The 115343-nt window shown below is 60.1% G+C and carries 98 protein-coding genes, 1 tRNA gene and 6 pseudogenes (2 of these 105 running past the window's edge); 63 read left to right on the top strand and 42 right to left on the bottom strand.

Translation table 11 applies throughout. The features are described 5' to 3' along the window. Both ACZZZ4_RS03675 and ACZZZ4_RS03670 read right to left on the bottom strand, forming a co-directional pair. A protein-coding gene (locus ACZZZ4_RS03675) for a hypothetical protein (protein WP_463547272.1) crosses the window boundary here: on the bottom strand, positions 1–447 show its 5' portion. The gene continues 291 nt to the left of window position 1, outside the view; only the first 447 of its 738 coding nucleotides appear in the window; its start codon is at positions 445–447; its stop codon lies beyond the left edge, outside the window. Between the two features lie 100 nt (positions 448–547). Then, the gene (locus ACZZZ4_RS03670; RefSeq protein WP_463547271.1) at positions 548–913 is read right to left on the bottom strand and encodes a hypothetical protein; all 366 of its coding nucleotides are present in this window, start codon (positions 911–913) and stop codon (positions 548–550) included. A 115-nt stretch (positions 914–1028) separates the two neighbouring features. On the opposite strand from ACZZZ4_RS03670, the gene ACZZZ4_RS03665 reads away from it, so the two are divergent. Further along, complete coding sequence (locus tag ACZZZ4_RS03665; RefSeq protein ID WP_415761555.1) at positions 1029–1778, top strand: hypothetical protein; 750 nt, start codon at positions 1029–1031, stop codon at positions 1776–1778. Between the two features lie 45 nt (positions 1779–1823). Next, positions 1824–2192: a PH domain-containing protein gene (locus tag ACZZZ4_RS03660; protein WP_039761415.1), complete on the top strand. Its 369-nt coding sequence runs from the start codon at positions 1824–1826 to the stop codon at positions 2190–2192. Positions 2193–2210: 18 nt separating this feature from the next. Here the strand turns inward: ACZZZ4_RS03660 and ACZZZ4_RS03655 are convergent, their stop codons facing one another. Beyond that, a complete protein-coding gene (locus tag ACZZZ4_RS03655) occupies positions 2211–2540 on the bottom strand; it encodes a hypothetical protein (RefSeq protein WP_463547270.1) in 330 nt (109 codons plus the stop codon). A gap of 221 nt (positions 2541–2761) precedes the next feature. On the opposite strand from ACZZZ4_RS03655, the gene ACZZZ4_RS03650 reads away from it, so the two are divergent. Further along, complete coding sequence (locus tag ACZZZ4_RS03650; protein WP_281876344.1) at positions 2762–2980, top strand: DUF6429 family protein; 219 nt, start codon at positions 2762–2764, stop codon at positions 2978–2980. A 171-nt stretch (positions 2981–3151) separates the two neighbouring features. Further along, entirely contained in the window at positions 3152–3508 is a 357-nt protein-coding gene (locus ACZZZ4_RS03645) for a DUF7079 family protein (RefSeq protein ID WP_463549249.1), read from the top strand. Positions 3509–3691: 183 nt separating this feature from the next. Here the strand turns inward: ACZZZ4_RS03645 and ACZZZ4_RS03640 are convergent. After that, positions 3692–3776, bottom strand: a tRNA-Leu gene (locus tag ACZZZ4_RS03640). Positions 3777–3884: 108 nt separating this feature from the next. On the opposite strand from ACZZZ4_RS03640, the gene queA reads away from it, so the two are divergent. The 6 genes from queA (at position 3885) to ACZZZ4_RS03610 (ending at position 9988) form a co-directional block, all read left to right on the top strand. Beyond that, on the top strand, positions 3885–4949 hold the full coding sequence (gene queA / locus ACZZZ4_RS03635; protein ID WP_463547269.1) for a tRNA preQ1(34) S-adenosylmethionine ribosyltransferase-isomerase QueA: 1065 nt from the start codon (positions 3885–3887) through the stop codon (positions 4947–4949). Positions 4950–4963: 14 nt separating this feature from the next. Continuing rightward, complete coding sequence (gene tgt, locus ACZZZ4_RS03630) at positions 4964–6079, top strand: tRNA guanosine(34) transglycosylase Tgt (protein WP_160768392.1); 1116 nt, start codon at positions 4964–4966, stop codon at positions 6077–6079. Between the two features lie 43 nt (positions 6080–6122). Beyond that, on the top strand, positions 6123–6461 hold the full coding sequence (gene yajC, locus ACZZZ4_RS03625; protein WP_016773317.1) for a preprotein translocase subunit YajC: 339 nt from the start codon (positions 6123–6125) through the stop codon (positions 6459–6461). 65 nt (positions 6462–6526) lie between these two features. After that, positions 6527–8395: a protein translocase subunit SecD gene (secD, locus tag ACZZZ4_RS03620; protein WP_039761424.1), complete on the top strand. Its 1869-nt coding sequence runs from the start codon at positions 6527–6529 to the stop codon at positions 8393–8395. A 9-nt stretch (positions 8396–8404) separates the two neighbouring features. Next, positions 8405–9319 (top strand): protein translocase subunit SecF, encoded by a 915-nt coding sequence (gene secF / locus ACZZZ4_RS03615; protein ID WP_463547268.1) that lies wholly within the window; start codon positions 8405–8407, stop codon positions 9317–9319. A 120-nt stretch (positions 9320–9439) separates the two neighbouring features. Then, complete coding sequence (locus ACZZZ4_RS03610) at positions 9440–9988, top strand: glycine zipper 2TM domain-containing protein (protein WP_039761427.1); 549 nt, start codon at positions 9440–9442, stop codon at positions 9986–9988. Between the two features lie 240 nt (positions 9989–10228). On the opposite strand, the gene suhB is transcribed toward ACZZZ4_RS03610, so the two are convergent. After that, a complete protein-coding gene (gene suhB / locus ACZZZ4_RS03605) occupies positions 10229–11047 on the bottom strand; it encodes a type III secretion system regulator SuhB (RefSeq protein ID WP_016773320.1) in 819 nt (272 codons plus the stop codon). Between the two features lie 144 nt (positions 11048–11191). Between suhB and trmJ the strand changes: the two genes are divergently transcribed. From trmJ to ACZZZ4_RS03500, 21 genes are all read left to right on the top strand, one after another. After that, entirely contained in the window at positions 11192–11962 is a 771-nt protein-coding gene (gene trmJ / locus ACZZZ4_RS03600; protein WP_073473313.1) for a tRNA (cytosine(32)/uridine(32)-2'-O)-methyltransferase TrmJ, read from the top strand. Between the two features lie 3 nt (positions 11963–11965). Next, positions 11966–12742 (top strand): serine O-acetyltransferase, encoded by a 777-nt coding sequence (gene cysE / locus ACZZZ4_RS03595; RefSeq protein ID WP_024014221.1) that lies wholly within the window; start codon positions 11966–11968, stop codon positions 12740–12742. Between the two features lie 238 nt (positions 12743–12980). After that, positions 12981–13472 (top strand): Fe-S cluster assembly transcriptional regulator IscR, encoded by a 492-nt coding sequence (gene iscR / locus ACZZZ4_RS03590; protein WP_016773323.1) that lies wholly within the window; start codon positions 12981–12983, stop codon positions 13470–13472. 50 nt (positions 13473–13522) lie between these two features. Beyond that, on the top strand, positions 13523–14737 hold the full coding sequence (locus ACZZZ4_RS03585; RefSeq protein ID WP_016773324.1) for an IscS subfamily cysteine desulfurase: 1215 nt from the start codon (positions 13523–13525) through the stop codon (positions 14735–14737). Positions 14738–14837: 100 nt separating this feature from the next. Next, complete coding sequence (gene iscU / locus ACZZZ4_RS03580; RefSeq protein ID WP_003227907.1) at positions 14838–15224, top strand: Fe-S cluster assembly scaffold IscU; 387 nt, start codon at positions 14838–14840, stop codon at positions 15222–15224. Positions 15225–15258: 34 nt separating this feature from the next. Next, positions 15259–15582: an iron-sulfur cluster assembly protein IscA gene (gene iscA / locus ACZZZ4_RS03575; RefSeq protein ID WP_003227904.1), complete on the top strand. Its 324-nt coding sequence runs from the start codon at positions 15259–15261 to the stop codon at positions 15580–15582. 8 nt (positions 15583–15590) lie between these two features. Beyond that, a complete protein-coding gene (gene hscB, locus ACZZZ4_RS03570; protein ID WP_463547267.1) occupies positions 15591–16112 on the top strand; it encodes a co-chaperone HscB in 522 nt (173 codons plus the stop codon). Positions 16113–16163: 51 nt separating this feature from the next. Next, positions 16164–18029, top strand: coding sequence for a Fe-S protein assembly chaperone HscA (hscA, locus tag ACZZZ4_RS03565; RefSeq protein WP_039761433.1), 1866 nt, complete (start codon positions 16164–16166; stop codon positions 18027–18029). Further along, a complete protein-coding gene (gene fdx / locus ACZZZ4_RS03560; RefSeq protein WP_016773327.1) occupies positions 18029–18370 on the top strand; it encodes an ISC system 2Fe-2S type ferredoxin in 342 nt (113 codons plus the stop codon). Before hscA ends, fdx begins: the two co-directional genes overlap by 1 nt. A 14-nt stretch (positions 18371–18384) precedes the next feature. Next, positions 18385–18585, top strand: coding sequence for a Fe-S cluster assembly protein IscX (gene iscX, locus ACZZZ4_RS03555; RefSeq protein ID WP_016773328.1), 201 nt, complete (start codon positions 18385–18387; stop codon positions 18583–18585). 87 nt (positions 18586–18672) lie between these two features. Beyond that, positions 18673–19098: a nucleoside-diphosphate kinase gene (ndk, locus tag ACZZZ4_RS03550; protein ID WP_024014216.1), complete on the top strand. Its 426-nt coding sequence runs from the start codon at positions 18673–18675 to the stop codon at positions 19096–19098. Between the two features lie 28 nt (positions 19099–19126). Then, entirely contained in the window at positions 19127–20275 is a 1149-nt protein-coding gene (gene rlmN, locus ACZZZ4_RS03545; RefSeq protein WP_024014215.1) for a dual-specificity RNA methyltransferase RlmN, read from the top strand. Positions 20276–20287: 12 nt separating this feature from the next. After that, on the top strand, positions 20288–21046 hold the full coding sequence (gene pilW / locus ACZZZ4_RS03540) for a type IV pilus biogenesis/stability protein PilW (protein WP_016773330.1): 759 nt from the start codon (positions 20288–20290) through the stop codon (positions 21044–21046). Then, entirely contained in the window at positions 21046–22065 is a 1020-nt protein-coding gene (locus tag ACZZZ4_RS03535; RefSeq protein ID WP_039761434.1) for a RodZ domain-containing protein, read from the top strand. The genes pilW and ACZZZ4_RS03535 overlap by 1 nt, the downstream gene beginning before the upstream one ends. 3 nt (positions 22066–22068) lie before the next feature. Then, entirely contained in the window at positions 22069–23178 is a 1110-nt protein-coding gene (gene ispG / locus ACZZZ4_RS03530; RefSeq protein WP_016773332.1) for a flavodoxin-dependent (E)-4-hydroxy-3-methylbut-2-enyl-diphosphate synthase, read from the top strand. Positions 23179–23200: 22 nt separating this feature from the next. Continuing rightward, entirely contained in the window at positions 23201–24490 is a 1290-nt protein-coding gene (gene hisS / locus ACZZZ4_RS03525; RefSeq protein WP_016773333.1) for a histidine--tRNA ligase, read from the top strand. 41 nt (positions 24491–24531) lie between these two features. Further along, positions 24532–25173 (top strand): tetratricopeptide repeat protein, encoded by a 642-nt coding sequence (locus ACZZZ4_RS03520; RefSeq protein WP_056790153.1) that lies wholly within the window; start codon positions 24532–24534, stop codon positions 25171–25173. Next, on the top strand, positions 25166–26317 hold the full coding sequence (gene bamB / locus ACZZZ4_RS03515; RefSeq protein WP_039761439.1) for an outer membrane protein assembly factor BamB: 1152 nt from the start codon (positions 25166–25168) through the stop codon (positions 26315–26317). Before ACZZZ4_RS03520 ends, bamB begins: the two co-directional genes overlap by 8 nt. Before the next feature lie 135 nt (positions 26318–26452). Then, a complete protein-coding gene (der, locus tag ACZZZ4_RS03510) occupies positions 26453–27925 on the top strand; it encodes a ribosome biogenesis GTPase Der (RefSeq protein ID WP_024014210.1) in 1473 nt (490 codons plus the stop codon). 151 nt (positions 27926–28076) lie between these two features. Further along, positions 28077–29225, top strand: coding sequence for a pyridoxal phosphate-dependent aminotransferase (locus ACZZZ4_RS03505; RefSeq protein ID WP_122699556.1), 1149 nt, complete (start codon positions 28077–28079; stop codon positions 29223–29225). Next, positions 29213–30004 carry an amidohydrolase gene (locus ACZZZ4_RS03500; protein WP_039761442.1) on the top strand — a complete coding sequence of 264 codons (792 nt, stop codon included), beginning with the start codon at positions 29213–29215 and terminating at the stop codon, positions 30002–30004. Before ACZZZ4_RS03505 ends, ACZZZ4_RS03500 begins: the two co-directional genes overlap by 13 nt. A 180-nt stretch (positions 30005–30184) precedes the next feature. Here the strand turns inward: ACZZZ4_RS03500 and leuA are convergent, their stop codons facing one another. The 3 genes from leuA to xseA all read right to left on the bottom strand — a co-directional run bounded on the left by leuA (position 30185) and on the right by xseA (position 34547). Continuing rightward, positions 30185–31864: a 2-isopropylmalate synthase gene (leuA, locus tag ACZZZ4_RS03495; RefSeq protein WP_253495674.1), complete on the bottom strand. Its 1680-nt coding sequence runs from the start codon at positions 31862–31864 to the stop codon at positions 30185–30187. Between the two features lie 478 nt (positions 31865–32342). Continuing rightward, on the bottom strand, positions 32343–33164 hold the full coding sequence (locus tag ACZZZ4_RS03490) for a peptidoglycan DD-metalloendopeptidase family protein (protein WP_463547266.1): 822 nt from the start codon (positions 33162–33164) through the stop codon (positions 32343–32345). 3 nt (positions 33165–33167) lie between these two features. Next, a complete protein-coding gene (gene xseA, locus ACZZZ4_RS03485; RefSeq protein ID WP_463547265.1) occupies positions 33168–34547 on the bottom strand; it encodes an exodeoxyribonuclease VII large subunit in 1380 nt (459 codons plus the stop codon). A gap of 220 nt (positions 34548–34767) precedes the next feature. Here xseA and ACZZZ4_RS03480 point away from each other — a divergent pair, with 220 nt between their 5' ends. The 4 genes from ACZZZ4_RS03480 (at position 34768) to guaA (ending at position 39546) form a co-directional block, all read left to right on the top strand. Next, positions 34768–35535 carry a sulfite exporter TauE/SafE family protein gene (locus ACZZZ4_RS03480; RefSeq protein WP_463547264.1) on the top strand — a complete coding sequence of 256 codons (768 nt, stop codon included), beginning with the start codon at positions 34768–34770 and terminating at the stop codon, positions 35533–35535. Between the two features lie 184 nt (positions 35536–35719). Next, a complete protein-coding gene (locus ACZZZ4_RS03475) occupies positions 35720–36268 on the top strand; it encodes a sugar ABC transporter ATPase (RefSeq protein WP_463547263.1) in 549 nt (182 codons plus the stop codon). A 105-nt stretch (positions 36269–36373) separates the two neighbouring features. Next, the gene (gene guaB / locus ACZZZ4_RS03470) at positions 36374–37843 is read left to right on the top strand and encodes an IMP dehydrogenase (RefSeq protein ID WP_463547262.1); all 1470 of its coding nucleotides are present in this window, start codon (positions 36374–36376) and stop codon (positions 37841–37843) included. A 125-nt stretch (positions 37844–37968) separates the two neighbouring features. Then, complete coding sequence (gene guaA, locus ACZZZ4_RS03465; protein ID WP_016773344.1) at positions 37969–39546, top strand: glutamine-hydrolyzing GMP synthase; 1578 nt, start codon at positions 37969–37971, stop codon at positions 39544–39546. A gap of 168 nt (positions 39547–39714) precedes the next feature. On the opposite strand, the gene ACZZZ4_RS03460 is transcribed toward guaA, so the two are convergent. Further along, positions 39715–41925 carry a TerD family protein gene (locus ACZZZ4_RS03460; protein ID WP_463549248.1) on the bottom strand — a complete coding sequence of 737 codons (2211 nt, stop codon included), beginning with the start codon at positions 41923–41925 and terminating at the stop codon, positions 39715–39717. Between the two features lie 83 nt (positions 41926–42008). Then, positions 42009–42713 (bottom strand): trehalose operon repressor, encoded by a 705-nt coding sequence (gene treR, locus ACZZZ4_RS03455; protein WP_463547261.1) that lies wholly within the window; start codon positions 42711–42713, stop codon positions 42009–42011. A 235-nt stretch (positions 42714–42948) separates the two neighbouring features. On the opposite strand from treR, the gene treP reads away from it, so the two are divergent. From treP to tadA, 7 genes and pseudogenes are all read left to right on the top strand, one after another. Continuing rightward, on the top strand, positions 42949–44391 hold the full coding sequence (gene treP, locus ACZZZ4_RS03450; protein WP_415761568.1) for a PTS system trehalose-specific EIIBC component: 1443 nt from the start codon (positions 42949–42951) through the stop codon (positions 44389–44391). A gap of 21 nt (positions 44392–44412) precedes the next feature. Continuing rightward, a complete protein-coding gene (gene treC / locus ACZZZ4_RS03445) occupies positions 44413–46059 on the top strand; it encodes an alpha,alpha-phosphotrehalase (protein WP_463547260.1) in 1647 nt (548 codons plus the stop codon). A 104-nt stretch (positions 46060–46163) separates the two neighbouring features. Further along, positions 46164–47387, top strand: coding sequence for a carbohydrate porin (locus ACZZZ4_RS03440; RefSeq protein WP_463547259.1), 1224 nt, complete (start codon positions 46164–46166; stop codon positions 47385–47387). Between the two features lie 50 nt (positions 47388–47437). Beyond that, the gene (gene ptsP, locus ACZZZ4_RS03435; RefSeq protein ID WP_463547258.1) at positions 47438–49966 is read left to right on the top strand and encodes a phosphoenolpyruvate--protein phosphotransferase; all 2529 of its coding nucleotides are present in this window, start codon (positions 47438–47440) and stop codon (positions 49964–49966) included. Between the two features lie 2 nt (positions 49967–49968). Beyond that, positions 49969–50259, top strand: a complete 291-nt coding sequence (locus ACZZZ4_RS03430; protein ID WP_463547257.1) for a PTS transporter subunit EIIB — start codon at positions 49969–49971, stop codon at positions 50257–50259. A 118-nt stretch (positions 50260–50377) separates the two neighbouring features. After that, positions 50378–51754: a multicopper oxidase family protein gene (locus tag ACZZZ4_RS03425; RefSeq protein WP_463538706.1), complete on the top strand. Its 1377-nt coding sequence runs from the start codon at positions 50378–50380 to the stop codon at positions 51752–51754. Further along, positions 51754–52248 (top strand): annotated as a pseudogene (gene tadA / locus ACZZZ4_RS03420) (tRNA adenosine(34) deaminase TadA). Before ACZZZ4_RS03425 ends, tadA begins: the two are co-directional and overlap by 1 nt. 190 nt (positions 52249–52438) lie before the next feature. Here the strand turns inward: tadA and cmoB are convergent. The 7 genes and pseudogenes from cmoB to ACZZZ4_RS03385 all read right to left on the bottom strand — a co-directional run bounded on the left by cmoB (position 52439) and on the right by ACZZZ4_RS03385 (position 62171). After that, positions 52439–53395, bottom strand: a complete 957-nt coding sequence (gene cmoB, locus ACZZZ4_RS03415) for a tRNA 5-methoxyuridine(34)/uridine 5-oxyacetic acid(34) synthase CmoB (protein ID WP_463547256.1) — start codon at positions 53393–53395, stop codon at positions 52439–52441. Beyond that, positions 53392–54135 (bottom strand): carboxy-S-adenosyl-L-methionine synthase CmoA, encoded by a 744-nt coding sequence (cmoA, locus tag ACZZZ4_RS03410; protein ID WP_463547255.1) that lies wholly within the window; start codon positions 54133–54135, stop codon positions 53392–53394. The genes cmoB and cmoA overlap by 4 nt, the downstream gene beginning before the upstream one ends. 208 nt (positions 54136–54343) lie before the next feature. Continuing rightward, positions 54344–54736: a protease inhibitor I42 family protein gene (locus ACZZZ4_RS03405; protein ID WP_463547254.1), complete on the bottom strand. Its 393-nt coding sequence runs from the start codon at positions 54734–54736 to the stop codon at positions 54344–54346. 187 nt (positions 54737–54923) lie between these two features. Beyond that, complete coding sequence (gene lon, locus ACZZZ4_RS03400; RefSeq protein ID WP_310406151.1) at positions 54924–57338, bottom strand: endopeptidase La; 2415 nt, start codon at positions 57336–57338, stop codon at positions 54924–54926. Between the two features lie 669 nt (positions 57339–58007). Then, positions 58008–60415 (bottom strand): annotated as a pseudogene (locus ACZZZ4_RS03395) (glucose/quinate/shikimate family membrane-bound PQQ-dependent dehydrogenase). A gap of 219 nt (positions 60416–60634) precedes the next feature. Beyond that, on the bottom strand, positions 60635–61996 hold the full coding sequence (locus ACZZZ4_RS03390) for a carbohydrate porin (protein ID WP_039758463.1): 1362 nt from the start codon (positions 61994–61996) through the stop codon (positions 60635–60637). Next, the gene (locus ACZZZ4_RS03385) at positions 61989–62171 is read right to left on the bottom strand and encodes a hypothetical protein (RefSeq protein ID WP_463547253.1); all 183 of its coding nucleotides are present in this window, start codon (positions 62169–62171) and stop codon (positions 61989–61991) included. The genes ACZZZ4_RS03390 and ACZZZ4_RS03385 overlap by 8 nt, the downstream gene beginning before the upstream one ends. 127 nt (positions 62172–62298) lie before the next feature. Between ACZZZ4_RS03385 and ACZZZ4_RS03380 the strand changes: the two genes are divergently transcribed. Together ACZZZ4_RS03380 and ACZZZ4_RS03375 are read left to right on the top strand one after the other, a co-directional pair. Then, entirely contained in the window at positions 62299–62529 is a 231-nt protein-coding gene (locus ACZZZ4_RS03380; RefSeq protein ID WP_016773359.1) for a VF530 family protein, read from the top strand. A 1-nt stretch (position 62530) separates the two neighbouring features. Beyond that, a complete protein-coding gene (locus tag ACZZZ4_RS03375) occupies positions 62531–63169 on the top strand; it encodes a Pr6Pr family membrane protein (RefSeq protein ID WP_463547252.1) in 639 nt (212 codons plus the stop codon). Between the two features lie 120 nt (positions 63170–63289). Here the strand turns inward: ACZZZ4_RS03375 and ACZZZ4_RS03370 are convergent, their stop codons facing one another. Both ACZZZ4_RS03370 and ACZZZ4_RS03365 read right to left on the bottom strand, forming a co-directional pair. Continuing rightward, entirely contained in the window at positions 63290–64075 is a 786-nt protein-coding gene (locus ACZZZ4_RS03370; protein WP_039758458.1) for a siderophore-interacting protein, read from the bottom strand. Beyond that, positions 64072–64647, bottom strand: coding sequence for a PadR family transcriptional regulator (locus ACZZZ4_RS03365; RefSeq protein ID WP_415761581.1), 576 nt, complete (start codon positions 64645–64647; stop codon positions 64072–64074). The genes ACZZZ4_RS03370 and ACZZZ4_RS03365 overlap by 4 nt, the downstream gene beginning before the upstream one ends. Before the next feature lie 499 nt (positions 64648–65146). Here ACZZZ4_RS03365 and ACZZZ4_RS03360 point away from each other — a divergent pair, with 499 nt between their 5' ends. The 6 genes and pseudogenes from ACZZZ4_RS03360 to ACZZZ4_RS03335 all read left to right on the top strand — a co-directional run bounded on the left by ACZZZ4_RS03360 (position 65147) and on the right by ACZZZ4_RS03335 (position 72066). Beyond that, entirely contained in the window at positions 65147–65638 is a 492-nt protein-coding gene (locus tag ACZZZ4_RS03360) for a CS1 type fimbrial major subunit (protein ID WP_039758453.1), read from the top strand. Positions 65639–65750: 112 nt separating this feature from the next. Then, positions 65751–68273: a CS1-pili formation C-terminal domain-containing protein gene (locus ACZZZ4_RS03355; RefSeq protein ID WP_463547251.1), complete on the top strand. Its 2523-nt coding sequence runs from the start codon at positions 65751–65753 to the stop codon at positions 68271–68273. A gap of 4 nt (positions 68274–68277) precedes the next feature. Then, positions 68278–69492 (top strand): hypothetical protein, encoded by a 1215-nt coding sequence (locus tag ACZZZ4_RS03350; RefSeq protein ID WP_415761583.1) that lies wholly within the window; start codon positions 68278–68280, stop codon positions 69490–69492. Between the two features lie 44 nt (positions 69493–69536). After that, positions 69537–70280 carry a molecular chaperone gene (locus ACZZZ4_RS03345; protein ID WP_463547250.1) on the top strand — a complete coding sequence of 248 codons (744 nt, stop codon included), beginning with the start codon at positions 69537–69539 and terminating at the stop codon, positions 70278–70280. A gap of 33 nt (positions 70281–70313) precedes the next feature. Then, positions 70314–70807, top strand: a pseudogene (locus tag ACZZZ4_RS03340) (CS1 type fimbrial major subunit). Between the two features lie 5 nt (positions 70808–70812). Continuing rightward, on the top strand, positions 70813–72066 hold the full coding sequence (locus ACZZZ4_RS03335; protein ID WP_463547249.1) for a hypothetical protein: 1254 nt from the start codon (positions 70813–70815) through the stop codon (positions 72064–72066). Positions 72067–72122: 56 nt separating this feature from the next. Here ACZZZ4_RS03335 and ACZZZ4_RS03330 read toward each other — a convergent pair whose 3' ends face one another. The 5 genes from ACZZZ4_RS03330 to ACZZZ4_RS03310 form a co-directional block, all read right to left on the bottom strand. Continuing rightward, the gene (locus ACZZZ4_RS03330; protein ID WP_463547248.1) at positions 72123–74474 is read right to left on the bottom strand and encodes an NEL-type E3 ubiquitin ligase domain-containing protein; all 2352 of its coding nucleotides are present in this window, start codon (positions 74472–74474) and stop codon (positions 72123–72125) included. Further along, a complete protein-coding gene (locus ACZZZ4_RS03325) occupies positions 74426–76414 on the bottom strand; it encodes a hypothetical protein (protein ID WP_463547247.1) in 1989 nt (662 codons plus the stop codon). Before ACZZZ4_RS03325 ends, ACZZZ4_RS03330 begins: the two co-directional genes overlap by 49 nt. 8 nt (positions 76415–76422) lie before the next feature. Continuing rightward, positions 76423–77247, bottom strand: a complete 825-nt coding sequence (locus ACZZZ4_RS03320) for a dermonecrotic toxin domain-containing protein (RefSeq protein WP_463547246.1) — start codon at positions 77245–77247, stop codon at positions 76423–76425. A 191-nt stretch (positions 77248–77438) separates the two neighbouring features. Continuing rightward, entirely contained in the window at positions 77439–80576 is a 3138-nt protein-coding gene (locus ACZZZ4_RS03315; protein ID WP_463547245.1) for a transglycosylase domain-containing protein, read from the bottom strand. 2120 nt (positions 80577–82696) lie between these two features. Further along, positions 82697–83155, bottom strand: a complete 459-nt coding sequence (locus ACZZZ4_RS03310; RefSeq protein WP_463547244.1) for an REP-associated tyrosine transposase — start codon at positions 83153–83155, stop codon at positions 82697–82699. Positions 83156–83627: 472 nt separating this feature from the next. On the opposite strand from ACZZZ4_RS03310, the pseudogene ACZZZ4_RS03305 reads away from it, so the two are divergent. Continuing rightward, positions 83628–85048: pseudogene (locus tag ACZZZ4_RS03305) on the top strand (amino acid permease). A gap of 77 nt (positions 85049–85125) precedes the next feature. Here ACZZZ4_RS03305 and ACZZZ4_RS03300 read toward each other — a convergent pair. Both ACZZZ4_RS03300 and ACZZZ4_RS03295 read right to left on the bottom strand, forming a co-directional pair. Continuing rightward, a complete protein-coding gene (locus ACZZZ4_RS03300; protein WP_463547243.1) occupies positions 85126–86745 on the bottom strand; it encodes an FMN-binding glutamate synthase family protein in 1620 nt (539 codons plus the stop codon). Between the two features lie 158 nt (positions 86746–86903). Then, positions 86904–87704, bottom strand: coding sequence for a helix-turn-helix transcriptional regulator (locus tag ACZZZ4_RS03295; protein ID WP_039758417.1), 801 nt, complete (start codon positions 87702–87704; stop codon positions 86904–86906). A 124-nt stretch (positions 87705–87828) separates the two neighbouring features. Here ACZZZ4_RS03295 and ACZZZ4_RS03290 point away from each other — a divergent pair, with 124 nt between their 5' ends. The 5 genes from ACZZZ4_RS03290 (at position 87829) to ACZZZ4_RS03270 (ending at position 91839) form a co-directional block, all read left to right on the top strand. Next, a complete protein-coding gene (locus ACZZZ4_RS03290; RefSeq protein WP_463547242.1) occupies positions 87829–88653 on the top strand; it encodes a carbon-nitrogen hydrolase family protein in 825 nt (274 codons plus the stop codon). 220 nt (positions 88654–88873) lie between these two features. After that, entirely contained in the window at positions 88874–90199 is a 1326-nt protein-coding gene (locus ACZZZ4_RS03285; protein ID WP_463547241.1) for an APC family permease, read from the top strand. 68 nt (positions 90200–90267) lie between these two features. Beyond that, the gene (locus ACZZZ4_RS03280; protein WP_463547240.1) at positions 90268–90678 is read left to right on the top strand and encodes an NUDIX hydrolase; all 411 of its coding nucleotides are present in this window, start codon (positions 90268–90270) and stop codon (positions 90676–90678) included. Between the two features lie 23 nt (positions 90679–90701). After that, positions 90702–91340 (top strand): LysE family translocator, encoded by a 639-nt coding sequence (locus tag ACZZZ4_RS03275; protein ID WP_039758406.1) that lies wholly within the window; start codon positions 90702–90704, stop codon positions 91338–91340. A gap of 1 nt (position 91341) precedes the next feature. Beyond that, positions 91342–91839, top strand: a complete 498-nt coding sequence (locus ACZZZ4_RS03270) for a GNAT family N-acetyltransferase (protein ID WP_039758404.1) — start codon at positions 91342–91344, stop codon at positions 91837–91839. A 151-nt stretch (positions 91840–91990) separates the two neighbouring features. On the opposite strand, the gene metR is transcribed toward ACZZZ4_RS03270, so the two are convergent. Then, positions 91991–92908 (bottom strand): transcriptional regulator MetR, encoded by a 918-nt coding sequence (gene metR, locus ACZZZ4_RS03265; protein WP_310406208.1) that lies wholly within the window; start codon positions 92906–92908, stop codon positions 91991–91993. A gap of 216 nt (positions 92909–93124) precedes the next feature. On the opposite strand from metR, the gene ACZZZ4_RS03260 reads away from it, so the two are divergent. The 3 genes from ACZZZ4_RS03260 to ACZZZ4_RS03250 all read left to right on the top strand — a co-directional run bounded on the left by ACZZZ4_RS03260 (position 93125) and on the right by ACZZZ4_RS03250 (position 95864). Next, positions 93125–94159 carry an alpha/beta fold hydrolase gene (locus tag ACZZZ4_RS03260; RefSeq protein WP_463547239.1) on the top strand — a complete coding sequence of 345 codons (1035 nt, stop codon included), beginning with the start codon at positions 93125–93127 and terminating at the stop codon, positions 94157–94159. A gap of 104 nt (positions 94160–94263) precedes the next feature. After that, positions 94264–94959, top strand: a complete 696-nt coding sequence (locus ACZZZ4_RS03255) for a hypothetical protein (RefSeq protein ID WP_039758400.1) — start codon at positions 94264–94266, stop codon at positions 94957–94959. After that, positions 94956–95864, top strand: coding sequence for a hypothetical protein (locus ACZZZ4_RS03250; RefSeq protein ID WP_463547238.1), 909 nt, complete (start codon positions 94956–94958; stop codon positions 95862–95864). Before ACZZZ4_RS03255 ends, ACZZZ4_RS03250 begins: the two co-directional genes overlap by 4 nt. A gap of 18 nt (positions 95865–95882) precedes the next feature. Here ACZZZ4_RS03250 and ACZZZ4_RS03245 read toward each other — a convergent pair whose 3' ends face one another. From ACZZZ4_RS03245 to ACZZZ4_RS03205, 9 genes are all read right to left on the bottom strand, one after another. Further along, positions 95883–96212, bottom strand: a complete 330-nt coding sequence (locus ACZZZ4_RS03245; protein WP_172834034.1) for a GlpM family protein — start codon at positions 96210–96212, stop codon at positions 95883–95885. An 8-nt stretch (positions 96213–96220) separates the two neighbouring features. After that, positions 96221–97546 (bottom strand): two-component response regulator AauR, encoded by a 1326-nt coding sequence (aauR, locus tag ACZZZ4_RS03240; protein WP_042607381.1) that lies wholly within the window; start codon positions 97544–97546, stop codon positions 96221–96223. Then, positions 97543–99444, bottom strand: a complete 1902-nt coding sequence (gene aauS / locus ACZZZ4_RS03235; protein WP_415761623.1) for a two-component sensor histidine kinase AauS — start codon at positions 99442–99444, stop codon at positions 97543–97545. Before aauS ends, aauR begins: the two co-directional genes overlap by 4 nt. A 160-nt stretch (positions 99445–99604) precedes the next feature. Further along, positions 99605–100339, bottom strand: a complete 735-nt coding sequence (locus ACZZZ4_RS03230; RefSeq protein ID WP_007916729.1) for an amino acid ABC transporter ATP-binding protein — start codon at positions 100337–100339, stop codon at positions 99605–99607. After that, the gene (locus ACZZZ4_RS03225; RefSeq protein ID WP_463538691.1) at positions 100284–101006 is read right to left on the bottom strand and encodes an amino acid ABC transporter permease; all 723 of its coding nucleotides are present in this window, start codon (positions 101004–101006) and stop codon (positions 100284–100286) included. Before ACZZZ4_RS03225 ends, ACZZZ4_RS03230 begins: the two co-directional genes overlap by 56 nt. Then, positions 101006–101752: an amino acid ABC transporter permease gene (locus tag ACZZZ4_RS03220; protein WP_039758393.1), complete on the bottom strand. Its 747-nt coding sequence runs from the start codon at positions 101750–101752 to the stop codon at positions 101006–101008. The genes ACZZZ4_RS03225 and ACZZZ4_RS03220 overlap by 1 nt, the downstream gene beginning before the upstream one ends. A 192-nt stretch (positions 101753–101944) precedes the next feature. Continuing rightward, positions 101945–102871 (bottom strand): glutamate/aspartate ABC transporter substrate-binding protein, encoded by a 927-nt coding sequence (locus tag ACZZZ4_RS03215; RefSeq protein WP_039758392.1) that lies wholly within the window; start codon positions 102869–102871, stop codon positions 101945–101947. A 271-nt stretch (positions 102872–103142) separates the two neighbouring features. Continuing rightward, a complete protein-coding gene (locus ACZZZ4_RS03210; protein ID WP_463547237.1) occupies positions 103143–103553 on the bottom strand; it encodes a DUF4440 domain-containing protein in 411 nt (136 codons plus the stop codon). Further along, entirely contained in the window at positions 103550–104902 is a 1353-nt protein-coding gene (locus ACZZZ4_RS03205) for an MFS transporter (protein ID WP_129997575.1), read from the bottom strand. Before ACZZZ4_RS03205 ends, ACZZZ4_RS03210 begins: the two co-directional genes overlap by 4 nt. Positions 104903–105007: 105 nt before the next feature. Here ACZZZ4_RS03205 and ACZZZ4_RS03200 point away from each other — a divergent pair, with 105 nt between their 5' ends. After that, positions 105008–105895 carry a LysR family transcriptional regulator gene (locus ACZZZ4_RS03200; RefSeq protein ID WP_463549247.1) on the top strand — a complete coding sequence of 296 codons (888 nt, stop codon included), beginning with the start codon at positions 105008–105010 and terminating at the stop codon, positions 105893–105895. Positions 105896–105972: 77 nt separating this feature from the next. On the opposite strand, the gene glpD is transcribed toward ACZZZ4_RS03200, so the two are convergent. The 4 genes and pseudogenes from glpD to ACZZZ4_RS03180 form a co-directional block, all read right to left on the bottom strand. Beyond that, positions 105973–107508 (bottom strand): glycerol-3-phosphate dehydrogenase, encoded by a 1536-nt coding sequence (glpD, locus tag ACZZZ4_RS03195; protein ID WP_463547236.1) that lies wholly within the window; start codon positions 107506–107508, stop codon positions 105973–105975. A gap of 291 nt (positions 107509–107799) precedes the next feature. Next, a complete protein-coding gene (locus ACZZZ4_RS03190) occupies positions 107800–108555 on the bottom strand; it encodes a DeoR/GlpR family transcriptional regulator (protein ID WP_007953179.1) in 756 nt (251 codons plus the stop codon). Between the two features lie 95 nt (positions 108556–108650). After that, a complete protein-coding gene (glpK, locus tag ACZZZ4_RS03185; RefSeq protein ID WP_024014162.1) occupies positions 108651–110153 on the bottom strand; it encodes a glycerol kinase GlpK in 1503 nt (500 codons plus the stop codon). 77 nt (positions 110154–110230) lie between these two features. After that, positions 110231–111083 (bottom strand): annotated as a pseudogene (locus ACZZZ4_RS03180) (MIP/aquaporin family protein). A 350-nt stretch (positions 111084–111433) separates the two neighbouring features. Here ACZZZ4_RS03180 and ybaK point away from each other — a divergent pair. Together ybaK and ACZZZ4_RS03170 are read left to right on the top strand one after the other, a co-directional pair. Beyond that, positions 111434–111903 (top strand): annotated as a pseudogene (gene ybaK / locus ACZZZ4_RS03175) (Cys-tRNA(Pro) deacylase). Between the two features lie 99 nt (positions 111904–112002). Continuing rightward, positions 112003–112785: a PhzF family phenazine biosynthesis protein gene (locus ACZZZ4_RS03170; protein WP_463547235.1), complete on the top strand. Its 783-nt coding sequence runs from the start codon at positions 112003–112005 to the stop codon at positions 112783–112785. Positions 112786–112905: 120 nt separating this feature from the next. On the opposite strand, the gene ACZZZ4_RS03165 is transcribed toward ACZZZ4_RS03170, so the two are convergent. Beyond that, positions 112906–114015: an ABC transporter ATP-binding protein gene (locus tag ACZZZ4_RS03165; RefSeq protein WP_039758375.1), complete on the bottom strand. Its 1110-nt coding sequence runs from the start codon at positions 114013–114015 to the stop codon at positions 112906–112908. Beyond that, positions 114012–114932: an ornithine carbamoyltransferase gene (gene argF, locus ACZZZ4_RS03160; protein WP_039758373.1), complete on the bottom strand. Its 921-nt coding sequence runs from the start codon at positions 114930–114932 to the stop codon at positions 114012–114014. Before argF ends, ACZZZ4_RS03165 begins: the two co-directional genes overlap by 4 nt. Positions 114933–115335: 403 nt before the next feature. Between argF and ACZZZ4_RS03155 the strand changes: the two genes are divergently transcribed. Next, positions 115336–115343, top strand: partial view of a hypothetical protein gene (locus ACZZZ4_RS03155; protein WP_016773401.1) — the 5' end (the start) only. The gene runs 283 nt beyond the window's last position; 8 of the gene's 291 nt are visible here — the first part of the coding sequence; the start codon lies at positions 115336–115338; its stop codon lies off the right edge, out of view.

Below are 115343 nucleotides of genomic sequence, written 5' to 3'. Positions count from 1 at the left end.
GCGCAACTTCTTGTTCAGCGCGGCCAGGGCCATGCGACCCTCGTAGTCGCTCTGATTCAGCACCGTTTGTACCGCCATTGATTTCGGCGCTCGGCTGACGTTATTCGGCAACAGTGCGGAGTCCGGCGGGGAAGGCTTGTCATCCGCTTCGATGGCAGCAAAAACCGGCGCATCTTTCAGCTCGGTGGCGGGCGTGACTGCCTCGGCTTCAGGCAGTACAGAGGTCGACTCGACGACTGGCGTGTTTTGCGCCTGCGCCGCCTCGTGATCGAACGACGAAGGAAACAGCGAAAACGTGATCGACAACATCACCAGCCCGACTATGAAGCCGCCCGCCGCGCCAACGATGTTGCCGTAGAAAATATTCCAGCTGCCGCGGTTCTTCACCACCCAGCGCCACATGAAACCCCAGACAGCGACGAACGCCAGAAAACGCAGAAACTCCATTTGGTCCTTTCCTTAACTTTCAACAATCCAAGCGCGGCGCGAGACGATCAGCAAGCGCCGACGATGCGCGGCAAGATAGCAAAATAGACGCGCCGTCCGGCTACGGTTGCGGAAAATAATTCGCCGCCAGAAACATCAACGTGATCATGCCGGCGGCGAAGCCACAAACCCCCGCGAGCAGTTGACGCGCAACCGGATGCGCCGGCTGACGACGCTTGGCGATCCACAACCACACGCCCGCCAGAACGCCCGCGCTGGTCATGAACACCACCAGGCTGTTATGCAGTCCGGGCGCTGCCATCGTGGTGCCGAACAGCGCGTCATAAAGCAGTGTGAAGACAATGCCAATCACCACAGCGCTGCCCGCTCCGGCAAGGTTCGCCAACCACAGATTCCATCGCCCGCGCTGGCGCACCACCCAGAACCACATTGCAGCCATGACTACCAAACACAACACAGCATCCATCGGATTTCTTTCCTTGCCACGAGACAGAGGCGACAACTTGTTCGCCTGTTGAGAGTGGACGGCACGATAGCAAAATAGTAGCGTCGCGCCATGCCTTCTCTGTAATGGACTACCCATGTTTTCCACAACCCGTTTGCTGCAACTGCTCGGCGCCCTCACCCTTGTCGCCGTCATCACCCCGACCTTCAGCTTCGCGCAAGAACACCCGCAAGCCAGCTGGAATTACTACCTCGCCAATTGCCAGCGGATGCAGGAGACAATCGCCGACGTCCAGAGCGGTCGCGTCTCCGCTGCCTATGCAGCCACGTCGGGCCTGCAAGACAGCCTCGCCTCCATGAACGAGCGCCGCCTTAACCTGCTACCGCAACACCTCGACTCCAGCGAGTACGCCCACTGCGAAAACGTCGCCGCCCACGCCGAGGCAACCCTGGCCCAAGGCAAAGCCGAGTTCGCCGCGCAAATGCAACGGGGTGTGGAGGAGGGCCGTATTGCGCACCAGAACTCCCCCGCCTACCAACGCGCCCGTTCCCTCGGCTACAGCGACGTCGGCGACATCTCCTTTCTGAAACTGCACGAAGACACCGACGGCGAAGCCCGCCTGAAAACCATGCTGATCACCGTCGACGAAATCTGCGGCCAATACTTCCGCGCCACGCAATACGTGAAGCCCTATGTGATCTACACGGTGCGACCGTCGGATGGCGGCTGCGGCGAAGTGAAGCGTGTTGCGATAGTTGGCGGCGGGCAAGCAGAGAAGGGCGACTACATTGATCCCAATGGTGAGTTTCAATACATGGGCTTGAAAAAACTGGCTGGCGCTGACGGCTTTCCAACGGATATTAGAGTGCTGAAGGCCCGTCGCTGATTTAAAGAAATACCAGGATATTTTCTCAAGCAAGAGGATGGACACATGATCGACTTCAATAACAAAGGCTTCTTCAAACTCAAGCAGAACGATGAGTACGCCGAGCGCGTCACCGCGCTGCTACTGGAAGGCGAACAAGTCATCGATTCCTACAAAGCGATGCGTGACGGCGTGGTCTTCACCAACAAACGCATCATCGCCGTCAACGTCCAGGGCATCACCGGCAGCAAAAAGGATTTCACCTCACTGCCCTACAAAAACATCGTCGCCTACTCCGTGGAAACTTCGGGCACCTTCGATCTGGATTCGGAACTCGAGATCTACTTTTCGTCGCTGGGCAAAGTGAAATTCGAATTCACCGGCAAGACCTCGATGGTGGAAATTTCCAAGTACATCTCGAGCTATCTGCTGTAAGCATCGATTGCGCGGCACTCAAAGAATGTCGCGCAAATACAGCTTCAGCGCGAGCAGCGGCTGACCCAACTGCTCCAGCGACCGCGCCTGAGCCAACTCCGCCGACAACTTGCGCAACTCCCGCCCCAACGGCTTCTCGACCCCGCCCAAAGCATTCAGCGCCAGGTTCAGGCATTCGTTCATCTTGAACTGAATGGCCTCGACATCGCCGCGTTTCACCAGTAACTCGAAAACATCTTTCTGGTAATCGCCCATGACCATGTTATCGCGCAGGATCGGGCTCAGGCCCTCTTCTTCGTAGGCGAGTTTGAGGGAGAAAAGGGCGACGGTTTCCAGTGAGGTTTCCATGGGGATGTCTGTCAGTGAAGTGGAGAGCTTGAAACCAATGCGCGAAACGCCAGAGGAGGTTTGACGTGCGGACGTGATTATACGGGCGGGGATCGCATGCGAGGCAACCAGCAATCGGGCATCTAAAACCTACAAGCTCGCGCAGCATTGACATCCACTTTGATACGACGCTTTGATTACAAACACTGAACATCAGCGGAGTGACCATCATGGAATACGACATGAAACTGATCGACGACGCTGTCCTTGCTCTCCTGGCAGCCTATAGCTCCGACGACGGCAATGCGTGGAAGGGCTATGACTTCGAAATCATGAACCGCTTGCACGCGCAGGGTTTGATCAGTAATCCGGTGAACAGGAACAAGTCGATATGGTTGACGAAGGAAGGGGTGGAGCGGGGGCGGGAGATTGCTGAGCGGATGTTTGGGGCTAAGGAATAGGTTGGGCAAGCGCCCGATTCTGGACTTGAGCTGTAGCTTGGTAAGATAACGTCAGGTTTGATCATGGCTCGCCATGGGGATATGCATACGATTGTTGTTGGTGCGGTTGCAGGCAGTTCTGCAGGCGAAACGGTAGCGAGTTACTGGATAAGGCATTGGCGGATTTTTGCATTGGGGCATCTTCTGAATGAACCACAACTGACTAGGGTCAGAGATGCCTTATCAGAGCCTTTCAATCATTTCCCCACTGATTACGACTACGTCGTTCGACAGCTCAAGGGCGTTGATCCAGCGGTGCTCTACAAGATTTTTTATTCAGAAGTAGCGCCAGTTTGCTTCACAAACATTGCTGCAGTTCTGCCCACTGTATGGACTGGGTTCGACCCTAATTGGCTCAGATCCGAGATAGAGGAGAGGCTCGCGGCGCGACGGCGCAATTGGTGTCGCAGGCAGTACGACAAACTGTTGGTACGTTGGCTGGAATACAACTATGACTACATGTGGAAGGAGATAGCCTCTAGGCTATGAGGACGGTTTCACGCGGTTTGGTATTCCGCGATGGTGAAAGCCACCTTTTGTTTCAGCGATGCGGTGATTCAGGTCGCTTCAAGCTCAATCGTCAGGCGGGCGTTTTAGTAGTAGGCATTGCACCTACCACTTTCGTCCAGACGAAAAAAAGGCCTTGCTTTCGCAAGACCTTTTTCTCCGTGTTGGTGCCCCGAGGGAGACTCGAACTCCCACTCCTTTCGAAAACGGATTTTGAATCCGCCGCGTCTACCAATTCCGCCATCAGGGCTCAATGGCGGCGAAGTATAGAGAGGTGATTACCGTTGGTCAATCACGTTTCATGGTCAATTTTTGATATTTCCGCTAGACTTTCCGGCCCTGCTAGACGAACCCCATCATGCACGTTGCTGACTTTACTTTCGAGCTTCCTGATTCGCTGATCGCCCGCCATCCGTTGGCCGAGCGTCGCGGTAGTCGCCTGCTGACCCTTGATGGGCCGAGCGGCGCTCTGGCCCACCGTCAATTCACTGATTTGCTTGAGCATTTGCGCCCGGGCGATTTGATGGTGTTCAACAATACCCGGGTGATTCCGGCGCGGCTGTTTGGGCAGAAAGCGTCCGGCGGCAAGCTGGAAATTCTCATCGAGCGCGTGCTCGATGCGCACCGCGTGCTGGCCCATGTGCGCTCCAGCAAGTCGCCGAAGCCGGGTTCGAAGATCCTTATCGACGGCGGTGGCGAAGCCGAGATGCTCGCGCGTCATGATGCGCTGTTCGAGCTGGGTTTTGCCGAGGAAGTCTTGCCGCTGCTCGATCGCGTCGGGCACATGCCGTTGCCTCCTTATATAGACCGCCCGGATGAAGGCTCGGATCGCGAGCGTTATCAGACCGTGTATGCCCAGCGTCTAGGTGCGGTCGCAGCGCCGACGGCGGGGCTGCATTTCGATGAGCCGCTGATGCAGGCGATTGCTGCCAAGGGCGTCGAGACTGCGTTCGTGACGTTGCACGTCGGCGCGGGGACGTTTCAGCCGGTGCGCGTCGAGAAGATCGAAGATCACCACATGCACAGCGAGTGGCTGGAAGTCGGCCAGGATGTGGTCGATGCGGTGGCGGCGTGCCGTGCGCGTGGCGGTCGGGTGATTGCGGTCGGCACCACCAGCGTGCGTTCGCTGGAAAGTGCGGCGCGCGATGGTGTGCTCAAGCCGTTCAGTGGCGACACCGACATCTTTATCTATCCGGGCCGGCCGTTTCATGTTGTCGATGCCCTGGTGACCAATTTCCATTTGCCGGAATCCACGCTGTTGATGCTGGTTTCCGCGTTTGCCGGTTATCCCGAAACCATGGCTGCCTACAAGGCCGCCGTGGAAAACGGCTACCGCTTTTTCAGTTACGGGGATGCGATGTTCATCACCCGCAATCCCGCTCCAACTGCCCCTGCACAGACAGGCCCAGAGGAAACAGAATGAGTCGCGAATGTCGAATGTCCTTTGAGCTGCTGGCCACCGATGGCAAGGCTCGTCGTGGTCGCCTGACCTTCCCCCGTGGCACCGTCGAGACCCCGGCGTTCATGCCGGTCGGCACCTATGGCACGGTCAAGGGCATGCTGCCGCGCGACATCGTCGCCACGGGCGCGGAAATCATTCTGGGCAACACCTTTCACCTGTGGCTGCGTCCCGGCACTCAAGTGATCAAGGAACACGGCGATCTGCACGATTTCATGCAGTGGAAAGGCCCGATCCTCACCGACTCCGGCGGCTTCCAGGTGTTCAGCCTCGGCGCGATGCGCAAGATCAAGGAGGAGGGCGTGACCTTCGCTTCTCCGGTCGACGGCGCCAAAGTGTTCATGGGGCCGGAGGAGTCGATGCAGGTGCAGCGCGATCTCGGTTCCGACATTGTGATGATCTTCGACGAATGCACACCGTATCCGGCTGACGAAGACGTCGCGCGCGTATCGATGGAGTTGTCGTTGCGCTGGGCGCAGCGTTCGAAGAATGCCCACGGCGACAACACCGCTGCGCTGTTCGGCATCGTCCAGGGCGGCATGCATGAAAACCTGCGCATGCGCTCGCTCGAGGGCCTCGACAAGATTGGCTTCGACGGCCTCGCCATCGGCGGTCTGTCGGTGGGCGAACCGAAGCACGAAATGATCAAGGTGCTGGATTATCTGCCGGGTCAGATGCCCGCTGACAAACCTCGTTACCTTATGGGCGTTGGCAAACCGGAAGATCTGGTTGAGGGTGTGCGCCGCGGGGTGGACATGTTCGATTGCGTGATGCCAACCCGTAATGCCCGCAATGGGCATCTGTTCATCGATACCGGTGTGCTGAAGATCCGTAACGCGTTCCATCGCCACGATGAATCGCCGCTGGATCCGACCTGCGATTGCTATACCTGCCAGAACTTCTCGCGCGCTTATCTGCATCACCTGGACAAGTGCGGCGAAATGCTCGGCAGCATGCTCAATACCATCCATAACTTGCGCCATTATCAGGTGCTGATGGCTGGTTTGCGCGAGGCTATTCAACAGGGTACATTGGCCGCCTTTGTCGATGCCTTCTACGCCAAACGCGGACTTCCCGTCCCGCCTTTGGACTGAGTTTTCTGACCCCAAGATTCAACATTTGCAACTGGAGTGCTAAATGAGCTTTTTTATCTCTAACGCCATGGCTGACGCAGCTGCACCGGCTGCTGCAAGTCCAATGGGCGGCGGCTTCGAGTGGATTTTCCTGGTCGGCTTCCTGGTCATCTTCTACCTGATGATCTGGCGTCCACAGGCCAAGCGCGCCAAAGAGCAGAAGAACCTGCTGAGCAGCCTGCAGAAGGGCGACGAAGTCGTGACCACTGGCGGCATCGCCGGCAAGATCACCAAGGTTGCCGATGACTTCGTGGTTCTGGAAGTGTCCGACACCGTGGAAATGAAGTTCCAGAAAGGCGCCATCGCCGCCACGCTGCCAAAAGGCACGCTGAAAGCGATCTAAGAGCAACAACTTCTACTCAATCGACGGGGCGCGCAAGGCGCCCCGCGTTCATAACGGGCGGCGTGATGCTGAACAAATACCCTCTGTGGAAATACATTCTGATCCTGGCGGTGCTGGCGATCGGTCTGATTTATTCCGCTCCGAATCTTTACCCTGATGACCCGGCGATTCAGATCAGCGGCGCCAGCACGGCTCTGCAGGTCAATGACGCCGATCTGGCTCGCGTCAGCACAGCGCTGAAAGAGTCCGGCATCAACGTCAAGGCGGCTACGCTGACGGCGGGCGGCAAGGGCGGTCTGATCCGTCTGAGCAAGGCTGAAGATCAGCTGCCGGCCAAGGACGTTGTACGCAAGGCATTGGGTGATGACTACGTCGTCGCGCTGAACCTGGCACAGACCACCCCGCAATGGCTGCGCAACCTCGGTGCGCACCCGATGAAGCTGGGTCTGGATTTGTCCGGTGGTGTGCACTTCCTGCTCGAAGTGGACATGGATAAAGCCCTCGATGCGCGCCTGAAAGTCTACGAAGGCGACGTCAAGAGCCTGCTGCGCAAAGAGAAGCTGCGCTATCGCAGCCTGCCGCAACTGGGCGGTGCCATTCAGTTGGGCTTCAGCGATGAAGACTCCCGCGAACAGGCCCGTGCGCTGATCCGCAAGAACTTCAACGATTTCGACATTGTTCCGGCCGACCTCAACGGTCAACCGGTGCTGCGTCTGGCGATGACCCCGGCCAAGCTGGCGGAAATCCGTGAATACTCCATCAAGCAGAACCTGACCACGGTACGTAACCGCGTCAACGAGCTGGGTGTTGCCGAACCGATCGTGCAGCGTCAGGGCGCCAACCGCATCGTGGTTGAGCTGCCGGGCGTGCAGGACACTGCCGAAGCCAAGCGTATTCTCGGCAAGACGGCCAACCTTGAGTTCCGTCTGGCCGCCGAGCCGGGCGCTTCGAAAGCCACTTCCGAGTCGTTCGAGTTCCGCGAAGGCAATCGTCCTCCGGCGCAGATCGAGCGTGGTCTGATCATCACCGGTGACCAGGTTACCGATGCCAAGGCCGGTTTTGGCGAACACGGCACGCCAGAAGTGAACATCCGTCTGGATGGCCACGGTGGCGAGCTGATGAGCCGCGCGACCCGTTCCAACGTCGGTCGCAGCATGGCGGTGATCTTCATCGAACAGCGTCCGGTCACCACTTACACCAAGCAAGTGGTTGATGGCGTCGAGAAAGACGTGCCGGTACAGACGTTCAAGGAAGAGAAGAAGATCATCAGCCTGGCGACCATTCAGTCGCCGCTGGGTGCGCAATTCCGCATCACTGGCCTGAACGGTCAGGGCGAATCGTCCGAGCTGGCGCTGCTGCTGCGTGCCGGTGGTCTGGCTGCACCGATGTACTTCGCTGAAGAGCGCACAATCGGTCCGAGCCTGGGTGCTGACAACATCACCAAAGGTATCGACGCTTCCCTGTGGGGCATGCTGTTCGTATCGCTGTTCATCATCGCCATCTACCGCTTCTTCGGCGTCATCGCCACCGTCGCACTGGCGGTAAACATGGTGCTGCTGCTGGCGTTGATGTCGCTGCTGGGCGCCACGCTGACCCTGCCGGGTATCGCCGGTATCGTGTTGACGATGGGTATGGCGGTCGACGCCAACGTACTGATCTTCTCGCGGATTCGTGAAGAGATCGCCGCTGGCATGACTGTGCAGCGGGCAATCAACGAAGGCTTCGGCCGGGCATTCACTGCGATTCTCGATGCCAACCTGACCACCTTGCTGGTCGGCGGTATTCTCTTCGCCATGGGCACTGGCCCGGTGAAGGGTTTCGCAGTGACGATGTCCCTCGGGATCTTTACCTCGATGTTCACGGCCATCATGGTGACCCGCGCAATGGTCAACCTGATCTTTGGCGGACGTGACTTCAAGAAGTTGTGGATTTAAGGGGCTGCCATGTTACGTACAATCAACTTCATGGGCGTTCGCAACTTCGCGTTCGGCGTCACATTGCTGCTTACCGTCGTTGCCTTGTTCAGTGTCGCCACCAAGGGCATGAACTGGGGCCTGGACTTCACCGGCGGTACGCTCATCGAGCTGACCTACGAGCGTCCGGCGGATGTCACCAAGGTGCGCGAGCAACTGGCGACTTCCGGTTATCACGAAGCTATCGTGCAGAACTTCGGCGCGACGACCGATCTGTTGGTGCGCATGCCGGGTGAAGACCCGCAGTTGGGCCATCAAGTAGCGGAAGCGCTGCAGAAGGTCGGCGGCGACAACCCGGCGACCGTCAAGCGAGTCGAGTTCGTCGGCCCGCAGGTCGGTGAAGAACTGCGCGACCAGGGCGGCCTCGGCATGCTGCTGGCGCTCGGCGGCATCCTGATCTACCTGGCGTTCCGCTTTCAGTGGAAGTTTGCGGTCGGCGCCATTGTCTCGCTGATCCACGACGTGATCGTGACCGTGGGGATCCTCTCGTACTTCCAGATCACCTTCGATCTGACAGTACTGGCCGCGGTGCTGGCGATCATCGGTTACTCGTTGAACGACACCATCGTGGTCTTCGACCGGGTGCGTGAGAACTTCCGCGTGCTGCGCAAGGCGACGCTGATCGAGAACATCAACATCTCGACCACCCAGACCCTGCTGCGCACCATGGCGACGTCGATCTCGACGTTGCTGGCGATCGCGGCGCTGCTGTTCTTCGGTGGCGACAACCTGTTCGGCTTCTCCATCGCACTGTTCATCGGTGTACTGGCGGGTACTTACTCGTCGATCTACATCGCCAACGTGGTGCTGATCTGGCTGAACCTGACCACCGAGGATCTTATTCCTCCGGCCAACACCGAGAAGGAAGTCGACGACCGTCCATGACGGTTAGCGATTTCCCGGCTGTCAGCTGACAAAAGGCGCGAGTTGAACTCGCGCCTTTTTTGTGCTCCAAGGCTGGGAGAAGCGCGGGCGTGTCCCGCATGTGATGGTCAGGAGGTTCATGTGAACAAGTCGTTGCTGGTTGGTGCGGTATTGGGTGCTGTCGGTGTCACAGCCGGGGGTGCTGTTGCCACCTACAGCCTGGTTAAAAGCGGCCCTGAGTATGCGCAAGTATTAGCCGTTGAGCCGGTCAAGACACAGATCAAGACTCCACGTGAAGTATGCAAGGATGTAACCGTGACCCGGCAGGCGCCGGTCAAGGATCAACACCAGATTCTCGGCACGGCGATCGGTGCCGTAGCCGGTGGTTTGTTGGGTAATCAGGTGGGCGGCGGTACCGGCAAGAAGATTGCCACTGTGGCCGGTGCAGTTGGCGGCGGTTATGCCGGTAACAAGGTTCAGGAAGGTATGCAGAACCGCGACACCTACACCACCACGCAAACCCGCTGCAACACGGTCAATGACATCAGCGACAAGGTCGTCGGTTACGACGTGCGTTACTCGCTCGATGGCAAGGAAGGCAAAGTGCGGATGGATCGCGATCCGGGCAACCAGATTCCGGTCGACAAGGAAGGCAAGCTGATCCTGTCGCAGAATGAGCCGGGTCAGTAAGGCTTTACCGTTTTGAAAAGAAGCACCCTGCGGGGTGCTTTTTTATACCCGCGTTTCAGGGCTGCACGCGATACTCACCTGTGGGAGCGAGCCTGCTCGCGAATACGGTCCAACAGTTGATATTTCCTTTGCTGACACGCCCCATTCGCGAGCAGGCTCGCTCCCACAGGGAATTGTGCTGGTTGGAATTGCAGGCATAAAAAAGCACCCCGGAGGGTGCTTTTTGGTTTCGCGTAAAGCTTAGCGCTTCAGCGAGGCCGGCAGGTGCGGCTGGATCGCCGTCAGCACTGCCTTGAAGCACTTGGTGTTGCCGGCAACGATGTGGCCTTTCTCAAGGAAATCGTGACCGCCGGTGAAGTCGCTCACCAGGCCGCCGGCTTCCTGAATCAGCAGGGCGCCTGCAGCCATGTCCCACTCGGACAGACCCGACTCCCAGAACGCATCGAAACGACCGGCAGCCACGTAGGCCAGGTCCAGGCTCGCCGAGCCGGCGCGGCGGATACCGGCAGTCTGGCCAACCAGGGCGCGGAACATGCCCAGGTAGTTGTCGAGGTTGTCCATCTGATCGTCACGGAACGGGAAGCCGGTGCCGAGCAGAGCGCCGTCGAGGCTGGTGCGACCGCTGACGCGCAGACGACGACCGTTCAGTTGAGCGCCGCGACCACGGCTGGCGGTGAATTCTTCCTGGCGAACCGGGTCCAGAACCACTGCGTGTTCCAGGCGGCCACGATATTTGCAGGCGATGCTCACTGCAAAATGCGGAATGCCACGGAGGAAGTTGGTAGTGCCGTCCAGCGGATCGATGATCCACAGGTACTCTTCGCCCTCGATGCCGGTGCCAGCGTGCAGGCCGGTTTCTTCACCCTGGATCGAGTGATTCGGGTAAGCCTTGCGCAGGGCATCGATGATTTTCTGTTCAGCGGCGCGATCAACCTCGGATACGTAATCCTTGGCGTCTTTTTCGTCGACCTTGATGGTATCCAGGCGCTCGATGGAGCGGAAGATCAGTTCACTGGCGCTGCGGGCGGCGCGCAGCGCGATATTCAGCATGGGCTGCATGGATGTGTCACCTAAGGTTGTTAAAGAAAGCCGCGCATTCTATCAGAACTTTTCTTCAGGTGAAGGACGCTGTTCGCTTTCATAGCTTAACGGTAGGCTGTTCTGTAAGATTTGCCCCCTTTCCTGTGTCCGAGAGCGCCTCCCTTGCTGCAGAACATTCGTGTCGTCCTGGTCAACACCAGCCACCCCGGCAACATCGGCGGGGCCGCGCGCGCCATGAAAAACATGGGTCTGTCGAGACTGGTGCTGGTCGAACCGCGGGTCTTCCCGCACCACGAGGCCGATGCTCGCGCCTCCGGTGCCGGTGACATCCTTGAAAACGCGCAAGTCGTCGCCACCTTGGAAGATGCTTTGGTCGGTTGCAATCTGGTGCTCGGCACCAGCGCCCGCGATCGGCGCATTCCCTGGCCGCTGCTGGATCCGCGCGAATGCGGCAACAAGGTGGTCGAGGAAGCCGGGCAGGGCGCCGAGATTGCTTTGGTGTTCGGTCGTGAAGACTCCGGCCTGACCAATGAAGAGCTGCAGCGATGTCATTTTCACGTGCACATCCCTTCCGACCCGACGTTCAGTTCGCTGAACCTCGGGGCGGCGGTGCAGGTGTTGAGTTATGAAGTGCGCATGGCCTGGCTGGCCGCACAGGGTCAGCCGAGCAAAGTCGAGAAAGAGGAAGTGGCCTCGGTGAAAAGCGCCGAGCTGGCGACCATGGATGAGCTGGAGCGCTTTTATGAGCACCTGGAGCAGACGCTGGTTGCCATCGAATTCCTCGACCCGGAAAAACCACGGCACTTGATGGCGCGCCTGCGCCGGTTGTACGGACGCAGCTCGGTCAGCCGGGCGGAAATGAATATTTTGCGTGGCATTCTCACGGAAACCCAGAAAGCGGCCCGTGGCGAACTTCTAAAGCGGAAGGATTGAATGATGTTTGAGCGTTTGCGTGAAGATATCCAAAGCGTATTCCATCGAGACCCGGCGGCGCGTAACGCTTTTGAAGTCCTGACCTGCTACCCCGGCATGCATGCGATCTGGATTCATCGTCTGGCCGGCATGCTCTGGCGCAACGAGTTGAAGTGGCTGGCGCGACTGGTGTCGAACTTCGGTCGCTGGCTGACCGGGATCGAGATTCATCCGGGCGCCAAGGTCGGTCGGCGGTTCTTCATCGACCACGGCATGGGCATCGTCATTGGTGAAACCGCCGAGATCGGCGACGACGTCACCATCTATCAAGGCGTGACCCTCGGCGGCACCAGTTGGAACAAAGGCAAGCGCCACCCGACGCTGGGTGATGGCGTGGTAGTCGGTGCCGGTGCCAAAGTGCTCGGCCCGTTCACAGTCGGTGCAGGCGCCAAAGTCGGCTCCAACGCTGTGGTCACCAAGGAAGTGCCGCCCGGCGCCACGGTGGTGGGGATTCCGGGGCGGATCATCGTCAAGACCGATGAAGAGCAGGACGCCAAGCGCAAAGCCATGGCGGAAAAGATCGGCTTCGACGCTTACGGCGTCAGCGAAGACATGCCCGACCCGGTGGCCCGCGCCATCGGCCAGTTGCTCGATCATCTGCAAGCGGTGGATGGGCGTCTGGAAGGCATGTGCGGCGCGCTGAAGGATCTGGGCAGCAATTACTGTGCGAAAGATCTGCCTGAGCTGCGCGAAGAAGACTTCGCATGCGTCAAGGGCAAGGACGAATCGAAAGCCGGCTGAACCGCGGCGCTGCTTTCGCGAGCAGGCTCGCTCCCACAGATGAATGCATTCCAATGTGGGAGCGAGCCTGCTCGCGAAGAACGATCACGCGGTTGCGCTGGCTGTCCGTAACCCGTCTTTGCTATAGTGCGCGCGCTCTTTTGCGGGTAAACCCGACTAAAGCACTAGGTCTTATAGTTGACTTAAATGCTCGGGAATTGCATACTCCCGCCCATTCCGAACTCCGTGGTAACTGTCCATGCGACTGACTACAAAAGGCCGATACGCCGTGACCGCCATGCTTGACCTGGCGTTGCACGCGCAGCACGGGCCGGTGTCTCTGGCCGATATCTCCGAGCGCCAAGGCATCTCCCTGTCCTACCTCGAACAGCTGTTCGCCAAGCTGCGCCGCAGCAACCTGGTTTCCAGCGTTCGCGGTCCGGGTGGTGGCTACCAGTTGTCCCGCGACATGCAGGGCATCCAGGTCGCCCAGGTGATCGATGCGGTGAACGAATCGGTCGATGCCACCAAGTGCCAGGGCCAGGGCGATTGCCATTCCGGTGATACCTGCCTGACCCATCATCTGTGGTGCGACTTGAGCCTGCAGATTCACGAATTTCTGAGCGGTATCAGCTTGGCCGACCTTGTGACTCGCCGTGAGGTACAAGAAGTGGCCCAGCGTCAGGACCAGCGCCGTTGCAGCAGCAAGGCGCCACGCCTGGACAAGATTGAAGCGTCCGCCGTCGAATGACAGCCGAAGAGCTACCCGCGGCACGCCAGCCCTGATTTAGGAGATAGTCCATGAAATTGCCGATTTACCTTGATTACTCTGCAACCACCCCGGTTGATCCGCGCGTTGCGCAGAAAATGAGTGAATGCCTGCTGGTCGACGGAAACTTCGGTAACCCGGCGTCCCGTTCCCACGTGTTCGGCTGGAAGGCTGAAGAGTCTGTCGAAAACGCTCGTCGTCAGGTGGCCGATCTGGTCAACGCCGACCCACGCGAAATCGTCTGGACCTCCGGTGCCACCGAATCCGACAACCTGGCGATCAAGGGCGCGGCACATTTCTACGCCTCCAAGGGCAAGCACCTGATCACCAGCAAGATCGAGCACAAGGCTGTCCTCGACACCATGCGCCAGCTGGAGCGTGAAGGCTTCGAAGTGACCTACCTCGAGCCGACCGAAGACGGTCTGATCACCCCGGCGATGATTGATGCTGCACTGCGCGAAGACACCATTCTGGTGTCGGTGATGCACGTCAACAACGAAATCGGCACCATCAACGACATCGCCGCCATTGGCGAGATGCTGCGCGCCAAAGGTGTGCTGTTCCACGTTGACGCCGCTCAGTCCACTGGCAAGGTCGAAATCGATCTGCAGAAGCTGAAAGTCGACATGATGTCGTTCTCCGCCCACAAGACTTATGGCCCTAAAGGCATCGGCGCGTTGTACGTCAGCCGCAAGCCGCGTGTGCGCATCGAAGCGACCATGCACGGTGGCGGTCACGAGCGCGGCATGCGTTCCGGCACCCTGGCGACCCACCAGATCGTCGGCATGGGCGAAGCGTTCCGCGTAGCCAAGGAAGACATGGCCGCTGAAAACGTGCGCATCAAAGCCTTGAGCGACCGTTTCTACAAGCAGGTCGAGCATCTGGAAGAGCTCTACGTCAACGGTAGCCTGACCGCCCGCGTTCCGCACAACCTGAACCTGAGCTTCAACTACGTTGAAGGCGAGTCGCTGATCATGGCGCTCAAGGATCTGGCGGTATCGTCCGGTTCGGCCTGCACCTCGGCGTCGCTGGAGCCTTCGTACGTACTGCGCGCCCTGGGCCGCAACGACGAACTGGCACACAGCTCGATCCGCTTTACCTTCGGCCGTTTTACCACCGAAGAAGAAATCGACTACGCCGCGCAGAAAGTCTGCGAGGCCGTTACCAAGCTGCGCGCTCTGTCGCCGCTGTGGGACATGTACAAAGACGGCGTCGATATCTCGAAAATCGAGTGGGCGGCACACTAACTATAGAAGCCGCCGGATACAGATCCTGTAGCGACGCGGCGTTAACGCAGCGCAGTTGCAGGGTCTCAAGAGCGGCCCTGATGAGTGAGGATTGAGAATCATGGCTTACAGCGAAAAGGTCATCGACCACTACGAAAACCCGCGCAACGTCGGCAAGATGAATGCGGAAGATCCTGATGTCGGCACCGGCATGGTCGGCGCTCCGGCGTGCGGCGACGTGATGCGTCTGCAGATCAAGGTCAACGATCAGGGCGTTATCGAAGACGCCAAGTTCAAGACCTACGGTTGCGGTTCGGCAATCGCCTCCAGCTCCCTCGCTACCGAGTGGATGAAGGGCAAGACCCTGGACGAAGCCGAAACCATCAAGAACACTCAGCTGGCCGAAGAACTGGCTTTGCCGCCAGTGAAAATCCACTGCTCCGTGCTCGCAGAAGACGCTATCAAAGCGGCAGTTCGCGATTACAAGCAGAAGAAAGGCTTGATCTGAATTTCAAGATTCGGCGACGAGTAAGGAGTCAACGATGGCTATCAGCATGACAGAAGCGGCTGCTCGACACGTGCGGCGCTCCCTCGACGGGCGCGGCAAAGGTGAAGGGATTCGTCTGGGTGTTCGCACCACAGGCTGTTCCGGCCTTGCCTACGTGCTGGAGTTTGTCGACGAGGTAGTGGCGGAAGATCAGGTGTTCGAGAGTCACGGCGAAAAAGTGATCATCGACCCGAAAAGCCTGGCCTACCTGGACGGCACCGAGCTCGACTTCGTCAAGGAAGGGTTGAACGAAGGCTTCAAGTTCAACAACCCCAACGTGCGCGGTGAATGTGGCTGCGGCGAAAGCTTCAACATCTGAGGCTGGTCGTGGGTATTCCTTGTCATTTCGCTTTATTCGAGCTGCAACCGAGCTTCCGCCTGGATCTCGAGCAGTTGGCCACGCGCTACCGTGAGTTGGCGCGCGGCGTCCATCCTGACCGTTTTGCCGATGCATCCGAACGCGAACAGCGCTCGGCGCTCGAGCAATCGGCGCGGCTCAACGACGCCTACCAGACGCTCAAGAGTCCGGCCCAGCGCGCACGCTACCTGCTGAAAATCAGCGGGCATGAAGTGCCGATGGAGGTCACGGTCCACGATCCCGAGTTTCTTTTGCAGCAGATGCAATGGCGCGAAGAGCTCGAAGATCTGCAGGACAGTGCCGACCTCGACGGTGTTGCGGTGTTCAAGCGTCGCTTGAAAGCTGCTCAGGAAGAACTCAATGAGAGCTTCGCAGCCTGTTGGGATGATGCTGTACAACGTGAACAGGCCGAACGCCTGATGCGGCGCATGCAGTTCCTCGACAAGCTCACCTACGAAGTGCGCCAGCTGGAAGAGCGCCTCGACGATTAACCCAGTGCTGCGCTGAATTGCACGCTGACAGACAGACAAGACCTGATCACCATGGCTCTACTGCAGATCGCCGAACCCGGCCAAAGTCCTCAACCGCACCAGCGTCGCCTGGCGGTGGGCATCGACTTGGGTACTACCAATTCGCTGGTCGCTGCGCTGCGCAGTGGTCTTTCCGAACCGCTGGCCGACGCCAACGGGCAGGTCATCCTGCCGTCCGCCGTGCGTTATCACGCCGACCGCGTTGAAGTCGGTGAGTCCGCCAAGCTGGCGGCATCCTCCGATCCTCTGAACACCGTGCTCTCGGTCAAGCGCTTGATGGGTCGTGGTCTGTCCGACGTCAAGCAATTGGGCGAACAGCTGCCGTACCGCTTCGTCGGCGGCGAATCACACATGCCGTTCATCGACACCGTGCAAGGCCCGAAAAGCCCGGTTGAAGTCTCCGCCGATATCCTCAAGGTCCTGCGTCAGCGTGCTGAGGCGACCTTGGGTGGCGAACTGGTTGGTGCGGTGATCACCGTTCCTGCCTACTTCGATGATGCGCAGCGTCAGGCCACTAAAGATGCGGCCAAGCTCGCCGGTCTGAACGTGTTGCGTCTGCTCAACGAGCCGACCGCTGCTGCTGTGGCGTATGGTCTGGATCAACACGCTGAAGGCCTGGTTGCGATTTATGACCTTGGTGGCGGTACCTTCGACATTTCGATTCTGCGTCTGACTGGCGGCGTTTTCGAAGTTCTGGCCACTGGCGGCGACAGCGCGCTGGGCGGCGATGACTTCGATCATGCGATTGCCGGCTGGATCATTGAGAGCGCTGGCCTGTCCGCCGATCTCGATCCGGGCGCACAGCGCAATCTGCTGCAAACCGCCTGTGCGGCCAAAGAAGCTTTGACCGATGCGGCCAGTGTGGAAGTGGCTTACGGCGACTGGAAAGCACAACTGACCCGTGAAGCCTTCGATGCGCTGATCGAGCCAATGGTCGCGCGCAGTCTGAAAGCCTGCCGCCGCGCCGTTCGCGATTCCGGTATCGAACTGGAAGACGTCCACGCCGTGGTCATGGTCGGCGGTTCGACCCGCGTGCCACGTGTGCGTGAAGCCGTTGCCGAAGCCTTCGGTCGTCAGCCACTGACGGAAATCGACCCGGATCAAGTGGTGGCCATCGGGGCCGCGATCCAGGCCGATACCCTGGCTGGCAACAAGCGCGATGGCGGCGAATTGCTGCTGCTCGACGTGATTCCGTTGTCCTTGGGGCTGGAAACCATGGGCGGTCTGATGGAGAAGGTGATTCCGCGCAACACCACGATCCCCGTCGCCCGCGCCCAGGATTTCACCACCTATAAAGACGGCCAGTCGGCCATGGCCATCCACGTGTTGCAGGGCGAGCGCGAGCTGATCAGCGACTGCCGCTCTCTGGCGCGTTTCGAATTGCGCGGCATTCCGGCGATGGTGGCGGGTGCGGCGAAGATTCGCGTGACCTTCCAGGTCGACGCCGACGGTCTGCTCAGCGTGTCTGCCCGTGAATTGGGCTCGGGCGTTGAAGCGAGCATTCAGGTCAAGCCGTCCTACGGCCTGACCGACGGCGAAATCGCCAAAATGCTCAAAGACTCGTTCCAGCACGCCAATGACGACAAGGTCGCCCGCGTTCTGCGTGAGCAGCAAGTCGATGCCCAGCGCCTGCTCGAAGCGGTGCAGGGCGCGCTGGAGGCCGATGGCGAGCGCTTGCTCGACGCGGAAGAGCGCATGGTCATCGAACTGCAAATGCAAGAACTGGCCGAACTGATGAAAGGTACCGATGGTTACGCCATCGAGCAGCAGACCAAGCGTCTGTCGCAGGTGACCGATGCTTTTGCTGCCCGCCGCATGGACCTGACGGTGAAAGCCGCTCTGTCGGGGCGCAACCTGAATGAAATCGAGGATATCTGATGCCGCAGGTCATTTTTCTGCCCCACGAGAAGTTCTGCCCTGAAGGCATGGTGGTCGAGGCTGCGCCCGGCACATCGATTCTCGAACTGGCCCACGAACACCATATCGAGATGGAAAGCGCGTGCGGCGGCGTCTGCGCCTGCACTACTTGCCATTGCATCATCCGCGAGGGTTTCGACTCGCTGGAAGAGGCCGATGAGCTGGAAGAAGACTTCCTCGACCGTGCCTGGGGCCTTGAGGCGCAATCGCGTCTCGCTTGCCAGGCCATCGTCGGTGAGGAAGACCTCACCGTCGAGATTCCGAAATATTCGCTTAACCATGCGGCCGAAGCGCCGCACTGACTGGTAAGACTGTCATGAGCTACGGTTGGAATGATGTTCAACGCATTGCAGAAGAGCTGGCCGAGGCCCATGAGGGACTCGACCCGTATTCTGTAGGTTTTGTCCGTTTGCAGCAGATGATTCTTGAACTGCCGGACTTCGATGCGACTTCTGGCCGGGTCGGCGAGAAGGTGCTTGAAGCGGTTCAGGAGCTCTGGGCCGCAGAATTGGACTGATCGTCTCGCAGGTTAGGCAATACCCAAGAACCCGCGTATAATTCGCGGGTTTAATTTTTCGCAAATTACCGTTTCTGGAGTTACACCATGGCTGTTCAACGTACTTTCTCCATCATCAAGCCTGACGCCGTTGCTAAAAACGTGATCGGCAAGATCACCACTCGCTTCGAAGACGCTGGCCTGCGCGTTGTAGCTTCGAAACTGAAGCAACTGTCCAAAGCCGAAGCCGAAGGCTTCTACGCTGAGCACAGCGAGCGCGGTTTCTTCGGTGACCTGGTTGCTTTCATGACTTCCGGTCCGGTTGTCGTTCAGGTTCTGGAAGGTGAAAACGCTATCGCTCGCAACCGTGAGCTGATGGGCGCTACCAACCCTAAAGAAGCCGCTGCCGGCACCATCCGTGCTGACTTCGCTGAATCGATCGACGCCAACGCCGTTCACGGTTCGGACTCCGAAGCTGCTGCCGCTCGCGAAATCGCTTACTTCTTCGCAGCTACTGAAGTAACCACTCGCTAAGCATTGCTTGCAGAGTGAAGGTGAATCCATGACTACATCGACTGTTAAAACAAACCTGCTGGGTCTGACCCAGCCGGAAATGGAAAAATTCTTCGACTCAATCGGGGAGAAGCGTTTCCGTGCCGGTCAGGTAATGAAATGGATTCACCACTTTGGCGTCGATGATTTCGACGCCATGACGAACGTCAGCAAAGCCTTGCGCGACAAGCTCAAGGCCATTGCTGAAGTGCGTGGTCCGGAAGTGGTCAGCGAGGACATCTCCAGCGACGGCACCCGTAAATGGGTGGTGCGCGTGGCGTCCGGCAGCTGCGTCGAGACCGTGTACATTCCCCAGGGCAAACGCGGCACTCTGTGCGTTTCGTCCCAGGCAGGCTGTGCCCTGGACTGCAGTTTCTGCTCCACCGGCAAGCAAGGCTTCAACAGCAACCTCACCGCCGCCGAAGTCATCGGTCAGGTGTGGATTGCCAACAAATCTTTCGGCAGCGTCCCGGCCACCGTCGACCGCGCCATCACCAACGTGGTGATGATGGGCATGGGCGAGCCGTTGCTGAACTTCGATAACGTCGTCGCCGCCATGCATCTGATGATGGATGACCTCGGCTACGGGATCTCCAAGCGCCGCGTGACCCTGTCCACTTCGGGCGTGGTGCCGATGATCGATGAGCTGGCCAAGCACATCGACGTGTCCCTGGCGTTGTCCCTGCACGCACCGAACGACGCATTGCGTAACCAATTGGTGCCGATCAACAAGAAATATCCGCTTAAGATGCTGCTCGAGTCGTGCCAGCGCTACATGTCCGCCCTTGGCGAGAAACGTGTGCTGACCATCGAGTACACCTTGCTCAAGGACGTCAACGACAAGCTTGAGCACGCCGTGGAAATGATCGAGCTGCTTAAAGACATCCCGTGCAAGATCAACCTGATCCCCTTCAACCCATTCCCGCACTCCGGGTACGAGCGGCCGAGCAACAATGCCATCCGCCGCTTCCAGGATCAGTTGCATCAGGCCGGTTTCAACGTCACTGTGCGCACCACCCGTGGTGAAGACATCGACGCCGCATGTGGTCAATTGGTAGGGCAGGTGCTGGATCGCACCCGTCGCAGCGAACGTTATATCGCCGTGCGCGAGTTGAGCGCCGACAGCGATCTGGCACAGAACGCCGCGAACACTAACTAAGAGAGGATCTCTATGTCCCTGCGCTTTGCGCTGCTGTTGCTGTTGGCCAGCCTGTGCGCTGGTTGTGTCCTGTCGGGTGACTACAACCCGATGAAGACCAGCAAGGGCCGCGATGAAGCGCGGGCTGCCTACGTGCAGCTGGGTCTGGGCTACCTGCAGCAGGGCATGACCGAGCGCGCCAAGGTGCCCTTGAAGAAAGCGCTGGAGCTGGACGGTTCCGACCCCGACGCGAATGCCGCGCTCGGTCTGGTGTTTCAGGCTGAAATGGAGCCGGCACTGGCCGACGAGCATTTCCGCAAGGCCTTGTCCTCACGTCCCGCCGATGCACGCATCCTCAACAACTACGGCAGTTTTCTCTACGAAGAACAGCGCTACAAGGAAGCCTACGAGCGTTTTGAACAAGCGGCCGCCGATACCCTGTATCCTGAGCGTTCGCGGGTCTTCGAAAACCTCGGCATGACCGCCGCCAAGCTTGGCCAGCGTGATCTGGCACAGCAACAGCTGGAAAAAGCCCTGCGCCTGAACCGCCAACAACCGCGCGCATTGCTGGAAATGGCTGAGTTGTCCTTCGAAGACAGGCATTATGTGCCCGCGCGTGACTATTACGACCGTTTCAGCCAGCTGACCGAACAAAATGCACGTAGTCTATTGCTCGGCGTTCGGCTGGCAAAAGTGTTTGAAGATCGCGACAAGGCAGCCAGTTACGGTCTGCAATTAAAACGACTCTATCCCGGTACGCCGGAATATCAGCAATACCTGTCGGAGCAATGATGAAAGCGGCGCATCCCGAAGTTGTAGCAGCGAATCGCGTTAATCCCGGTGAGACCCTGCGCCAGGCCCGCGAAAGCAATGGCTGGTCGCTGGCCGAAGTGGCCCTCAAGCTCAACCTCACCGTGACATCCCTGAGCAATCTTGAAGCCGGCGCTTTCGACAAGCTGCCGGGGCATACCTTCGCTCGCGGGTACATTCGCGCCTATGCCAAATTGCTCGGTATGGACCAGACCGTTCTGGTTCAGCAGTTCGACCAGTCCACCGGCACCGACTCCCAGGGCAGCAACGTTCACGCCCTCGGTCGTATCGAAGAGCCGGTGCGCGTTTCCCACACCATTTTGCGTATCGTCAGCCTGTTGCTGCTGATCGCGGTCATCGGCGGCGGTTTCGTCTGGTGGCAGGATCAGACCTCCCAGCGCACCCGCGATCTGACCAGCCTCGCGCCGGAACACGTCGAAGTCGAAGGCGCTGACGGCACCACGCAGATCCACCCGATCGACGAGCCGGAAGATCAGGCTGTCGCCGAGAATCAGGCTGACAACTCGACATCGCTGGCCCTGCCGCAGTCGGAAACCAGCGCTGAATCCACCGGCGCCGAATCCGCTGCGCCAGCCACCGAGCCGGCCGCGCCAGCTGTTGCACCAAGCGCACCGGCCCACACCCCGGCGCCAGTGGTGGCGGCTCCGACCGCTCCCGCCCCGAATGTTCCTGCGACACCGGCCCCGACCGCGCCGGTTGCTCAAGCGCCAAGCGCTGAAGCAGCTGCTCCGGTTGCCGGCGAAGGCCAGGTGCAATTGCAGTTCACCGGCGATTGCTGGGCACAGGTGACCGATGGCCGTGGCAAAGTGATTTTCAGTGGTCTGAAGCATAAAGGCGACAGCGTGACCGTCTCCGGCAAGCCGCCGCTCAATGTGCGTCTGGGCGTTGCCCGCGCGGCACAGGTCAGCTACAACGGCCAACCGGTCGACATCGCTCCGTTCACCAGTGGCGAGACTGCTCGCCTGAAGTTGGGTCAATAAGTCATGCACGGCGAATCTCCAATCAAACGTCGCGAATCGCGCAAGATCTGGGTCGGCAACGTACCGGTGGGCGGCGATGCGCCGATCGCTGTGCAGAGCATGACCAACAGCGATACCAATGATGTCGCTGCGACCGTGGCGCAGATCAATCGTCTGGAAGCTGCCGGCGTCGACATCGTTCGCGTCTCGGTGCCGGACATGGACGCCGCCGAGGCGTTCGGCAAGATCAAGCAACTGGTCAAAGTGCCGTTGGTGGCTGACATCCACTTCGACTACAAAATCGCTTTGCGCGTGGCCGAACTGGGTGTGGACTGCCTGCGCATCAACCCGGGCAACATCGGTCGCGAAGACCGCGTGCGTGCCGTGGTCGATGCCGCGCGTGATCGTGGCATTCCGATCCGCATCGGCGTCAACGCCGGTTCCCTGGAAAAAGACCTGCAGAAGAAATACGGCGAGCCGACCCCGGCGGCGCTGGTCGAATCCGCGCTGCGCCACGTTGAACACCTCGAACGCCTGAATTTCCAGGATTTCAAGGTCAGCGTGAAGGCCTCCGATGTGTTCATGGCCGTCGAAGCCTACCGTTTGCTGGCAAAGGAAATCGTCCAGCCGCTGCACTTGGGTATCACCGAAGCTGGTGGTTTGCGTTCGGGCACGGTGAAATCCGCCGTGGGCCTAGGTATGCTGCTCGCCGAAGGGATTGGCGATACTATCCGGATCTCGCTGGCGGCCGACCCGGTCGAGGAAGTGAAGGTCGGTTACGACATTCTCAAGTCTTTGCATCTGCGTTCCCGTGGCATCAACTTCATCGCCTGCCCGAGCTGCTCGCGGCAGAACTTCGATGTGGTCAAGACCATGAACGAGCTGGAAGGGCGCCTTGAAGACCTGCTGGTGCCGCTGGATGTCGCGGTCATCGGTTGCGTGGTCAACGGCCCCGGCGAAGCCAAGGAAGCCCATATCGGCTTGACCGGCGGCACGCCCAACCTGATTTACATCGACGGCAAGCCGTCGCAGAAGCTGACGAATGACAATCTGGTGGACGAGCTGGAAAAGCTGATCCGCCAGAAAGCGGCCGAAAAGGTCGAAGCTGACGCTGCCGTTATCGCGCGCGGCTGATCGAACGAATTAAGGAAATTTTGTGAGCAAGTCTCTGCAAGCCATTCGTGGCATGAACGACATCCTGCCCGAACAGACCCCGCTGTGGCGTTATTTCGAAGGCACTGTGGCGCGTCTGCTGGATAACTACGGTTACAAGCAGATCCGCATGCCGATCGTCGAGTTCACCGAGCTGTTCAAGCGCTCGATCGGCGAAGTCACCGATATCGTCGAAAAAGAGATGTACACCTTCGAAGACCGCAACGGCGACTCGCTGACCCTGCGCCCGGAGGGCACTGCGGCGTGCGTGCGTGCTGTGCTCGAGCACGGCATCACCGGCGGCGGTCAGGTGCAGAAACTCTGGTACATCGGCCCGATGTTCCGCCACGAGCGTCCGCAAAAAGGCCGCTATCGCCAGTTCCACCAGATCGGTCTGGAAGTGTTCAACCTCGACGGTCCGGACATCGACGCCGAGCTGATCATCATGACCTGGCGCCTGTGGGGCGAGCTGGGCATCCGTGATGCGGTCAAGCTCGAACTCAACAGCCTCGGCACCAGCGAGTCCCGTGGTCGCTATCGTGAAGCGCTGGTCGAGTACCTCTCGGCGCACCACGACAAGCTCGACGAAGACAGCCAGCGTCGTCTGAAAACCAACCCGCTGCGCGTGCTCGACACGAAAAATGCCGACACCCAGGCCGTGCTGGTCGATGCGCCGAAAATGGCCGACTACCTCGACGACGAGTCCCGCGCTCACTTCGAAGGACTGAAGGCGCGTCTGGATGCCGTTGGCATTCCTTACGTGCTCAATCCGAAACTGGTGCGTGGCCTCGATTACTACAGCAAAACCGTTTTCGAATGGGTCACCGACAAGCTCGGCGCCCAGGGCACCGTGTGCGCGGGCGGCCGTTACGACGGTCTGGTCGAGCAGATGGGCGGCAAGCCAACCCCGGGCGTCGGTTTCGCCATGGGCATCGAGCGTCTGGTATTGATGCTCGAAACCCTCGAGCAGATCCCGCAGGAAATTGCCCGTCAGGTCGACGTCTACCTCTGCGCCTTCGGTGAAGAGGCCGAGCTGGCCGGTCTGGCCCTGGCTGAACGGGTTCGCGATGAACTTCCAAACCTGCGCCTGCAAGTCAATGCCGGCGCCGGCAGTTTCAAAAGCCAGTTCAAGAAGGCCGACAAGAGCGGTGCGCTGTACGCATTGATCCTCGGTGACGACGAAATGGCCCAGCAAGTGGTAGGTTTCAAACCCCTGCGTGGCCAGGGCGAACAACAAAGCATTGCCTGGGATGCGCTCGCCGCTCACCTGGCCACCTGCGTCGTGCAGGGTTGAAGCTGTCTTAACAGCCGATTTAGCGATTAAGGAGTATTGGGGTGTCGAGTACCGAAGACGAACAGTTGGCGGATTTGAAGGACTGGTGGACACGCAACGGCAAACCTCTGGTCACCGGCGGCCTGTTGGCGCTGGTCATCGTGTTCGGCTGGCAGGCCTGGCACAAATACCAGAGCAACCAGTCGCAAGGCGCCTCGGTGCTCTATCAGCAATTGCTGGAAACCACGCTGACGCCTGACGGCAAGCCTGATGCCGCGCGCGTTGCGGATCTGGCCGGCAAGCTCAACAGCGAGTACGGCGGTTCGGCCTACGCGCAGTACGGCAGCCTGTTCGTCGCCAAAGTAGCGGTCGACAGCGGCAAGCTGGACGACGCAGCAACCGAGCTCAAAGCCATTGTCGACAAGCCGGCCAACCCGGCGCTGGGCGAAATCGCCCGTCAGCGTCTGGCGCAGGTACTGGGCGCGCAGGACAAAGCCGAAGACGCCTTGAAACTGCTCGACGGCGATGCCGACAAAGCGTTCCTGGCCACTCGCGAAGAACTCAAGGGCGACCTGCTGGTGCGCTTGGGCCGTACCGATGACGCGAACAAGGCGTATCAAAAAGCCAAGGCGGCACTGTCGGATGAAGCGGCGGTCGGTGGCCTTCAAATCAAGCTCGACGACCTGGCCAAAGGAGATGCGTGACGTGATCCGTTGGAAGCATGCAGCATTGCTGGCTCTGGCCCTTCTGGCCGCGGGTTGCAGCAGCAACAGCAAGAAAGAATTGCCACCGGCCGAACTGACCGACTTCAAAGAAGAAGTGGTTCTGCACAAGCAGTGGAGCCGCTCGATCGGTGACGGTCAGGGCGAAACCTACAACATGCTGGTACCGGCGATCGACGGTGACACCATCTACGCCGCCGATGTGACCGGTGTAGTGATGGCGCTGGATCGCAGCAATGGCGACGTCAAGTGGGACCAGGATCTGGAACTGCCTGTCTCCGGCGCCGTTGGCGTGGGTTACGGTCTGGTACTGATCGGTACCCTGCGTGGCGAAGTCGTCGCTCTGGACACCAGCAACGGTGAAGAGAAGTGGCGTGCCCGCGTCAACAGTGAAGTCCTTGCGCCACCGGCCAACAATGGCGACGTGGTCGTTGTGCAGACCCAGGACGATCGTCTGATCGGTCTGGACGCTGCCACCGGCAACCAGCGCTGGGTGTATGACAGCACCCCGGCGGTCCTGACCCTGCGTGGCACCAGTGCTCCGCTGGTGACCAACCGCCTGGCGGTGGCTGGCCTGTCGACCGGTAAAGTGGTCGCGCTGGACATCTCCAACGGCGTGCCGGTGTGGGAACAACGCATTGCCATTCCACAGGGTCGTTCGGAACTGGAGCGCGTGGTCGACATCGACGGCGGTCTGCTGCTGTCCGGCGGCACGCTGTATGTGGCCAGTTATCAGGGTCGCGTTGCGGCACTGGACCTGGAAAGCGGTCGTCAACTGTGGCAGCGCGATGCGTCGAGCTATGCCGGTATCGCTCAAGGTTTCGGCAGCGTCTACGTGAGCCTGTCTTCGGGCACCGTTGAAGGCGTCGACGAGCGTTCCACCACCGCACTGTGGAGCAACGACTCGCTGGCTCGCCGTCAACTGTCGGCACCGGAAGTGTTCTCCAGCTACGTAGCTGTGGGTGACTTGGAAGGTTATCTGCATCTGCTGAGTCAGGTCGACGGTCGTTTCGTCGGCCGTGAGCGCATCGACAGCGACGGCCTGCGTGCCCGTCCGCTGGTGGTGGGCGACACGATTTATGTGTATGGCAACAGCGGCAAACTGGAAGCCCTGACCATCAAGTAACAACTATGCTTGGGGTTCATCCCCAAGCGGCCCTGCATCAGCAGGGTTTGCAGCGCCCCCGGGTGTTGCCCCGAGCACCAGCCGCTGCCTCGCAGCGGCTTTTGTATTTTCTGAAATAACGCAGTGGAGAGCCGCATGGTTCCCGTAATCGCCTTGGTGGGCCGACCGAACGTCGGCAAGTCCACCTTGTTCAACCGCCTGACCAGGACTCGTGACGCCATCGTCGGCGACCTGTCCGGTCTGACCCGTGATCGCCAGTACGGTGAGGCCAAGTGGCAAGGGCGTTCCTACATTCTGATCGACACCGGCGGTATCTCCGGTGACGAACATGGTATGGACGAAAAAATGGCCGAGCAGTCGCTGCTGGCCATCGAAGAAGCCGATGTGGTGCTGTTTCTGGTAGATGCCAAGGCCGGTTTTACCGCTGCCGACCAGATGATCGCCGAGCATTTGCGCAAACGTAACAAGCGCTCCCACGTGGTTGCCAACAAGGTCGACAACATCGACCCGGAAATGGCTCGCGCCGAGTTCGCCCCGCTGGGCATGGGCCACGCGATCCCGATCGCCGGCGCCCACGGCCGTGGCATCACGCAATTGCTGGAAGCCGCCCTGAGCGAATTCCCGCGCGATGATGACGAGCCGGCTGAAGGCGAAGAGGAAGAAGTCGTTGCCGAAGGCGAGGAAGCCAAGCGCATTCCTGGTCCGAGCGAAAAAGACGGGATCAAGATCGCCATCATCGGTCGTCCGAACGTCGGCAAGTCGACCCTGGTCAACCGCATGCTCGGTGAAGACCGGGTCATCGTGTATGACCAGCCGGGCACTACCCGTGACAGCATCTACATTCCGTTCGAGCGCAATGAAGAGAAGTACACGCTGATCGACACCGCCGGTGTGCGCAAGCGCGGCAAGATCCACGAAGAAGTGGAAAAATTCTCCGTGGTCAAAACCCTGCAGGCGATCAAAGACGCCAACGTGGTGATCTTCGTCATGGACGCCCGCGAGGGTGTGGTCGACCACGACCTGAACCTGCTGGGCTTCGCGATCGAATCCGGTCGTGCGCTGGTCATCGCGATCAACAAGTGGGACGGCATGACGCCGAGTGAGCGCGACTTCGTCAAAGTCGAGCTGCAGCGTCGGTTGTTCTTCGTCGACTACGCCGACATCCATTTCATTTCGGCGTTGCACGGCACGGGCGTGGGCAACCTCTACGCTTCGGTGCAGAACTCGTTCAAGTCCGCTGTGACCCGCTGGCCGACCAACCGCCTCACCCAGATTCTCGAAGATGCGGTGGGCGAGCACGCGCCGCCGATGGTCAACAACCGCCGGATCAAGCTGCGTTACGCTCACTTGGGTGGTGCGAACCCGCCGATCATCGTGATCCACGGTAACCAGATCGAGAAAGTGCCGAAGTCGTACGTGCGCTATCTGGAAAACACTTACCGTCGTGTACTGAAGCTGGTCGGTACACCGATCCGCATCGAGTTCAAGGGCGGCGAGAACCCGTACGAAGGCAACAAGAACACGCTGACCGACCGCCAGGTCAACAAAAAGCGTCGCTTGATGTCGCACAACAAGAAAGCCAGCAAGAAGCGCCGCGACAAGAAGTAGAAGCAGCTGCGAGTTTCAAGCTGCAAGCTGCAAGTAAAAGCGGTAAAGCAGAGAGGGCTTCGTATGAAGCCCTTTTTTGTGGGCGCGGGTTTTTGCTTGCAGCTTGCAGCTTGACGCTTGAAACTTGCAGCTCACCTGCAAGGGGCCTCCGATGATCACCAGCAAGCTGCCGAATGTCGGCATCACTATTTTCACGCAGATGTCTCAGCTCGCGGCGCAGACCGGCGCGATCAACCTGTCCCAGGGTTTCCCGGATTTCGACGGCCCGCAGTCGTTGCGTGATGCGGTCGGGCGGCATATCGCCAGTGGCCATAACCAGTATTCGCCGATGACCGGTTTGCCGGCGTTGCGTCAGCAGATCGCGGCCAAGATCGCCCGCAGCTACGGCGTGACTGTCGATGCCGATCATGAAGTGACGGTAACGCCCGGCGCGACCCAGGCGATCTTCTGCGCAATTCAGGCCGTTATCCACAGCGGCGACGAAGTCATCGTCTTTGATCCGTGCTACGACAGCTACGCACCGGCGACGGAATTGGCCGGTGGTCGTTGCGTGCATGTGCAACTGAATCCGGACGATTTCTCCATTGATTTCGATCAGCTCGCTGCGGCCCTGAGCCCGCGCACGAAAATGATCGTCATCAACACCCCGCATAACCCCAGCGGCGCGTTGATCAGCCGCGCCGAACTCGATCAACTGGCGGCGTTGATCCGCGATCGCGACATCTATCTGATCAGCGACGAAGTCTACGAGCACCTGGTTTTCGACGGCGTACCGCATGTCAGCGTGCTGGCCCATGAAGAGCTGTATCAGCGCGCGTTCGTGGTCAGTTCCTTCGGCAAGACGTACCACGTCACTGGCTGGAAAACCGGCTACGTCGTCGCCCCGCCAGCGCTGACGGCCGAATTGCGCAAGGTGCATCAGTACGTCAGTTTCTGTGGCGTCACGCCGCTGCAATACGCGCTGGCCGATTACATGGCTGAGCACCCGGAGCACGTTGAAGAATTGCCGGGTTTCTATCAGGCCAAGCGCGATCTGTTCTGCGATCTGCTCGCGCCGTCGCGCTTCAGTTTTACCCGGGTCACCGGCACCTATTTCCAGTTGGTCGATTATTCGCAGATCCGTCCGGATCTGAACGATGTTGAGATGGCCATGTGGATGACTCGCGAGCACGGTGTCGCGAGCATTCCGGTGTCGGTGTTTTACCAGCATCCACCGCAAGGCCAGCGCCTGATACGCCTGTGCTTTGCCAAACGCGAGGAGACGCTGCGTGAAGCGGCGGCGAAACTATGCGTGATCTGAGTGCATTGCCAGACCTGACCCTGGCGCTGATCCAGACCAGCCTGGCCTGGCACGACCGGCAGGCCAACCTTGAGCATTTCGAGCTGCTACTGGAGCAGGCCCGGGGCGCCGATCTGATCATCCTGCCGGAGATGTTCACCACCGGTTTTTCCATGGAATCGGAAACCCTCGCCGAAGCCGAAAACGGCCCGACCAGCAAATGGCTGCGGGCGCAGGCGGCGAAGTTTGATGCGGTCATCACGGGCAGCGTGATCATTCAGGCGGCTGACGGCAGCCATCGCAATCGCTTGCTCTGGGCACGGCCGGACGGCGAAGTGCTGCATTACGACAAGCGGCACCTGTTTCGCATGGCCGGCGAGCACAACCATTACACGCCCGGCGAGCGGCAGGTGCAGTTCGAGCTCAAGGGCTGGCGGATTCGTCCGCTGATCTGCTACGACCTGCGCTTCCCGGTGTGGAGCCGCGATGCGCAGGATACCGATTTGCTGCTGTACACCGCCAATTGGCCGGGCGCACGGCGTCTGCACTGGAACCGCCTGCTGCCGGCACGAGCGATTGAAAATCTCTGCTATGTGGCGGCGGTGAACCGGGTCGGCAGCGACGGCAAGGGCTTCGCCTATACCGGTGACAGTCAGGTGCTGGATTTCCAGGGCGAGACATTGCTGGCGGCGGGGGAGGCGGATGGTGTGTTCAAGGTGGTTCTGGAAGCTGCGCCGTTGGCGGCGTATCGAGAGCGCTTTCCGGCGAACCTGGATGCCGACACTTTCGAGTTCACCTAACGCAGCCGATCGTTCCCACGCTCTGCGTGGGAATGCAGCCCGTGACGCTCCGCGTCACTGGACGCGGAGCATCCCTTGAGGCATTCCCACGCGGAGCATGGGAACGATCGCATCCTTTGATCTACAAAAAAATAGGCCCCGGAGCTCACACTCCGGGGCCTTTCGCATTTCAGCGGTCGATTACGCCGCTTTCGCCTCCGGCTGGCTCAGCGAGCGGTTCAGCGCGCTGAACAATGCCTTGAAGCTGGCAGTGGTGATGTTTTCATCGATACCCACGCCGTGCACCGCACGTTCACCGTTCACCCGCAATTCGATATAGGCCGCCGCTTTGGCATTGGTGCCCGCGCCGATCGCGTGTTCGTTGTAGTCCATGATCTCCACCGGAATCGGCAGGCCGGCGACCAGTGCTTCCAGCGCACCGTTGCCCTTGCCGCGCCAATGCAGGTTGGTTTCGCCCTGGCCTTTGCTCGCCACTTCGACTTCGACGGCGCTGTTGCCGTTCTCTTCCTGCAAACGATGGCTGACCAGCGCGTAAGGAGTGTTGGCCTGCAGATATTCGCTGATCAACAGCGAGTGAATCTGCTTGGCGGTCATTTCCAGGCCCAGGCGATCGGTCTCACGCTGCACCACCTGGCTGAACTCGATCTGCATGCGACGCGGCAGGCTGATGCCGTATTCCTGCTCCAGCAAGTAAGCGATGCCGCCCTTGCCCGACTGGCTGTTGACGCGGATCACCGCTTCGTAGCTGCGACCGATGTCGGCCGGGTCGATCGGCAGGTACGGCACCTCCCACAAGGTGTCTGGTTTCTGCTGGGCGAAGCCCTTGCGGATTGCGTCCTGGTGCGAGCCGGAGAATGCGGTGTGCACCAAGTCGCCCACATACGGGTGACGCGGGTGCACCTGGATCTGGTTGCACTCTTCGACGACCTTGCGCACGCCGTCGATGTCGGAGAAATCCAGCTCAGGGTCGACGCCCTGGGTGTACATATTCAGCGCGACAGTGACGAGGTCGACGTTACCGGTGCGTTCGCCGTTGCCGAACAGGCAACCTTCGACGCGATCGGCGCCGGCCATCAGGCCCAGCTCTGTGGCCGCGACGCCGGTGCCACGGTCGTTGTGGGTGTGCAGGCTGATGATCACGCTGTCACGACGGTTGATGTTGCGGCCGAACCATTCGATCTGGTCGGCGTAAACGTTCGGCGTCGCGCATTCGACGGTGGCCGGCAGGTTGAGGATCATCTTGTGCTCAGGCGTCGGGTTCCACACCTCGATCACGGCGTCACAGACTTCCTTGGCGAACTCCAGCTCAGTGGCGCTGAAGGTTTCCGGCGAGTATTCGAAGGTCCACTCGGTTTCCGGCTGCAGTGCTGCGTACTTGACGAACAGCTTGGCCGCGTTGACCGCGATGGCCTTGATGCCGTCCTTGTCCTGGTTGAAGACGATGCGACGGAAAGAAGGCGAGGTGGCGTTGTACAGGTGAACGATGGCTTTCTTCGCCCCGCGCAGGGATTCGAAGGTGCGCTCGATCAGATCTTCACGGCCCTGGGTCAGCACCTGAATGGTGGTGTCGTCCGGGATGTGGCCTTCTTCGATCAGGGTACGCACGAAATCGAAGTCAGTTTGCGAAGCGGCCGGGAACGACGCTTCGATTTCCTTCACGCCCACCTGCACCAGGGTTTTCCAGAAGCGCAGCTTCTTTGCCGCGTCCATTGGCTCGATCAGCGACTGGTTGCCGTCACGCAGGTCGGAGCTGCACCAGATCGGCGCGGCGTCGATGGTCTTCGACGGCCAGGTGCGATCCGGCAGGTTGATGACGGGAAACGCGCGGTATTTCGAAGACGGGTCTTTGAGCATGCTCATCGGGAAATTCCTTGTTGTCTGGGCCGAAAAGAGGCGGCCTGCCGGTTGAACGAATGTTCTTGGAAAAGCGTGGGACGAGGCGCAGCGATTCAGCCTGGCAGTCGTGCGCTGACGAGGCACAGGCTGCGGTGCTGGCGAAGCTGAATGAGGGTGTGAGAGGTTTTCATGGCTTCAACCCTAACCGCGAGGGGAAAGGATGGCAAGCAGTCGGAAAAAATTGAGAGGAATACCCGAAAGTCGCGATTTTGCGCGATTTTATTGCGCCTGATTCACTCGAGTATCGTTATTTTTGCGTGGGGCTTGGTAGGGGCGCAATCGAGCCGGCGGTGTGTCATGGTGCCTTGTGGTGTTGGTCAGGGCGCATTCGCGGGCAAGCCCACTCCCACAGGTTATTCGGGTGTACATGAGATTTTTGTACGACACGGACACTGTGGGAGCGGGCTTGCCCGCGAAGAGGCCAGCAGCCTCGACACAACGATTACGGTTGAAACGCACCAATGAATATCGCCGGATCCACCCGCGCGTCATTCAGGCTGACGTTCCAGTGCATATGCGGCCCGGTCGCCCGCCCTGTGGCGCCGACCTTGCCGACCACCGCGCCGCGCGCCAGTTGCTGGCCGGTCTTCACGTCGATCTTCGACATATGGCAGAACATGCTGATAAAGCCCTGGCCATGATCGACGAACACGGTGTTGCCGTTGAAGAAGTAATTGCCGATCAGAATCACCTTGCCCGCCGCCGGGGTCTTGATTGGCGTGCCCGCGGGCACTGCGAAATCGAGACCGGCATGAGGATTACGCTCTTCGCCATTGAAGAAACGACGCACACCGAACTTGCTCGAAAGCGGCCCGCTTACAGGCTTGTCCAGCAGCAGATTGCTCGGCGTGTTCGGACTGAAACTGCGGTAAGCCGCGATCTGTTCCGCCAGTTCACCCTCGATGCGCTTGAGGTTCTCGGCGTTCGGATTGACCTGCTGTTTGTTCTTCAGGGTGATGTGCTGTTCCGGGTATTTCTTGCTGCCCACGGTAAAGGGCAGATTGCGCCCGCCACTGCTGATCTGCTGCGCGCCAGGCTTGACCGTCAGCGGCACGCCAACGATCGCCAGCCAGTTGTTCTGCTCTTTGACCACCAGCACCGGTTTGCCCTGATAAGTAGCTTTCGGCGCCTGCGCGGCAGTGCCCAGATCCACCACGGCGACGCCGCCCGGCACCGGTTTGTTCAACAGCCGGGTGATGTAACTGTCAGCGTGGGCGTTGAAGGTCAGGCAGAGCAACAGCAGCGGAGCGAGAAAGCGCGGCATGGATCAGTCCAGTAAAGAGAGGGTGACGGGCGTCAGGTGATTGTCCTCGACGCGCACTTGCAGTTCGCCTTCGCCGAGTTTGGCTTTCAGGCGCTGGCCGGTGTGGGTCTGCGCAGCATTGCGAATCGCGTGGCCACGCTCGTCGAGCAGGATGCTGTAACCACGACCGAGAGTCGCCAGCGGGCTGACCACGTGCAGGGTCTGCATCTGACTGTGCAATTGTTGACGACGCTGTTTCAGACCATCGCGCATGGCCCGGGGCAGGCGTTCGGCAAGACTGTCGAGGCGCTGGCGAAGCATGGCCAGTTGGCGCCCCGGATGTTGCCCGGCGAGACGGGTTTCCAGACGGATCAGGCGTTCGCGGCGGGTATTGAGGCTGCGCTCGAAAGCGCGGCGCATGCGCATGTCCAGATCATCCAGACGTTGCGCCTGCTGGCGCAGACGTTCGCCGGGATGGCGCAACCGTCGCGCCATGCCTTCGAGACGCAGGCGATCACGCATCAAACGATCACGCATGCGCATCACCAGACGCCGGTGCAGGCTTTCGACCTGACGGATCAGATGGCTGGAATCCGGGGCGAGCAGTTCAGCGGCGGCCGAGGGCGTCGGTGCGCGGACGTCGGCAACAAAGTCGCTGATCGACACATCGGTTTCATGGCCGACGGCACTGACGATCGGCGTCACGCAGGCATCGACCGCGCGCGCCACGGCTTCTTCGTTGAAGCACCAGAGGTCTTCCAGCGAGCCGCCGCCACGGGCGAGGATCAGTGCGTCGAAGCCGCGGGCATCGGCCATTTTCAGCGCGCGGACGATTTGCGCAGTGGCTTCGCGGCCTTGTACGGAAGTCGGTATCAGGGTCAGTTGCACCTGCGGCGCACGGCGGCGGAACACGCTGATGATGTCGCGAATCACCGCGCCGGTCGGCGAACTGATGATGCCGATGCGCTGCGGATGCGCGGGCAGCGGCACTTTGCGCTCGGCACTGAACAGGCCTTCGGCGCTGAGCTTTTCCTTCAGCGCATCGAAGGCCAGACGCAGCGCACCGTCCCCGGCAGGCTCAACGGTGTCGAGAATCAGCTGATAGTCGCCACGGCCTTCGAACAGCGAAACCTTGCCGCGTACCTTGACCGCCAGACCGTCCTTCAACGCTTGGCGCACGCGGGCGGCGTTCTGCCGGAACAATGCGCAACGCACCTGCGCGCCGCTGTCCTTGAGGGTGAAGTAGACGTGGCCGGACGCCGGGCGCGCGAGGTTGGAGATTTCGCCTTCGACCCAGATATTGCTGAACACGTCTTCCAGCAACACCCGCGCGCGGCCGTTGAGCTGGCTGACGGTCAGGACTTCACGGTCCAGGCCAAGTCTTGCAAAGGGATCTTTAATCATGGGGCGCAGTTTAAAGGCATTTGCCCGCCAATCACCATGACACCCACACAAAACCCTGTGGGAGCGAGCCTGCTCGCGAAAGCATTGTGTCAGCGGACAACAACGGGGATGACACTCCGCCTTCGCGAGCAGGCTCGCTCCCACATGGGATCAATTTGATATCTGGTCGTGCCGCCCGCTACTGGCTACAGTCAGCGCGGTCTTATAAAGGATGCGGACGATGAGCATGATGGAGTTGTTGGGCGAGTGGTCGTGGGGCGCGGGCGGTTGGGCGGTCATCGGGGTGGCCATCGCCTTGGCCTACATCGTCTTCGGTATCGCCGGTTTCGGCACAGCTTTGGTGGCGGGGCCGATTCTGATTCTGTTCATGCCACTGTCGAAGATCGTACCGCTGCTGGTGCTGCTGGATTTCGTCGCCGCGTTCGGCAATCTGCTGCCCTCGCGGCGCGAAGTCGCCAAACCGGAACTGCTCAGGCTGTTGCCGTGCATGGCGATCGGCTGCACGCTGGGGGTGATCTTTCTGCTCAATCTGAAATCCGATCTGTTGCTGCTGTTGATGGGCTTGTTCATCAGCGCCTACGCGGTTTACGGCCTGTGGGTCAAAGCGCGGCCGGCACAGTTGTCGGCGGCGTGGGCGGTGCCGATGGGCACGGTGGGCGGGTTGTTCGGCGCGTTGTTTGGCAGTGGCGGCTTTCTTTATGCGATCTATCTGAACAGCCGCCTGCCCAAGGAAGCGGCGCGGGCCACGCAAAGTGCGTTGATCAGTTGCAGCACCGTGGTGCGCTTGAGCCTGTTTGTCATCGCCGGTGTATATGCCGAGCTACCCTTGTTGATGCTGGCGCTGTGTCTGTTGCCGGCGATGGCGCTGGGCTTGTGGATCGGTCGGCGGCTGACCCTGAGATTGTCCCGCGAGGCATTTGTGCGGCTGGTGACGTGGCTGGTGCTGGCCAGCGGGATCGCGCTGATCGTGCGCTATTTCAGCACTTGACCGGATTTCTTCAGGGATTAAGCTGCCGGCCGCACTGACGCCATCGCGGGCAACCCCGCTCCCACAGGTTTCTCTGGTGTACATAACCTTTGTGATCGACCGAGATCCCTGTGGGAGCGGGCTTGCCCGCGAAGACGGCGGAGTGAGCACCGCAGAACTTCCATTTGACGTCGCAGGCTCCACCATGAACTCGCAAAGCATCATCGTCCCGAAAATCTCCACCCTTCCGGTGCACGAACCCCGGGCGCGGGCGATCGTACGCTGGCTGGTGCGCAAGAACATCGTCGAAGAGCAATTGACCACTTGCGGGAGCACCGGCAATCGCATGGCTCACGCGATCGCTGACGGCGCGCGCGCGGTGGTGTTGCATCCCGAGGCGCTGCCGTTCGGCGAGCCGATCAACGGCCTGGAGATCGTCACCAAACGCTGCATCTACACCCCGGCCAAGGGCTTTCTCGAAGAGGCCGGTTGCGCGGAATGTCGCCGCGAAGTGGGCGAGGCGCTGTTCGAAAGTCTTGAAGACTGGTTTCCAGGGCGCACCGACAATTTCACCTGCCCGGAATGCGGGCACGAGGACGACATCAACGGCTTCCTGTTTTTGCAGGAATGCGCGTTTTCCAACCTCGGCTTCATTTTCAACAATTGGCTGGAGGCGGGGTTCAAGCAGAGCTTTATCGACGAGTTCGCCGATTGGCTCGATCAACCTGTCTCTTGGGTCAAGGTGGAGCTGTAGGGCCGGGCTTTTCCATCTATCAATTAGGCTGAGTTTTACATTGAACAGCAGGGGGTGTCTGACTATAATGGCGCGCTTCCATTTTCCCGCTCGGGAGCCCCCGCGATGCTGCGTATCAGCCAAGAAGCTCTGACATTCGACGACATTCTCCTAGTGCCCGGTTATTCCGAGGTGCTTCCCAACGAAGTCAGTCTCAAGACCCGTCTTACCCGTGGCATCGAACTGAATATTCCTCTGGTTTCTGCCGCCATGGACACCGTCACTGAAGCCCGTCTGGCAATCGCCATGGCTCAGGAAGGTGGCATCGGCATTATCCACAAGAACATGACCATCGAGCAGCAAGCTGCCGAAGTGCGCAAGGTCAAGAAGTTCGAAGCCGGTGTGGTCAAGGATCCCATCACCATCGAGGCCGATGCCACGGTACGTGATCTGTTCGAACTGACCCGTCTGCACAACATTTCCGGCGTTCCGGTACTGCACGATGGCGACCTGGTCGGCATCGTCACCTCCCGCGACGTACGTTTCGAAAACCGTCTGGAAGCCACTGTCCGCGAAGTGATGACGCCTAAAGAGCGTCTGGTCACGGTCAAGGAAGGCGCCGACAAGAACGACGTCCGTGAACTGCTGCACAAGCACCGCATCGAGCGCGTGCTGATCGTCGACGACAAATTCGCCCTCAAAGGCATGATGACCGTCAACGACATCGAAAAAGCCAAAGCCTACCCGCTGGCCAGCAAGGACGATCAAGGTCGTCTGCGCGTTGGCGCTGCGGTCGGCACCGGTAAAGACACCGGTGATCGCGTGACTGCACTGGTCAATGCCGGCGTGGACGTGGTGGTGGTCGACACCGCACACGGTCACTCCAAAGGCGTGATCGACCGCGTACGCTGGGTCAAGGAGAACTTCCCTGAAGTGCAGGTGATCGGCGGCAACATCGCCACCGGCGCTGCCGCCAAGGCGCTGGCCGAAGCGGGCGCCGACGCAGTCAAGGTCGGTATCGGCCCCGGCTCGATCTGCACCACCCGTATCGTCGCCGGTGTCGGCGTGCCGCAAATCAGCGCCATCGCCAACGTCGCCGCCGCCCTTGAAGGCACCGGCGTGCCGTTGATCGCCGACGGCGGTATCCGTTTCTCCGGTGACCTGTCCAAGGCCATCGTGGCCGGTGCGTCCTGCGTGATGATGGGCTCGATGTTCGCCGGTACTGAAGAAGCGCCGGGCGAGATCGAACTGTTCCAGGGCCGTTCTTACAAGGCTTATCGCGGCATGGGCTCGCTGGGCGCCATGTCCCAGGCCCGGGGCTCGTCCGACCGTTACTTCCAGGACTCCTCGGCAGGCGCCGAGAAACTGGTTCCGGAAGGCATCGAAGGCCGTGTGCCGTACAAAGGCACCCTGAGCGCGATCATTCACCAGTTGATGGGCGGCCTGCGCTCTTCGATGGGTTACACCGGCAGCGCCAACATCGAAGAAATGCGTACCAAGCCCGAGTTCGTGCGGATCACCGGTGCCGGCATGGCCGAGTCCCACGTTCACGACGTGCAGATCACCAAGGAAGCGCCGAACTACCGGGTCGGCTGACGCCGACAGCTCTAAGCCACAAGTTACAAGCTGCAAGCGGTGCTGCGTCAGAGCAGTGCCGCTCGGCTTCCGATTACTTGCAGCTTGCAGCTTGAAGCTTGCAACTGCTTTTCAGAGTTTCTTTCATGGCCCTCGACATTCACGCTCACCGCATCCTGATCCTCGACTTCGGTTCGCAATACACCCAGCTGATTGCCCGCCGCGTGCGCGAGATCGGCGTGTACTGCGAACTGCACCCGTTCGACATGGACGAAGATGCGATCCGCGAATTCGCCCCTAAAGGCGTCATCCTCGCCGGCGGCCCCGAGTCCGTGCACGAAGCCAACAGCCCGCGCTGCCCGCAGGCGGTGTTCGACCTCGGCGTTCCGGTGTTCGGCATCTGCTACGGCATGCAGACCATGGCCGAGCAACTGGGCGGCAAGGTTGAAGGTTCCGAACTGCGTGAGTTCGGTTACGCCCGCGTTGACGTGGTCGGCAAGAGCCGCCTGCTCGACGGTATCGAAGACCACATCGACGCCGACGGCCTGTTCGGCCTCGACGTGTGGATGAGCCACGGTGACAAAGTCACCAAGATGCCGGAAGACTTCCACATCCTCGCCAGCACCCCAAGCTGCCCGATCGCCGGTATGTTCAACGACGACCGCGCTTACTACGGCGTGCAGTTCCACCCGGAAGTGACCCACACCAAACAGGGCGGTCGCATCCTGTCGCGCTTCGTGCTCGACATCTGCGGCTGTGAAGCACTGTGGACGCCGTCGAAGATCGCTGAAGACGCCATCGCCAACATCCGCGCCCAGGTCGGCACCGACAACGTGCTGCTGGGCCTGTCCGGTGGCGTTGACTCCTCGGTGGTTGCCGCACTGCTGCACAAAGCCATCGGCGATCAACTGACCTGCGTGTTCGTCGACAACGGTCTGCTGCGTCTGCACGAAGGCGAGCAAGTGATGGCCATGTTCGCCGAGAACATGGGCGTCAAGGTGATCCGCGCCAACGCTGAGGAGCAGTTCCTCAACAACCTGGCCGGCGAAGCCGACCCGGAAAAGAAGCGCAAGATCATCGGCCGCACCTTCATTGACGTGTTCGATGCCGAATCCTGCAAGCTGGACAACATCAAGTACCTCGCTCAGGGCACCATCTACCCGGACGTGATCGAGTCGGCTGGCGCGAAAAGCGGCAAGGCCCACGTGATCAAGTCGCACCACAACGTGGGCGGCCTGCCGGAAGAAATGAACCTGAAACTGGTCGAACCACTGCGCGAACTCTTCAAAGACGAAGTCCGTCGCCTTGGCCTGGAGCTGGGCCTGCCGTACGACATGGTCTACCGTCACCCGTTCCCAGGCCCGGGCCTGGGCGTGCGCATCCTCGGTGAAGTGAAGAAGGAATACGCCGACCTGCTGCGTCGCGCCGACCACATCTTCATCGAAGAACTGCGCAAGGCCGACTGGTACCACAAGGTCAGCCAGGCGTTCGTGGTGTTCCAGCCAGTCAAATCGGTCGGCGTGGTCGGCGATGGCCGTCGTTACGCCTGGGTCGTGGCCCTGCGCGCCGTGGAAACCATCGACTTCATGACCGCACGTTGGGCACACCTGCCTTACGAACTGCTGGAAACCGTTTCCGGCCGCATCATCAACGAAATCGAAGGCATCTCGCGCGTTACGTATGACGTGTCGAGCAAGCCGCCGGCGACGATTGAGTGGGAGTGATGGAGGAAGCCGGCTCGTCCGGCCTCCGCTAGGCGCCAGTTTCAAAAGCGCTTAGCCATGCTCTGGAAAAATGCCAGTCAGTTTTGCTGACTGGCATTTTTTATTGATAGCGCCGAAAACTTTCAGGCGCAGCTATGTGTTCAGAAGCCAGTAAGCCTGTCGCAGATCTCAAAGATATTCAGATCGAATCAGATCCGTGTCGAACGGCGTCAACCCTTGATCAGGCGCAAACACCGTCTGCGCCTGCTCCGCAGAGGCCACTCGTTCACCTCGTGCCCGCACATGCAAATCAAAAAGTGTGTGCAGTTCCGGCCGTGGTGTATGCACCAAGGCGCGCAGCATCAACGAAACCCCGCTGAGGTTGTTGTCGACGTTGTTCCAACGGGGCGATGAAGTCAGCCCCAGATCGGCCCAGATCATGCGTCGCTCCTGTAGGTCCATCACGAAGGGTAGACAGATACCGGTGTCTGAGGCGATATCGACGCGGTCGACTACGGTGCGCGGCTCGAATACTTCGCCAGATGCCGTGTCGGCGCGGGCCATCCAACCCGCAAAGCATTCCGGAAGGTCGCAATATGGCTGCCAGGTAAACGAGTTGAGGGACGTGACGACATAACGGATACCCTTCTCGGCAAGAACATCAAGGTCGAGGTCGATGAACTCGGAAGCGCCTTCAGGCGCGTCGACGATGTCGCCGCTGTGGTAACCGCCATAGCCTTTGAGGTTGTAATAGGCGACTGCTTCCTTGAAGACGAAGTCGCTGTCGAAGAAGGCGGCGGACAGGTCGATGTCCGTGCGGTCACGGCCATTCTTCCACCATAAAAACAGGCGAATGAATCGCGTATCGGGCATTGGCAACCGACTGCCGCGTACCAGCGTGCGCAACGACTTCGCTGCGGCGCGCTGTGCCAGTGGCACTCGGTAGTCGCGCAATGCCGGATCGATGAAACAACGTCCCAGTGGTGGCAGCAACGTGAAACGCGCGATCAGGGCGTTCTCGCAAATCTGTGCGGCACGTGCCAATACCTGCGGTGCGATCGACTCTCGACGATCAGCAGTGCCGAAGACTTTCGCCAGCGCTCCTTTAGGTGTGAACGCCCGCAAGGGCAGGGGGCGCGGGGCATTCACCTGGGCCAGCAATTGCAGCAGCACAGGTGAGGACACTTGCGCCGCGACAGCCGCAAAGGCGTCGAGCACCGCGTCCGGTTCTGTGGCACGCCGTAACATCACGTCCAGACGGCGCGCGAATTCTCCGGGACGATCCTGCAGCACCGGCGTAAGCGCGGCGATCTGGCGTTGGGCAAGCATGGTTTCGACACGCGACCCGAACGAGGGCGGCGGATCGTTGCGTCGCGCTGCGGTGATGGCCGCGAATGCTCGCGGATATTTCTCAGCGTAATCGCCTGGATGCAGGACTTCGGCCAGGCGTTTCCAGCGTTCGGCCTGGCGCATCACATCTTCCGTAGCGTTGGGCGAGCGGTCGAGCAGGCGCAACAGCTTGCGACGCATCGAGCGTTTAATTTTGCCAAAGCGCGTCTGCGCTGTTGCCAGCGACACGTCTCCACCATGCAGTGCGATCGCCACGCGCAGCACGTCCGTTGCCGTTTCGACATTTTGCTCAAGGAAGGCCTCGACTCGGGCATCGTCACCGATATGCAGGATCAGCGCGGCACCAACCAGCGCGCGAATCTCGCGGAACGGGATGGTCTCTGGCAGCAGGCGGAACACATCGCTTTTGTATGTTCGGATAAACCAGATGACATCCGCCGCTTCCTCTTCGGACAGCGAGGTGCGCGATGAGACCAGCGGCTCGAGCAACGCCTCGAACTCGCTGACACTTCCCGGTTCGATGACCCAATGAATGAAGTTGCCTTCAAGCATGGCTGGCCGGACCTGTTCGCTGGGTGGCAGGCGCCGAAGTGTGTGGTAGTGAATGACGGCGTTGAGATACAACTCAGCCTCTGTCGCTTCGAGGACTTGATTGGGAAAGTCAGGATAAAACGGTCGGTGATGTACATGAGCACCGCTGCGACGCCGCAGGACTCGAATGACTTCACGCAGCCAGTTCTTGAGTTCGACCGCAGAGAGCGTGCCGATTCGCTCGATCAGCGGCTCGGAGAGAACGCATCGAAACGCTGTAACTTCTTTGACAGCTGATGCGACCTGCGCGCGTGTGGCTCCGCCAGAGCCCGCAGGAACGTGCAGCTTTGTACGGCGCCGCAGGAACAGCTCCTGATTAATCATGATTTCTTCCTTGGTCGCCGTTTCCAGTGAGCTGAAGCTCACCTGTGCAATCGATACGAAAACGCCTGCAATAAGCAGGCGCGGTGTGGAGAGCGGAACCCCTAGTTCTTGGAGGATAGAAGGAAGGTGTTCCATAGCCACGGCGGCATACTACCGGAGGTCATCGCGGCTTGTCAGCCAACCACATATTTTGAAACGGGCTCGCTTGCCAGCGGCTATTACCGCCGCGCCACATCCGAAAAATAGAACTTGTCCAGCGTATGCCGTGATTCGGTGTATTCGAACTGGCGGCCGTCCTGCAGGAAGGTCTGGTTGCTGACGACGATGACATGGCTCTGGCCGTCGAGGTCCAGGTGTTGTTGGTCGTCTTTGCTGGACGGCACGGCTTCGATGGTGCGCTGGGCGTAGGCGATCTGCAGCTGCAGGGTCTGTTCGATGTGGGCGTAGATCGAATGTTCGGCGATGTCTGCTGACAGGTCGGGGATCACGTCGCTGACGAAGTGGTTGATGTCGAGGATGACGCGTTTGCCGTCGATGCGCCGTACCCGCTTGATCCGGGTGATCGGGCTGCCGGGTTCGGCATTGATGTGTTCGAGCAGCGCACCTTCCAGCGGCACCTGACACATCTCGACCACTTCGGTGCTGACGTCGTTGCCCAGTCGCGGGTGGGTCTCTTGAAAACTGACGATGCCGCCGAGCTGGAATTCGATCGGGTTGGTCGACAGCACGAACGCGCCTTTGCCGTGAATCTTCTGAGCGAAACCGCGCTCCTGCAACTGGTCGATGGCTTTGCGCACCGTGCCCCGGCTGGCCTGATAGGTGTCCATCAGTTCGGTTTCGGAAGGCAGCCGGGCGCCGCGCTCCAGGCGCTGGGTGGTGATACTGGAAAGCAAATCGCTGTAGATCTGGTTGTATTTGCTCATGGCTGGACTCTGTGCCGACGGTGCTCAAAACCCCGAACCTTAAGGGCAGGGTAGGGGTTTGTCCATGCGGACGAAGGAAAACATCTTAGGTCAGAGTAGGAAGAATCCGCGTGTTTCTGACGTTCATCCACGGATGCAAACTCGTACAGACGAGTTGTTGCATTAACTCGTACAGACGAGTATTTTTCCTCTCGGCGTGCTGCCAATAACAACAATCCACGACGGAAAAACAAGCATGAGCCATGACTACCCGAACATCGCCCGAGAGCTGCTGGAAAGCCTCGGTGGCCGCGACAACATCGAGCAGGCGGCGCATTGCGTCACGCGTTTGCGCCTGGCGCTGAAGAACCCCGCGCTGGTGAATGTGGCCGCGCTCAATGGCGTCGATCTGGTCAAGGGTTCGTTCTTCACCGGCGGGTTGTATCAAGTGGTCATCGGCCCGGGTGATGTGGAAAAGGTTTATGCCGAACTGCGCCAGCAGACAGGTCTTGCGGCATCGACCATCGCCGACGTTAAACAGAAAAGCGCCGAGAAGATAAACGCCATGCAGCGGCTGGTGCGGGTGTTTTCCGATGTGTTCATGCCGATCCTGCCGGCGCTGATCATTGCCGGCCTGTTGATGGGCATCAACAACCTACTCGGCGCCAAGGGCATGTTCATCGAGGGCCAGACCCTGCTCGATGCCTATCCCAACCTCGACGGGTTGTGGAGCCTGATCAACCTGATGGCCAACACCTCGTTCGTGTTCCTGCCGGCGCTGGTCGGCTGGTCGGCGGCCAAGCGCTTCGGCGGCAGCGAGATCCTCGGCATCGTCCTCGGTCTGATGCTGGTGCATCCGGATCTGCTCAATGCCTGGAATTACGGCAAGGCCGTTGCCGGGCTGGATGGGCAGCAACTGCCGTACTTCGACATCCTCGGCCTGTTCCAGGTGGAAAAGGTCGGTTACCAAGGGCAGATTCTGCCGATCCTGCTGGCAGCCTATGTGATGAGCGTGATCGAAAAATGGCTGCGCACACGCGTGCCCAACGCCGTGCAGCTGCTGGTGGTGCCGATCACCACCATCGTTGTCACCGGCGTGCTGGCCCTGGCGATCATCGGCCCGGTGACCCGGCATATCGGCATCTACATCACCGAAGGTCTGGTGATGCTGTTCGATCTGGCGCCGTTAGTGGGCGGTCTGATTTTCGGTTTGTTGTATGCGCCTCTGGTAATCACCGGCATGCACCACATGTTTCTTGCCGTAGACCTGCAACTGATCTCCAGCCAGGGCGGCACCTTCATCTGGCCGATGATTGTCATGTCCAATCTGGCGCAGGGCAGTGCGGCATTGGCGGTGTTCTGGATGACCCGTAATGCGCGGGACAAGAGCATGGCCTCGACCTCAGCGATTTCTGCGTATTTCGGCATCACTGAGCCGGCGATGTTTGGCGTCAACCTGCGCTACAAATTCCCGTTTTACGCCGCGCTGGCCGGTTCCGCGCTGGGCTGCATGTTCCTCTCGCTGAACAAGATCCAGGCTTCGGCCATTGGCGTCGGTGGCCTGCCCGGTTTCATCTCGATCGTTCCGCAGTTCATCCCGATGTTCGTCATCGGGATGCTGATCGCCATGCTCGTGCCGTTTGCCCTGACCTGCGTGCTGAGCATGAAGATCGTCCGTCCGGGTTACCGGGTTGCCTGAAATCAATAAAGGAGTCGCGCCATGCAAGACTGGCAACGTTCGGTGATCTACCAGATCTACCCGAAGAGCTTTCACAGCCATGCCGGCAACGCCACTGGCGATCTGCTCGGCATCGTCGCCAAGCTCGATTACCTGCAATGGCTGGGGGTCGATTACCTGTGGATCACGCCGTTCCTGCGCTCTCCGCAGCGCGACAACGGCTACGACATCAGCGACTACTACGCGGTCGATCCTAGCTACGGCAGCATGGCCGACTGTGAACTGCTGATCGCCGAAGCGGGCAAACGCGGGATCAAGTTGATGCTCGACATCGTGGTCAACCACACCTCGATCGAACATGTCTGGTTCCAGCAGGCGCGCAGCAGCCTCGACAATCCTTATCGCGACTTCTATATCTGGCGCGACCAGCCGAACAACTGGGAATCCAAGTTCGGCGGCTCGGCCTGGGAATACGAAGCGCAGACCGGCCAGTATTACCTGCACCTGTTCGACCACACCCAGGCCGACCTCAATTGGGACAACCCCAAGGTCCGCGACGAAGTGTTCAAGATGATGCGTTTCTGGCGCGACAAGGGCGTCGGTGGCTTTCGTCTGGACGTGATCAACCTGATCTCGAAACCGGCGGACTTCCCCGAGGACGACAGCGATGGTCGGCGCTTCTACACCGACGGGCCGAACGTGCACACCTACTTGCAGGAAATGCACCGCGAGGTCTTTGAAGGGCATGAGCTGATCAATGTCGGGGAAATGTCTTCGACCCGCCTCGAACACTGCATTCGTTACTCCAATCCGCAGTCGAAAGAGCTGTCGATGACCTTCAACTTTCATCACCTGAAGGTCGATTACCCGAATCTGCAGAAATGGGTGCGCGCCGATTTCGATTTCCTCCAGCTCAAGCAGATTCTGTCCGACTGGCAGACCGGCATGCAGGCGGGTGGCGGCTGGAATGCGCTGTTCTGGTGTAACCACGATCAGCCACGCGTGGTCTCGCGGTTCGGCAATGACGGCGAATACCGCGAGCTGTCGGCGAAGATGCTCGGCACGGCGCTGCACTTTCTGCAGGGCACGCCCTTCGTCTATCAGGGCGAAGAATTGGGAATGACCAATCCGGGGTTCGAGAGCATCGAGCAGTACCGCGATGTCGAGACCCTGAACATCTTTCGCCTCAAGCGTGAAGCCGGCACCAGCGACCTCGACAACCTGGCGGCGATCATGCAGAAGTCCCGCGACAACGGGCGCACGCCGATGCACTGGCACGCCGGGCACAACGCCGGTTTCACAAGTGGTGAACCCTGGATTGGCGTGCCGGCCAATGCTGTGCAGATCAACGTCGCGCATCAGCTGCACGACCCGGAGTCGGTGCTGCATCACTATCGACGCCTGATCGCTTTACGCCGCACTGAAGCGCTGATCTCTGACGGCGTCTATCGCCAGTTGCTGCCGGAGCACCCACAAGTCTGGGCGTACCTGCGCGAGGGGACGGGCGAACGCTTGTTAGTGGTGAACAACTTCTATGGCACTGCCTGTGAGGTCGAGCTACCGGCGCTGCTCGACGAAGCCCAGGAGCAGCGCTTGTTGATCAGCAATTACCCGGACTGCCCGCAACGCACGAGTTTGCTGCAGTTGCGACCTTACGAATCCTTCGTGCTGCACCTGACCGACCCCTGATTTTTTAACTGAATAACAACCTTTGAAAAAACACGCAGAACGCTGCGCGGGGAGTTGTGCGCGCTGAATTCCTGCAACCACACAATAAAAACAATGGGTGGCATATGAAAACAACCATGAATTACAGCTTGGCAGTCGCCGGATTTTGTCTGGCAATGCCTACATCTTCTCAGGCGCTGGAGTTTGGCGGCTATCTGCGCAGCGGTGTCGGCACTTCGGTCAACAGCGGCAGTCAGTCGTGTTTCCAGTTGCCCGGCGCACAGACCAAATATCGCCTCGGAAACGAGTGCGAGCAGTACGGTGAGCTCGAGCTGCGCCAGGATCTGTACACCCTCGACGACGGCTCGGTGTTGAGCGTCGATGGCATGGCGTCGTTGTACAACCGCTACGATCGCAGCCTGACGTTCAAAGAGGACAACGGCTCGATTCGCCTGCCACAGGCTTATGCGCAATGGTCGGCGATGCCCGCGCTTAACGGCGGCTCGCTATGGGCGGGTCGGCGTTACTACAAACGTAACGACATCCATATTTCCGATTTCTATTACTGGAACCAGAGCGCCACCGGGGCAGGTATTGAAGACGTGTTGCTCGGCGGCTTGAAATACAGTTACGCGTTCTCGCGCAAGGACAATCTTTACCAGAAGGATTACATCAATCGCCATGACTTCAACGTCGGCGGTTTCAACAGTAACCCGGGCGGTGAACTGGAGTTCGGCCTGAGTTACATCGACAAGCCCGACAGCCGCGACGCGCACCGTGGCTGGGCGATCACTACTCAGCACGTGCAGCAGGCCTTTTTCGGCGGCAAGAACAAACTGGCGCTGCAATACGGCGAAGGACCGGGCACCGGATTGGGCTATACCGGTAACGTCAGGCTCGATGACCGCAACAAGAGCTATCGCATCGTCGAGTTCTTCGACTGGCAACTGACGCCGCGGTTTGGCGGACAATTCCAGGCGGTGTATCAAAAGGATATTCGTCAGGGTGGCGCCGACCAGAACTGGCTGTCACTCGGTGTGCGCCCGACCTATGCGCTGAGCGAGCAGTTCAAACTGGTGACCGAACTGGGTCACGACCAGGTCGATGCGGCGGACGGCACGCGCAAGCTGAGCAAGTTCACCTTTGCGCCGACGTGGTCACCGAAAGGCCCGGAATTCTGGGCGCGGCCCGAAGTGCGTCTGTATTACACCTATGCCAGCTGGAACCAGGCAGCCAAGCGTGCCGCCAACCTGTTGGCCAAAGGCTCGGCACTCTCCGACACGGGCGCCTTTGGCAACGCACGACACGGGGCCAATGTCGGTCTGCAGGTTGAATACTGGTGGAAATAAGCAAAGCGGCTGCGACCGCTCATTCAATCAATACAAGCTCAGGTGATGTCATGGCCACACCCCAACAATTGCAGCTGCTGGCTCCTTTATCCGGCGTGCTGATGGCGCTGGACCAGGTGCCCGATCCGGTGTTTGCCGGGCGGATCATCGGCGACGGTTTGTGCATCGACCCGACTTCGTCAACGCTCTGCGCACCGCTTGCTGGTGTGGTCAGCGACGTGCAGGCCAGCGGGCATGCGCTCACCATCACCAGTGATGCGGGTGTTCAGGTGTTGATGCACATCGGCCTGGACACGGTGAATCTCGCCGGCGAAGGATTCACCCGCCGCGTTGAAGCCGGGCAGCGGGTCGAAGCGGGGCAGGCGCTGATCGACTTCGATGCTGACTACATTGCCCTGCACGCGCGCAGTTTGTTGACCTTGATGCTGGTGGTCAGCGGCGAGCCGTTCGATTCATTGGTCGGCTCTACCGGGTGGGTCGAGGTGGGCCAACCGGTGATGGACGTGCTGGTCGGCGCAGCGGGCGGCGAACATCCAGCGCCGGTGCCGGGCGATGCGGTGTGCTCGTCGCCGATCAACCTGCCCAATCCCAATGGTCTGCACGCGCGGCCGGCGGCAGTATTCGCTCAAGCGGCGAAAGCGTTTTCAGCGACCATCCATCTGCACAAACTGCAAGCGCAAGCCAATGGCAAATCCCTGGTGGCAATCATGGCGTTGCAAACGGCCCAGGGTGACAGCGTGCAGGTCAGCGCCGAAGGTGAAGATGCCGAAGCAGCGGTCGCAGCGCTGAGCCGCTTGCTGAGCGAAGGCTGCGGCGAAGCGGTGACAGCGTCCGCGCCGGTCGAAGCTGTTGCAGCAGAAATGCCGAACATCCTGCGCGGTGTCTGCGCCTCGCCCGGTTCGGCGTTGGGGCAAGTCATGCAGATCGTCGAAGCATCGCTACTGGTCAACGAGTTCGGCGCCGAGCCGCCAATCGAACTGGAGGCCTTGAGCCAGGCCCTGATCGAAGCCGACATGGCCCTGCAACATCTGCGCGACACCGCCAGCGGCCAGGCGCAGGCGGAAATCTTCAAGGCGCATCAGGAACTGCTGGCCGACCCGAGCCTGCTGGATCAGGCCGGGGCGCTGATCGACGCGGGCAAAAGCGCGGCATTCGCCTGGAAGACCAGCACCGACGCAACGGCGGCGATGTTCCGCTCGCTGGGCAATGCCTTGTTGGCCGAACGCGCGGCGGATCTGGATGATGTCGGCCAGCGCGTGCTGAAGCTGATTCTCGGTGTGCACGAGCAAGCGCTGGAGTTGCCGGACGACACAATTCTGATCGCCGATCAACTGACCCCTTCGCAGACCGCCGGGCTCGATACGCGCAAGGTGCTCGGGTTTGCCACCGTTGGCGGCGGCGCTACCAGCCATGTCGCGATCCTCGCGCGGGCCTGTGGCTTGCCTGCGATCTGTGGCATGCCGCTGCAAATGCTCGGGCTCGACAATGGCACGCGGGTCCTGCTCGATGCCGACAAAGGCGAACTGCAATTGCACCCTGACGCCGAGTCCATCGATCAATTGCGCACGCGGCATGAGCGCCAGCGCCAGCGTCATCAGCAGGAACTGGCGCAGGCCAGCGAGGCGGCTTGTACCCGTGACGGTCAGCACATCGAAGTCACCGCCAACATTGCCTCGCAGGAAGAAACCGCCCAGGCCATGGAGCTTGGCGCGAGTGGCGTTGGACTGCTGCGTTCGGAGTTTCTCTACCTGGGTCGCCAGCAAGCGCCGAGCCACGATGAACAAGTGGCCACCTACAGCGCCATCGCCCGCACTATCGGGCCGGCACACAATCTCGTGGTGCGCACCCTCGATGTCGGCGGGGACAAGCCGCTGGCCTATGTGCCGATGGACAGCGAAACCAATCCCTTCCTCGGTTTGCGCGGTATTCGCCTGTGCCTTGAGCGCCCGCAATTGTTGCGTGAGCAATTTCGCGCCGTGCTGGCCTGCTCGGAGCTGACGCGTCTGCACATCATGTTGCCGATGGTCACGAATCTGGCCGAGCTGCGTCGGGCACGGCAGATCCTCGAACAGGAGGCGCGCGTGCTGGGCCTGGCGCACCTGCCGAAACTTGGAATCATGATCGAAGTGCCGGCCGCCGCGCTGATGGCCGATGTGCTGGCGCCGCACGTGGATTTTTTCTCCATCGGCACCAACGACCTCACCCAATACACGCTCGCCATGGACCGCGATCATCCGCGTCTGGCCAGTCAGGCGGACAGCTTTCACCCTTCGGTGCTGCGCCTGATCGCGATGACGGTGAAGGCTGCCCATGCCCACGGCAAATGGGTCGGCGTTTGCGGCGCCATGGCGTCTGAACGCCTTGCGGTGCCGTTGCTGCTGGGGCTGGGTGTGGATGAGCTGTCGGTGAGCGTGCCGTTGATTCCGGCGATCAAGTCGGCGGTGCGCGAAGTGAATCTGGCCGACTGTCGCATCATCGCCGAACAGGTCTCGAGCCTCGAAAGCGCCGCCGACGTGCGCGAAGCCTTGCAGCAGTTTCATGGGGCGAAAGTCGATGCCTCGCCGGTTATGGAGAATTGAACATGTTCGACAAATTGCAGCAGGCATTCTGGAAGGCACTGACGCCGGATCTGGTACCGGACGAGGCAAACATTACCGCCGATGCGGTTGCCGGCTTGAACGCCGAGATCGTAGCGGCGCTGGGCGGTGTGGCTAACATCAAGTCGCAGCAACCGCTGGCGCTGACCCGGGTGCGCGTGACCTTGCATGACGAGGCCCGTGTCGACCGTCAGGCCCTGCGTGTGGCCGGTGTGGCGGGCGTCATGCCGCTTGAGGGCGGCGTGCTGCACCTGATTACCGGGCTGCGCGCATAAGGCCGACAAGACGTGCGGCCGCAGGTCGCCCTTACTGTTTCTCAACTGCGGGTGTATCGTATTCGCCTTTTTGCGGGTCCCTCGGGATCTGTCGCTGATACGTGAGGTAGTTGAGTTCATGTCCTTTACCCGTCGCCAAATTCTCGGTGGCCTGGCCGGTCTTGTAGTCGTTGGCGTAGGCGCGGGAGGCGCGTCGCGTTACTGGCTGGGCAAGATGGCCGACGCCGAGGCCGGCCACGACTATGAACTGATCGCCGCGCCGCTCGACGTCGAGCTGGTGCCGGGGCACAAGACCGAGGCCTGGGCGTTCGGCCCGTCGGCGCCGGGCACCGAGTTGCGCGTGCGTCAGGGCGAATGGTTGCGGGTGCGTTTCATCAATCACCTGCCCGTGGCGACCACCATTCACTGGCACGGTATCCGCCTGCCGCTGGAAATGGACGGCGTGCCCTACGTATCGCAACTGCCGGTGCTGCCGGGCGAATACTTCGACTACAAATTCCGCGTGCCGGACGCCGGCAGCTACTGGTATCACCCGCATGTCAGCAGCAGCGAAGAACTGGGTCGTGGGCTGGTCGGGCCGCTAATCATCGAAGAGCGCGAGCCCACCGGTTTCAAGTACGAGAAAACCCTCAGCCTGAAGAACTGGCATGTCGATGAGCAAGGCCAGTTCGTCGAGTTCAGTATCCCGCGCGAAGCGGCCCGTGGCGGTACCGCCGGGCGCCTGTCGACGATCAATGGCGTGCCGTTGCCGGTGATCGATCTGCCGGCCGGGCAGATCACTCGGGTGCGCTTGCTCAACCTAGACAACACCCTGACCTATCGCATCAACATTCCGGGCGTCGAAGCGAAGATCTACGCGCTGGACGGCAATCCGATCGAACCTCGGCCATTGGGCAAGGAATACTGGCTCGGCCCTGGCATGCGCATTTGCCTGGCGATCAAGGCGCCAGCGGCGGGTGAAGAGTTGTCGCTGCGCAACGGCCCGGTTCGTCTGGGCACGCTGCGGTCAGTCGCCAACACCGATGCGCCAACGGACTGGCCGAAAGCCCTGCCGGCCAACCCGGTGGCCGAGCCGGACCTGGCCAATGCGGAGAAACTCAACTTCAATTTCGAATGGGTCGGCTCGGTCTCGGTGAACACCGAAAACGGCAAACCGCCGAGCCTGTGGCAGATCAACGGCAAGGCCTGGGACATCACCGACAAGACCTGCGCCGACCGGCCGATTGCCACTCTGAAACTCGGCCAGAGCTATATTTTCGAATTGAAGAATATGACCCAGTACCAGCACCCGATCCACCTGCACGGCATGAGCTTCAAGGTGATCGCGTCGAACCGGCACAAGGTCGTGCCGTATTTCACCGACACCTATCTGCTGGGCAAGAACGAGCGTGCGCAAGTGGCGCTGGTGGCGGATAACCCGGGGGTGTGGATGTTCCACTGCCATGTCATCGACCATATGGAAACCGGCCTGATGGCCGCGATCGAGGTGAAGTGATGCGCCAGATACGCCCGGCGGCGATCATCGACCGCAGCCGCGACCGCGACTTCATGCGCGAAGCCCTGATCCTCGCCGCACAGGGCGCCGCCCTCGGTGAAGTGCCGGTGGGCGCAGTGCTGGTGCACGATGGCGTGATCATCGGTCGCGGCTTCAATTGCCCGATCAGCACCAGCGACCCAAGTGCCCATGCGGAAATGGTCGCGATCCGCGCCGCCGCGCAGGCAGTGGATAACTATCGCCTGCCGGGCAGCACGCTGTATGTAACGCTGGAACCGTGCAGCATGTGCGCCGGGCTGATCGTGCATTCACGGGTGGCGCGGGTGGTGTATGGCGCGCTGGAGCCCAAGGCCGGGATTGTGCAGAGTCAGGGACAGTTTTTTACCCAGGGTTTTTGAACCACCGGGTGTTGTATGAGGGGGGTGCTGGCTGAAGAATGTGGCGCAGTGCTGACCGAATTTTTCCGCGCCAGGCGCACAAAACCCGCTGAATAAATACCGCCCCATTGTAGAAGCGAGCAGGTTCACTTGCTCAAAAGACGGCATTTCAACGGCAGAAATGCGCTTGCAATGTGGGAGCGGGCTTGCTCGCGAAGACGGTGATTCAGGCAACCATTTATCGTCTGACACACCGCCTTCGCGAGCAAGCCCGCTCCCACAGGGGGATCTGCGCTGTGAGATCGGGTTATTTCTTCGCGACGATAACCGCGCGCATCGGCGCCGGCAGCCCTTCAATGGTTTTGCTGTGATCCTCGGGATCCAGAAAATCGCTCAGCGATTGATACTTCATCCACTCGGTCCCGCGCTGTTCCTCAACCGTGGTCGTGCTGACATCCACACAACGAATATCGCTGAACCCGGCCCGCCGCAGCCATAATTCCAGCGCCGGCACTGACGGCAAAAACCACACGTTGCGCATCTGCGCATAGCGATCTTCCGGGACCAGCACCTGATGCTTGTCGCCTTCGACCACCAACGTTTCCAGCACCAGTTCGCCGCCCTTGACCAGGCAATCCTTCAGCGCTAGCAAATGCTCGATCGGCGAGCGGCGGTGGTAGAACACGCCCATGGAAAACACCGTGTCGAAGCCTTCCAGATTCGGCGGCAGATCTTCAAACGGGAACGGCAGGTGCCAGGCATTCGGCTCGGACAAATAACGTTGCACAGCCTGGAACTGGCAGAAGAACAGCCAGTTCGGGTCAACGCCAATTACGCTGTCGGCACCGGCGCCGAGCATGCGCCACATGTAGTAGCCGTTGCCGCAGCCGACATCGAGGATACGCTTGCCTTTGAGGTCCAAGTGCGGCGCCACGCGCGACCACTTCCAGTCCGAACGCCATTCGGTGTCGACATGCACGCCGAACAGATCGAACGGCCCTTTGCGCCACGGCGACAGGCCCATCAAAGCGGTGCGCATCTGCGCGCGGGTTGCGTCGTCGCAATCGGTGTCGAGTTTCAAGCAGTTGAGCAAATCGACTTCGCTTGGCTGGATCTTCGGCAAGGCGTCCAGCGCACTTTGCCAGCGTTCCAGATCGCCGTGGCCTTTCTCCATTTTCTTGTCGAGTTGCGCTTGCAGCGTGTTGGCCCAGTCGGCCAGCGGAGTACCGGCCAGACGGCGGGCGAGGGGGGACAGATCAATCATGGCAAGGCAATCAACGAGGCAAAGTTAAGACACTGGAACCACGGCATGACTTTCGAGAACCCGGCGGCCAGCAAGCGTTCGCGGTGTTCTTCGAGGCTGTCGGGCTTCATGACGTTTTCGATGGCGCTGCGCTTCTGGGCGATTTCCAGTTCGCTGTAGCCGTTGGCGCGTTTGAACGCCACGTGCAGATCGGTGAGCAGCGCATGCTCTTCGGCATCGTTGAAGCGCAGCTTCTCCGAGAGAATCAGCGCGCCGCCAGGCAATAGCGAATGGCGAATGCGCGAGAGTAACGCGGTGCGCTGGTCCGGGGCGATGAATTGCAGGGTGAAGTTCAGCGCCACCACCGAGGCAGGCTGGAATTGCAGCGCGAGGATATCGCCTTCGATCACCTCGACCGGCAGCAATTCCTGAAACATCGAATCCTGACCGTTGAGGTATTCGCGGCAACGCTCGACCATCGCTGCTGAGTTATCCACAGCGATCACTCGGCAACCGTCGGTGCGCACATGGCGGCGCAGGGCTTGAGTCACTGCGCCGAGCGACGAACCGAGGTCATAAAGGACGCTGTTCGGCTGGGCGAATTGCGCGGCGAGCACGCCGAGGTTTTCGACGATGGTCGGGTAACCCGGCACCGAGCGCTTGATCATGTCCGGGAACACCCGCACCACGTCTTCGTTGAAGGCGAAGTCAGGCACCTGGGCCAAAGGCTGGGCGAATAGGCGATCGGGTTCTTTGCTCACGGCGGCGTCCGGCGGTGTCGGTGGAAAAGGCCGGCATTTTAGCCAAAGTGGCGCGGGGATGCTTGGGTTGTCTGATAAAGCACAGTACTGGCGGATAAACTTCGCCGTCAGGGATATCGCTTTCGCGAGCAGGCTCGCTCCCACAGGGGATCGCGGTGTCCTGTGGGAGCGAGCCTGCTCGCGAAGAAGCCAGCGCGGTTTGCCGCAGTCAGTTCACGGAAATGGCGCAGTCAAAGGTTTCCACGGGCAGCACTTCCGGCGCCCAGGGTTGTTGCGAAGTCAGGCGCAAGCGCCCGGTGCCGGCTGCGAATGCCTGGAAGCGCCAGGTTGATATACCCGCTGCGCCGACCACGCCGGCATCTTCCGGATTGCTGTAGACCTCCGGGCTGAGCGCACGCAACACGCCGCCAGCCGAATCCTGAATCGCCCAGCGATAACCCGTGGTCGGGTTGCTCGGCAGGGTGATGATCAGGTTTTGTCCGGTCGTGAGCCGCACCGGGCATTCGCTTTGTTTTTCCACGGTCACGTTGTGTTTCGGTTGCGTGGCGCAGGCGGCCAGCAAGCAAAGGGCGAGGGGGAGAAACAGGCGAGTGGGGGACATAAGGTCAGCAGCTCCGGCGGTTACGACGAACGGCGAGCATAACTGAAGATGAGACAAAGTGTGACAGGTGGGTTTTGCGTTGACCCGACTGACGCCATCTTGAGCAGGCTCACTACTACAGGGGAACGCATTCCAAATGTAGGAGCGAGCCTGCTCGCGATAGCGATATATCAGGCCCTGAAAACTGTCAGAAGAGCACCTTCGCCACATCCGCAAACTTCTTGGCAAAGTGCACGGTTATCCCTTCCTTCAGATAATCCGGCAATTCCTCGAAGTTACCCCGGTTCGGCTCCGGCAGAATCAACTCGAAAATCTTCTGCCGGCGCGCCGCGATCACTTTCTCGCGCACGCCGCCGATCGGCAGTACATGCCCGGTCAGCGTCAGCTCACCCGTCATTGCCACGCCTTTTTTCGGCGGCTGATTGCGTGCCAGCGAGAGCAACGCACTGGCCATGGTCACGCCGGCGCTTGGGCCGTCCTTCGGCGTCGCGCCTTCAGGCACATGCAGGTGGACGAAAGCTTCGTCGAAGAATTTCGCATCACCGCCGAACTGCTTGAGGTGCGAGCTGACGTAGCTGTAGGCGATCTCTGCCGATTCCTTCATCACATCGCCCAGTTGCCCGGTGAGTTTGAAGCCACGGTTGAGCGTGTGAATCCGCGTGGCTTCGATCGGTAACGTGGCGCCGCCCATGCTGGTCCAGGCCAGACCGGTAATCACGCCGGTGCCGGACAAGACTTGCTCATTGCGGAACACCGGATGGCCCAGCGAGGCTTCGAGGTCTTTCGGGCCGAGTTTGATCACTGCTTTCGGATCGTCGATCAGCTTCATCACCGCTTTGCGCACCAGTTTGCCCATCTGCTTTTCCAGCTGGCGCACGCCGGCTTCACGGGCGTAACCGTCGATCAGGGCTTTGAGTGCGGTGTCGCTGATGCTCAGGCTGCCTTTCGACACGCCAGCCTTTTCCAGCAGTTTCGGCCACAGGTGCCGCTTGGCGATGGCGACTTTTTCTTCGGTGATGTAGCCGGACAGGCGAATCACTTCCATCCGGTCGAGTAACGGGCCGGGGATCGAGTCGAGGGTGTTGGCGGTGCAGACGAAGAGCACTTTCGACAAGTCCATGCGCAGGTCGAGGTAGTGGTCGAGGAATTCGACGTTCTGCTCAGGATCGAGGGTTTCCAGCAGCGCCGAGGCCGGGTCGCCCTGGTAGCTCTGGCCCATCTTGTCGATCTCGTCGAGCATGATCACCGGGTTCATCACCTCGACGTCTTTCAACGCTTGCACCAGTTTGCCCGGCTGCGCGCCGATGTAGGTGCGGCGGTGGCCCTTGATTTCGGCTTCATCGCGCATGCCGCCGAGGCTGAAGCGGTAGAACGGCCGCCCGAGGGATTCGGCGATGGATTTGCCAACGCTGGTTTTACCCACGCCCGGCGGGCCGACCAGCAACACAATCGAACCGCTGATCTCGCCTTTGTAGGCACCGACGGCGAGGAATTCGAGAATGCGATCCTTGATGTCATCAAGACCCGCGTGGTGCTTGTCGAGGACTTTGCGTGCGTGCTTGAGGTCGAGTTTGTCCTCGCCGTACACGCCCCACGGCACCGAAGTCGCCCAGTCCAGATAGTTACGTGTGACCGCGTATTCCGGCGAGCCGGTTTCAAGGATCGACAGTTTGTGGGTTTCTTCTTCGAGGCGTTTCTGCACCTGCGCCGGCAGGGTTTTGCCTTCGAGGCGCTGCTGGAACTGTTCGAGGTCAGCACTGCGGTCGTCCTTGGTCAGGCCAAGTTCTTGCTGGATGACCTTGAGTTGCTCCTTGAGGAAGAACTCACGCTGATGCTCGCCGATCTTGCGGTTAACTTCAGCGGAAATCTCCTTTTGCAGGCGCGCGACCTCGACTTCCTTGCGCAGCATCGGCAGGACTTTTTCCATGCGCTTGAGCATCGGCACGCAGTCGAGCACTTCCTGCAGCTCGGGGCCGGTGGCGGACGTCAGGGCGGCGGCGAAGTCGGTCAGCGGCGACGGATCGTTGGGGCTGAAGCGGTTGAGGTAGTTCTTCAGCTCTTCGCTGTACAGCGGGTTGAGCGGCAGCAGTTCCTTGATCGCATTGATCAGCGCCATGCCGTAGGCCTTGACCTCGTCGGTCGGCTCGGTGGGCTGGTGCGGGTATTCGACTTCGACCAGATACGGCGGACGGTGATGCTTGAGCCAGGTCTTGATGCGTACACGGCTCAGGCCCTGGGCGACGAACTGCAGTTTGCCGTTTTCGCGGCTGGCGTGGTGAACCTTGACCAGCGTGCCGTATTCGGGGAGGGCGCCGGTGTCGAAGTGGCGCGGGTCTTCCTGGGGCGTATCCATGAAGAACAGGGCCAGGGAGTGGTGTTCGGATTTGCTGACCAGTTCGAGGGTTTCGGCCCACGGCTCTTCATTGACGATGACCGGCAAGACCTGGGCCGGGAAGAACGGACGGTTGTGGATCGGGATGATGTAGACCTTGTCCGGCAGGTTTTGCCCGGGCAGCGCCAGGCCGGTGCCGGAGGAGGTGTGTTCGATGTGGTCGGTTTCGTAATCGTCGTGGTTGTCCGGGCGATCTTGCTGGTCGGTCATGGGGCACCTGCGCAATGGGGTATGGGTCTTAGATGGGGCAGGGGTGGCGTGGTTTCAATGGGGCGGGTGTGTTTCTGCTTGTGTGTTCAGGGGGGACAGTTTTTTGACCTTGGCGGCCTTTGGGCCGGCCATGCTCTGGATGGTTTGTGGGAATATCCGTTTCTGCGGGTGTTGCTGATTACGGTTTCGCCCTTACGGCGAGTCCCTTTTTCAAACGCCAAAAAGGAACCAAAAGGCTTGCTCCTGCGTTCGGCCCTCGCAGGCTCGGGTTCCTTCGCTCCGGGACTGATCCGGGCGCAGCGGCCCCGGTTTGCTTCGCTGCATCTCCTTGCGCTGTGTCTGGCTGCGCCAGACGGTCGCTGCGCTCCCACGCCCGGATCAATCCCTCCACTCAGCCTTCCGACGTCGCCCGTGGATCAAGATCAAAAGCGTTACTCGAGCTAACGCTCATCGTGCAGGAGCTGCCGAAGGCTGCGATCTTTTGATCTTGATTTTGCTTTCTGTGGGAGTGAGCCTGCTCGCGATAGCGGTGTGTCAGCCCCAAAGTTGCTGTCTGACACACCGCTAACGCGAGCAGGCTCACTCCTTGTGAACAGCTTTAAGATTTCATGCATGAAAAAGGCGATGTCCCTTACGGAACATCGCCTTTTCTTTACCGCTCGCTAACGCTTACTCAGACAGCTTGTACGCAATCACATAGTCACCTTGCTTGGTGCCCAGCGAGCCGTGACCGCCGGCGACGACGAGCACGTATTGCTTGCCGTCCTTGCCGGTGTACGTCATCGGTGTGGTTTGCGCGCCGGCTGGCAGGCGGCCTTCCCACAGTTGCTTGCCGTTTTTCACATCATAGGCGCGCAGGTACTGGTCGAGGGTACCGCTCAGGAAGGCAACGCCACCTGCAGTGGTGAAGGTGCCGCCCAGGCTCGGTACGCCCATGCTCAATGGGATCGGAACCGGCGAGCTGTCGCGCACGGTGCCGTTTTTGTGCATCCAGATGGTTTTGCTGGTGGTAAGGTCGACCGCTGCGACATAACCCCACGCTGGCGCCTGGCATGGCAAGCCCATTGGCGACAGCAGCGCCTCGAGGATCACGCCGTATGGCGCGCCCTTGTTGGGCTGTACGCCTTCGGTTTCGCTCTTGCGACCCGGGCCGCCGGCAACTTCTGCAGCCGGTACCAGTTTCGAACGGAACGCCATGTAGCTCGGGTTGACGAAGGCGATCTGGCGCACCGGATCGACCGAGATGCCGCCCCAGTCGAACACGCCGAAGTTGCCTGGATACACGATCGAACCTTGCAGCGATGGCGGGGTGAACGGGCCGTCATAACGCAGGGATTTGAAGTCGATCCGGCAGAGCATCTGGTCGAATGGCGTCACGCCCCACATGTCGCGTTCTTTGAGTGGCGGCGGCATGAAGTTGAGGTCGGATTTCGGTTGGGTCGGCGAAGTGTGGTCGCCTTCCACCGCGCCTTGCGGCACCGGGATTTCGTTGATCGGTACGATGGCCTTGCCGGTGCTGCGATCCAGCACGTAGATGCTGCCCTGCTTGGTCGACGCCAGTACCGCTGGCTTGACGCCGTCAGCGGTCTTGATGTCCATCACGGTCGGTTGACCGCCGACGTCCATATCCCACAGGTCATGGTGGGTGAACTGGAAGTTCCAGCGCACCTTACCGGTGGCGATGTCCAGCGCGGTCAGGCCAGCGGCGTGCAGTTCCGATTCAGGCGTACGCATGCCACCGAACTGGTCCGGGGTCTGGTTGCCCATCGGCAGGTAGAGCATGCCGAGTTTTTCGTCTACGGCAAACATCGACCACATGTTCGGCGAGTTGCGCGTATAGGTCTTGCCTTCGGCGATCGGCGCGGTGTCGTCCGGGTTGCCGCTGTCCCAGTTCCACACCAGTTTGCCGGTGTGCACGTCGAACGCGCGGATCACGCCGCTAGGCTCGTCGGTGGAAACGTTGTCGGTGACGTGACCGCCAATCACCACCAGGTCCTTGGTGACCGCAGGTGGCGAAGTGGAGTAGTAGCCGCCGGCGTTGAAGCCGCCGATGTTGGCGCTCAGGTCGACCTGGCCTTTGTCGCCAAAGTCTTCGCACATTTTGCCGGTGTCGGCATTCAGGGCGATCAGACGGGTGTCGGCGGTTGGCAGGAAGATGCGACGCGGGCAGGCGCTGGCCGGGGCCGGGCTGGCCGAACCGGTCGGGCTCTGCTCGGAGGCATAGACCGCGTCGTCGTGATAGCTCACGCCACGGCAGGTCATGTGCGCCCAACCTTTGAAGTTGGCCGCGTTCTGCGTGCTCAGCTTCGGATCGAAGCGCCAGATTTCCTTACCGCTGTCCGGATCCAGCGCAATCACCTGGCTGTGCGGCGTGCACACATAGAGCATGCCGTTGACTTTCAGCGGGGTGTTTTCAGCGGTGGTTTCGCCCGGATCGTTCGGCCCCGGGATGTCGCCGGTGCGGTAGGTCCAGGCCGGTACGAGTTTGCTCACGTTGGCCGGGGTGATCTGCGCCAGTGGCGAGTAACGATCACCGTGGGCGCTGCGGCCGTAGGAGTTCCAGTCACCGTCGGGCATGGTCGGGGCGGTGTTGGTCATACCGTCGACGCTGTCGCGGTCCAGTTGGCCTTTGATTTCCCCAGGGTTGGTGAACTGACTGGCTACAGCGGTCAGGCCGGCCAGTACCACCGCTACGCTCAAGGCGCCGGTGCCCATTGGCGCCGGACCGTTGAGCAGCAGCGGGCGACGGAACCACGGCAGCAGCATCACCAGACCAAGGGCGAACAGCATCGCCAGACGCGGCACCAGTTGCCACCAGTCCAGACCGACTTCCCACAACGCCCATACGGTGCTGGCGAACAGCACGATGGCGTACAGGCCCAGCGCCGCACGACGGCGCATCAGCAGCAGGATGCCGGTCAATGCGATGCCGATACCGGCCAGCAGATAGTAAAGCGAGCCGCCGAGCATGCTCAGCTTGACTCCCCGGCCAGCATGGCCAGGCCCATCAGTAGAAGCAGAATGCCGAGCAGGCCCGGTAGCAGACGGCCCCGACTCGAAGCACTTTCGGTGCTCATAGTGTGATTCTCCGTGACGTTTATGTAGTCCCGCGCTGTAGTCACTTTAGATGACGATTTGGCGCAGGCATGGTTCAGATAAAAACTTGTTCGGCTAACGAAATGCATTCGTGTAGGAGTGAGCCTGCTCGCGGTAGCGCTGTTTCAGTCTCTGGAGATGTCGCCTGTAACACCGCTATCGCGAGCAGGCTCACGCCTACATTGGATTTGTGTAGATCTCTAGAACGACGACTGGATCTTGATCCCGCCGATCAGGGCGTCGTCGACGTCGTTCACGCCACCGGGGTGGCGGATGTATTGCAGGTTCGGGCGCACGGTCAGCCAATTGGTCACGTGCACGCCGTAATACAGCTCGGCGCTGTACTCGGTGTCCTGCGGTGGCAGGAACGCCGGATTGTCGTAGTCGTAGACGGCGTTGGCGCGGTTAGTCATTTCGGCATTCTTGCGATAGGCCGGGTTGACGTGGACGCGGGCCAGGGCGAAACCGATGTCGTCCTTGGCGCGAGCATCGAACGGACCTTTGTAGGTCAAGCCGGCCTGCACGTAGTTGTCGATGGCATTGGTTTTCTTGTCGTGCATCGTCGCGTTGGCGAACAGGCTCAAACCCCGGCTGTTATCGCTGGCGACACTGGTGACCTGCTGCTGCAGGCCCAGCCATACGCCGTGCTTGCTCGACGCGCTGCGGTAGGCTTCGCCGCTCAGCGCTGCCGGCTGGTCATTGCGATCTTTATAAACGTCAGACGCTTTGGCGTTGCTGTAGTAATAACCGGCGCGGTATTCGCCCGGCAGGCCGTTGAGCTTCGGCGTCCACACCAGTTCGACCGGCAGGATCGCGCCCTGGGTGCCGCTGCCGCTGAGTTTGAAACCGTTGCCGCGATCGAGGTTCGACGGGTTTTGCTCATAGGCGCCGACCTGTGCGTACAGCTCCGGCGTCAGGTGATATTTGACCCGCAGCGCCCATTGGCTGACCGGCCAGTTGTACCAGATGCCGCCGACCCAGTTACCAACCTGCGAGCCACAGAACGCCAGGTTCTGAAAATCGCAGGGGAAGCTGTTGAAATCTTCGCCTTCGCCGAACCGGCCGACCTTGATGTCGAGTTTCTGATCGAAGAATTTCTGCTGATACCACATTTGCGTCAGGCGCGTAGTCTGGCCACGTCCCCAGACTTCCTGCGCCGAAGTGAAGCCGCCAACGCGCGGATCGTTGATGCGGTCATTGCTGATGTTGTTGCCGCTGCGTTTGGTAATGGTCAGTTGGAACTCGGCGTCGTTCCAGCCAAGGATCTTCTGCAGATCCAGATGGGTGCCGAGGCCGAACTGGTCGCTATAGCGCGCAGTGCGATCGTGGTCATAGCCGCCGTGCAGGTTGCTGCCCATTTCGCCGGTGTAATCGAGTTTGAAGTCGTAGCCTTTTTCCGCGAGTTCTGTGCGCGTGCCGTTCCAGTCACCGAGCATGTACGGTGACTCACTGTCGAAGGCTGGAGCTGCCTGGACGCAGGTGGCAAGGCCAAGGGCGGTGCAGCCGCCGAAGGTGCGCAGCGCGAAGGTAGCGCTATCTCGGAAGGAGGAAAAATCAGCCATGAATAAAGTCTTTTTTTGATGTTTTACGGGTGCAGGCCGAGCGCTTCAGATTGTCGCATGCAGTGAAGCGTTTCAGCGGAAGGGCGGCAGGATAATGATCTGTAACAAAATGAGAAAGGGCTTTTGCAGACATGCAGCGTTTCGGATTCGGTAACAGTGCGGCAAACGGGCGCATTGTGAGTCGGACCACAGCCTGCGATCTTCCCGGGTTGGCCTACATTTGCAGGAAGGCCTTCCACCCGCTCAGCCCCTCGGCTAAGGTGCGCGGCTTTACGCATTTCCACTTCGCCCAGAGGCCCGGCATGAACGAACAATCCCCCGATCCGCTGCACGGCGTGACCCTCGAACAGATCCTCAACGCACTGGTGACTCACTACGAGTGGTCGGGTCTGGCCGAGCGTATCGACATCCGTTGCTTCAAAAGCGATCCGAGCATCAAGTCGAGCCTGACCTTCCTGCGTAAAACCCCATGGGCGCGGGAAAAGGTCGAACGCCTTTACGTCAAGCTGATGCGCACCAAGCGACCGCTCTGAGATGGACAGCGCGAGGCGGCGACGCCTGATCACCGGCCTGGCCGTGTTGGGCTGGGCAGGGCTGGCAATTCAGCTGTACCTCATCCTCTTCGCAAGATTGAGCATCGGCGCCAGCCTGTTGGGCGGGCTGGTGAGTTTCTTCAGTTACTTCACGATATTGACCAACACCCTGGTGGCGACGGTGCTGACCTGCGCGGTCACCGAGCGCGAATCCGCAGCGCGGCGCTGGTTCCTGCAACCCTGGGTCAGCAGTGGCATTGCGGTAAGCATCGCCGTGGTCGGTCTGGCCTACAGCATTTTGTTGCGGCACTTGTGGCATCCCCAAGGCTGGCAGTTTGTCGCCGATGAATTGCTCCATGACGTCATGCCATTGCTGTTTCTCGGCTATTGGTGGCGCTGCGTTCCCAAAGGCACGTTGCGCCTGTGGCACCTGCCGCTGTGGCTGATCTATCCGCTGGTGTATTTCATCTACGCCTTGCTGCGCGGGCATCTGCTTGGCGCGTATGCGTACCCGTTCATAGATGTCGCGGTGTTGGGTTATCCACAGGTGCTGGCGAATGCCGGGGGGATATTCGTGGGGTTTGTGTTGGTGGGGGTGCTGGTAATCGGCCTCGACCGCAGATTGTCCGCACGAAGTTGATATTCAATGTGGGAGCGAGCCTGCTCGCGAATGCGGTGTATCAGTTTGCATGGATGTTGACTGACACACCGCTTTCGCGAGCAAGCTCGCTCCCACACGGGAATTGTGGTCAGGAGAAAATCACTCCTCGTCAGATCCCTCCGCGCGCCAGTAGCCGACCGCCTTGATGAACTGTTCATCGAGACCATGCTCATCGATCAACACCCGGCGAATCTGCCGTGAGACCTTGGTCTCGGTCGCCACCCACGCGTACAGATTGCCCTTGGGCACTTGCAGCTGTTTGACCGTCGTCAGCAGGTTGTCCTTGCCGCCTTCGCGCAGTACCCAGATGACATTGAACTGCGCAGCGCTTTCCAGCACTTGCTGCTCGGCGCCGTTTTCCACTTCGATCACCACCAGCGCCTTGCGATTTGCCGGCAGGCCTTCGAGGCGGCGGGCGATGGCGGGGAGGGCGGTTTCGTCGCCGATCAGCAGGTAGCTGTCGAAGATGTCCGGCACGATCATCGACCCGCGCGGCCCGCCGATGTGCAGAAATTGCCCCGGTTGCGCCTGTTCCGCCCAGGTCGAGGCAGGGCCATCGCCATGCAGGACGAAATCGATGTCCAGCTCCATTTTTTCCAGATCGTAGCGACGCGGCGTGTAGTCGCGCATCTCTGGCATCGGGCCGTTGTCCTTGCCGGCGCCGAGCTGCATTGTCTCCAGCGCTGCTGCCTGTTCGGCGTTCTGCGGGAACAGCAGTTTGACGTGATCGTCCGTGCCCAGGCTGATGAATCCGGCCAGTTCGGGCCCGCCGAGGGTGATGCGGCGCATGCGCGGGGTCAGGTCGGTGACGCGCAATACTTCAAGCTTGCGTCGTTTGATTTCATGCATGACGCGGTGAATGGTTTGAGTATCGACTGCAGTCATTCGGCTGTCTCCGGGGCAGGTTGAACGGCAGGGCCGTCGACGATGGCTTTGGCGGTGTCGTTGAGCAGGTCGCGCACGCGCAGGATTTCTTCGGCGCTCCAGCGACCGTGGTGCAGCTGCAAGGCATGGCGCAGGTTGTGCACCGCTTCGTGGATTTCCGCCGGGCGATCATGGCCGCGCAGTGAGCGCTTGCTGACGTCGATGCGCATGCGTACGCCATCAAGCGCTACGGCCTGCTCACTCAAAGACAGACGACCGGCGTCGGTCACGCTGTAACGTTTTTTGCCGGCCTCGGCATCGCCGGCGATCAGGTCGCTCTCTTCCAGAAAGGTCAAGGTCGGGTATATCACCCCGGGGCTCGGGCTGTAGGCGCCGTCGAACATGCCTTCGATCTGGCGGATCAGGTCGTAGCCGTGGCATGGCTGTTCGGCAATCAGCGCCAGCAACAGCAATTTCAGATCACCGGGGGCGAACACTCGAGGGCCGCGGCCGCCGCGTTCGCGACCCGGGCGCTTCTCGAAGCCGTCGCGGCCGTCGCCGTGCTCGCGGTGGGGGGAATGATGGTCTCTCATTTCGCTTCTCTCACGTCGTATTTAGATACAACTTAAGATATATCTTAAAGGCGACGCAAGACGTTTTTCCCTCAAGCGCGTTTCGACGGACGAGCGGTCACCAGCACCCTTCGGGCGGAAAAAAATATATTTGGGTAATTGAACGATGCCGTGATCTTGAAGTTAAAGTTATCGCTATAGTTGCTCTTGAGTATATATTCTAATACCTCCAAAGTTGCTGATCTAAAGCGGCAAAGTTGCTGTATGGTTTTTTCCGGATAACTGTATGTAAGGCGAAACTTACAGCGAATATCGCAAGTATCTGTTTTTTGTTCTTTTTTCTGGCGGGGTGCGGGGTGGTTTAACTACGCGTTTGTCGGAAGTTGCCTGCTTACATTCCAGAGGCAACAGTCGATGATGCCCACCGTTGAAAGTTCAAGTTGATCCGCTGCTGCTTAAGCAATGGGTTTATGAACTTTTAATGACACCTTTCTTATATAAAGCAAACAGGTACTGAACGATGTTCAAGAAATTCGCAATCGCTGCTCCCCTGGCTCTTCTGGCAATCACCTCCACCGGTGCCTTCGCTGCGGGCGAAGCGTCGCATTCCATCAGCCTCGTCGCTCACGTGCCGACCAATGGTTTCTACGTGGTGCCAACCGATCCTGACCTGGTCAACAAGGATCAGGACATGAGCTACCAGCCGACGACCGGCAAGATGGCCGAAGTCAACGGTTTCTTCGATGTGCGCAACAACAACGGTTCGGTACACGCCAGCCTGGAAAGTCTGCCAAAACTGGTCGCTGGCAGCACTTCGATCGACCTGCAAGTGATGCTCAACAACAAGGAACTGACCACCACTCCGCAAATGGTCGTCGGTGAAGCCGAGTCCGACGTCAACTATCGCGCACCGCTGAAAATCTCCGCCAAGGGCAGCAACTTCCAGCCGGGTGACTACACCGGTTCCGTGGCAATGATCTTTGACGCCGTGCCACCGATTGGCGGCAACTGATCAACTGATCAGTTCAATACGCTCGCTTTTCACGAGTGGCGTCAACCGCCGGGGCAGACAGTCATGTAGGCCCCGACGGACTTTCATTGTCAGTCAATCAGAGTACAAGTTCATGTTCCCGATGACACCCATCGCGGCTGCGCTTGCGCTGTTGTTGTGTGCCAGCACAGCCATGGCCGCCAGCGCCGCCGGTACGACGCCACGCAGTCTGCTGGCCCAGGCCAAAGGCTTGCCGGCGGATTTCGAGGAGCATTTCTTTGATGTGCCGCTGGCGGTGCGGGTCGAGGTCGACCAACAGCCGCTCGGCGAGGCCATGGTGGTGCTGTCGCGCGATGATCGCCTCACCCTTCTCGAATTCACCGACACCAGCGAAAACCGCTTCGGTCCTGCAGAACGGGAAAAATGGGCGAGCTTTCTCAAGCCCGGCGTGCCTCTGGGCGCATGCACGGGATCTTGCCCGGAGGGTTTTCTGGCGGTGCATTACAACCTGGAAAACTCATTGGTTTCGATCGCCACGCAAGATGCCGAACGCGATGTCGAGGCCAAACGTTATTACGAGCAACCGAGCGGTGGCAGTAGCGGCCTGATGGTGCGCAATCAGCTCAACCTCAACGGTGGTCAGGACCAGGACCTCGGCGGACGCTTCGGTCTGGAGGCCAGCGCCAGCCTCGGCAACTGGAGCCAGACGCTCAATCTGCAAATGGCCCGGCTCGGCGGCCCCGACGATAAGCTTTATCACGCGGTACATGAACTGCACACCCAGCGCGAACTGCAAGGCAGTTTCTTTCGCCTGGGCTATTTCACCCCCAATTCCGAAGGACTGACGCGCCAGCCACGTACGTTCGGCACCAGCCCCGATACGGCGGTCGGCGTCATGTACGGCAGCTCTGACAGCCTGGCAATCAACAGTCCGATGCCCAGCGTTTACCCGATCTACGTCACCGCCAACCGGCAGGGTTCGGTGGAGATCTGGCGCGACGGTTTGTTGATCAATACACAATCGGTACCGGCCGGCCTGCAGACCCTCGATACCCGCCCGCTACCCGGCGGTATCTATGAGGTGGAAGTGCGCCTGATCGAAGACGGCCAGATCACTTCGACGACTCAGGAGCTGGTGTACAAGCCCAACAACTGGCGCAACCTCGACGAGCGCTGGCGCTACAACGTATTCGCCGGCGAGGAGAGCAAGCTGCTGAGCAACTGGGACACGCAATCGAGCGGCAGTCCCACCGCCGGCGCGTCGGTGAACTACCTGCTGCACCCACGGGTGATTGTCGGTGCCTCGGCGCGGCAGATCCGCGAAAAACTGCAGTACGGCACGTCCATCGACTGGACGCTGGCCAATCACATCACGATGTACGCCAACGTCTACAAGACTGAGGATTACGGCACCGGTCTCGATCTGCAGAGCCTCTATAACTACGGCGCCGGCAGTATCGTGGTCAGCCACAACCGCAGTTGGCTCGACACCACCAATACCTACGACACGTTGCCCGATGGCACGCGCATTCGGCCGCGCAACGTGTTCGTCGGGCAGACCAGCAACTCCTCGCTGGCACTCAACCATCGCCTGAGCAGCAAGAGTTCGGTGAACGCGCGGTTGTCGCACAGCGAAGGCAATGTCGAAGGCATGGGCGTGGATCTGGGCTGGACCCAGCGCACCGTGCTGTTGGGCAGTGATGCCAGTTGGCGGCTGTCGCTGTTTGATCGGCCGGGCAGTTTCAGCAGCGGCGATGCGCGCAATCGCGGTGTTGATCTGAGCATCAACCTGGCCCTTGGCGCACCTGGCCAGCAGCTCACCGGCAGCATTGGCTCGCGCACCGCCCGTGACGGCAAACGCGACAACAATGCCTCGCTCGGCTGGCGCAGGGATTTCAAGGACCACGTGCTGCAAAGCGTCTCGGTGACGGCGCTCACCGACACGTACGGCCTGGGCATGTCCAGCCTGACCAACTTCCGCACCGATGCGCTCAGCGGCGACGCGTTTGTCCAGCGTTCCTCCTACAACGGCAACTTCACGGGCGGGCTCAACCTCGACAGCACGCTGGTGGTCGGCGGCGAGAAAATGCTCCTGACCAGCCAGAGCGAAGTGCGCGGTGCCGGGATGATTGTCGACGTCGAGTCAGACATCGAGGACATCGTCCTGCGCGCCGACGACTACAGCGGCGGCGGTGCTGCGTTGAAGCCGGGGCGCAATTTCATTCCGATCACGGCGTATCAGAACAGCTCGGTGAGTTTCGATTTCGAAGGCAACGCCGTGCCGGCCGCCACCATTGAGCCGGCGCGCACCCGTTATCACTTGAACAAGGGGGGCGTTGAGTACCGCCAGATCCGCGTGATGAAAACCCTGACCGTGCTCGGCCGTCTGGTTGACGGTCGCGGCCAGCCGCTCAAGGGCCATCACGTGATCAACCACGCCAGCCGTGGCGTGACCGAAGTCGACGGGTTCTTCTCGATGGAAATGAACGCCGGCTCACCGACCCTGGAAGTACGTCAGGGCAATCAGTTGCTGTGTCAGTTCCGCCTCAACGAGGCCGACCATCGCAGCGAAAACGACGTGCTGATGATCGGGGATTTGCGTTGCACGCCGGATACGTTGGCCGATGTCACGTTCAATGAACAGAAGGCAGGGTGATCCGATGAAAAAGCGTGCTTATGGGCTTGGGCTCTGTTTGGCCCTGGCCATGCCGTCAGCGCAGGCGGCGAATCAAGAAATCCGGGCGTTGTTCCAGCCCGATCCGATGCAGCCAGGCAAGAACCTGTTCGTCAACACGACCCCCAACGGTGGCTATTGCGCGGCTTTTCCAGGACCGTGTGCCGACAAGAACATGTTCAGCATCGAGCTGCCGGTTCGTTACAAATCAAACCGCGCGATAAGGGCCGGGGACGACGTTGCAGTGCGTGCGCCTACCGGGTGGCGGCGGTTGACGGTGACGAATCAGGATACTCAGGAAACCGAAGTTGTAGAGCTGCGCATTACCGGCATTGGTTCCAATTTTTTCCTGAGCGATCCCGTCGACACGCTCACCGGTGTGGCTGCGCCCACCGGCCACGACATCCTCTGGACGTCTCAATCCGGTTGGCTGTATGCCCCACCGCCGTGCCAGGGCAGCGGCCTGGCGGGGTACACCCCGAGATCCTATCGCTTTTTCTGGCACACGCCTGTGGAGGGAGCGTGCACCAAGACCGCCGCATTCAACATCCCCTCAATGGACTACGACAAGATCGATTTTGCCTACGAGCTCAAAACGCCCAACCCATTAGGCATGTCGAGCGGTCTGTATACCGGGTCCATCGATTACACCATGGGTCCGGGCGGCGATTTCGATATGGGGGCCATGATGGACGCGGACGACAATGGATTGACCCTGAATTTCGTGCTCGACGTGCAGCACGTTCTGAAAGTCGATCTGCCTCCGGGTGGCAACAAGGTCATGCTGGAGCCTGAAGGCGGATGGCAGAGCTGGATCAATAGCGGCAGAAAGCCGACACAAATTTTCCGCGATCAGTTGTTCTACCTTTATGCCTCGACGCGGTTCAAGGTCAAGATGATGTGTGATCGCGTGGCATCGGGCGGTGACTGCAAATTGCACGGCCCTGATGGCGATTACGCCAGGGTCAGCGTTGCCATCACTTTACCCAATGGTATTACCGACATTAATGGTAACCCCGTCTCCCGCTATCCCTTGATGATTGATTATTGGAACACCTTTCAACCCGGTCTGTATGTCGACCGAAAAGCCGCGTCGCTGAATTTCATCATGTACAAATACGCCGTCGATCAACTGCTTACCCCTGGCAAGCACGGCACGTACAGCGGCGATATCACCATCATTTGGGACTCGGAAGTATGAATACTCGCGTCTGGCCATTATCAATTTCCAAGGAGTTGCACACGATGAACCGTGGTTTCCTGCTGGGCCTGCTCAGCGCGTTTTGCCTGACGGCGCAGGCCGGGCCACAGATCAATGTGGGCACGGTATACGACTACCTGGATGCCGATAAAAGTACCTACCTCAAACGGGTATTCAACAGCGGTGACGCCACGGCGTTCGTCAAGGTCAACGTGCTGGAGATCGTCTACGAGGCGGATGGAACGTCAAAGGAAATTGCCGTGGTCAATGCCGCCGATGGCGCCTCGCGCAATGGCCTGATGGCCAGCCCGGCGCGGCTGATCGTACCGGCGCAAGGCATGCAGGGCACGCGCCTGCTGTACATGGGCGAACGGGATCGCGAGCGCTATTTCCGCGTGCGGTTCGTGCCGGTCGTGCCGGAGCAGGAGGACAATTTCGTCGTCAGCAATGAAGAACGCGATGACTACAAAAAATCGCTCTCGGCGGGGGTCAACGTGATGACCGGGTTCGGCACGATCTTCTTCGTGCGCCCGAGAAACGCGCGTTTCGACACGGCGATCAATGAAACCGATACGCGCTATGAATTGCGTAACAACGGCAACACGGTGCTCATCGTCGACGAATTCAAGAGCTGTTCGCTGAGCAAGGAAAGCGACTGCGGCGCGACCACCAAACACCATGTGCTGGCCGGCAAGACGTTCGCCTTCGACAAGGAGAAAGGCCGCGAATACCGCTTTTTCCTGATCGAGGGCGCCGACAGAAAAGCCCTGAAAGTCGCCAGCCGCTGACACGCTTTACCACTGACGCATCGGGTACCCGACATGATCAAGCAATGCATCGCACTCATGCTGCTGGCAGTTGCCGGCACCGAGGCCTGGGGCGCGCGGGAGGAGCACACTTTCGAAGTGTCGCTGACCATCCCCAGCCGACCTTTTACGTCATCCCGGCGGAGCCGGACTGGATTCACCGGCCCCAGCGCCTGAATTGGGATTACCCCACGTCAACGCTGGGTAACGTGGAGAAAAACTTCGATGTGCGCCATGACAGCAGTGCGATCGAGGCCCGTTTGCTGCTCGATCCTTATCTGGAAAACGGCCGGCCGGGAGAGATCATCGAACTGCGCGTGACCTTCAACGGCGTCGAGCTGAGTTCCCATGCCATCCCGCGACAAGTGGTGTCCCGGGAAGAAGCCGCCGCTGGCAAACGTGTTGCGCTGAAGATCGAACCGATCGAACCGGCCGGAGGCTATCGACCCGGTGACTACTCCGGCAACGTGTTGCTGATGTTCAACGCCGGCACACCGAGTGCGGGATGACGGCCATGAACCTGAAATCGCGCATCCGTTTCGGGCTGAACAAGAGGCTCTGCTGGCTGGGTGCCTTGCTGGCATCGAGCGTCACGCCGGTTCACGCCGCCACTCAAGAGATTCGTGCCTTGTTCCAGCCGGACCCGGCCCAGCCCAACAAGAACGTGTTTATCAATAAGACACCCAACAGCGGTTATTGCGCGAATTATCCGGATCAGTGCGTTGAAAACGGCATGTTCAGCATTCAGTTGCCGATTCGTTTCGACTCGATTCGCCCGTTGAATCCATCGGATGTGGTAGCGATTCAGGTGCCCGGCAATTGGCGACAATTGATCGTCAGCAATCCTGAAACACAAGAAACCGAAACCATGGAAGTGCGCATCAGCGGTGTCGGATCAGAGTTTCATCTGAGCCATCCGGCAACCCAACTGACGGGGGAGAGCGACCTCCTCAAGGCTCACCAGCAACTCTGGATCAACAGAAGCTGGGTGTATGCGCCTTTACCTTGCCTGTACAGCGGCGTCGGTGCCTATGGTCCGTCCAGTTATCGGTTTTTCTGGAAAACGCCGATGGCGGCCTATTGCACCAAGTCCGCGGCCTATTACATCCCATCCATGTATTTCGATACGCTCGATATCGCCTATGAGTTGCGCACGCCCAACCCCTTGGGCATGTCGACCGGAATCTACACCGGCTCAATCACTTACAGCGTCATCAACCGTGGTGATTTCGACTTCGGCCCGATGATGCAGGCGAGCGACGGCAGCATCACTCTGGATTTTGTCCTCGACGTGCAACACACCCTCAAAGTCGATATCCCGCCCGGCGGCAACCATGTCTTGCTGGAACCTCAAGGTGGCTGGCAGGGCTGGCTGGAGAGCGGACGGCGGCCGACGCGGCTGTATCGCGACCAGACCTTCAATATCTCGGCTTCGTCGAAATTCACCATGAAACTCGAGTGCGAGCATGATCTTGGATTCGGCGATGGCTGCGCCATCATGAACCGCGAGACGGGCTATGCCGGCGCGGTCGACGTCAGCGTCAGCTTGCCCCACGGATTGACCGACAGCGCGGGACGCCCGGTGCGTAACGTGCCGTTGGGCCGCACGGCGACCGCACCCTTTCAGCCTGGCATTTACGTCGACCGCAAACCGGGCACGTTGCACTTCGAAGTGGCGGAGCAATACACCAACTGGCTCATCGATAACGCCGGTGACAAACCCTACAAGGGCAACATCACGGTGATCTGGGATTCCGAAGTGCACTAGGCCACAACCGTCGGCCAGACCTCGAGCGGCGCTGGCCGAATCGCGTCAGAAAACAATCACAGGCCGGCTCTGGCCATCGCCTCACGCGTCAGGCGCCGGGACAGTTCGCGGCGTTTGTACGCGATGCCGTCGTACAACTCCAGATAGCGTTCCTCGCTCAGCGGTGCGTCGTCGAACAGGTCGCCGTCGGCAGGGATGCCCAGTGCTTCTGCCAGGGTCTGGATGCGGCGAGTCAGTGCGTGCATGTTCGTCCGTGCGGTCGGATTGGCCCACTCGGCCTTAGCGTCCTTGAGCTCATCGAGTTGCTCGCCTTGGCGATCGTATAGCCGATTATTTTCTGCGTATTGCTCCGGGTACGTTTTCAGCAAATGGTCTTCCCAGAAATTATCCGACCCCAGGCTGATCATTCCGTTGACCAGGCCATCGCCGGCTTCACCCTGGGTGATCGTGGCGTAGGCAGCGTCGAGTTTTTCATGCGTCACCCCCGAGCGCTTGCGGTACAGCATGTCGTCGGTTTGCCAGGGCAGTTGCAGGCGCTCAGCCAGACCGGTCTCGTAGGCCATATGGACTTCAACTTCATCAGGCGCCGGGATGCTCGGGTCGCTCTTATTGAGCGCCTCCTGAGTCTTGTACTCGAACGCCGCTTCATCGCTGACGCGATTCAGGCGTGCCGCACCGCGCGCCAGACGCACGAGACGGCCTTCCAGCACTGCAGGTGAAGTCGACTCTGTGTAGGCCTTGGATACCAACACTTTCATGCCCAGCGAGTTGAATAATTGCGCGCCGAGATCGCCGCAATCCCCGGGCGAGACAATCTGCCTGAACAGTGTATCGCGCAGTTTGGAGTCGACTGCGGCGGCATCGACCATTTCCCAGACCCGCCGGGTCAGTCGCCGGCGACCCTGATCGCTGCGGTAATCGGCGCTGTCGCGCTGCTTGCGAATCACGCTGAAAAAACCGGCCGAATCGGGCTCTGCGATCAGGTCATGCCAGGACTCCTTGCGCCAGGTGCTGAGCGCGCCGGACGGACCCATTCCAGTAGCGGGGGCGTCGCTGGGGAAATCGCTCCAGTAGCTGAGTTCGTCGTCCGCCGCGGGGGAATAATCCTGTACAAAAGACAGGCCGGCAGAGGTCCGGTACTCGCCTAAGCGCACCCGGTCTTCGTTGCTCAGCCGTGTCTGATCGAAGCGAGCCCGACTGAGCACGAAGGCCTGATCTGAGCCGGCTCTGACCGTCGGCAAGGTGTCGAGGGGCGCGCCACGCAAATCCAGCATCAGGCTGCGCGGGCGTGGTTTGGCCACTGAGTCGACAGTGAACAGACCTTCGGGCCAGGTCTGGATACGCGAATTGGCCAGGTGCAGGCGCGCCAAGTGATTCATCGCGCTGACATCGGGCGGCAGGTCCAGTGGGTTGCCGTTGAGGTTCAGGGTGCGCAGTCGGGTCAATCGGCCCAATTGCCGGTTGGCTTCGGCATTCAGCGTGATGCGGTTGTCGGCCAGATCCAGCTCCTCCAGGTTGGCCATCAGTCCGGTTACGGACGGCAGTTCGCGCAAATCGCATTGGCGAGCGCTCAGTTGGCGCAGGTTGGGGAAGTGGCTCAGCAGCACGCTGGGGTCCGGCGACAGGCGCGCCCGGTCGAGATTCAACGCCGTGATGCGATCGAAATACTTTTTCATCCCGGGGCGTTGGTACAGCGTTTGCCACCAGCGTTCCAGTTCCGGGCGGGCGATGGTCGAAGATAAATCCAGCGTGTAACCCTGGTCGGGATGCACGCTGCGTTCGCCGAAGATTTCACCCTGGCGATCAAAACATTCGATCAGGCGCTCCTCGATGTGCCGCCCGCCTTTTTGCATGAAATCCGCAGAAGCGCCGTAAATGGGTTCACCGTTGGCATCCACGCCGGCAGGGTAGCTTTCCCGCCAGCGCTGCAATTCGTTGTGCAACTGCGTTCGGTCATTTTCAAGGCTCGCGATGGCCTCGACCGGTTCGCCCTTGCGCTTGAGTGCCTCAACAAATGCGCTGACTTCCCGGGGGCTCATCTTCGGATAGAGGTCCTTGATCCTTTCTTCAGGTGTCGAGCGTCGAAAAAGGCGGGGCCAGCCGCGCACCAGTGTTTCGGTTTCGATGCTCACGGCTCGCTGAATCGGCGGTTCGGCCAACGCCGTGCGGCGGTTGGCGGGCGCTTGCGCCAGCTCCATCAACCACAGTTTGAACGGCCGGCCCTGGCCGCGCCTGTAGCCCACCGCAGACAGTGTTTCATCCGGCAAGGCGCGCAAAATCGCTTCGTAGAAATCGTCGGCGCCGTGCAGCTTGAGATTATTGGCGTCGAGCACTTCGTAACGGCCATGCTCGTCTCTGATCAAACGTCTGATGGTGGTCGCGTCATCCGGGCCGAGCTCACAACGCAACGGTCCTGCAGGGTGCCGTCGCGCACTTCGATCCGCAGGTGGCCGAAGGCGTCCGTATCGTTGCGCAAAGTGCTCAGCGCCAGCCGTTCGGTCATCGGTGTGGGTGGGGTGTCGCGGTAGAAACCGTCATAGGCGCGGCTGGCCGAGGCTTCGAAATCGAGTTCGCGGGCCTGATGTTTCAGGCGCAGCGGCAAGCGATGCTCGTCGCCGATGCGCTGCAATTCAGCCGGGCTGGCATCGCTCAGCAGCTTTTCCGCCAAGGGCAGCGGCAACTCGGGAAAACGCTGCTTGATGATACGAACCTTGCGTGTTCGCGGTCGGTCGGCGGCCTGATAGAAGCGTCTGGCAATGTCATCGCGGCCGGACTCTACCGCCTCGGCGAGCAAGTCGCGAAGGGCCTGCGGACGGGCGATCGCCGGCACGTCGCGCTTGAGCAGCGCGCGCATTTCGCCCTCGTTGAGGAAATCATTCAGAAGTTCGGGCAAGCGGCCGGCATTGAGATCCGCCTGGCTGATGGTCAGGGTGTCGGCTTCGCCTGCGGAGGGATCGCCGTATTGGCGCGAGTAGCCTTCCACCTGCTCGTAAGTCACTTTGATCGCGCGCCGACCGGGCCAGCCCGGCAAGCTGGTAGCGATCGGTTCGAACCAGTCGGCGGGTGGTTTGAGCGGGCGCCCGGCGCGAATGTCCGCGCTGGCGAGGCCCACGTCCGCGCGGGCGGTGAAGCGCTTGAGCGAATCGGTCAGCAACGGCGGCGGCGCGCTGCTGCTGTCATGCATGGCGCGCAGCTCATCGTGAGCGGTGCCGCTGCTGGCGCGGATCTGCTCCAGTTCGGTCGCGGAAAAACGCTCGACGCTGTGACCCAGGCGCGGCATCAAGGCGCTGTCGTGCCAGTCGAGCGGGTTCTCCGCCTCGTGCCGCCAGGCGCCCTGTGCGTTGTGTTCGAGGATCGGTTTATACGCGTTGGCTCGCTGCGGATGCTTGATGCGGTGAACGTTTGCAGATTGATGACTGAGCGCTTTTTCGACGCTGTAGAGCTTGCCCTCCAGCGGCAGAACGGTTTGGCTGCCCAACTGATGCAGGCCATGCGGGTCGGGTTTCGATGAAGAGGCCAGTTGCAGGTCGTTTTGCTCGTAAGGCGCAAGATCCGGGTGCCACAACGAGGCTTTGCCATCGGGCAGTTTCACCGGCTTCATTGCCTCGACCAACGGTGACAGCTTGAGTTTGAAGGCACTGCCGATTTGCGCACCGGCGCCGAATGCCGCCAGCTGAATCACGCTGCTCACCACACCGATGATGTGTTCGGCTGCCTCGATTTGCTGGCCCTGTACCAGATCGACCACGCCTTCGACCACTTCCCGAGTCAGTTGATACGCGCTGTAGGCGAGCATCAGTTCGCCGAGACCGGGCACGAACGGTGTGGCAATCAGCAGCGCGACGTTGAAAATGTCCGAAACGATTTTCTTGAAGTTGTCCCACCACGCCCAACGCGCCTGGCTGTCGGTGTCAGCGGTGGACACGGCGATCTCGCGGCCGTCATTGAGAATCTTGTCGAGTTTGCGTAGATAAGCGTGTTGCCAGTAATCACCCTGCAGGCGGGTCTCAGCGAGCCGCAGATTCGGGCTGTCCACCGGGTCCTTGCGCCATGGCGGGCGTTGGTCGGTCGAGCTTTCAGGCGGGTGATACCTGACAACGAACAGGCGTTGTTCCAGCTCGGCAAAGAAATGCCCGCGCTGTTGCTGGTCGATAAATTGACTGAAGAACTGGCGGTACGTTTGTCGCGTCGCAGGGCACAAGCGATCCTCGCGCAGCTGTCGGAGCAGTTCGCTGCCGAATGCCTTGAGCGAGTCGTATTGCTTCAGCGGATGATCCGGATCGTGTGGCACATAGGCGATCACGGGTCTTGCACCGGCAGCGTCGCTGGCACCGTGTGGCAACAGCATGATCCCGGTCATCGGCTGGTCGAGCAGCGACAGGTCGTACCAGCGAACCGGCCGCTGTGTGCCGGGGGCGAGAATTTGCTGGTGGCCAGGCGTAGCACCTTTTTGTGTGCATCGTCCTCGATGTCGCCCCTGATCAGCGCCATGTGCGCCGCGACGACAAGGGCGTCCTTCTGGCTTTGCAACACCTGGTAGCGCAGCAGACTTTCGGCCAGCGGCTGGGCTGGCAACAGCGTGCCTTCCAGATGCTTTTGGTACTGCGCACCCAGGTCCAGCTCGCGACACAGCGTCTGGAACTGTTGAATCGACATCTTGTGCCGGAGCGGCAAGACATCGAACAGACCACGCGCGTCGGGCTGGCTGATGTATTGCGAGTCGGGCCCGGCAATTTCCGTGCTGGCAAAGTTGTGCAGCGCGGCGTCCAGCAGCGATACCGTACGTGTGACGGCGCCAGCAGAAAGGTCAAGCGCATACCAGGGCGTGGCTGCCGGAATGTACAGGCGCAGCCAGGTGGTTTTGACATCCGGTTCGATCCCGTACACGTCTTTTATTTTTGCCTTGAGCAAGGGTTCGGCGAAGGTGTACAGGTCGATTTTCGCCAGCAGGTGATCAACCGCGTTCTGCGAGCCCCACGCCTTGAGATTGGCGGCGGCGAGCCGTTGCTGATCCTTGGCAGAGGCTGTCTGGTACCACGGCTCGATATTGAAAGGCGTGGCGGCCAGCGCTTCGGCGCGACTGACGGTTGCGGTCTTGAACGGAGTACTGACGGCGGATTTGATGAATTCGTAGTGGCGCCCTTGGTCTGGGTTGTCATCCGGCACGGGAGAGAGGGGCATGGCAATCATCCTTGATTGGTTGAGGAATGATCAGCCTACCCACGACGGGGCAAAACAAAAGTTCAAAGAACGGGAGGCAAACGGCGTTCCAGCGCCGTAACCCGACGAAAATTCGAATCGGAAAAATGCAGGGTTACCACCTGCGAAAGTAAAAAAACCTCACCCTGAAGCGTTTACCCCGACACGCTTTGTTACCTCAAGCTGCGCTGACCGTGCTCGACCAGCGCCACATCGGTGTTTTGCGCAGGGCGGCATTGCGAATCGCTGCCCGGTTGCAGATGCGGCGTGAGAATCGGCGCCATGCCCTTGAGCACCTGTGTGGGCAGGGCCGAGGTGAACTTGAAGTTTTCCGCCGAGCGCCCCGGAACGAACGCGGTCAGGGTGCCGAAATGGTGATCGCCGATGTAGAACACAAACGTCGCGGTGCGGTTGATCGACTTCGAACTGATGATCCGCCCACCGGAGCCAATCGCGGCAATGCGGTTGTCGCCGGTACCGGTTTTGCCACCCATCGCCAGCGGCGTGCCGTCGGGCAATTTGAAACTGCCGGACACACGTTTTGCGGTACCGGCATCGACCACTTGCGACAGTGCCTCGCGCATGGCTCGGGCCACCTCCACCGGCATTACCCGTTTGCCGACGTGCGGGTCGTTGACCAGTTTCGTTTCATAGGGTGTACCGGCGGCGAAATGCAGGCTGTCGATGCGCAGCGTCGGCATGCGCACGCCGTCGTTGAGGATGGTGCCGATCAGCTCGGCGAGGGCGGCGGGGCGATCCCCGGAGCTGCCGATGGCGGTGGCCAGCGACGGCACGAGGTGATCGAACGGGTAGCCGACTTTCTGCCAGCGCTGGTGAATGTCGAGGAACGCTTCGATCTCGAGCATGGTGCGAATGCGACTGTCGCGCGCGCCTTTGTGCCGGCTCTTGAACAGCCAGCTGTAGACTTCCTGACGCTCGAAATGGCTGGCCTTGACGATCTCGCTGAAAGTCGCCTCCGGGTGATGCAGCAAGTAGCCCATCATCCACAAGTCCAGCGGATGCACCTTGGCGATGAAGCCTTGGTCAGGCAGATCGTAACTGCCGGGGCCGTAGGCATCGTAGAGGCGGATCAGGCGATCATCGGTAAGCTTCTCCTTGAGCTTGGCGCCTTTTAGGTGTGCGCGAACAAAGCTGTTGAAATCTTCCTGGCTGGCGTCGGGCAACAGATAACGGTGCACCGCCGCCATGCGAATCGGCGTCGGCCGAATGCTGTCGAGGAAAGTTTCCAGACGTGCCTGGGTGTCCTTGTTTTTGTACTTTTTCCAGAATTTGAGCAGGAACGAAGTGCCTTCGCGGTCGGCAAAACTGGCCAGGTATTCCTGACGGCGCGGGTCGCGATCATCCTTGAGCAACTCGGCATTGGGCCCTGAGTAGGTTGTGTAACGGACGATGTCACGCATCAGGCGAATGAACGGCAGGTTGATCGACTCGCGCAACGAGTCGCGCAAAGTGGGCAGGCGCCCGTTGTCCTCTTTGCGGAAGTTATGGAAGGTGTGCAGACCGCCACCGGTAAAAAACGCTTCGCCGGGGCTCGCCGAATACTTGCGATCCAGCGCAGCGCCGAGCAGCTTGGACAGGTCGTGATCCTTGTTCTGGATCAGGTAATCGACGACCCACTGGCTGAGGCGGTCCTGCTCCGGCACTTCGACCTTCTTCAATTGCGCCACGCTCATCGCGCCGTACTTGTCGTGCAGCTCGGCGATGATCTGCAGGTAGGTGGTCAGCACGCGCATTTTTGCCGTGGAACCCAGTTCGAGTTTGCTGCCTTCGTTGATGTCGAACGGTTGATCGGTGCTGTCGGTCTGCACGCGCACCCGTGAGCCGTCCGGCGTCAGTTCGAACAGGGTGAAGCTGTAGCGCACTTGCGTGGTGCTGGTCGGCGTCAGCAGGCGTTCACCAAGCAGGCCGATTTCGGCGGCGTAGGCCGGGTCGGCGAGTTTTTTCAGATAGGCAGTGGCCTGGGTTTGCAGATCGCCCTGCAAGGTGCTGGTGGCCGACAGGTCGAGGCGATCGAGGTCGTACAGCGGCCGGTTGAGCATGCTCGCCAGACGACTGCGGGCGACGCTGATGCCTTTGTTGGTTTCGATCGGCTGCATCGTTGGTTGGGTCTGCCAGTCGCGATACGACACGGTACTCGCCAGCGCAGCGTCGGCCAGAGTGCTGTCGATCACGCCGTTCTGCTTGAGCAGGCGCAGGTGGCTGTCGGTGAGGCTGGCCAGTTCGTCGCGACCCTTGGTCAGGTAATGCGAAGGGCGGCGCTGGGCGATCATCAGCGAGAGCATTTCGCGCAGGGCCAGCCCTTTGGCGGCCATGGTTTGCGGGTCGGTTGCCGGGCTGTTCAACTGTTCGTTGGCCTTGTTGAAATCACTGCCGTACCAGACGCGCAAACCTTCGGCCATGCCGTGCACTTCGCCATGGCCGGGTACCGCCGAGAGCGGCACGCTGTTGAGGTAATCGCGAACGATGTTCTGCCGCGCGCCAAGCGTCTCCGGGCCGTCCTGATACGCGCGCACGCTGGCAGAAATCATCTGGCGGATCTTCTCCGCGCCGGACACGGTCAGGCCGTCGGGCGAATGGCGATACTTTTCCAGTTGCGTCGCCAGGGTGCTGCCACCGGCCGATTGCCCGGGCAGGTGCAGCAGCTTCGCCACTTGCGACCACGCGGCCATGCCGAAGCGCGGCCAGTCCACCGCCGGGTTGGCCAGCGGCTGTTTCGGGTCGAGAAGAAAACGGTTTTCGATGAACAGCAGACTGCTCACCACCACCGGCGGAATCGCTGCGAAGTCGGCATACAGTTGCTGCGGATAGTTGTACCGATACAGCGGCGCGCCTCGGCAATCGGTGATCGACAGCCCGGCCTGAATCTTTTCCGAATACGGCACGAACAGGCCTTTGTCGGTGTAACCGAGCAGGGCAGGGGAGAAGCGCGTCTGCTCGGTGATCACATAGTTGCGCTTGAGCAGGCGCGGCAGGAATTCGTCGAGTGAGCTGTAACCCAGACGCAGATCGAAAGGACCGTTGCCCGGATAGTGGATCGCTTCGCTGGGGCCGGGCTCGAGCCTGTAGGTCAGCGAAGCGGCGTACTGACTCAGCTCCCGCGCCTGAAAACGCGAGGTGCGCATTTCCTTGGATGCGGCAAGTCCCACCACCACCGCGATGATCACCAGCAACAACCAGAAAGCCTTCCACCCGTGCCGGCTGCGGCGGGGTTTTTCAGGGACAGGCGCTTCATCCACACGTTCAGTCGGAACCACGGTTTTACTCGAATCGGTTTGCCACAAAGCACCCATAGTCGACTGATCCATTCACGCAGATTGATCGGACTTGTCTGAAGCTTAGACGGTGGTTGAAGCCGGTGAAAAAAATGTGAAGAGCGGAGCCTGCGCTTTATCTGAATAAAACTGGAACAAACACTGTGGCGAGGGGATTCACCCCGTTGGGCCGCGAAGCGGCACCAAAACCTGCCAACACGGTTTCTACAGGCCCACCGCGTGTGAGCAAGTTGCGACTGCTGCGCAGCCGAGCGGGGATAAATCCCCTCACCACAAAGAGACTGTTCACATCCCCATGATGTGTCTGTGCGAGCAATGGACTCCCTGTGGCTAGCAGATTTATCAGTCTTGCAGGGACTCCCTGTGGCGAGGGGATTTATCCCCGTTGGGCTGCAAAGCGGCCCCAAAACCTGCCAACACGGTTTCTACAGGCCCACCGCGTGTCAGCGAGTTGCGCCTGCTTCGCAGTCGAGCGGGGATAAATCCCCTCACCACAAGGATGCTGTGCACATCCCGGGAAGTTGTCTGTGTGAGGAAAGGACTCCCTGTGGCTGGCAGATTTATCAGTCATGCAGGGACTCCCTGTGGCGAGGGGATTCATCCCCGCTGGGCTGCGAAGCGGCCCCAAAACCTGCCAACACGGTTTCTACAGGCACACCGCGTCTGAGGAAGTTGCGCCTGCTGCGCAGTCGAGCGGGGATAAATCCCCTCGCCACAAGGATGCTGTTCACATCCCCATGATGTGTCTGTGCGAGCAATGGACTCCCTGTGGCTAGCAGATTTATCAGTCATGCAGGGATTCCCTGTGGCGAGGGGATTCATCCCCGTTGGGCTGCGAAGCGGCCCCAAAACCTGCCAACACGGTTTCTACAGGCACACCGCGTGTAAGGAAGTTGCGCCTGCTGCGCAGTCGAGCGGGGACTCCCTGTGGCGAGGGGATTCATCCCCGTTGGGCTGCGAAGCAGCCCTAAAACCTGCCGGCACTGTTTCTACTGGCCCACCGCGTGTGAGGAAATTGCGCCTGCTGCGCAGTCGAGCGGGGATAAATCCCCTCGCCACAAGGATGCTGTTCACATCCCCATGATGTGTCTGTGCGAGCAATGGACTCCCTGTGGCTAGCAGATTTATCGGTCATGCAGGGATTCCCTGTGGCGAGGGGATTCATCCCCGTTGGGCCGCGAAGCAGCCCCAAAACCTGCCAACACGGTTTCTACAGGCACACCGCGTGTAAGGAAGTTGCGCCTGCTGCGCAGTCGAGCGGGGACTCCCTGTGGCGAGGGGATTCATCCCCGTTGGGCTGCGAAGCAGCCCTAAAACCTGCCGGCACTGTTTCTACTGGCCCACCGCGTGTGAGGAAATTGCGCCTGCTGCGCAGTCGAGCGGGGATAAATCCCCTCGCCACAAGGATGCTGTTCACATCCCCATGATGTGTCTGTGCGAGCAATGGACTCCCTGTGGCTAGCAGATTTATCGGTCATGCAGGGATTCCCTGTGGCGAGGGGATTTATCCCCGTTGGGCTGCAAAGCAGCCCCAAAACCTGCCAACACGGTTTCTACAGGCACACCGCGTGTGAACAAGTTGCGCCTGCTTTGCAGCCGAGCGGGGATAAATCCCCTCACCACAAAGAGACTGTTCACATCCCCATGATGTGTCTGTGCGAGCAATGGACTCCCTGTGGCTAGCAGATTTATCAGTCTTGCAGGGACTCCCTGTGGCGAGGGGATTCATCCCCGTTGGGCTGCGAAGCAGCCCTAAAACCTGCCGGCACTGTTTCTACTGGCCCACCGCGTGGAGGAAGTTGCGACTGCTTCGCAGTCGAGCGGGGATAAATCCCCTCGCCACAAGGATGCTGTTCACATCCCCATGATGTGTCTGTGCGAGCAATGGACTCCCTGTGGCTAGCAGATTTATCAGTCTTGCAGGGACTCCCTGTGGCGAGGGGATTCATCCCCGTTGGGCTGCGAAGCAGCCCCAAAACCTGCCAACACGGTTTCTACACGCACACCGCGTGTAAGGAAGTTGCGCCTGCTGCGCAGTCGAGCGGGGGATAAATCCCCTCGCCACAAAGAGGCTGTTCACATCCCGGGAGTTTGTCTGTGTGAGGAAGAAATCCACCTATTCCATAGCACTATTGCGCTCAGAGCCAGCAGGCATCCCAAAGCGGGTAGTCACCGAGGTTATCGACCAGCCCGGCTCGCAAGGGATTATTGATGATGTAGCGGGCGAAGGGCTCCAGGTCCTCGCCGTCACGGATCGCACGGTCGTGGTAGCCGGTTTGCCACAGCGGTCCGTGACGTCCGGTTTTTCTGTTAACCGCATGCGTACAGCGAGCCTTTACACCGCCAATGACTTCACCAAGTGAGCCGCGTTGCAATTGCATCAGCCAATGAAAGTGGTCAGGCATGACAACCCAGGCGATGGATTGCGCGACTCCTTGCTCATGAGCCCGGCGCAGTTCGGCAACCAGTAATCGGCCGGCCTGCCAATCTGCAAATACGGGCTGGCGTTCGTGGATGACTGAGGTGATGAAGTAGGCACGACCGTTTTCCGAGAAACGACCTTGGCGCAGACGGTGGGAGTTGGGACAGACTGGCATGTGAGCTTCCTTGCATGTGCTCCTGGCTTTTTCAAAGGTTAGTGGTTGGCCGCCCCGGTCGGCGCTGCAACTGTTGAGCGAAATTTCTGAATCCGTCGGGCGATTTATCCGTGATCAAGCGAGGCGAGACATCACACAGTGGATCAAATGCCCTAGGGCTGAAACATGACGCTGCACCATCGCTGTGCAATACTTCTCGGCTTTTTCAGTGGCGACTTTTCCTACGTAATGCAGGTAATGCCTCTCCGCGGAACCCACTATTGCCGAGAGTTGTCGCTGAATGTTGTGACTTTTAGAGTGAAAAATCCTGCCCTGAGCTTTTTATACTGCACGCCCCGCTGATCTTTCAGGCCCGCCCTGCAAGACGCGTCTGCCCACGAAGCCGACGCGGTTTCCTGCCCAGCCAAGGCCTATCGGCCGACGCTTCGAAACCCGGTGGTCATATCCAATAACAAGACGAGGTTGTACCCCTATGCCAGTTGGCAATCCTCAGCCGTACGGCGACACCGCTTCGGGCGGTCCGCTCAAACGTGAACTCGGCGAACGGCATATCCGCCTGATGGCGCTCGGTGCCTGTATCGGCGTCGGTCTGTTTCTCGGTTCGGCCAAAGCCATCGAAATGGCCGGCCCGGCGATCATGCTGTCTTACATTCTTGGCGGTCTGGCGATCCTGGTGATCATGCGCGCGCTCGGCGAAATGGCCGTGCATAACCCGGTGGCCGGCTCGTTCAGCCGCTACGCGCAGGATTACCTCGGGCCGCTGGCCGGCTTTCTCACCGGCTGGAACTACTGGTTCCTGTGGCTGGTGACGTGTGTCGCGGAAATCACTGCGGTGGCGGTCTACATGGGCATCTGGTTCCCGGATGTGCCGCGCTGGGTCTGGGCCTGGCGGCGCTGATCAGCATGGGCTCGATCAACCTGATCGCGGTGAAAGCCTTCGGCGAATTCGAATTCTGGTTCGCCCTGATCAAGATCGTCACCATCATCGCCATGGTCATCGGCGGCGTCGGCATCATCGCCTTCGGGTTCGGCAACGATGGCGTGGCACTGGGCATCTCCAACCTGTGGGCCCACGGCGGTTTCATGCCCAACGGCGTAACCGGTGTGCTGATGTCGCTGCAAATGGTCATGTTCGCCTACCTCGGTGTCGAGATGATCGGCCTGACTGCCGGTGAAGCGAAGAATCCGCAAAAGACCATTCCCGACGCGATCGGCTCGGTGTTCTGGCGGATCCTGCTGTTCTACGTCGGTGCGCTGTTCGTCATCCTGTCGATCTACCCGTGGAACGAAATCGGCACCCAGGGCAGCCCGTTCGTGATGACCTTCGAGCGTCTGGGCATCAAGACCGCGGCTGGCATCATCAACTTCGTGGTGATTACTGCGGCGCTGTCGTCGTGCAACGGCGGCATCTTCAGCACCGGGCGCATGCTCTACAGCCTGGCGCAGAACGGCCAGGCCCCGGCCGGTTTCGCCAAGACCTCGAACAACGGCGTGCCGCGCCGGGCGCTGCTGCTATCGATCGCGGTGCTGTTGCTGGGCGTAGTGCTCAACTATCTGGTGCCGGAAAAAGTCTTCGTCTGGGTCACCTCGATCGCGACCTTCGGTGCGATCTGGACCTGGGTGATGATCCTCCTCGCCCAGCTGAAATTTCGCAAAGGCCTGAGCGCCAGCGAGCGGGCCGGCCTCAAGTACAAGATGTGGCTGTACCCGGTCAGTTCGTATTTCGCCCTGGCGTTTCTGGTGTTGGTGGTCGGCCTGATGGCGTACTTCCCCGACACCCGCGTGGCACTGTATGTCGGGCCGGCGTTTCTGGTATTGCTGACAGTGTTGTTTTACGTGTTCAAGTTGCAGCCGACGCAAGTGTCGCAAGGTTCGGTGCGTTCGGTTTCTTGAATCCTGACGCCTGAAAACCACAAAGCCCCGGTCGCAAGATCGGGGCTTTTTTGGTTCACGCGAGCTGATCGCCAGTCTTACGCCGCTACCACTTCCTGCGGCTCAAAACTGTCCGCCCGCGCCATCTGCCACATCCGCGAATAGAACTCGCCATTCACTTCGCCGGTAAGCAGTTCCCCCGGTTTCAGAAACACATGCAGCTGCGAGAACAACTTGATCTCGGTCGCCGACATGCGCCGCACCAGATGCTTGGCCGACAGTTGCGACGGATGCTCGAGTCCGGCCGCAGCGAGCATCTCCGCCAGCGCTTTCAGCGTGCTGCGATGGAAGTTGTAGACGCGCTGGGCTTTGTCCGGCACCACCAGGGCGCGCTGGCGCAAGGCGTCCTGGGTGGCGACGCCGGTCGGGCATTTGTTGGTGTGGCACGACTGTGACTGGATGCAGCCGATCGCGAACATGAAGCCGCGCGCCGAGTTGGCCCAGTCGGCGCCGATGGCCAGCACGCTGGCGATGTCGAAGGCGCTGACGATCTTGCCGCTGGCGCCGAGTTTGATCTTGTCGCGCAGGTTCAGGCCGACCAGCGTGTTGTGCACGAACAGCAGGCCCTCGCGCATCGGTACACCGATGTGGTCGGTGAACTCGACCGGCGCTGCGCCAGTGCCGCCTTCCTTGCCATCGACGACGATGAAGTCGGGAAGGATGCCGGTTTCCAGCATGGCCTTGGCAATGCCCATGAATTCCCACGGATGGCCGAGGCAGAACTTGAAGCCCACCGGCTTGCCACCGGACAGTTCGCGCAGTTGCTGGATGAACTGCATCATTTCGATCGGCGTGGAAAACGCACTGTGGCGCGACGGCGAAACGCAGTCCTCGCCCATCAGGATGCCGCGGGTCTCTGCGATTTCTTTGGTGACCTTGTGCTTGGGCAGGATACCGCCGTGGCCGGGTTTGGCGCCCTGGCTCATCTTGATTTCGATCATGCGCACTTGCGGGTTCTGTGCCTGCACGGCGAAGCGCTCCGGGTCGAAACGGCCGTCGCTGGTGCGGCAGCCGAAGTAGCCGCTGCCCAGTTCCCAGGTCAGGTCGCCGCCGTGTTCGCGGTGATACGGGCTGATGCTGCCTTCACCGGTATCGTGGGCGAAGTTGCCGAGTTTCGCGCCCTGGTTCAGCGCACGGATGGCATTGGCGCTGAGTGAGCCGAAGCTCATCGCCGAGATATTGAAGATCGACGCCGAGTATGGCTGCGTGCACTGCGGCCCGCCGACAGTGACACGGAAACCGTTCGGGTCGCTCAACGGCGCCGGGCGCATCGAGTGGCCGATGAATTCGAAGCCGGACTGATAGACGTCGATCAGCGTGCCAAACGGTTTGTCGGCGGTTTCGTTTTTCGCGCGCGAGTACACCAGCGAACGCTGGGCGCGGGAGAAGGGCAGGGCATCACTGTCGGATTCGAGCAGGTACTGGCGAATCTCCGGGCGGATACCTTCGACCAGATAACGGATATTGCCCAGAATCGGATAATTGCGGCGCACTGCGTGACGCGTCTGCAGCAGGTCAAACACGCCGAGCAGGCTCAGCACAGCGGTGACGGCGCTGATCGGCCACAGCCAGTCATGTTCGAGGAAGGGCAGGCTGGCGAGGGTGAAAATCACACAGACGGCAAAGAAGGCGTAGCGGCTCAGCAAAGACAGGCTCATACGGTTTCCTTGGGTTCGGACTCAAATTTGTGCAACGGCACACATCCCTGTGGGAGCGAGCCTGCTCGCGAAAGCGACCTGTCAGTAGAAAAATTATTTTCTGACCCGACGCATTCGCGAGCAGGCTCGCTCCCACAAAAAGCGTGAATCACACTGTTTCAGGCGTTCTGCGCCTGTAGAAAAATCGAAAACAGCTCGGACTGGGATTTGATCCCCAGCTTGCTGTACATGTGTTTCTTATGGACTTTCACGGTTTCCACGGAGATTTCCAGCTTACGGGCGATTTCCTTGCTGGAACAACCGCTGAGCATCAAACGCCCGACATCCAGCTCGCGCGCGGTCAGTTGTGCACCTTTGAGCTGTTGCACCGACGCTTCCAGTTGCACCCGCCAGTCTGCCTGCGCAGGTGCGACGGCGAGGGCCACGGTTTCGTTGATTTCGTAGGGCAGACGTTGGCGCAACAGGCCCAGTACCCACGGCTGAATCAAAGACAGCAAAGCGATCTGTTCGCCAGTGAAACGTTTTTCACTGCCCAGCGACAGGCACAGCGTGCGCTCGCCTTCGAGCTGGCAATTGAACTGGATTTCGTCGGCCACCACATTCAGACGAAAGTATCGCTGGTAATACTCGGTCAGCTCGAAATGCTCCGGCGCGACTTCCGAGAGGCGATACAGGCCGGTGCGCGACTGCTCGCGGCAGGCGATGTAGAACGGATCGAGCAGATACAGCCCGCGCAGATAATCCTGGAACAACGGGTCCGGGCTGCCATCTTCGCCGGGGCATTCGGCGAACACTTGCGGGTGCTGATCGGCGCTGAACAGCAGCACCACCCAGCTATCGAACGCTACGTACTGCTCGAGCAAACGCAGCAGTTGCGCCCAGAAATTCGGCTTGTCGAGCGCGTCGATCAGTTGCCCGACGGCGCGGTGCCAAGTGATGTCATTCAACGAAAGTGTCATCGATCTACCCCTATCGGGTTACCCCGGCCGCGTGATTCCCTGGCCGGTTGCTTGCTGCGCATACTGGCCCACAGACAGGCACCGGGCAATCCTTCAAGGCCGGCGCAGATAACAAGGGATACCCATGAAAGTAGAACTCGCCCAATTGGCAGGCCGTGACAACGACACGGCTTACAACCTGGAACGCGCACTGGCGGCGATTGCTGCCTGCGCGGCCGACACGCAGATGATCGTGTTCCCGGAAACCCACCTGATGGGCTTCCCCAACGCCAAAACCGTGACCCAGGTCGCCGAACCGCTAGACGGCCCGACCGTCAGCACGGTGCTCGCTGCAGCGCGTGAGAAGAACATCGCCGTGGTGATCGGCATGGCCGAGAACGACAACGGCCGCTTCTACAACACGACGCTGCTGATTACCCCCGAAGGCATCGCTCTGAAGTACCGCAAGACCCACCTGTGGGCTTCGGATCGCGGCGTGTTCGAAGCCGGCGACCGCTACGCCACCTGCGTATGGAACGGCGTACGCGTCGGCCTGTTGATCTGCTACGACATCGAGTTCCCGGAAACCGCCCGCGCCCTGGCGCAACTTGGCGTGGAATTGCTCATTGTCACCAACGGCAATATGGACCCGTACGGCCCGACCCACCGCACCGCAATCATGGCGCGCGCCCAGGAAAACCAGGCGTTTGCGCTGATGGTCAATCGCGTTGACGCGGGGGATGACGGTCTGGTGTTTGCCGGCGGCAGCGCCCTGGTCGATCCGCTGGGGGCGCTGCTGTTCGAGGCCGGACGCGAAGAAGGGCAGTTCAGGGTCGAGCTGGATTTCGCGCAACTGGAAATCGCGCGCAAGGATTATCGCTATCTGGATGATCAGCGTTTGAAGTTGCCGGGGGAGGTGGTGGAGCAGCAGGCTTGTGGATTGCGAGAGCTGCTGATTCCTGTGCGGTGATCCGAATGCTGTGCCGCTCGGGCTGACGCTTTCGCGAGCAGGCTCGCTCCCACAGGGGATTTGCTACGAGCAAAAAATCTGTGTTCACCACCGACACTGTGGGAGCGGGCTTGCCCGCGAAGAGGCCCGCTCAAACAACAAAAAACTACTAAGCCACACCCGAAATTTTCGCCGAACCCGGCTCTGCCATAAATCCAATAACATTCGGAGTAAGTCGCCCATGGCTCGTTTGCAACGCACCCTTTCGCTAGGGGCGGTGGTGCTGTTCGGCATCGCCTACATGACGCCGATCATTGTCCTCGGCACTTTCGGTATCCTCGCCCAGTCCACCGCCGGCATGGTGCCGGCCGCCTACCTGGCGGCGCTGGTGGCAATGTTCTTCACCGCGATGAGTTACGGACGCATGGCCGCCGCTTTCCCGGTGGCGGGCTCGGCCTACAGCTACGTGCGCAAGGCAATCAGCCCGAAACTCGGTTTCATTGCCGGCTGGGCGGTGTTGCTCGATTACCTGTTTCTGCCGATGGCGATCTGGTTGATCGGCGCGGCTTATCTGGCCTCGGCGTTCCCGTCGATCCCGCAGTGGATCTGGGTGCTGGCGTTCATCGGCATCACCAGTGCGATCAACATCGTCGGGCTGAAACTGGCTAACGGTATCAACGCCTTGCTGATGCTGGTGCAGTTCCTCGTGTTGATCGCCTTCGTTGCGCTATGCGTGCACTACATCGGCGGCGATGCGAGTACGCCGCTGTGGTCGATCAAACCGTTCTTCAACGGCGACATGCAGATGCCGCTGATCATGAGCGGCGCGGCGATCGCCTGCTATTCCTTCCTCGGCTTTGACGCGGTCAGCACCCTGACCGAAGAAACCCGCGATCCACGCCGCACCATTCCCCGGGCGATCATGCTGATCACTTTGATCGGCGGCCTGATCTTCGTCGGCGTTTCGTACTTTGTGCAGATCGCCCATCCGTCGTTCCAGTTCGACAGCGTCGATTCGGCTGCCTATGAAATCGCGCGCAACATTGGCGGCGATCTGTTCGTGTCGATCTTTCTCATCGGCCTGATCGTCGGTCAGTTCGCCTCGGGGCTGTCGGCGCAGGCCAGCGGTTCGCGCCTGCTGTTTGCCATGGGCCGCGACGGCGTCTTGCCGAAGTCGTTTTTCGGCACCTTGCACGTGCGCTTCGGCACGCCGGTCAACAGCATTCTCCTGTGCGCGGCGGTGGCGTTGCTGGCGCTGAAACTCGACGTCACCACCTCGACCTCGTTCATCAACTTCGGCGCGTTCCTGGCATTCAGCCTGGTCAACCTGTCGGTGATCTTCCATTACTGGATCGGCGGCGAGAAAAAAGGCCCGCGCGAGCTGCTGCTGTTTCTGCTCTGCCCGCTGATCGGTCTGGTGGCCGACCTGTGGCTGATGGTCAGCCTTGATCATCTGGCGGTGTGGCTGGGGCTGAGCTGGCTGGCGATTGGTGTGGTGTATCTCGCCGTGCTGACGGGTGGTTTCCGCCGGCAGCCGCCGGAACTGGATTTTCAGGAAGCGACCTGAGCTTCGTGGCTTGGCTTCCCTCTGACGGGCATGGGATCCTTGGCGCTTTTGCGCCAAGGGATTCCTTTATGTCGACCATTCATATCGCCGCTGCGCTGCTGCTCAACCCGCAAGGCCAGACTCTGCTGGTGCGCAAGCGCGGTACCACGGCATTCATGCAACCGGGTGGCAAGATCGAAGCCCACGAGTTGCCAGTGCACGCGTTGGCCCGAGAGCTGGAAGAAGAACTCGGGCTGGAGATCGACCCGGCGCAGGCGATTTTCCTCAACAGCTTCTCCGCCCCCGCCGCCAACGAACCAGGCTTCATCGTCCATGCGGAAATCTTTCAACTGACCATCGATAGCGACGTCTGCCCGGCGGCGGAAATCGAGGAAGTCATCTGGGTCGATCCGGCCACTGATCCGGCGCTCGAGCTGGCGCCATTGACACGCGAGCACATCCTGCCGTTTTATCGCCGTTCACTGACTGCACTCGCCTGATCATTCCCGCAAAGGACTTTGCCATGATCCCGCTGCAAGACCTGCTGATATTCGCCGCCGCCGCATTGCTGATGGTGCTGACGCCGGGGCCGAACATGATCTACCTGATCTCGCGGTCGATCTGTCAGGGACGTCGCGCGGGGGTGACTTCCTTGCTTGGCGTGGTCGGCGGGTTCTTCGTGCATATGTTCGCCGCGGCGGCGGGTTTGACCGCAGTGTTTCTCGCCGTGCCGATGGCTTATGAAGTGTTGAAATGGGCCGGCGCGTTGTACCTGCTGTGGCTGGCCTGGCAAGCGCTGAAACCCGGCGCACGTTCGCCGTTCGAAGCTCAGCAATTGCCGCCGGACTCGTCGCGCAAACTGATCACCATGGGCTTTCTCACCAGTGCGCTGAACCCGAAAATCGCCGTGTTCTATCTGTCGGTGTTTCCGCAATTCATCAGCCCGGAACATGGCTCGGTTTTCACCCAGAGCATCATTCTCGGCCTGACGCAGATCAGCGTCAGTTTCAGCGTCAATCTGTTGATCGCGCTGTTCGCCGCAGGCATTGCCTCGTGGTTTGTGCGCAACCCGACCTGGCTGGCGCTGCAGCGGTATTTCATGGGCCTGGTCCTCGGCAGCCTTGCCGTTCGGCTGATGCTCGAACAGCGGCGGACCGCCTGAAATGTGGATCGAACGGCTGGATGCCAGCCACGCCCTGGCTTACCGAGAACTCATGCTTGAAGCCTATGACCGCCATCCGCAGGCGTTCACCTCCAGCGTGCGCGAACGCGCGGTGATGCCGTTGAGCTGGTGGGAAGCGCGGCTGACCAGCAAGCTCGATGTGGTGTTGGGGGCATTCGAAGCCGGGACATTGGCCGGGATCGTCGGCGTGGCTTTCGAGCCGCGCGAGAAAGCGCGACACAAGGCGACGCTGTTCGGCATGTATGTCTCGGCGGATTCTCGTCGCAAGGGGCTGGGCTTTGATCTGGTTCAGGCGGCCTTGGTTGAAGCGCAAAAGCATCCTGCGCTGAGGCTTGTCCAGCTCACTGTCACCGCCGGCAACGACGCGGCATTTCAGCTGTATCAGCGTTGCGGCTTCATTCAGTACGGCCTCGAACCACTCGCCGTGCGGGTGGGCGAAGACTACTTCGACAAGATCCACATGTGGCGCCAGCTCTGACCCAGCGATAATTTCCGCCTACTGATCGTTCCCACGCTCTGCGTGGGAATGCAGCCCGGGACGCTCTGCGTCCCATCCAAAGCCGAACGCAGAGCGTCCGTTGAGGCATTCCCACGCAGAGCGTGGGAACGATCATCTCCTGCACAGGAAATCAGCGTACGGCACTGACCCCATCGAGGGTCGAGAACGATGTGTCCTTCGCCGTCAGGAGGAAATCGCGCATGTACGGCGCATCGAGCATGTCGGTGCGAATTGCCGCATACAGCGTCGCGAACAAGCCTTTCTCCCCCAGCCGTTTGCCCTTCACATAGCCGCGCGAGCTGTATTCATGCAGCGCCCAGTGCGGCATGCCGCAGACGCCACGGCCGCTGGCGACCAACTGCATCATCATCACCGTCAGCTCGGAAGTGCGCACCTGCGCCGGTTCAATGTCCGCGGGCTCGAGAAAGCGGGTAAAAATGTCCAGGCGATCGCGCTCGACCGGGTAGGTGATCAGCGTTTCCGTCAACAAGTCTTCAGGAACGATATACGGCTTGCTCGCCAGTGCATGCTGGTTGGCCACCGCGAGCATGGCTTCGTAAGTGAACAGCGGCACGTAAGTGATGCCGGCGATGTCCAGCGGATCGGAAGTCACCACCAGATCCAGATCGCCACGGGCCAGTGCTGGCAGCGGGGCGAAAGCGAAACCCGAAGCCAGGTCCAGCTCGACTTCCGGCCAGGCATCGCGGAACTGGTCAATGGTCGGCATCAACCACTGGAAGCAGCTGTGGCATTCGATCGCCATGTGCAGACGCCCGGCGGTGCCACCGGCCAGACGACCGATGTCCCGTTCAGCGGCGCGCAACAGCGGCAGGGTGGCGTCGGCCAGTTGCAGCAGACGCAGACCGGCGCTGGTGAAGCGCACCGGTTTGGTCTTGCGCACGAACAACTGCATGCCCATGCGCTCTTCCAGCTCTTTGAATTGGTGCGACAGTGCTGACTGCGTCAGATGCAAACGGTCGGCGGCGTCCACCAGGCTGTCGGCCTCGCGCAGGGCATGCAGGGTTTTCAGATGTCGGATTTCAAGCACCGGCGGGCTCCATGAAAAAAACTTGTGACGAATGCGTGGAAGTTGAGTTTGTCTCATGTGGTGCGCTTTGTCGATCTGTCGGTCCAGGTCGGGCAGGACAGTCCACAGCCGACCGCTCGGCACTCTTCATTAAACTGTCATCGAAGTGTGGCAGCGCGCTCGCACGAACTTCATCAGACTCGCGCTCTACTGGGGTGCTGCGTTTTGGTGTTTTTCATGTTCAAGAGATTGTTTTCAGTCGCGGCCGCGTTGGCCGCGCTTTTGTTCGGGGCCGGCTCGTGGGCAGTCGGGCGCTGTGACGTCAACGTGCCGACCGAGCACGCCGAGCTGGCGCAGGTCAGTCTTGCCTATCAGAGTATCGGCCGCGCGTCGGACCCGGCGCTGTTGCTGGTCATGGGCCTGGGTGGGCAGTTGATTCACTGGCCGGACGAAGTGGTGGTCGCGCTGTGCCAGCAGGGTTTCCGGGTGATCCGCTATGACAACCGCGATGTCGGCCTGTCCACCTGGCGGCAGGCACCGATCGAGGCCAATCTGACCTTCGAAGTGCTGCGCTACAAGCTCGGTCTGCCAGTTTCGGCACCGTACAGCCTGACTGACATGGCCGACGATGCGCTGGGTTTGATGACGGCGCTGAAGGTTGAGCAATTCCACGTGCTCGGCGCGAGCATGGGCGGAATGATCGCCCAGCACATGGCGGCGATGGCGCCGCAGCGGGTGGAAAGCCTGACGTTGATCATGACCACTTCCGGTGCTGAAGGCCTGCCGGCACCGAGTGCGGCGCTGGTGCAGTTGCTCTCGCGCCGTGGCGCGCCGAACCGCGAAGTGGCGCTGGAGCAACAGGCCGATCTGCTCGCGGCACTGGGCAGCCCGGCGGTGACCGATGATCGTCAGGTCTTGCTGCAACAGGCGGCGGCGTCCTACGATCGCGCGTTCAACCCCGAAGGCGTCAAGCGCCAGATCATGGCGATCCTCGCCGAGCCAAGTCGGGTGGCGTTGCTCAATCAGCTGCGCGTGCCGACCCTGGTGGTGCATGGCACGGCCGATCCGCTGTTGCCGGTGATGCACGGCGTACATCTGGCGGCGCACATTCAGGGCAGTCAGTTGAAACTGATTCCGGGACTGGCGCATCGCTTTCAGGAGGCGTTCAAGGAGCCGTTGCTGGCGGCGGTGCTCCCGTATTTGCAGGCGCATCGCGAGGACACTTCGCATTGGGCGCAGGTTGATCCAGCCGTGCGGAACAATTTGCTGTAAGAGCGCCAGCATCCTGTCGCCAAAAAATATCAATGTGCCACTATTGTTTGCCGCGTTGTTGCCGATAAGGCGCAGGAACGTTTTCAGACATAGGGACTTGATCCATGATTTTTCGCGCTACACGTCAATGGGCCGCACTGGCCCTGCTCGCCGTACTGACCCTCACCGGCTGTGCCCATGTGCAACCGCCGGTGCCGCTGGACAAACAATTCTGGGACGCCAAAGAGCCGACCATCGGTGTAGCCATTACCGTCGTACCGTCGCCTGTGCTGGCACTGACCGGCAATCAGGGCATCCTCGATTACGCCATCAATGCCGGCGTCAACAGCAAGCTCAGCGCCAACGTCGAGACCTGGCAGGTACGTGACCTGGAAACCTTGCCCGACGCCATCGTCGCCAAGTTGCAGGCCAAGGGCTACAAGGCCAAGCGCATCGATGAGAAGGTCGATCTGAAGACCTTCAAGGAAGTCGATTTCCGCGAGGGCTACATGACCAAGGACATGACGCCGATGAAGGTCGCCCACGGCATCGATCGCCTGTTGCTGGTGTCGATTTATGCCACCGGTGCCACGCGCAGCTACTACAGCATCGTGCCCACCAGCGTGCCGATGGCCCAGGTTGGCGGCCAGGGCATGGTGATCGATCTGTCGGACAACAAACTCCTGTGGTACCAGCCATTCGCTGCAGTTCAGGCCGCGCAGGGTGAATGGGACGAGCCGTCCTACACCAACCTGTCCAACGCGTTCTATCAAGCGATGGATAACAGCCGTCAGCAAATGATCGCCCCGTTCGCGCAATGAAACGTCTGGCGCTGACCATCGCGGCGATCTCGCTGCTGGCGTTGCCTGGCTGTGCGCAGAAACCGGCACCCGAGGCCGGTTTCAAAGATCAGGCCGCCATGAGCTATGTGCAGGCGCACGGGCTGAAGGTGGACGTGCAACTGCCGGCGGAGTTTGTTGGCGCCAGCACGGTGATCGACAGCAAGGCGGCAGTGAACGCGGCCAATTCAAGTTACACGCTGGTGTCGAGCTCCGGCGCAGGCGCCGGGCTGGCGGGCGTGCTGGTGGCCAGCCTGATCAATACGCAGATGGGCTCCGGTACGTTGCAGCGCGATGCCGAAAAAGCGGCGCTGAACGAATCGCGGCCGCTGGCCGACCTGCTTGCCGGCGTGCCCTTGCAGGAGCGCTTGCAACAGCGCTTTCAGGCGGCGTCGCAGGTGTCCGGATTCAAGCAGGGGACAGGTGCGGTCACGGCACGGTTGCTGATCGAACCGAAGCTGATGCTGACGCCTGATCGCGGCAGTTTCGTGCTGGTCAATCAGGTGCAATTACAGGATATCGCCGGCTCGCCGCTTTACCGCATGCGCATCGAAGTGGCCAGTCAGCCGATTCGTCGCTGCGGCAAGCAATGCATTGATGACGGCGGCCTCGACCTGGCCCAGGTCACCGCTGTGCTGGATGAATGCATTGACGAATCCATCCGCGTGTTGAGCGCCGACCTGATGCAACCGACGCCACCGCCCGCCGCGCAGGAAACCCTGCGTTACGTGCTCGACGGCCAGCGCGTGGTCGAACGCGGTTATCAACTGGCGCAGAACGGCAGCTACTGGCGCTACCGCAATCTCTACGGTGCGGTGAAGTCAGTGCCGGTGCCGTTCGAGGATGCCTTGTCGTCCGCGCAACTGGCCAAGGTCTACGGCCGCTAGAGGTTGATGCGCGTGGGTTCAGGCATGCAGCCGGACCCACACGCTGACCAGCACCGTCGCCGCTATCAACCAGGCCACCGCCGCCACCGCCAGTGACGCTTCCAGGCGCATGCGGTCGACCATCACGTACAACGTCGCCAGATACACGAAGTAGGGAATGATCGACCACATGCCGAACACGATTGTGGTCTTCAGGTCGTCGACCGAACGGCCCTTGCCAACGATGTAGTGCGCAATCAGGGCAAAGGTCGGAAACAGCGGCACCAAGCCGGCGATGTAATAGTTTCTGGTCTTCGACAATGCCGCGAGGATCAGCACCACTGCGGCGCCTATCGCGGCTTTGAGAATCAGATCCATCAGTGGCTCAGCCCGTACTTTTTGACTTTGTCGAACAGCGTGGTCTTGGCCATGCCCAGTTCCTGGCTGGCCTGGGTCAGGTTGCCGCCGCTGCGTTGCAAGGCGTCGACCAGCAAATTGCGCTCGAACGCTTCCACCGCTTCGGCAAACGCCAGACCTTGGCCGGCGCTGGCCCCCGACTTTTTGAAGGCCGGCAGGCCGAGGGCGAAGCGTTCGGCGACATTGCGCAGTTCGCGCACGTTGCCCGGCCAGTCGTGGCTCATCAGGTTCGACAGGGTCTGGTTATCCAGCTCCGGCAGTGCGCGATCAAAGCGCAGCGCCGACTGCTGGGTGAAGTGTTCGAACAGTTGCAGGATGTCTTCGCGGCGTTCGCGCAGCGGTGGCAATTCCAGGGTCACGACGTTGAGGCGGTAGTACAAGTCGCTGCGAAACTCGCCGGCCTTGCTCGCTTCGTCAAGGTCGGATTTGGTCGCCGCGATCACCCGGCAATCCACTGCCACGCTCTGGTTCGAGCCGAGTCGTTCGAGGGTGCGTTCCTGCAACACGCGCAGCAATTTGATCTGCAACGGCAGCGGCATGCTTTCCACTTCGTCGAGGAACAGCGTGCCGCCGTCGGCGTGTTCGATCTTGCCGATCCGCCGTTTGCCGGCGCCGGTGAAGGCGTTGGCTTCGTGGCCGAAGATTTCACTTTCAAACAGATTTTCCGGCAGGCCGCCGCAGTTCAGCGCGACGAACTGTTTGCTGTGGCGCCGACTGAAATCGTGCAGGCAACGGGCGACCAGTTCCTTGCCGGTGCCGGTCTCGCCTTCGATCAAGACGTTGGCCGACGTGTCGGCGACGTTGGCAATCAGTTCGCGCAGGTTCTGCATCGCCGGCGAGCGACCGATGATCCGCCCTTCAAGGGAATCGCGTTCAGCCAGTTGCCGACGCAACGATGACACTTCGCGGGCGAGGCTGCGTTGCTCCAGCGCACGCCGCGCGACGTCCACCAGACGCTCCGGCGAGAACGGTTTTTCCATGAAATCGTAGGCGCCTTTCTGCATCGCGCCGACGGCCATGGAGATATCGCCGTGGCCGGTGATCAGCACCACCGGCAGGCTGCGATCGCGCTGCTTGAGGCGGGTGAGCAATTCCAGGCCATCGATGCCCGGCAGGCGGATGTCGCTGATGACGATGCCGGCAAAGTTGTCGCCAACCTGCGCCAGCGCTTCTTCGGCACTGCCGACACCGATGCAGGGGATGTCTTCGAGAGTCAGCGCCTGTTGGCAGCCGAGCAGCACATGGGGGTCGTCTTCGACAATCAGCACACTGAGTTCAGGGTTCATATTGGCTCGGCAGAAAGAGGGCTTACCAACGGTAAACTGAGGACAAAAGTGGTGCCACCGCCGGCCGGGTGTTCGACACCCAGATGCCCGCCAGTGGCGGCGGCGAGGCTGGCGGACAGGGTCAGGCCCAGACCCAGGCCTTGCTCGCCGGGTTTGGTGGTGAAGAACGGTTCGAACAGATGCTTGCGCGCTTCGGCGTCAATGCCGTGGCCATTGTCGCGCACCCGCAAGCGATACTTGCCGTTGAATTCTTCACCCTCCAGCCACAGCTGCGGCTGCGGTTGCGCCTGCATGGCGTCGAGGGCGTTGCCGATCAGGTTGACGAGGATCTGTTCGAGACGGGTCTGATCGATCAGCAACTGCACATCGGCAAACTGCCGGTGAATCTGCAGCGCGGCGTTTTCCACGCGCGCGCCGAGCACTTGCAAGGCGGCGTCGACGGCTTTGCCGAGACTGGCCTGGCCCTTGTTATCGCCACGTCGGGCAAACGAACGCAGGCTGGCGGTGATCCGGCCCATGCGGTCGATCAGATCATTGATGGTTTTGAGATTGGTGCTGGCGACGTCGAGCTGGCCGCGCTCGAGAAAACGCACGGTGTTGCCCGACAGCGTGCGCATGGCCGCCAGCGGCTGGTTCAATTCGTGGGCGATGCTGGTCGACATCTGGCCGATGGCGGCGAGTTTGCCGGCCTGTACCAGCTCATCCTGAGCACGGCGCAACGTCTCTTCGGCCTGGCGGCGCTCGCGGATCTGGCTCTTCAGCCGTTCGTTGCTGGCGCGCAAATCGGCGGTGCGTTCGGTAATCCGACGCTCCAGTTGGCTGTTGGCTTCCTGCAACGCTTCGCGGGCGGCAAGGCGGGTCGCGAGGACTTTGCGCCGCTCGTTCCAGGCGATCAGCAGGAAGGCGAACAGGGCAAACGCCACGGCGACCAGAATGCCTTGGTTGATCGCTTCGCGGCGCAGGTCCTGCAATGGTGTGAGCAGGGTGAAATTCCACGGCGTGTCGCTCAGGAGCCGGGTTTGCGCCAGATAACTGATGTCGTCTTCGTCGGGCTGCAATTCGCTGTTGGCCGGGAAGGTCAGTTTCTCCACGCCCTCGGCCAGGGTCTCACGGGCCAGCGGTTGCAGTTCGTTGAGCGGGAACCAGTAGTACTGCAGGCTGCGGGCAAGTTTTTCCTTGACCTCGTCGCTGAGCGGAATCACCGATTTCAGCCGCCTGGCCGGATCGCTGGAGAGAATGATGATGCCGTTCTCATCGCTGACGAACGCTTCCAGACGCGCCCGCTGCCAACGTTCTTCCATGGCTTCCAGACGCACTTTCACCACCGCGACACCGATGATCTTGCCGTGCTCTTCGAGGCCGTGGGCCAGGTAGTAACCGGGTTCGCCATTGGTGCTGCCGATGCCGTAAAAGCGTCCGGGCTGGCCGCGCACGGCGTCCTGGAAATAGGCGCGGAAGGACAGGTCTTCACCCAGATAACTGTCGACATCGCGCCAGTTGCTGGTGGCCATGACCCGCCCGGTGGTGTCCATCACGTAGATGGCCCGGCTGCGGCTGCGGCGGTTCAGGCCTTCAAGGTAATCGTTGACCGTCTGCCGGTGCTCCGGGGTCGGGTCGGCCAGCAGCTGCGGCACACTCGTTTCGAGTTCCAGCAGGCTGGGCAGGTAGGTGTATTTGCTGATTTCGCTTTCGACCGCGCGGGCGTGCAGTTCCAGCTGACGCTGGCCGTTCTCGCCGAGGCTGCGGATGCCGAAGTGTTCACTGGTCCAGAAGCCGATGAAACCCAGTCCGACCATCAGGGCGATGATCAGCGGCGGCAGGAACAGATGACGGATCAGACGGGGCTTCACGGCAAGTGATGGCTTTGCAGCGCGATAAAGAGTGGGGTCGCATTTCATCACAGATGCCTTGGGTCAACCACAACACAAATCTCAGGATCAGCATTGATCCAGTGTGGGAGCGGGCTTGCTCGCGAAAGCGGTGCATCAGTCGATGATGAGGTTGAAAGTGCCGGCCTCTTCGCGAGCAAGCCCGCTCCCACAGTTGAGGAGCGGTTTTTTAGTGCTGCAGGATTTTCTCGAGGAAGTGCTGCGCGCGTTCGGAGCGGGCGCTGATGTCGCCGAAGAATTCCTCTTTCGGGCAGTCTTCGATGATCTTGCCGGCGTCCATGAAGATCACCCGGTCTGCCACTTTGCGGGCGAAGCCCATTTCGTGGGTCACGCACATCATGGTCATGCCTTCGTGGGCCAGTTGCACCATCACGTCGAGCACTTCGTTGACCATTTCCGGGTCGAGCGCCGAGGTCGGTTCGTCGAACAGCATGACGATCGGGTCCATCGCCAGCGCACGGGCAATCGCCACACGCTGTTGCTGACCGCCGGACAATTGCCCCGGATGCTTGTGAGCGTGTGCCGAGAGGCCGACGCGCTCCAGCAGTTGCAGACCTTTTTTGGTCGCCTCTTCCTTGCTGCGGCCCAACACCTTGATCTGCGCGATGGTCAGGTTTTCGGTGATGGTCAGGTGCGGGAACAGTTCGAAGTGTTGGAACACCATGCCGACGCGCGAGCGCAGTTTCGGCAGGTTGGTCTTCGGGTCGGCAATCGAGGTGCCGTCGACGACGATGTCGCCTTTCTGGAACGGCTCCAGCGCGTTGACGCACTTGATCAGCGTCGACTTGCCCGAGCCCGACGGGCCGCAGACCACGATCACTTCGCCTTTCTTGACCTCGGTGCTGCAATCAGTCAGCACCTGGAAGTCCCCATACCACTTGTTGATGTTCTTGATAGAGATCATACGGCGAACCTTTTTGCAGACGCTTGACCAGCAGCGAGGCGGAAAAGCTGATGATGAAGTAGACGACACCGGCGAAGATCAGGAACTCGTTGGAACGGCCGATAATGTCGCCGTTCGAGCGCGCGGAGTTGAGGAAGTCGACCAGGCCCACGGTGTAGACCAGCGAAGTGTCCTGGAACAGGATGATGCTCTGTTGCAGCAGCAACGGCGTCATCTTGCGGAACGCCTGGGGCAGGATGATCAGACGCATGGTCTGGCCGTAGGTCATGCCCATCGCTTGCGCGGCGGCCATCTGGCCTTTGGGAATCGACTGCACGCCGGCCCGGACGATTTCACAGAAATACGCCGCTTCGAACATCATGAAGGCCACGACGCACGAGGTGAATGCACCGATCGGCGTGTCTTCGCCGGTGATCCAGCGCAACACGAACGGCACCGCGAGGTAGAACCAGGTGATCACCAGCAGCAGCGGGATCGAACGGAAATAGTTGACGTACGCGCCGGCAATGTTCGACAGCAGTTTGCTTGACGACAGGCGCATCAGCGCCAGGATCGTGCCGAGCACGATGCCGCCGATCACGCCCATGACCATCAACTGCAAGGTCATGACCATGCCGTTCCACAGGCCCGGGATCGCGGGGATGATGCCGCTGAAATCGAAGTCCATTATTTACCCCCCACGGAGATCAGGCCGGGCACCGCGACTTTCTTCTCGACCATGCGCATCAGCAACATCAGGCTCATGTTCAGGGTGAAGTAGATCAGCGTGGCCAAGGTGAAGGCTTCAAACAGGTTGGCCGAGAACTCGGCGGTCTGTTTGGTTTGTGCCAGCAGTTCCATCAAGCCGATCAGGGACGCCACGGAGGAGTTCTTGAAGACGTTGAGGAATTCCGAGGTGAGCGGCGGAATGATGATCCGGTACGCCTGCGGCAGCAGCACGTTCCAGTAGATCTGCGGCAGCTTGAAACCCATCGCGCGGGCAGCGGATTCCTGGCCGCGTGGCAGCGCCTGGATACCGGTGCGCACCTGTTCGCAAACACGGGCAGCGGTGAACAGACCCAGGCACACGACGACGCTCAGGTATGCCGAGGTGGTCGGGTTGAGGTCTTGCTTGTACCAGTCCTGCAGGTTCTGCGGCAGCAGGTCGGGTACCAGGAAGTACCAGATGAACAGCTGAACCAGCAGCGGCACGTTGCGAAACAGTTCCACGTAGCAGGTGGCGATGCCGGCTACGATGCGGTTTGGCACAGTGCGCATGACCCCCAGAATGGAGCCCAGCAGCAAAGCGATGATCCACGCCACGACAGCGATGCCGATGGTCCAGCCCAGGCCGGCGATGTACCAGTCGAGATAAGTCTCGCTGCCAACGCCAGTGGACTTGAAGAACACGCCCCAGTCCCAGTTGTAATTCATTAGGGTCTCCCCTCGAAATCGATCGATGTACAAGCACCCGCTTGGGGAAGTTCCTTTCCCGTCCGACGCGGAACGCCGGACACACGCGATCGGCTCGAAAACCGCCAGGTCGAGTGTTCCACAGCAAAGCCAGCAGGCAGTAACAGACGTCTGAGGGAGGTCGCTCCCTCAGACGATAAGGTTAGTCAGGAATCAGATTTTTACGTCAGGCGCCGGCTTGTCGCTTGGATTGGCGATCAGCTCCTTCACCTTGTCGCTCATCGGGAAGTTCAGGTTCAGGCCTTTTGGCGGGATCGGGCTTTCGAACCACTTGGCGTAGATCTTGTTGATCTCGCCCGACTTGTACAGGCCGACAATGGCGTCATCGACCGCCTTCTTGAACGGCGCGTCGCCTTTGCGAACCATGCAGGCATAGGCTTCGAAGGACTGCGGCGTGCCGGTGATGACCCAGTCAGTCGGCTTCTTGGCCTTGGCTTCTTCACCGGCCAGCAGGGCGTCGTCCATCATGAAGGCCACGGCGCGGCCGCTTTCGAGCATGTTGAAGGATTCGCCGTGGTCTTTGGCGGAGATGATGTTCATGCCCATCTGCTTGTCGGCGTTCATCGCTTTGATGATGCGCTCGGACGTGGTGCCGGCGGTGGTCACGACGTTTTTGCCTTTGAGGTCGGCGAAGTCGTTATAGGACGGCTTGCCTTCCTTGTCTTTCTTGACCAGCAGACGGGTGCCGATTTCGAAGATGTTGACGGTGAAATCGACCTGCTGGGCGCGTTCGGTGTTGTTGGTGGTGGAACCACACTCGATATCCGCGGTGCCGTTCTGGATCAGCGGAATACGGGTTTGCGAGGTCACCAGGTTGTACTTGACCTGCAGGTCTGGCTTGTTCAGGTCTTTTTTCAGGGCTTCAACGATCGCCACCTGAATGTCGTGGGAATAGCCCACTGGTTTGCCAGAAGCATCTGCAATGTAGGAAAACGGAATTGAGCTGTCGCGGTGAGCGAGCGTGATGGTGCCCGAATCGTTGATTTTCTTCAGGGTGCCGGTGAGTTCGGCGGCGAAAACTGGCGTGCTGATCAGAGCGGCAGCAATGGCTGCGCCCAGGATATGGGGAACGATGCGCATCAAATTTTCCTCGACATTGTTTTTTTTATGGAGCCAGTTTGTCGGCCCTTTTGTGCTTCGAATGCCTGACGGCTCCTGAAGTGTTGGCTCAGCGGGCATTCGTCGAGAGAGTGTAGAGCATGAGTCGTGCCAGAGCAGGCGGCGATGGTTAAGTGATTGTTTTTTAACGCAATTAAACTTTTGTGATGGTATTTTTTTGAATGGCTGATCCGGTTTACCGAATCGACCATAGAGTCTCGTTCGGAAAACCGAACGCGTTGTGAGGGCTATTTCAGGTTTCGCGACTCAAGGGCGTTTCGTGCAAATACAGCCACTTCACCCCATCTGTCTGTATGCGCAGGATCGCCACCGACACGCGTTGATGTTCCGTGCCGTTCAACCGATGGGTTTCGACGTAGCTCAAGGCAAGTGTCTCGTTCTGCTGCCAGACCGTATGCAGATCGCTGATTTCAATCTCCAGTCCGGCCCCGGCGCCGACCGCCTCCCTGAACAGTTGCTCGACCTCGGAGCGATTCAAAGGAATCGCCGAAATGCCGATCATGCTGAAATTGTCGGCGAATGCCTGCATTAACGGCTCGATGCTCGCGGCACCGTTGCCGTCGGCATTGGTGAATACCTGAAGGATCAGCTCGTGGACGTGGTGAACGCTGTGTTCGGCTTGGTCGATCGGGTCGTACGTCATGGACATTCCTTTGCGGGGTTCAGTTGATTCATCAGCAACAGCGGCAACAGGCCGACCAACGCTGCAATAGCGAAAGTTGCGTGATAGGCATGCGGAGGGCCGAATGGCTCGAGCAGTACATTGAAAATCATCAGAAACAGTGCGGCGCCGAGGCTGAAGGACACTTGGCGATTGATGTTCCAGATGACACTGGCCTTGTGTGTATCGCCACCAGCAAAGTCCATCAGTGAGGTGGTTTGCGCGGTATTCGCCCCGATACCGCCGCCGATGCCCATCAGGCTGTAGGCGCTGACGATGAGCCACAGATCACCTGGCACATCGACCAGCACCAGCGTGGCGATGCCGGCGCTGTGCAACAGCATGCCGAGGGTAAACAGGCGCTTGGCGCCGACCCGGTTGTAGACCCGGCCGCCAATAGTCATCGCGATGAATGCCCCGGTGGCGTAGAGGATCATGAACATTCCGGTCAGCCGGGCGCTGAAGTGCAGCGTGTTCTGCAGAAAGAAAATGCTCATCAGATTGACCCCGGTGAACACACCGGGAATCGCGTAATAAATGAAAATCGAGGTGCTGAGTCTTTTGCTTCTGAGCAAACTCAACTCGATGATTGCGTTGGTGCAACGGCGGTAGTGCAGCAGATAAAAGGCGACGAATATCAGGCCGGCCATGGGAAAACCCAGCGCTGCCAGCGGAGGATAATCGCCACCGTACAGCGACATGCCCATCAACAGGCTCGCGAGTGCTGCGCTGATTAGCAGCAGGCCTTTGATGTCCGGACGCTGAAGCTCGGCGGGTTTGCTTTCCCTGATCCATAACCAGGACAGCCCGGCGGCGATCAGCGAAAACGGGATGTTGCTGTAAAACACCCAACGCCACGAACTGCTGTCGACAATGAGCCCGCCGACGGTGGGTGAGATCGCTGGTGCGATCAGAGCGACGGCCATTATCAGCGTGGATATTTTCGCCCGTTGCTCGCCATGAAAAAGATTGAACGTCAGCGCCTGACCGACCGGGATCAACAAGCCGCCACCGATGCCCTGGACGAAGCGCCAGATCACCAGTTCATGGAAACTGTCGGCCTGGCCGCACAGACATACCGCTGCTGCGAACAGCAACATCGAGGCCGTAAGGATTTCCCGGCTGCCGAAGCGTGCGGCCAGCCAGGTGCTCACAGGAACGATCAGCGTAAGACCGAGAATGTAAGCATTGCCGACCCACGCCACCGCTGAGCTGCTGACGTGCAAGGTTGCCGACAGACTGGGCAGAGCCACGGCCGACATGAAAATGTTGATGCAGTCGATGAAGAAGCCGAGCAGAAACACCGACGCGACTTTGTAGCGGTAACTCATGCTGTTTCCCCTTTGTCCTCGAGCATAGGGACGATAGACTCCGCGCGTCGATGCAATGGGGCTGAACACAATGTTTGAAGGGATTGAACGGTGATTCAGGGCGCTCTGCACACTCACTTGAATCGGGTGCAGACGTTTCTGGCGATCGTCGAACTGGGTTCATTCACCAAGGCTGCGAACCATCTGAACCTCAGCCGGGCCATGGTCAGTCTGCACATCAAAGCCTTGGAAGCGGCGCTGTCGACGACTCTGTTGTTGCGCAACAGTCGTACTGTGGCTCTTACCGAGGCCGGGCAAAGCTTTTACAACGAATTCAAAGCCATCGTGGCCGATATCGACACAGCTTTTGACCGGGTCATGCACGGCACGAACCGCGTATCGGGAACGTTGCGGATCAGTTCCACCAGTGAATACGGCGAGCGATTCATCCTGCCGCTGATTCCGCTGTTCGCCGAGCGCTATCCGGACATCCGCCTGTGCTACGACTTCAACTCTTCGCTGAATGATCTGCTCGCCGAACGGTTGGATCTGGTGATTCGCCTGGGCAACCTGGCGGACTCGGCTTTCAAGAGCCGGAAGCTGGCGGACTATGAAATCGTACTGGTGGCCACTGAAGGATTTCTGGCCCGCCATCCGGTAAAAACACCGCTGGATCTCAGTGCTGCGCCGTGGATCGCCAACAGCAATTTGCTAACGCCGACGCAGTGGGTTTTACGCGATGGTGTGGGGGAGGCGGCCGAAATCAATGGCGCCGGTCATTTCCAGTCAAACTCCTCGACGGCGATTCGTGCTATGACCTTGTCGTCGATGGGCGTGTCGGTGCTGCCAGCGTGGATGATAGAGGCCGATATTGTCAGTGGGCGTCTAGTCCGCGTATTGCCTGGATACTCGCTGCCCTTGCAGCCGATCAGTCTGGTATTTCCTGATACGCCGCACCTGCCGCACAAATCCCGGGTGTTTATCGATTTCCTGCTTGCACATTTGGGGCGTTGAAATCAAAAGCCCCTCACTGGACGCAACAAAAAGCCCCTGAATCTCTCGATTCAGGGGCTTTCATTTGAACGTTGAGATCAAGCCGCCTCGATCTTCCGATTCAGCTCAACCTTGCCCAGGTACGTCGCGAGCTTCTGCTGCTCCTCCGCCGTGGTGAACAGGCCAAGCTTGGTGCGACGCCACAGAATATCGTGCGCCGTGGTCGCCCACTCTTCGCTGCACAGGTAGTCGACTTCGCGGGTGTAGAGCCCGCCGCCGATGTGCTCACCCATGTCGGCCAGGGATTCCACGCCTTCGAGCATGCGCCAGGTGCGGCTGCCGTAGGTGACGGCCCAGCGCCGGGCGATTTCAGTCGGCACGAAGTCGAACTTGTCGCGGATCAGTGCGCTGAGTGCCTGCGGGGTGGTCATGTCTTCACCGCCGGGCAGGGTAGCGGTGGCGGTCCAGCTCGGGCGCATCTGGGTGAAGAACGGCATCAACTGCGCCATCGCCGACTCGGCCAGCTTGCGGTAAGTGGTCAGCTTGCCGCCGAACACTGACAGCAGTGGGGCTTCTTCGGCGCTGCCCGACAGCGCCAGGGTGTAATCGCGGGTGACCGCAGACGGGTTGTCGGATTCGTCGTTGCACAGCGGCCGAACGCCCGAGTAGCTGTGAATAATGTCTTCACGGCTCAGCTGCTTCTTGAAATGCGCGTTGACCACTTTCAGCACGTAATCGGTTTCGCCTTCGGTGATCGCCACTTTCGCCGGGTCGCCGGTGTATTCGCGGTCGGTAGTGCCGATCAGCGTGAAGTGGTTCAGGTACGGAATAGTGAAAACGATGCGCTGATCTTCATTTTGCAGAATGTGCGCGTGCTCGCCTTCGTACAGTTTCGGCACGATGATGTGGCTGCCCTGAATCAGGCGAATGCCATACGGCGATTCCATCTTCAGGTCGTCACGGATGAACTTGGCCACCCATGGGCCGGCGGCGTTGACCAGTGCTTTGGCGGTGATCGAAAACAGGCTGCCGTCGGCACGCTCCAGATGCAGATGCCACAGGCCTTTGGTGCGACGTGCGCTGACGCAACGGGTCTGGGTATGCACATGCGCGCCTTTTTCACGGGCGGCCATGGCGTTCAGGACCACAAGGCGGGCGTCATCGACCCAGCAATCGGAGTATTCGAAGCCTTTCTTGATTTCGCTTTTCAGCGCGCTGTCGGCGCCGAACTTCAGGCTTTTCGAACCCGGCAGTTTTTCGCGCTTGCCGAGGTTGTCATAAAGGAACAGGCCGGCACGAATCATCCACGCTGGACGCAGGTGCGGGCGGTGCGGCAGGACGAAACGCATCGGTTTGACGATGTGTGGCGCCTTGGCCAGCAGCACTTCGCGCTCAGCCAGCGCTTCACGCACCAAACGGAATTCGTAATGCTCCAGATAGCGCAGGCCACCGTGGATCAGCTTGCTGCTGGCCGACGAGGTGTGGCTGGCCAGGTCATCTTTTTCGCAAAGGAACACCGAAAGGCCGCGACCGGCGGCATCCGCTGCGATCCCCACGCCATTGATCCCGCCACCAATTACGGCAACGTCATAGATCTCGGAGAGAGGGGGCGTACGCAAGGTAGAGGTGGACATCGGCTGGCCTCGGTTCTTTTGGTTTTATGTCTTGTAAATCGAACATTAATGTTCATTTGCGAAAATGGTAGCCCATAAACACGCGCGCAGCCAGTCGCGTTCGATTGAAAAAACTCATCGAAGAGCGGTTAAAAGAAAATTTTCGAACATGAACGCGCGCAAGGCGCAGAAGATGTGTGGTGTGATCGATCGTTTTCGCGAGCAGGCTCGCTCCCACATTTTGCAATGCATTCCAAGTGTGGGAGCGAGCCTGCTCGCGAAGGCGTCGGTTCGGTCAGTGAGGGAGAGGGATCAGACGACTTCCAGACGAATCTTGTGCTGGCTCAGCAACTGCGCCAGCGCCGGCACCGGTTGCTGATCAGTGACCAGGCAATCGATCAGGCTGATCGGCCCCAGTCGAATCATCGCGTTACGCCCGAACTTGCTTGAGTCCGCCGCCAGAATCACCTGCCGCGCGTTGGCAATGATCGCTTGGGAAACGCGAACTTCCTGATAATCGAAGTCGAGCAGGCTGCCGTCCTCATCGATCCCGCTGATCCCTACCAGCGCGAAATCGACCTTGAACTGATTGATGAAATCCACACTCGCCTGACCGACGACACCGCCGTCACGGCGCACGTTACCGCCGGTCAGCAGCACATCGAAATCATCCTTGGCGCTGAGCATCGAGGCGACGTGCAGGTTGTTGGTGATGATTTTCAAGTGGCTATGATTGAGCAGGGCGCGAGCGATCGATTCGGTGGTGGTACCGATATTGATGAACAGCGAGGCGTGATCGGGGATCTGCGCGGCGATGGCTTCGCCGATGCGTTGCTTTTCGTCGCGCATCTGATCGGCGCGCATCGCATACGCGGTGTTTTCGACACTGGAATCGTAAGCGGCGCCGCCGTGGTAGCGACGCAGCAGATTGGCTTCCGCGAGCTGGTTGATGTCACGGCGGATGGTTTGCGGGGTGACAACGAACAGCGTGGCCATTTCCTCGATGCTCACATAGCCGCGTTCGCGGACCAGTTCGAGGATTTGCTGCTGACGGGGAGGCAGATTCATGGGGCTTCCTTTGGGCTGCCGTGCAAAATTTGCCCATGATGCCGCAGGAATCCCCTCCCGACCAGTTTCCAGCTCTAGTCAGTCCTCAGCCTGACTTATTCAGCGTCCTCACGCGCCCAGTCACGGGTGCGGCTGACGGCTTTTTTCCAGCCTTTGTAGAGCTTCTCTTTCTCGGTTTCGTCAAGGCTCGGTTCGAACTCGCGCTCGATCACAGCTTTGCCGCGCAGTTCTTCCAGGCTACCCCAGAAACCGCAGGCCAGACCGGCCAGATAAGCCGCGCCCAGTGCAGTGGTTTCGCGCATTTGCGGGCGTTCGACCTGGGTGCCGAGGATGTCGGCCTGGAATTGCATGAGGAAGTTGTTCGCCACCGCACCGCCGTCCACACGCAGAGCCTTGAGGCGTTCGCCGGAGTCCTGCTGCATGGCGTCAAGCACGTCGCGGGTCTGGTAGGCGATCGATTCCAGCGCGGCGCGGATGATGTGATCGACGCGCACGCCGCGCGTCAGGCCGAACAGCGCGCCACGGGCATACGGGTCCCAGTACGGTGCGCCGAGGCCGGTGAACGCCGGCACCAGGTACACGCCGTTGCTGTCCTTGACCTTGTTGGCGAAGTATTCCGTGTCATGGGCGTCGTTGACGATTTTCAGTTCATCACGCAGCCATTGCACGGTAGAGCCGCCGTTGAATACCGCACCCTCGAGTGCATAGGCAACTTCGCCGCGTGGGCCGCAGGCGATCGTGGTGAGCATGCCGTGCTGGGATTTCACCGCTTTGTCGCCGGTGTTCATCAGCAGGAAGCAGCCAGTGCCGTAGGTGTTTTTTGCCTGACCCGGCTCGACGCACATCTGGCCGAACAGCGCCGCTTGCTGGTCGCCGGCGATACCGCCGATGGCGATGCCGCTCTTGGTGCGACCGTAGATTTCCGAGGAGGCTTTGACTTCCGGGAGCATCTCGCGCGGGATGTCGAGGATTTCCAGCATCTTCGAATCCCACTCCAGCGAATGGATGTTGAAGAGCATGGTGCGCGAGGCATTGGTGTAGTCGGTGACGTGCACCTTGCCGCCAGTGAATTTCCAGATCAGCCAGCTATCGACGGTGCCGAACAGCAGTTCGCCGTTGCGCGCGCGCTCGCGGCTGCCTTCCACGTTGTCGAGAATCCACTTCAGTTTGGTTCCGGAAAAGTACGGGTCGGTGACCAGGCCGGTGGTGTCGCGGATGTAGTCTTCGTGACCATCACGCTTGAGCTGCTGGCAGATTTCGGTGCTGCGGCGGCACTGCCAGACGATCGCGTTGTACACCGGGCGGCCGGTGGTCTTGTCCCAGACCACGGTGGTTTCACGCTGGTTGGTGATACCGATCGCGGCCACTTGGTCATGATGCAGGCCGGCCTGGGCCAGCGCTTCAACCATCACCGCGCTCTGGGTAGCGAAGATTTCCATCGGGTCGTGCTCGACCCAACCGGCCTGCGGGTAATGCTGAACGAATTCGCGCTGCGCGGTGCAGACCACGTTCGCATCGCGGTCGAAAATGATCGCGCGGGAGCTGGTCGTACCCTGATCAAGGGCAATGATGTAGTTCTTGTTCTGAATGTCGGTCATGTCGATTGCCTTGGACGAAAAAAACGAGAGTGGGCCGTGGCGCCGGCTCGGATGGGCAGTAGCCGGCGCCGACTGTTTCAAGAAGTTCTTGGTTTGCCGTCAATGGCCGGTTCTGCATCCTTTGTAGCAGGTGTGGCGCCGGTCAGGTGACGAGCGATGAGCCCGCGATACCCGGCAGCGCCGAGGCAGGCACCGACAATCGGTGCAAAAATCGGAATCAGGAAATACGGAATATCTCGACCGCCAGTGAAGGAAATTTCACCCCAACCGGTAAAGAAAGTCATCAGTTTCGGACCGAAGTCACGCGCCGGGTTCATCGCGAGAACCGGTCAGCGGACCCATCGCACTGCCGATCACGGCAATCAGCAGACCGATCAGCAGCGGCGCCATCGGGCCGCGTGGCAGGCCGTTGTTGTCATCGGTCAGGGCCATGATCACGCCCATCAGGATCGCGGTGATGATCATCTCGACCAGAAATGCCTGGGCCGTCGACAGCACCGGGTTCGGGTAGGTCGAGAACACCGACGCCAGTTCGAGGCTGGCAGCCGAGCCGCGAACCATCTGGTGGGTTTGTTCGTAATCGAAGAACAGATTGCTGTAGAGCGTGTAAACCAGCAACGCGCCGCAGAAGGCGCCGGCGATCTGCGAAAGGATGTAGAACGGCAATTTGCGCTTTTCGAAGTCAGCGAAGATTGCCAGAGCGATGCTCACGGCCGGGTTCAGGTGCGCGCCGGAAACCCCGGCGGTGAGGTAGATCGCCATGCTCACGCCGACGCCCCAGATGATGCTGATTTCCCACAGGCCGAAGCTGGCGCCCGCGACTTTGAGCGCGGCGACACAACCGGTGCCGAAGAAGATCAAAAGGGCAGTGCCCAGGAATTCGGCCATGCATTGGCCGGAAAGCGATGGTTGCGGTAAAGCAGCTGTCATTGAAAACCTCGGTTCTTTTTCTTGTGTAGCGCCTTGCCAACGGAGCAGGACGCGATCTTCACCGGGTCGGAATCCCCATTCGGTTCCCGGGTTACTGCTGGGTACTGCGCGGAGCATGATTCTTACATTATTCAGATTCGAAAAAATATAGACAAGAAACAAACCTGTCAAAGGTCGAAAGTGAACCGTCGGTCACAATAAAACTATTCGCCGTGTGAATGATCAGCGCGGCGATCAGCTTGAATACAGCGCAAAGCCACGGGATTTGCGGCTTGGAATAGAGCCTTTTGCCCAACGATGACCTAGAATCGGCTGCAGCTTTTTCAAAGATTGCCGAACCCGGAGCTGCCATGACCCCAGCGTTGGACTTGTTGAAAAAGTTCGTGCCGAACATCGCGTGCACAGTTACGAACATGATCCGAAGGCCGCGTCCTACGGGCTGGAGGCAGCGGAGAAGCTTGGGCTTGAACCGGCGCAGGTGTTCAAAACCTTGCTGGCCGCCAGTGAAAAAGGCGAACTGCTGGTGGCCGTGGTGCCGGTCGTCGGAACGCTCGACCTCAAAGGGCTGGCCCATGCCGCCGGAGTGAAGAAAGCCGAAATGGCCGACCCGGCTGCCGCGCAACGTTCAACCGGTTACTTGTTGGGCGGCATCAGCCCGCTCGGGCAGAAGAAACGCCTGCGCACCTTCATCGACAATTCCGCTCAGGGGTTCGCCACTATTTATGTAAGTGCCGGACGGCGAGGACTGGAAGTGGAATTGGCACCGGCGGTGCTGGCAGAGCACACTCAAGCGAAGTTTGCCGATATCGGCCGCGCGTAGTTTCAAAATCGGCTGTATGAAGAAAAAAATCAGATTCTGTCACTGGCACTGATCCGGCCCGCCAATGCATGCTCGGTTGACCAATTCAGGGAGAAAATCATGCAGCTTGCGTTTCATCAGGTCGACGCGTTCAGTGATCGGCCGTTCAGTGGCAATCCGGCGATGGTCTATCGGCTCGACAGCTGGCTGGCCGATGAGTTGATGCAGAAAATCGCCGCCGAGCACAACCTGGCGGAAACCGCGTTTCTGGTGCGCGAAGGCCAGGCCTGGCATATCCGCTGGTTCACCCCGACCACTGAAGTGCCGCTGTGCGGGCATGCGACGTTGGCCAGCGCGTTTGTACTGTTCGAAATCCATAAGGAAAGTGCCGAGCGCATCGACTTCACCTGCAAGTCCGGGCCGCTGAGTGTCAGCCGTGAAGGCGACCGCTTGTGGCTGGATTTCCCGACCATCGTGCCGTCGGAAATCGGCGTGACGCTGGATGTCGAGCGGGCGCTCGGTGTCGAGGCGGTTGATGTACTCGGCTCCAACGAGCTGTTCGTGGTGCTGGATTCGGAACAGGCCGTACTCGACTGCAAACCCGACATGGCGGCGCTGGCGAAACTGCCGTGGCTGGGCGCGATTGTCACTGCGCGTGGCAATCAGCATGACTTCGTCTCGCGCTATTTCGCCCCGGCGATCGGCATCGACGAAGACCCAGTGACCGGTTCGACCCATTGCAGCCTGATTCCGTACTGGGCCAAGCGTCTGGGCAAATCGAACCTGACCGCGTGCCAGCGCTCGGCGCGGGGCGGGGAGTTGTTCTGTCGGTTGGAAGGGGAGCGAGTGAAGATTGGCGGCAATGCGACGCTGGTGGCCAGCGGCACCCTGTTTTTAGGCTGAGGCAATACCAACTGTGGGAGCGAGCCTGCTCGCGAAAGCGCTCTTTCAGTCAACATCTTCGGCGACTGAAACACCGCATTCGCGAGCAGGCTCGCTCCCACAATTTTTATCCAGTGCGGATCAGAGGCTGGTGCTGAATCGACGGACGCCGTTTTCCACCGCCGGAATCTGTGCCGCAGTGCTCCCCGAAGCCTGGAACAACACCAGGTGATCCGCCGCTACGCGAATCCCGACCTGCGCGCCGACCAGATGATCGGCATGGCTGGGGAAGATTGATTCCAGCTGCGCGCCAGTCGGCAGTTGCAGGCGATACAAGGTCGCCGCGCCGAGGAATGTCTTGCCGACAATCTGCGCCTGCAATGCGCTGTCCGGCGCGTAAACAATGTCATCTGGACGCAGCAGCACATCCACCGCACCGCCAATCGGCCAGGTGTAGGCGCGATTACCGCGCAGTTCACCCAACTCAGTCTGCACCGACTCCGGACTGACGAGCTGGCCGCGAATGAAGTAACCCTGACCGATGAAACTGGCGACATAAGGCGTTGCCGGTTCGTGGTAGAGGTTGTAGGGCGTGTCCCACTGTTCCAGCCGACCTTCCTTGAACACGCCAACGTGATCGCTGACGGCGAAAGCTTCTTCCTGATCGTGGGTGACCAGAATTGCACTGGTGCCACGGGCCTTGAGGATGTCGCGCACCTCATGGCTGAGCTTGCGGCGCAACTCGCCATCGAGGTTGGAAAACGGTTCGTCGAGCAACAGCAGTTGCGGCTCCGGCGCCAGGGCACGAGCGAGGGCGACGCGCTGTTGCTGACCACCGGACAACTCGTGGGGGAAGCGCTTGCCGAGGTTTTTCAGGTTGACCAGTTCCAGCAGTTCCTCGACCACGCGCGCCTTGTTCGGGTGCTTGCGGATGCCGAAGGCGATGTTGTCGGCCACGCTCAGGTGCGGGAACAGCGCGTAGTCCTGGAACACCATGCCGATCCGGCGTTTCTCCGGCGCCAGGGTGAAACCGGCGCTGGAGAGGGTTTCGCCACCGAGGGTGATTTCGCCTTCGTGCACCGGTTCGAAACCGGCGATGGCGCGCAGGGTGGTGGTCTTGCCGCAGCCCGACGAGCCGAGCAGGCAGCCGATGTCGCCGGCATTGAGGTGCAGATTGAGGTTCTGCACCACGCGTTGATCTTGATAGCCGCAAGCGAGGTTGCGCAGGTTCAGCAGTAATTCATGGCTCATGCGTGGTGATATGCCGGTTCGACGAGGAACTCGAGCAGGGCCTTCTGTGCGTGGAGACGGTTTTCTGCCTGATCCCAGGCGACGGAGCGCGGGTCATCGAGCAGGTCGAGACTGATTTCTTCGCCACGGTGCGCCGGCAGGCAATGCATGAACAGCACGTCCTCGGCAGCGAGGTCGAGTAGGGCACGATTGACCTGAAACGGCGCGAACAGCTTGAGGCGTTTGGCAGTTTCCTCTTCCTGGCCCATCGAAGTCCAGACGTCGGTGCTGACCAGATGCGCGCCACGCACGGCATCCTGCGGATCGCGGACGATGGTCACGCGATCGCCAGCTCTGGCGACAAACTCGGGATTCGGCTCGTAACCTTCCGGGCAGGCCACGCGCAGCTGGAAGTCGAACTGAATCGCCGCTTCTATATAGCTGTTGCACATGTTGTTGCCGTCGCCGATCCAGGCCACGGTCTTGCCCTGGATCGAGCCACGGTGTTCAAGAAAGGTCTGCATGTCGGCGAGCAACTGGCACGGGTGCAGATCATCGGACAGGCCGTTGATCACCGGCACGCGTGAGTTGGCGGCGAATTCGGTGAGGGTGCTGTGGGCGAAGGTGCGGATCATCACCGCATCGAGCATGCTCGACATGACGATGGCGCAGTCGCTGATCGGCTCGCCACGGCCCAGTTGCGTGTCGCGCGGGGACAGGAAGATCGCCTGGCCGCCGAGCTGGATCATGCCGGCCTCGAAAGAGATCCGGGTACGGGTCGAGGATTTCTCGAAGATCATCCCCAGCACGCGGTTTTTCAATGGCTCGAACAGTACGCCGCGGTTACGCAGGTCCTTGAGCTCAACGCCTCGACGGATCACGCTGACCAGCTCTTCGGGCGTGCAATCCATCAGGGAGAGAAAGTGCCTTGCGCTCATCATTGACTACCTTTTTGCTACAGACCGCAGATGCTCAAAGCCTTGTTTAACGGAACAACGGGCGAGACCTGCGGCGTAAGCCGCACGGGGCGACGAAATAGGGGGAGGCGCGATATTGACACTAAATGTCGCGTTACGCCAATAGGCTACGGTTTCTGCGGGATCGGACAGCGGACCGAATAATTCGATCGCGCCTGTTGAAGCCGAGTTGATTGCAGCAGCGAGCCTCTTTGTACACTGGCCCCGCCGCGCTTGGCAATGCGCCGCGACGGCATCAGTTCGGCTTGCTCGGGTTACGACCGCTGCGCCAAGGTTTCGCTTGGTCGGATGATCAGACTGAAACATTTGCTAAAGCAAAGTGCTGGGTTATAAATAAGTTTCGAGCGACGCAGGAAGCCTCCGCATGGAATC

The sequence above is a fragment of the Pseudomonas sp. AC252 genome (assembly GCF_979258105.1).
The sequence above is the reverse complement of the archived record's forward strand: the minus strand, read 5'-3'. Positions and strand labels throughout refer to the sequence as shown.

What these genes read in the sequence shown, in the direction of transcription:
- ACZZZ4_RS03670 (WP_463547271.1), bottom strand. Translation starts at nt 913, where the DNA reads ATGGATGCTGTGTTGTGTTTGGTAGTCATGGCTGCAATGTGGTTCTGG.
- ACZZZ4_RS03665 (WP_415761555.1), top strand. Translation starts at nt 1,029, where the DNA reads ATGTTTTCCACAACCCGTTTGCTGCAACTGCTCGGCGCCCTCACCCTT.
- ACZZZ4_RS03660 (WP_039761415.1), top strand. Translation starts at nt 1,824, where the DNA reads ATGATCGACTTCAATAACAAAGGCTTCTTCAAACTCAAGCAGAACGAT.
- ACZZZ4_RS03655 (WP_463547270.1), bottom strand. Translation starts at nt 2,540, where the DNA reads ATGGAAACCTCACTGGAAACCGTCGCCCTTTTCTCCCTCAAACTCGCC.
- ACZZZ4_RS03650 (WP_281876344.1), top strand. Translation starts at nt 2,762, where the DNA reads ATGAAACTGATCGACGACGCTGTCCTTGCTCTCCTGGCAGCCTATAGC.
- queA (WP_463547269.1), top strand. Translation starts at nt 3,885, where the DNA reads ATGCACGTTGCTGACTTTACTTTCGAGCTTCCTGATTCGCTGATCGCC.
- tgt (WP_160768392.1), top strand. Translation starts at nt 4,964, where the DNA reads ATGTCCTTTGAGCTGCTGGCCACCGATGGCAAGGCTCGTCGTGGTCGC.
- yajC (WP_016773317.1), top strand. Translation starts at nt 6,123, where the DNA reads ATGAGCTTTTTTATCTCTAACGCCATGGCTGACGCAGCTGCACCGGCT.
- secD (WP_039761424.1), top strand. Translation starts at nt 6,527, where the DNA reads ATGCTGAACAAATACCCTCTGTGGAAATACATTCTGATCCTGGCGGTG.
- secF (WP_463547268.1), top strand. Translation starts at nt 8,405, where the DNA reads ATGTTACGTACAATCAACTTCATGGGCGTTCGCAACTTCGCGTTCGGC.
- suhB (WP_016773320.1), bottom strand. Translation starts at nt 11,047, where the DNA reads ATGCAGCCCATGCTGAATATCGCGCTGCGCGCCGCCCGCAGCGCCAGT.
- cysE (WP_024014221.1), top strand. Translation starts at nt 11,966, where the DNA reads ATGTTTGAGCGTTTGCGTGAAGATATCCAAAGCGTATTCCATCGAGAC.
- iscR (WP_016773323.1), top strand. Translation starts at nt 12,981, where the DNA reads ATGCGACTGACTACAAAAGGCCGATACGCCGTGACCGCCATGCTTGAC.
- ACZZZ4_RS03585 (WP_016773324.1), top strand. Translation starts at nt 13,523, where the DNA reads ATGAAATTGCCGATTTACCTTGATTACTCTGCAACCACCCCGGTTGAT.
- iscU (WP_003227907.1), top strand. Translation starts at nt 14,838, where the DNA reads ATGGCTTACAGCGAAAAGGTCATCGACCACTACGAAAACCCGCGCAAC.
- iscA (WP_003227904.1), top strand. Translation starts at nt 15,259, where the DNA reads ATGGCTATCAGCATGACAGAAGCGGCTGCTCGACACGTGCGGCGCTCC.
- hscA (WP_039761433.1), top strand. Translation starts at nt 16,164, where the DNA reads ATGGCTCTACTGCAGATCGCCGAACCCGGCCAAAGTCCTCAACCGCAC.
- fdx (WP_016773327.1), top strand. Translation starts at nt 18,029, where the DNA reads ATGCCGCAGGTCATTTTTCTGCCCCACGAGAAGTTCTGCCCTGAAGGC.
- iscX (WP_016773328.1), top strand. Translation starts at nt 18,385, where the DNA reads ATGAGCTACGGTTGGAATGATGTTCAACGCATTGCAGAAGAGCTGGCC.
- ndk (WP_024014216.1), top strand. Translation starts at nt 18,673, where the DNA reads ATGGCTGTTCAACGTACTTTCTCCATCATCAAGCCTGACGCCGTTGCT.
- rlmN (WP_024014215.1), top strand. Translation starts at nt 19,127, where the DNA reads ATGACTACATCGACTGTTAAAACAAACCTGCTGGGTCTGACCCAGCCG.
- pilW (WP_016773330.1), top strand. Translation starts at nt 20,288, where the DNA reads ATGTCCCTGCGCTTTGCGCTGCTGTTGCTGTTGGCCAGCCTGTGCGCT.
- ACZZZ4_RS03535 (WP_039761434.1), top strand. Translation starts at nt 21,046, where the DNA reads ATGAAAGCGGCGCATCCCGAAGTTGTAGCAGCGAATCGCGTTAATCCC.
- ispG (WP_016773332.1), top strand. Translation starts at nt 22,069, where the DNA reads ATGCACGGCGAATCTCCAATCAAACGTCGCGAATCGCGCAAGATCTGG.
- bamB (WP_039761439.1), top strand. Translation starts at nt 25,166, where the DNA reads ATGCGTGACGTGATCCGTTGGAAGCATGCAGCATTGCTGGCTCTGGCC.
- der (WP_024014210.1), top strand. Translation starts at nt 26,453, where the DNA reads ATGGTTCCCGTAATCGCCTTGGTGGGCCGACCGAACGTCGGCAAGTCC.
- ACZZZ4_RS03505 (WP_122699556.1), top strand. Translation starts at nt 28,077, where the DNA reads ATGATCACCAGCAAGCTGCCGAATGTCGGCATCACTATTTTCACGCAG.
- ACZZZ4_RS03500 (WP_039761442.1), top strand. Translation starts at nt 29,213, where the DNA reads ATGCGTGATCTGAGTGCATTGCCAGACCTGACCCTGGCGCTGATCCAG.
- leuA (WP_253495674.1), bottom strand. Translation starts at nt 31,864, where the DNA reads ATGAGCATGCTCAAAGACCCGTCTTCGAAATACCGCGCGTTTCCCGTC.
- ACZZZ4_RS03490 (WP_463547266.1), bottom strand. Translation starts at nt 33,164, where the DNA reads ATGCCGCGCTTTCTCGCTCCGCTGCTGTTGCTCTGCCTGACCTTCAAC.
- xseA (WP_463547265.1), bottom strand. Translation starts at nt 34,547, where the DNA reads ATGATTAAAGATCCCTTTGCAAGACTTGGCCTGGACCGTGAAGTCCTG.
- ACZZZ4_RS03480 (WP_463547264.1), top strand. Translation starts at nt 34,768, where the DNA reads ATGAGCATGATGGAGTTGTTGGGCGAGTGGTCGTGGGGCGCGGGCGGT.
- ACZZZ4_RS03475 (WP_463547263.1), top strand. Translation starts at nt 35,720, where the DNA reads ATGAACTCGCAAAGCATCATCGTCCCGAAAATCTCCACCCTTCCGGTG.
- guaB (WP_463547262.1), top strand. Translation starts at nt 36,374, where the DNA reads ATGCTGCGTATCAGCCAAGAAGCTCTGACATTCGACGACATTCTCCTA.
- guaA (WP_016773344.1), top strand. Translation starts at nt 37,969, where the DNA reads ATGGCCCTCGACATTCACGCTCACCGCATCCTGATCCTCGACTTCGGT.
- ACZZZ4_RS03460 (WP_463549248.1), bottom strand. Translation starts at nt 41,925, where the DNA reads ATGGAACACCTTCCTTCTATCCTCCAAGAACTAGGGGTTCCGCTCTCC.
- treR (WP_463547261.1), bottom strand. Translation starts at nt 42,713, where the DNA reads ATGAGCAAATACAACCAGATCTACAGCGATTTGCTTTCCAGTATCACC.
- treP (WP_415761568.1), top strand. Translation starts at nt 42,949, where the DNA reads ATGAGCCATGACTACCCGAACATCGCCCGAGAGCTGCTGGAAAGCCTC.
- treC (WP_463547260.1), top strand. Translation starts at nt 44,413, where the DNA reads ATGCAAGACTGGCAACGTTCGGTGATCTACCAGATCTACCCGAAGAGC.
- ACZZZ4_RS03440 (WP_463547259.1), top strand. Translation starts at nt 46,164, where the DNA reads ATGAAAACAACCATGAATTACAGCTTGGCAGTCGCCGGATTTTGTCTG.
- ptsP (WP_463547258.1), top strand. Translation starts at nt 47,438, where the DNA reads ATGGCCACACCCCAACAATTGCAGCTGCTGGCTCCTTTATCCGGCGTG.
- ACZZZ4_RS03430 (WP_463547257.1), top strand. Translation starts at nt 49,969, where the DNA reads ATGTTCGACAAATTGCAGCAGGCATTCTGGAAGGCACTGACGCCGGAT.
- ACZZZ4_RS03425 (WP_463538706.1), top strand. Translation starts at nt 50,378, where the DNA reads ATGTCCTTTACCCGTCGCCAAATTCTCGGTGGCCTGGCCGGTCTTGTA.
- cmoB (WP_463547256.1), bottom strand. Translation starts at nt 53,395, where the DNA reads ATGATTGATCTGTCCCCCCTCGCCCGCCGTCTGGCCGGTACTCCGCTG.
- ACZZZ4_RS03405 (WP_463547254.1), bottom strand. Translation starts at nt 54,736, where the DNA reads ATGTCCCCCACTCGCCTGTTTCTCCCCCTCGCCCTTTGCTTGCTGGCC.
- lon (WP_310406151.1), bottom strand. Translation starts at nt 57,338, where the DNA reads ATGACCGACCAGCAAGATCGCCCGGACAACCACGACGATTACGAAACC.
- ACZZZ4_RS03390 (WP_039758463.1), bottom strand. Translation starts at nt 61,996, where the DNA reads ATGGCTGATTTTTCCTCCTTCCGAGATAGCGCTACCTTCGCGCTGCGC.
- ACZZZ4_RS03385 (WP_463547253.1), bottom strand. Translation starts at nt 62,171, where the DNA reads ATGCGCCCGTTTGCCGCACTGTTACCGAATCCGAAACGCTGCATGTCT.
- ACZZZ4_RS03380 (WP_016773359.1), top strand. Translation starts at nt 62,299, where the DNA reads ATGAACGAACAATCCCCCGATCCGCTGCACGGCGTGACCCTCGAACAG.
- ACZZZ4_RS03375 (WP_463547252.1), top strand. Translation starts at nt 62,531, where the DNA reads ATGGACAGCGCGAGGCGGCGACGCCTGATCACCGGCCTGGCCGTGTTG.
- ACZZZ4_RS03370 (WP_039758458.1), bottom strand. Translation starts at nt 64,075, where the DNA reads ATGACTGCAGTCGATACTCAAACCATTCACCGCGTCATGCATGAAATC.
- ACZZZ4_RS03365 (WP_415761581.1), bottom strand. Translation starts at nt 64,647, where the DNA reads ATGAGAGACCATCATTCCCCCCACCGCGAGCACGGCGACGGCCGCGAC.
- ACZZZ4_RS03360 (WP_039758453.1), top strand. Translation starts at nt 65,147, where the DNA reads ATGTTCAAGAAATTCGCAATCGCTGCTCCCCTGGCTCTTCTGGCAATC.
- ACZZZ4_RS03355 (WP_463547251.1), top strand. Translation starts at nt 65,751, where the DNA reads ATGTTCCCGATGACACCCATCGCGGCTGCGCTTGCGCTGTTGTTGTGT.
- ACZZZ4_RS03350 (WP_415761583.1), top strand. Translation starts at nt 68,278, where the DNA reads ATGAAAAAGCGTGCTTATGGGCTTGGGCTCTGTTTGGCCCTGGCCATG.
- ACZZZ4_RS03345 (WP_463547250.1), top strand. Translation starts at nt 69,537, where the DNA reads ATGAACCGTGGTTTCCTGCTGGGCCTGCTCAGCGCGTTTTGCCTGACG.
- ACZZZ4_RS03335 (WP_463547249.1), top strand. Translation starts at nt 70,813, where the DNA reads ATGAACCTGAAATCGCGCATCCGTTTCGGGCTGAACAAGAGGCTCTGC.
- ACZZZ4_RS03325 (WP_463547247.1), bottom strand. Translation starts at nt 76,414, where the DNA reads ATGCTGTTGCCACACGGTGCCAGCGACGCTGCCGGTGCAAGACCCGTG.
- ACZZZ4_RS03320 (WP_463547246.1), bottom strand. Translation starts at nt 77,247, where the DNA reads ATGCCCCTCTCTCCCGTGCCGGATGACAACCCAGACCAAGGGCGCCAC.
- ACZZZ4_RS03315 (WP_463547245.1), bottom strand. Translation starts at nt 80,576, where the DNA reads ATGGGTGCTTTGTGGCAAACCGATTCGAGTAAAACCGTGGTTCCGACT.
- ACZZZ4_RS03310 (WP_463547244.1), bottom strand. Translation starts at nt 83,155, where the DNA reads ATGCCAGTCTGTCCCAACTCCCACCGTCTGCGCCAAGGTCGTTTCTCG.
- ACZZZ4_RS03300 (WP_463547243.1), bottom strand. Translation starts at nt 86,745, where the DNA reads ATGAGCCTGTCTTTGCTGAGCCGCTACGCCTTCTTTGCCGTCTGTGTG.
- ACZZZ4_RS03295 (WP_039758417.1), bottom strand. Translation starts at nt 87,704, where the DNA reads ATGACACTTTCGTTGAATGACATCACTTGGCACCGCGCCGTCGGGCAA.
- ACZZZ4_RS03290 (WP_463547242.1), top strand. Translation starts at nt 87,829, where the DNA reads ATGAAAGTAGAACTCGCCCAATTGGCAGGCCGTGACAACGACACGGCT.
- ACZZZ4_RS03285 (WP_463547241.1), top strand. Translation starts at nt 88,874, where the DNA reads ATGGCTCGTTTGCAACGCACCCTTTCGCTAGGGGCGGTGGTGCTGTTC.
- ACZZZ4_RS03280 (WP_463547240.1), top strand. Translation starts at nt 90,268, where the DNA reads ATGTCGACCATTCATATCGCCGCTGCGCTGCTGCTCAACCCGCAAGGC.
- ACZZZ4_RS03275 (WP_039758406.1), top strand. Translation starts at nt 90,702, where the DNA reads ATGATCCCGCTGCAAGACCTGCTGATATTCGCCGCCGCCGCATTGCTG.
- ACZZZ4_RS03270 (WP_039758404.1), top strand. Translation starts at nt 91,342, where the DNA reads ATGTGGATCGAACGGCTGGATGCCAGCCACGCCCTGGCTTACCGAGAA.
- ACZZZ4_RS03260 (WP_463547239.1), top strand. Translation starts at nt 93,125, where the DNA reads ATGTTCAAGAGATTGTTTTCAGTCGCGGCCGCGTTGGCCGCGCTTTTG.
- ACZZZ4_RS03255 (WP_039758400.1), top strand. Translation starts at nt 94,264, where the DNA reads ATGATTTTTCGCGCTACACGTCAATGGGCCGCACTGGCCCTGCTCGCC.
- ACZZZ4_RS03250 (WP_463547238.1), top strand. Translation starts at nt 94,956, where the DNA reads ATGAAACGTCTGGCGCTGACCATCGCGGCGATCTCGCTGCTGGCGTTG.
- aauR (WP_042607381.1), bottom strand. Translation starts at nt 97,546, where the DNA reads ATGAACCCTGAACTCAGTGTGCTGATTGTCGAAGACGACCCCCATGTG.
- aauS (WP_415761623.1), bottom strand. Translation starts at nt 99,444, where the DNA reads ATGAAATGCGACCCCACTCTTTATCGCGCTGCAAAGCCATCACTTGCC.
- ACZZZ4_RS03230 (WP_007916729.1), bottom strand. Translation starts at nt 100,339, where the DNA reads ATGATCTCTATCAAGAACATCAACAAGTGGTATGGGGACTTCCAGGTG.
- ACZZZ4_RS03225 (WP_463538691.1), bottom strand. Translation starts at nt 101,006, where the DNA reads ATGGACTTCGATTTCAGCGGCATCATCCCCGCGATCCCGGGCCTGTGG.
- ACZZZ4_RS03220 (WP_039758393.1), bottom strand. Translation starts at nt 101,752, where the DNA reads ATGAATTACAACTGGGACTGGGGCGTGTTCTTCAAGTCCACTGGCGTT.
- ACZZZ4_RS03215 (WP_039758392.1), bottom strand. Translation starts at nt 102,871, where the DNA reads ATGCGCATCGTTCCCCATATCCTGGGCGCAGCCATTGCTGCCGCTCTG.
- ACZZZ4_RS03210 (WP_463547237.1), bottom strand. Translation starts at nt 103,553, where the DNA reads ATGACGTACGACCCGATCGACCAAGCCGAACACAGCGTTCACCACGTC.
- ACZZZ4_RS03205 (WP_129997575.1), bottom strand. Translation starts at nt 104,902, where the DNA reads ATGAGTTACCGCTACAAAGTCGCGTCGGTGTTTCTGCTCGGCTTCTTC.
- glpD (WP_463547236.1), bottom strand. Translation starts at nt 107,508, where the DNA reads ATGTCCACCTCTACCTTGCGTACGCCCCCTCTCTCCGAGATCTATGAC.
- ACZZZ4_RS03190 (WP_007953179.1), bottom strand. Translation starts at nt 108,555, where the DNA reads ATGAATCTGCCTCCCCGTCAGCAGCAAATCCTCGAACTGGTCCGCGAA.
- glpK (WP_024014162.1), bottom strand. Translation starts at nt 110,153, where the DNA reads ATGACCGACATTCAGAACAAGAACTACATCATTGCCCTTGATCAGGGT.
- ACZZZ4_RS03170 (WP_463547235.1), top strand. Translation starts at nt 112,003, where the DNA reads ATGCAGCTTGCGTTTCATCAGGTCGACGCGTTCAGTGATCGGCCGTTC.
- ACZZZ4_RS03165 (WP_039758375.1), bottom strand. Translation starts at nt 114,015, where the DNA reads ATGAGCCATGAATTACTGCTGAACCTGCGCAACCTCGCTTGCGGCTAT.
- argF (WP_039758373.1), bottom strand. Translation starts at nt 114,932, where the DNA reads ATGAGCGCAAGGCACTTTCTCTCCCTGATGGATTGCACGCCCGAAGAG.